Source organism: Streptococcus sp., assembly GCF_041802885.1.
In the GTDB taxonomy this organism is placed as follows: Bacteria; Bacillota; Bacilli; order Lactobacillales; family Streptococcaceae; genus Streptococcus.
This window is the reverse complement of sequence record NZ_JBHCHN010000020.1, coordinates 1-112,667: the sequence shown is the minus strand read 5'-3', so window position 1 is coordinate 112,667 and position 112,667 is coordinate 1. Positions and strand designations below refer to the sequence as shown.

General features: G+C 44.5%; 119 protein-coding genes and 4 pseudogenes (1 of these 123 running past the window's edge). 92 read left to right on the top strand and 31 right to left on the bottom strand.

Annotated features, from left to right (window positions below; all coding sequences use genetic code 11):
- A protein-coding gene (locus ACEYCN_RS03300; RefSeq protein WP_373712872.1) for an IS110 family transposase crosses the window boundary here: on the top strand, positions 1-364 show its 3' end. Its footprint begins 809 nt before the window's first position; the window shows 364 of its 1,173 coding nt (coding positions 810-1,173); the start codon falls outside the window, past its left edge; its stop codon occupies positions 362-364.
- 258 nt (positions 365-622) lie between these two features.
- Here the strand turns inward: ACEYCN_RS03300 and ACEYCN_RS03295 are convergent, their stop codons facing one another.
- Positions 623-1,501: a MurR/RpiR family transcriptional regulator gene (locus tag ACEYCN_RS03295; RefSeq protein ID WP_373712871.1), complete on the bottom strand. Its 879-nt coding sequence runs from the start codon at positions 1,499-1,501 to the stop codon at positions 623-625.
- A gap of 169 nt (positions 1,502-1,670) precedes the next feature.
- On the opposite strand from ACEYCN_RS03295, the gene ACEYCN_RS03290 reads away from it, so the two are divergent.
- The 8 genes from ACEYCN_RS03290 (at position 1,671) to ACEYCN_RS03255 (ending at position 9,728) form a co-directional block, all read left to right on the top strand.
- On the top strand, positions 1,671-2,840 hold the full coding sequence (locus ACEYCN_RS03290) for an MFS transporter (protein WP_373712879.1): 1,170 nt from the start codon (positions 1,671-1,673) through the stop codon (positions 2,838-2,840).
- An 18-nt stretch (positions 2,841-2,858) separates the two neighbouring features.
- Positions 2,859-3,209, top strand: a complete 351-nt coding sequence (locus tag ACEYCN_RS03285) for a hypothetical protein (RefSeq protein ID WP_373712870.1) — start codon at positions 2,859-2,861, stop codon at positions 3,207-3,209.
- Complete coding sequence (locus tag ACEYCN_RS03280; protein WP_373712869.1) at positions 3,206-3,544, top strand: hypothetical protein; 339 nt, start codon at positions 3,206-3,208, stop codon at positions 3,542-3,544. Before ACEYCN_RS03285 ends, ACEYCN_RS03280 begins: the two co-directional genes overlap by 4 nt.
- Positions 3,545-3,572: 28 nt before the next feature.
- A complete protein-coding gene (locus ACEYCN_RS03275; RefSeq protein WP_373712868.1) occupies positions 3,573-5,006 on the top strand; it encodes a 6-phospho-beta-glucosidase in 1,434 nt (477 codons plus the stop codon).
- Between the two features lie 73 nt (positions 5,007-5,079).
- On the top strand, positions 5,080-6,096 hold the full coding sequence (locus ACEYCN_RS03270) for a Gfo/Idh/MocA family oxidoreductase (protein ID WP_373712867.1): 1,017 nt from the start codon (positions 5,080-5,082) through the stop codon (positions 6,094-6,096).
- A 56-nt stretch (positions 6,097-6,152) separates the two neighbouring features.
- Positions 6,153-6,800 (top strand): helix-hairpin-helix domain-containing protein, encoded by a 648-nt coding sequence (locus ACEYCN_RS03265; protein ID WP_373712866.1) that lies wholly within the window; start codon positions 6,153-6,155, stop codon positions 6,798-6,800.
- Entirely contained in the window at positions 6,784-9,024 is a 2,241-nt protein-coding gene (locus ACEYCN_RS03260; RefSeq protein WP_373712865.1) for a DNA internalization-related competence protein ComEC/Rec2, read from the top strand. Before ACEYCN_RS03265 ends, ACEYCN_RS03260 begins: the two co-directional genes overlap by 17 nt.
- A gap of 65 nt (positions 9,025-9,089) precedes the next feature.
- Positions 9,090-9,728: a nucleoside triphosphate pyrophosphatase gene (locus ACEYCN_RS03255; RefSeq protein WP_373712864.1), complete on the top strand. Its 639-nt coding sequence runs from the start codon at positions 9,090-9,092 to the stop codon at positions 9,726-9,728.
- A 292-nt stretch (positions 9,729-10,020) separates the two neighbouring features.
- Here ACEYCN_RS03255 and ACEYCN_RS03250 read toward each other — a convergent pair whose 3' ends face one another.
- Together ACEYCN_RS03250 and ACEYCN_RS03245 are read right to left on the bottom strand one after the other, a co-directional pair.
- Positions 10,021-11,214, bottom strand: a complete 1,194-nt coding sequence (locus ACEYCN_RS03250; RefSeq protein WP_373712863.1) for an MFS transporter — start codon at positions 11,212-11,214, stop codon at positions 10,021-10,023.
- 76 nt (positions 11,215-11,290) lie between these two features.
- Positions 11,291-12,157 carry an Rgg/GadR/MutR family transcriptional regulator gene (locus tag ACEYCN_RS03245; RefSeq protein WP_373712862.1) on the bottom strand — a complete coding sequence of 289 codons (867 nt, stop codon included), beginning with the start codon at positions 12,155-12,157 and terminating at the stop codon, positions 11,291-11,293.
- 142 nt (positions 12,158-12,299) lie between these two features.
- Here ACEYCN_RS03245 and ACEYCN_RS03240 point away from each other — a divergent pair, with 142 nt between their 5' ends.
- From ACEYCN_RS03240 to ACEYCN_RS03155, 18 genes are all read left to right on the top strand, one after another.
- On the top strand, positions 12,300-13,661 hold the full coding sequence (locus ACEYCN_RS03240; protein ID WP_373712861.1) for a DUF1958 domain-containing protein: 1,362 nt from the start codon (positions 12,300-12,302) through the stop codon (positions 13,659-13,661).
- Positions 13,662-13,723: 62 nt separating this feature from the next.
- On the top strand, positions 13,724-14,758 hold the full coding sequence (gene holA, locus ACEYCN_RS03235) for a DNA polymerase III subunit delta (protein ID WP_373712860.1): 1,035 nt from the start codon (positions 13,724-13,726) through the stop codon (positions 14,756-14,758).
- A 70-nt stretch (positions 14,759-14,828) separates the two neighbouring features.
- Complete coding sequence (sodA, locus tag ACEYCN_RS03230) at positions 14,829-15,434, top strand: superoxide dismutase SodA (RefSeq protein ID WP_373712859.1); 606 nt, start codon at positions 14,829-14,831, stop codon at positions 15,432-15,434.
- 184 nt (positions 15,435-15,618) lie between these two features.
- On the top strand, positions 15,619-16,668 hold the full coding sequence (locus ACEYCN_RS03225) for a serine hydrolase (RefSeq protein WP_373712878.1): 1,050 nt from the start codon (positions 15,619-15,621) through the stop codon (positions 16,666-16,668).
- Positions 16,669-16,887: 219 nt separating this feature from the next.
- Positions 16,888-17,583, top strand: a complete 696-nt coding sequence (locus ACEYCN_RS03220) for a Crp/Fnr family transcriptional regulator (protein ID WP_373712858.1) — start codon at positions 16,888-16,890, stop codon at positions 17,581-17,583.
- Positions 17,584-17,821: 238 nt separating this feature from the next.
- Positions 17,822-19,054: an arginine deiminase gene (gene arcA / locus ACEYCN_RS03215; RefSeq protein ID WP_373712857.1), complete on the top strand. Its 1,233-nt coding sequence runs from the start codon at positions 17,822-17,824 to the stop codon at positions 19,052-19,054.
- A gap of 21 nt (positions 19,055-19,075) precedes the next feature.
- Positions 19,076-20,089, top strand: coding sequence for an ornithine carbamoyltransferase (gene argF / locus ACEYCN_RS03210; RefSeq protein ID WP_373712856.1), 1,014 nt, complete (start codon positions 19,076-19,078; stop codon positions 20,087-20,089).
- A 147-nt stretch (positions 20,090-20,236) separates the two neighbouring features.
- Complete coding sequence (arcC, locus tag ACEYCN_RS03205; RefSeq protein ID WP_373712855.1) at positions 20,237-21,184, top strand: carbamate kinase; 948 nt, start codon at positions 20,237-20,239, stop codon at positions 21,182-21,184.
- 145 nt (positions 21,185-21,329) lie between these two features.
- On the top strand, positions 21,330-22,826 hold the full coding sequence (locus tag ACEYCN_RS03200; protein WP_373712854.1) for a YfcC family protein: 1,497 nt from the start codon (positions 21,330-21,332) through the stop codon (positions 22,824-22,826).
- Positions 22,827-22,838: 12 nt separating this feature from the next.
- Entirely contained in the window at positions 22,839-24,176 is a 1,338-nt protein-coding gene (locus tag ACEYCN_RS03195; RefSeq protein ID WP_373712853.1) for a dipeptidase, read from the top strand.
- A gap of 88 nt (positions 24,177-24,264) precedes the next feature.
- The gene (locus ACEYCN_RS03190) at positions 24,265-25,875 is read left to right on the top strand and encodes a C69 family dipeptidase (RefSeq protein WP_373712852.1); all 1,611 of its coding nucleotides are present in this window, start codon (positions 24,265-24,267) and stop codon (positions 25,873-25,875) included.
- A 392-nt stretch (positions 25,876-26,267) separates the two neighbouring features.
- Positions 26,268-26,717, top strand: coding sequence for a GNAT family N-acetyltransferase (locus ACEYCN_RS03185; RefSeq protein WP_373712851.1), 450 nt, complete (start codon positions 26,268-26,270; stop codon positions 26,715-26,717).
- A 181-nt stretch (positions 26,718-26,898) separates the two neighbouring features.
- Complete coding sequence (locus tag ACEYCN_RS03180; protein WP_373712850.1) at positions 26,899-27,021, top strand: hypothetical protein; 123 nt, start codon at positions 26,899-26,901, stop codon at positions 27,019-27,021.
- Complete coding sequence (locus ACEYCN_RS03175) at positions 27,008-27,160, top strand: hypothetical protein (RefSeq protein ID WP_373712849.1); 153 nt, start codon at positions 27,008-27,010, stop codon at positions 27,158-27,160. Before ACEYCN_RS03180 ends, ACEYCN_RS03175 begins: the two co-directional genes overlap by 14 nt.
- A 25-nt stretch (positions 27,161-27,185) precedes the next feature.
- The gene (locus tag ACEYCN_RS03170; protein WP_373712848.1) at positions 27,186-27,938 is read left to right on the top strand and encodes an ABC transporter ATP-binding protein; all 753 of its coding nucleotides are present in this window, start codon (positions 27,186-27,188) and stop codon (positions 27,936-27,938) included.
- Position 27,939: 1 nt separating this feature from the next.
- Positions 27,940-29,940, top strand: coding sequence for an FtsX-like permease family protein (locus tag ACEYCN_RS03165; RefSeq protein WP_373712847.1), 2,001 nt, complete (start codon positions 27,940-27,942; stop codon positions 29,938-29,940).
- A gap of 44 nt (positions 29,941-29,984) precedes the next feature.
- Positions 29,985-30,650, top strand: coding sequence for a response regulator transcription factor (locus ACEYCN_RS03160; RefSeq protein ID WP_373712846.1), 666 nt, complete (start codon positions 29,985-29,987; stop codon positions 30,648-30,650).
- Entirely contained in the window at positions 30,647-31,594 is a 948-nt protein-coding gene (locus ACEYCN_RS03155; protein ID WP_373712845.1) for a sensor histidine kinase, read from the top strand. The genes ACEYCN_RS03160 and ACEYCN_RS03155 overlap by 4 nt, the downstream gene beginning before the upstream one ends.
- A 14-nt stretch (positions 31,595-31,608) precedes the next feature.
- Here the strand turns inward: ACEYCN_RS03155 and ACEYCN_RS03150 are convergent, their stop codons facing one another.
- The 3 genes from ACEYCN_RS03150 to ACEYCN_RS03140 are packed head-to-tail and all read right to left on the bottom strand — an operon-like array spanning position 31,609 to position 33,304.
- A complete protein-coding gene (locus ACEYCN_RS03150) occupies positions 31,609-32,082 on the bottom strand; it encodes an arginine repressor (RefSeq protein WP_373712844.1) in 474 nt (157 codons plus the stop codon).
- 11 nt (positions 32,083-32,093) lie between these two features.
- Entirely contained in the window at positions 32,094-33,122 is a 1,029-nt protein-coding gene (gene queA / locus ACEYCN_RS03145) for a tRNA preQ1(34) S-adenosylmethionine ribosyltransferase-isomerase QueA (RefSeq protein ID WP_373712843.1), read from the bottom strand.
- Between the two features lie 8 nt (positions 33,123-33,130).
- Positions 33,131-33,304: a hypothetical protein gene (locus ACEYCN_RS03140; protein ID WP_373712842.1), complete on the bottom strand. Its 174-nt coding sequence runs from the start codon at positions 33,302-33,304 to the stop codon at positions 33,131-33,133.
- A gap of 102 nt (positions 33,305-33,406) precedes the next feature.
- Between ACEYCN_RS03140 and nagB the strand changes: the two genes are divergently transcribed.
- The 6 genes and pseudogenes from nagB (at position 33,407) to ACEYCN_RS03110 (ending at position 40,682) form a co-directional block, all read left to right on the top strand.
- On the top strand, positions 33,407-34,108 hold the full coding sequence (gene nagB / locus ACEYCN_RS03135) for a glucosamine-6-phosphate deaminase (RefSeq protein WP_373712841.1): 702 nt from the start codon (positions 33,407-33,409) through the stop codon (positions 34,106-34,108).
- Positions 34,109-34,380: 272 nt separating this feature from the next.
- Entirely contained in the window at positions 34,381-36,360 is a 1,980-nt protein-coding gene (locus ACEYCN_RS03130) for a DNA methyltransferase (protein WP_373712840.1), read from the top strand.
- Between the two features lie 3 nt (positions 36,361-36,363).
- Positions 36,364-38,973: a DEAD/DEAH box helicase family protein gene (locus tag ACEYCN_RS03125; RefSeq protein ID WP_373712839.1), complete on the top strand. Its 2,610-nt coding sequence runs from the start codon at positions 36,364-36,366 to the stop codon at positions 38,971-38,973.
- A gap of 96 nt (positions 38,974-39,069) precedes the next feature.
- Positions 39,070-39,282, top strand: a pseudogene (locus tag ACEYCN_RS03120) (6-phosphogluconolactonase); the annotation flags it as partial.
- 51 nt (positions 39,283-39,333) lie between these two features.
- Positions 39,334-40,053: a pseudouridine synthase gene (locus ACEYCN_RS03115; protein WP_373712838.1), complete on the top strand. Its 720-nt coding sequence runs from the start codon at positions 39,334-39,336 to the stop codon at positions 40,051-40,053.
- 20 nt (positions 40,054-40,073) lie between these two features.
- Positions 40,074-40,682: a hypothetical protein gene (locus ACEYCN_RS03110; protein WP_373712837.1), complete on the top strand. Its 609-nt coding sequence runs from the start codon at positions 40,074-40,076 to the stop codon at positions 40,680-40,682.
- Between the two features lie 2 nt (positions 40,683-40,684).
- Here ACEYCN_RS03110 and ACEYCN_RS03105 read toward each other — a convergent pair whose 3' ends face one another.
- The 5 genes from ACEYCN_RS03105 to ACEYCN_RS03085 all read right to left on the bottom strand — a co-directional run bounded on the left by ACEYCN_RS03105 (position 40,685) and on the right by ACEYCN_RS03085 (position 46,003).
- Positions 40,685-41,692 (bottom strand): FecCD family ABC transporter permease, encoded by a 1,008-nt coding sequence (locus ACEYCN_RS03105; protein ID WP_373712836.1) that lies wholly within the window; start codon positions 41,690-41,692, stop codon positions 40,685-40,687.
- Positions 41,689-42,714, bottom strand: coding sequence for a FecCD family ABC transporter permease (locus ACEYCN_RS03100; protein WP_373712835.1), 1,026 nt, complete (start codon positions 42,712-42,714; stop codon positions 41,689-41,691). Before ACEYCN_RS03100 ends, ACEYCN_RS03105 begins: the two co-directional genes overlap by 4 nt.
- Positions 42,715-42,728: 14 nt before the next feature.
- Positions 42,729-43,658, bottom strand: coding sequence for an ABC transporter substrate-binding protein (locus tag ACEYCN_RS03095; RefSeq protein ID WP_373712834.1), 930 nt, complete (start codon positions 43,656-43,658; stop codon positions 42,729-42,731).
- A gap of 13 nt (positions 43,659-43,671) precedes the next feature.
- Positions 43,672-44,457 (bottom strand): ABC transporter ATP-binding protein, encoded by a 786-nt coding sequence (locus ACEYCN_RS03090; protein WP_373712833.1) that lies wholly within the window; start codon positions 44,455-44,457, stop codon positions 43,672-43,674.
- Between the two features lie 112 nt (positions 44,458-44,569).
- Positions 44,570-46,003: a UDP-N-acetylmuramoyl-L-alanyl-D-glutamate--L-lysine ligase gene (locus tag ACEYCN_RS03085; protein ID WP_373712832.1), complete on the bottom strand. Its 1,434-nt coding sequence runs from the start codon at positions 46,001-46,003 to the stop codon at positions 44,570-44,572.
- A gap of 166 nt (positions 46,004-46,169) precedes the next feature.
- Between ACEYCN_RS03085 and ACEYCN_RS03080 the strand changes: the two genes are divergently transcribed.
- The 12 genes from ACEYCN_RS03080 to ACEYCN_RS03025 all read left to right on the top strand — a co-directional run bounded on the left by ACEYCN_RS03080 (position 46,170) and on the right by ACEYCN_RS03025 (position 56,745).
- Entirely contained in the window at positions 46,170-47,261 is a 1,092-nt protein-coding gene (locus ACEYCN_RS03080; protein ID WP_373712831.1) for a cystathionine gamma-synthase, read from the top strand.
- A gap of 1 nt (position 47,262) precedes the next feature.
- Entirely contained in the window at positions 47,263-48,432 is a 1,170-nt protein-coding gene (locus ACEYCN_RS03075; protein ID WP_373712830.1) for a MalY/PatB family protein, read from the top strand.
- Positions 48,433-48,511: 79 nt separating this feature from the next.
- Entirely contained in the window at positions 48,512-49,060 is a 549-nt protein-coding gene (locus ACEYCN_RS03070) for a sugar O-acetyltransferase (protein ID WP_373712829.1), read from the top strand.
- 96 nt (positions 49,061-49,156) lie between these two features.
- The gene (gene upp / locus ACEYCN_RS03065) at positions 49,157-49,786 is read left to right on the top strand and encodes a uracil phosphoribosyltransferase (RefSeq protein WP_373712828.1); all 630 of its coding nucleotides are present in this window, start codon (positions 49,157-49,159) and stop codon (positions 49,784-49,786) included.
- Between the two features lie 255 nt (positions 49,787-50,041).
- Entirely contained in the window at positions 50,042-50,647 is a 606-nt protein-coding gene (locus ACEYCN_RS03060; protein WP_373712827.1) for an ATP-dependent Clp protease proteolytic subunit, read from the top strand.
- Between the two features lie 103 nt (positions 50,648-50,750).
- Positions 50,751-51,023 carry a YlbG family protein gene (locus tag ACEYCN_RS03055; RefSeq protein WP_373712826.1) on the top strand — a complete coding sequence of 91 codons (273 nt, stop codon included), beginning with the start codon at positions 50,751-50,753 and terminating at the stop codon, positions 51,021-51,023.
- An 87-nt stretch (positions 51,024-51,110) separates the two neighbouring features.
- On the top strand, positions 51,111-52,289 hold the full coding sequence (locus ACEYCN_RS03050) for an ABC transporter substrate-binding protein (RefSeq protein WP_373712825.1): 1,179 nt from the start codon (positions 51,111-51,113) through the stop codon (positions 52,287-52,289).
- An 81-nt stretch (positions 52,290-52,370) separates the two neighbouring features.
- Positions 52,371-53,240 (top strand): branched-chain amino acid ABC transporter permease, encoded by an 870-nt coding sequence (locus tag ACEYCN_RS03045; RefSeq protein WP_373712824.1) that lies wholly within the window; start codon positions 52,371-52,373, stop codon positions 53,238-53,240.
- 4 nt (positions 53,241-53,244) lie between these two features.
- Positions 53,245-54,198 carry a branched-chain amino acid ABC transporter permease gene (locus ACEYCN_RS03040; RefSeq protein WP_373712823.1) on the top strand — a complete coding sequence of 318 codons (954 nt, stop codon included), beginning with the start codon at positions 53,245-53,247 and terminating at the stop codon, positions 54,196-54,198.
- Entirely contained in the window at positions 54,198-54,962 is a 765-nt protein-coding gene (locus tag ACEYCN_RS03035) for an ABC transporter ATP-binding protein (RefSeq protein ID WP_373712822.1), read from the top strand. The genes ACEYCN_RS03040 and ACEYCN_RS03035 overlap by 1 nt, the downstream gene beginning before the upstream one ends.
- Positions 54,963-54,970: 8 nt before the next feature.
- Positions 54,971-55,675 carry an ABC transporter ATP-binding protein gene (locus ACEYCN_RS03030; RefSeq protein WP_373712877.1) on the top strand — a complete coding sequence of 235 codons (705 nt, stop codon included), beginning with the start codon at positions 54,971-54,973 and terminating at the stop codon, positions 55,673-55,675.
- A gap of 413 nt (positions 55,676-56,088) precedes the next feature.
- Positions 56,089-56,745, top strand: coding sequence for a CBS domain-containing protein (locus ACEYCN_RS03025; RefSeq protein WP_373712821.1), 657 nt, complete (start codon positions 56,089-56,091; stop codon positions 56,743-56,745).
- 27 nt (positions 56,746-56,772) lie between these two features.
- Here ACEYCN_RS03025 and ACEYCN_RS03020 read toward each other — a convergent pair whose 3' ends face one another.
- Positions 56,773-57,633, bottom strand: a complete 861-nt coding sequence (locus ACEYCN_RS03020; RefSeq protein WP_373712820.1) for a YitT family protein — start codon at positions 57,631-57,633, stop codon at positions 56,773-56,775.
- 118 nt (positions 57,634-57,751) lie between these two features.
- Between ACEYCN_RS03020 and tmk the strand changes: the two genes are divergently transcribed.
- The 4 genes from tmk to rsmI are packed head-to-tail and all read left to right on the top strand — an operon-like array spanning position 57,752 to position 60,481.
- Positions 57,752-58,387, top strand: a complete 636-nt coding sequence (gene tmk, locus ACEYCN_RS03015) for a dTMP kinase (protein ID WP_373712819.1) — start codon at positions 57,752-57,754, stop codon at positions 58,385-58,387.
- Between the two features lie 6 nt (positions 58,388-58,393).
- Positions 58,394-59,284 carry a DNA polymerase III subunit delta' gene (locus ACEYCN_RS03010; RefSeq protein WP_373712818.1) on the top strand — a complete coding sequence of 297 codons (891 nt, stop codon included), beginning with the start codon at positions 58,394-58,396 and terminating at the stop codon, positions 59,282-59,284.
- A gap of 11 nt (positions 59,285-59,295) precedes the next feature.
- Complete coding sequence (gene yabA / locus ACEYCN_RS03005; RefSeq protein ID WP_373712817.1) at positions 59,296-59,613, top strand: DNA replication initiation control protein YabA; 318 nt, start codon at positions 59,296-59,298, stop codon at positions 59,611-59,613.
- Position 59,614: 1 nt separating this feature from the next.
- On the top strand, positions 59,615-60,481 hold the full coding sequence (gene rsmI, locus ACEYCN_RS03000; RefSeq protein ID WP_373712816.1) for a 16S rRNA (cytidine(1402)-2'-O)-methyltransferase: 867 nt from the start codon (positions 59,615-59,617) through the stop codon (positions 60,479-60,481).
- A 49-nt stretch (positions 60,482-60,530) separates the two neighbouring features.
- Here rsmI and ACEYCN_RS02995 read toward each other — a convergent pair whose 3' ends face one another.
- Positions 60,531-61,163 carry a copper homeostasis protein CutC gene (locus ACEYCN_RS02995; RefSeq protein ID WP_373712815.1) on the bottom strand — a complete coding sequence of 211 codons (633 nt, stop codon included), beginning with the start codon at positions 61,161-61,163 and terminating at the stop codon, positions 60,531-60,533.
- A gap of 272 nt (positions 61,164-61,435) precedes the next feature.
- Here ACEYCN_RS02995 and serC point away from each other — a divergent pair, with 272 nt between their 5' ends.
- From serC to ACEYCN_RS02970, 5 genes are all read left to right on the top strand, one after another.
- Positions 61,436-62,530, top strand: a complete 1,095-nt coding sequence (gene serC / locus ACEYCN_RS02990) for a 3-phosphoserine/phosphohydroxythreonine transaminase (RefSeq protein ID WP_373712814.1) — start codon at positions 61,436-61,438, stop codon at positions 62,528-62,530.
- Between the two features lie 21 nt (positions 62,531-62,551).
- Positions 62,552-63,082 carry an N-acetyltransferase family protein gene (locus ACEYCN_RS02985; RefSeq protein WP_373712813.1) on the top strand — a complete coding sequence of 177 codons (531 nt, stop codon included), beginning with the start codon at positions 62,552-62,554 and terminating at the stop codon, positions 63,080-63,082.
- A gap of 61 nt (positions 63,083-63,143) precedes the next feature.
- Positions 63,144-64,325: a 3-phosphoglycerate dehydrogenase family protein gene (locus ACEYCN_RS02980; RefSeq protein ID WP_373712876.1), complete on the top strand. Its 1,182-nt coding sequence runs from the start codon at positions 63,144-63,146 to the stop codon at positions 64,323-64,325.
- 58 nt (positions 64,326-64,383) lie between these two features.
- The gene (locus ACEYCN_RS02975; protein WP_373712875.1) at positions 64,384-64,869 is read left to right on the top strand and encodes a methylated-DNA--[protein]-cysteine S-methyltransferase; all 486 of its coding nucleotides are present in this window, start codon (positions 64,384-64,386) and stop codon (positions 64,867-64,869) included.
- Positions 64,869-65,222, top strand: a complete 354-nt coding sequence (locus tag ACEYCN_RS02970; protein ID WP_373712812.1) for an arsenate reductase family protein — start codon at positions 64,869-64,871, stop codon at positions 65,220-65,222. The genes ACEYCN_RS02975 and ACEYCN_RS02970 overlap by 1 nt, the downstream gene beginning before the upstream one ends.
- A 46-nt stretch (positions 65,223-65,268) precedes the next feature.
- Here ACEYCN_RS02970 and ACEYCN_RS02965 read toward each other — a convergent pair whose 3' ends face one another.
- Together ACEYCN_RS02965 and ACEYCN_RS02960 are read right to left on the bottom strand one after the other, a co-directional pair.
- Complete coding sequence (locus ACEYCN_RS02965) at positions 65,269-66,171, bottom strand: cation transporter (RefSeq protein WP_373712811.1); 903 nt, start codon at positions 66,169-66,171, stop codon at positions 65,269-65,271.
- 39 nt (positions 66,172-66,210) lie between these two features.
- Positions 66,211-67,041, bottom strand: a complete 831-nt coding sequence (locus ACEYCN_RS02960; RefSeq protein WP_373712810.1) for an exodeoxyribonuclease III — start codon at positions 67,039-67,041, stop codon at positions 66,211-66,213.
- A 178-nt stretch (positions 67,042-67,219) separates the two neighbouring features.
- On the opposite strand from ACEYCN_RS02960, the gene ACEYCN_RS02955 reads away from it, so the two are divergent.
- The 4 genes from ACEYCN_RS02955 (at position 67,220) to ACEYCN_RS02940 (ending at position 70,735) form a co-directional block, all read left to right on the top strand.
- A complete protein-coding gene (locus ACEYCN_RS02955) occupies positions 67,220-68,101 on the top strand; it encodes a lysostaphin resistance A-like protein (protein WP_373712809.1) in 882 nt (293 codons plus the stop codon).
- Positions 68,098-68,382 (top strand): autorepressor SdpR family transcription factor, encoded by a 285-nt coding sequence (locus tag ACEYCN_RS02950; RefSeq protein ID WP_373712808.1) that lies wholly within the window; start codon positions 68,098-68,100, stop codon positions 68,380-68,382. Before ACEYCN_RS02955 ends, ACEYCN_RS02950 begins: the two co-directional genes overlap by 4 nt.
- Entirely contained in the window at positions 68,363-68,998 is a 636-nt protein-coding gene (locus ACEYCN_RS02945; RefSeq protein ID WP_373712807.1) for an SdpI family protein, read from the top strand. The genes ACEYCN_RS02950 and ACEYCN_RS02945 overlap by 20 nt, the downstream gene beginning before the upstream one ends.
- Positions 68,999-69,088: 90 nt before the next feature.
- A complete protein-coding gene (locus ACEYCN_RS02940) occupies positions 69,089-70,735 on the top strand; it encodes a hypothetical protein (protein WP_373712806.1) in 1,647 nt (548 codons plus the stop codon).
- 255 nt (positions 70,736-70,990) lie between these two features.
- On the opposite strand, the gene ACEYCN_RS02935 is transcribed toward ACEYCN_RS02940, so the two are convergent.
- Positions 70,991-71,383 (bottom strand): hypothetical protein, encoded by a 393-nt coding sequence (locus ACEYCN_RS02935; RefSeq protein WP_055273837.1) that lies wholly within the window; start codon positions 71,381-71,383, stop codon positions 70,991-70,993.
- A 20-nt stretch (positions 71,384-71,403) separates the two neighbouring features.
- Entirely contained in the window at positions 71,404-71,928 is a 525-nt protein-coding gene (locus ACEYCN_RS02930) for a helix-turn-helix domain-containing protein (RefSeq protein ID WP_373712805.1), read from the bottom strand.
- Between the two features lie 281 nt (positions 71,929-72,209).
- Between ACEYCN_RS02930 and ACEYCN_RS02925 the strand changes: the two genes are divergently transcribed.
- Both ACEYCN_RS02925 and ACEYCN_RS02920 read left to right on the top strand, forming a co-directional pair.
- Positions 72,210-72,398 carry a LysR family transcriptional regulator gene (locus tag ACEYCN_RS02925; protein ID WP_373712874.1) on the top strand — a complete coding sequence of 63 codons (189 nt, stop codon included), beginning with the start codon at positions 72,210-72,212 and terminating at the stop codon, positions 72,396-72,398.
- Positions 72,398-72,568 (top strand): annotated as a pseudogene (locus ACEYCN_RS02920) (Arm DNA-binding domain-containing protein); the annotation flags it as partial. The gene ACEYCN_RS02925 and the pseudogene ACEYCN_RS02920, both read left to right, overlap by 1 nt.
- Positions 72,569-72,575: 7 nt before the next feature.
- Here ACEYCN_RS02920 and ACEYCN_RS02915 read toward each other — a convergent pair.
- Positions 72,576-72,737: pseudogene (locus ACEYCN_RS02915) on the bottom strand (IS4 family transposase); the annotation flags it as partial.
- 194 nt (positions 72,738-72,931) lie between these two features.
- Between ACEYCN_RS02915 and ACEYCN_RS02910 the strand changes: the two are divergent.
- The 4 genes from ACEYCN_RS02910 (at position 72,932) to ACEYCN_RS02895 (ending at position 74,827) form a co-directional block, all read left to right on the top strand.
- The gene (locus ACEYCN_RS02910; RefSeq protein WP_373712804.1) at positions 72,932-73,498 is read left to right on the top strand and encodes a TetR/AcrR family transcriptional regulator; all 567 of its coding nucleotides are present in this window, start codon (positions 72,932-72,934) and stop codon (positions 73,496-73,498) included.
- Positions 73,499-73,540: 42 nt separating this feature from the next.
- Positions 73,541-74,068 carry a flavodoxin domain-containing protein gene (locus ACEYCN_RS02905; protein ID WP_373712803.1) on the top strand — a complete coding sequence of 176 codons (528 nt, stop codon included), beginning with the start codon at positions 73,541-73,543 and terminating at the stop codon, positions 74,066-74,068.
- A 26-nt stretch (positions 74,069-74,094) separates the two neighbouring features.
- Entirely contained in the window at positions 74,095-74,265 is a 171-nt protein-coding gene (locus ACEYCN_RS02900; protein WP_373712802.1) for a cysteine-rich KTR domain-containing protein, read from the top strand.
- Positions 74,266-74,350: 85 nt separating this feature from the next.
- A complete protein-coding gene (locus ACEYCN_RS02895; protein ID WP_373712801.1) occupies positions 74,351-74,827 on the top strand; it encodes an MGMT family protein in 477 nt (158 codons plus the stop codon).
- A 277-nt stretch (positions 74,828-75,104) separates the two neighbouring features.
- Here ACEYCN_RS02895 and ACEYCN_RS02890 read toward each other — a convergent pair whose 3' ends face one another.
- The 6 genes from ACEYCN_RS02890 to ACEYCN_RS02865 form a co-directional block, all read right to left on the bottom strand.
- Entirely contained in the window at positions 75,105-75,704 is a 600-nt protein-coding gene (locus ACEYCN_RS02890) for a response regulator (RefSeq protein WP_373712800.1), read from the bottom strand.
- Entirely contained in the window at positions 75,701-76,795 is a 1,095-nt protein-coding gene (locus tag ACEYCN_RS02885; protein ID WP_373712799.1) for a sensor histidine kinase, read from the bottom strand. Before ACEYCN_RS02885 ends, ACEYCN_RS02890 begins: the two co-directional genes overlap by 4 nt.
- The gene (locus ACEYCN_RS02880; protein WP_373712798.1) at positions 76,795-77,541 is read right to left on the bottom strand and encodes an ABC transporter permease; all 747 of its coding nucleotides are present in this window, start codon (positions 77,539-77,541) and stop codon (positions 76,795-76,797) included. The genes ACEYCN_RS02885 and ACEYCN_RS02880 overlap by 1 nt, the downstream gene beginning before the upstream one ends.
- 37 nt (positions 77,542-77,578) lie before the next feature.
- The gene (locus ACEYCN_RS02875) at positions 77,579-78,490 is read right to left on the bottom strand and encodes an ABC transporter ATP-binding protein (protein WP_373712797.1); all 912 of its coding nucleotides are present in this window, start codon (positions 78,488-78,490) and stop codon (positions 77,579-77,581) included.
- Between the two features lie 15 nt (positions 78,491-78,505).
- The gene (locus ACEYCN_RS02870) at positions 78,506-78,691 is read right to left on the bottom strand and encodes a hypothetical protein (protein WP_373712796.1); all 186 of its coding nucleotides are present in this window, start codon (positions 78,689-78,691) and stop codon (positions 78,506-78,508) included.
- Positions 78,692-78,819: 128 nt separating this feature from the next.
- The gene (locus tag ACEYCN_RS02865; protein ID WP_373712795.1) at positions 78,820-79,512 is read right to left on the bottom strand and encodes a DUF554 domain-containing protein; all 693 of its coding nucleotides are present in this window, start codon (positions 79,510-79,512) and stop codon (positions 78,820-78,822) included.
- A gap of 290 nt (positions 79,513-79,802) precedes the next feature.
- On the opposite strand from ACEYCN_RS02865, the gene ACEYCN_RS02860 reads away from it, so the two are divergent.
- Positions 79,803-79,895 carry a putative holin-like toxin gene (locus ACEYCN_RS02860; RefSeq protein ID WP_373712794.1) on the top strand — a complete coding sequence of 31 codons (93 nt, stop codon included), beginning with the start codon at positions 79,803-79,805 and terminating at the stop codon, positions 79,893-79,895.
- A 304-nt stretch (positions 79,896-80,199) separates the two neighbouring features.
- Here ACEYCN_RS02860 and ACEYCN_RS02855 read toward each other — a convergent pair whose 3' ends face one another.
- A complete protein-coding gene (locus ACEYCN_RS02855) occupies positions 80,200-80,793 on the bottom strand; it encodes a DUF1361 domain-containing protein (RefSeq protein WP_373712793.1) in 594 nt (197 codons plus the stop codon).
- Positions 80,794-80,973: 180 nt separating this feature from the next.
- On the opposite strand from ACEYCN_RS02855, the gene ACEYCN_RS02850 reads away from it, so the two are divergent.
- The 10 genes from ACEYCN_RS02850 (at position 80,974) to tnpA (ending at position 90,519) form a co-directional block, all read left to right on the top strand.
- Positions 80,974-81,543 carry a TetR/AcrR family transcriptional regulator gene (locus tag ACEYCN_RS02850; protein ID WP_373712792.1) on the top strand — a complete coding sequence of 190 codons (570 nt, stop codon included), beginning with the start codon at positions 80,974-80,976 and terminating at the stop codon, positions 81,541-81,543.
- Positions 81,544-81,650: 107 nt separating this feature from the next.
- Positions 81,651-81,974 (top strand): hypothetical protein, encoded by a 324-nt coding sequence (locus ACEYCN_RS02845; protein ID WP_373712873.1) that lies wholly within the window; start codon positions 81,651-81,653, stop codon positions 81,972-81,974.
- A 20-nt stretch (positions 81,975-81,994) separates the two neighbouring features.
- A complete protein-coding gene (locus ACEYCN_RS02840; RefSeq protein WP_373712791.1) occupies positions 81,995-82,717 on the top strand; it encodes a ferredoxin reductase in 723 nt (240 codons plus the stop codon).
- A gap of 141 nt (positions 82,718-82,858) precedes the next feature.
- Positions 82,859-83,479, top strand: coding sequence for a PadR family transcriptional regulator (locus ACEYCN_RS02835; protein ID WP_373712790.1), 621 nt, complete (start codon positions 82,859-82,861; stop codon positions 83,477-83,479).
- A 23-nt stretch (positions 83,480-83,502) separates the two neighbouring features.
- Positions 83,503-84,489, top strand: coding sequence for a serine hydrolase domain-containing protein (locus ACEYCN_RS02830; protein WP_373712789.1), 987 nt, complete (start codon positions 83,503-83,505; stop codon positions 84,487-84,489).
- Between the two features lie 50 nt (positions 84,490-84,539).
- Positions 84,540-85,409, top strand: coding sequence for a type II CAAX prenyl endopeptidase Rce1 family protein (locus tag ACEYCN_RS02825; RefSeq protein WP_373712788.1), 870 nt, complete (start codon positions 84,540-84,542; stop codon positions 85,407-85,409).
- 161 nt (positions 85,410-85,570) lie between these two features.
- The gene (metG, locus tag ACEYCN_RS02820) at positions 85,571-87,574 is read left to right on the top strand and encodes a methionine--tRNA ligase (RefSeq protein ID WP_373712787.1); all 2,004 of its coding nucleotides are present in this window, start codon (positions 85,571-85,573) and stop codon (positions 87,572-87,574) included.
- Positions 87,575-87,699: 125 nt separating this feature from the next.
- Positions 87,700-88,260: an alkyl hydroperoxide reductase subunit C gene (gene ahpC, locus ACEYCN_RS02815; protein ID WP_373712786.1), complete on the top strand. Its 561-nt coding sequence runs from the start codon at positions 87,700-87,702 to the stop codon at positions 88,258-88,260.
- A 76-nt stretch (positions 88,261-88,336) separates the two neighbouring features.
- Positions 88,337-89,869 carry an alkyl hydroperoxide reductase subunit F gene (gene ahpF, locus ACEYCN_RS02810; RefSeq protein WP_373712785.1) on the top strand — a complete coding sequence of 511 codons (1,533 nt, stop codon included), beginning with the start codon at positions 88,337-88,339 and terminating at the stop codon, positions 89,867-89,869.
- 176 nt (positions 89,870-90,045) lie between these two features.
- Positions 90,046-90,519: an IS200/IS605 family transposase gene (gene tnpA, locus ACEYCN_RS02805; protein ID WP_373712784.1), complete on the top strand. Its 474-nt coding sequence runs from the start codon at positions 90,046-90,048 to the stop codon at positions 90,517-90,519.
- A gap of 143 nt (positions 90,520-90,662) precedes the next feature.
- On the opposite strand, the gene ACEYCN_RS02800 is transcribed toward tnpA, so the two are convergent.
- Positions 90,663-90,899 carry a DUF4190 domain-containing protein gene (locus tag ACEYCN_RS02800; protein ID WP_373712783.1) on the bottom strand — a complete coding sequence of 79 codons (237 nt, stop codon included), beginning with the start codon at positions 90,897-90,899 and terminating at the stop codon, positions 90,663-90,665.
- A gap of 109 nt (positions 90,900-91,008) precedes the next feature.
- Between ACEYCN_RS02800 and ACEYCN_RS02795 the strand changes: the two genes are divergently transcribed.
- From ACEYCN_RS02795 to ACEYCN_RS02780, 4 genes are all read left to right on the top strand, one after another.
- Positions 91,009-91,983, top strand: a complete 975-nt coding sequence (locus tag ACEYCN_RS02795) for a competence protein CoiA (RefSeq protein ID WP_373712782.1) — start codon at positions 91,009-91,011, stop codon at positions 91,981-91,983.
- 27 nt (positions 91,984-92,010) lie between these two features.
- Entirely contained in the window at positions 92,011-93,813 is a 1,803-nt protein-coding gene (gene pepF, locus ACEYCN_RS02790; RefSeq protein WP_373712781.1) for an oligoendopeptidase F, read from the top strand.
- 213 nt (positions 93,814-94,026) lie between these two features.
- Entirely contained in the window at positions 94,027-95,949 is a 1,923-nt protein-coding gene (locus ACEYCN_RS02785) for an AAA family ATPase (RefSeq protein ID WP_373712780.1), read from the top strand.
- Positions 95,950-95,976: 27 nt separating this feature from the next.
- Positions 95,977-96,456 (top strand): hypothetical protein, encoded by a 480-nt coding sequence (locus ACEYCN_RS02780; RefSeq protein ID WP_373712779.1) that lies wholly within the window; start codon positions 95,977-95,979, stop codon positions 96,454-96,456.
- Positions 96,457-96,743: 287 nt separating this feature from the next.
- Here the strand turns inward: ACEYCN_RS02780 and ACEYCN_RS02775 are convergent, their stop codons facing one another.
- The 3 genes from ACEYCN_RS02775 to ACEYCN_RS02765 form a co-directional block, all read right to left on the bottom strand.
- On the bottom strand, positions 96,744-97,604 hold the full coding sequence (locus tag ACEYCN_RS02775) for an alpha/beta hydrolase (RefSeq protein ID WP_373712778.1): 861 nt from the start codon (positions 97,602-97,604) through the stop codon (positions 96,744-96,746).
- 366 nt (positions 97,605-97,970) lie between these two features.
- Positions 97,971-98,516, bottom strand: a complete 546-nt coding sequence (locus ACEYCN_RS02770) for a hypothetical protein (RefSeq protein ID WP_373712777.1) — start codon at positions 98,514-98,516, stop codon at positions 97,971-97,973.
- An 89-nt stretch (positions 98,517-98,605) separates the two neighbouring features.
- Positions 98,606-99,127: a transcription repressor NadR gene (locus ACEYCN_RS02765; RefSeq protein WP_373712776.1), complete on the bottom strand. Its 522-nt coding sequence runs from the start codon at positions 99,125-99,127 to the stop codon at positions 98,606-98,608.
- A 113-nt stretch (positions 99,128-99,240) separates the two neighbouring features.
- Here ACEYCN_RS02765 and ACEYCN_RS02760 point away from each other — a divergent pair, with 113 nt between their 5' ends.
- The 13 genes from ACEYCN_RS02760 to ACEYCN_RS02700 all read left to right on the top strand — a co-directional run bounded on the left by ACEYCN_RS02760 (position 99,241) and on the right by ACEYCN_RS02700 (position 110,328).
- Positions 99,241-99,960, top strand: coding sequence for an O-methyltransferase (locus ACEYCN_RS02760; RefSeq protein WP_373712775.1), 720 nt, complete (start codon positions 99,241-99,243; stop codon positions 99,958-99,960).
- A 61-nt stretch (positions 99,961-100,021) separates the two neighbouring features.
- On the top strand, positions 100,022-100,990 hold the full coding sequence (gene prsA, locus ACEYCN_RS02755; RefSeq protein ID WP_373712774.1) for a peptidylprolyl isomerase PrsA: 969 nt from the start codon (positions 100,022-100,024) through the stop codon (positions 100,988-100,990).
- Positions 100,991-101,226: 236 nt separating this feature from the next.
- Complete coding sequence (locus ACEYCN_RS02750; RefSeq protein ID WP_373712773.1) at positions 101,227-101,718, top strand: LURP-one-related/scramblase family protein; 492 nt, start codon at positions 101,227-101,229, stop codon at positions 101,716-101,718.
- A 296-nt stretch (positions 101,719-102,014) separates the two neighbouring features.
- On the top strand, positions 102,015-104,633 hold the full coding sequence (gene alaS, locus ACEYCN_RS02745; protein WP_373712772.1) for an alanine--tRNA ligase: 2,619 nt from the start codon (positions 102,015-102,017) through the stop codon (positions 104,631-104,633).
- A gap of 83 nt (positions 104,634-104,716) precedes the next feature.
- Complete coding sequence (locus ACEYCN_RS02740) at positions 104,717-105,544, top strand: glycosyltransferase family 8 protein (protein ID WP_373712771.1); 828 nt, start codon at positions 104,717-104,719, stop codon at positions 105,542-105,544.
- Between the two features lie 11 nt (positions 105,545-105,555).
- Complete coding sequence (locus tag ACEYCN_RS02735; RefSeq protein ID WP_373712770.1) at positions 105,556-105,921, top strand: YccF domain-containing protein; 366 nt, start codon at positions 105,556-105,558, stop codon at positions 105,919-105,921.
- Between the two features lie 245 nt (positions 105,922-106,166).
- The gene (locus ACEYCN_RS02730) at positions 106,167-106,487 is read left to right on the top strand and encodes a hypothetical protein (RefSeq protein ID WP_373712769.1); all 321 of its coding nucleotides are present in this window, start codon (positions 106,167-106,169) and stop codon (positions 106,485-106,487) included.
- A gap of 14 nt (positions 106,488-106,501) precedes the next feature.
- A complete protein-coding gene (locus ACEYCN_RS02725) occupies positions 106,502-107,338 on the top strand; it encodes an ABC transporter ATP-binding protein (protein WP_373712768.1) in 837 nt (278 codons plus the stop codon).
- Entirely contained in the window at positions 107,331-108,029 is a 699-nt protein-coding gene (locus ACEYCN_RS02720) for an ABC transporter permease (protein ID WP_373712767.1), read from the top strand. The genes ACEYCN_RS02725 and ACEYCN_RS02720 overlap by 8 nt, the downstream gene beginning before the upstream one ends.
- Before the next feature lie 12 nt (positions 108,030-108,041).
- Positions 108,042-108,257 carry a helix-turn-helix transcriptional regulator gene (locus tag ACEYCN_RS02715; RefSeq protein WP_373712766.1) on the top strand — a complete coding sequence of 72 codons (216 nt, stop codon included), beginning with the start codon at positions 108,042-108,044 and terminating at the stop codon, positions 108,255-108,257.
- Positions 108,254-109,009, top strand: coding sequence for a DUF3169 family protein (locus ACEYCN_RS02710; RefSeq protein ID WP_373712765.1), 756 nt, complete (start codon positions 108,254-108,256; stop codon positions 109,007-109,009). Before ACEYCN_RS02715 ends, ACEYCN_RS02710 begins: the two co-directional genes overlap by 4 nt.
- A 14-nt stretch (positions 109,010-109,023) precedes the next feature.
- A complete protein-coding gene (locus ACEYCN_RS02705; RefSeq protein ID WP_373712764.1) occupies positions 109,024-109,725 on the top strand; it encodes a lysostaphin resistance A-like protein in 702 nt (233 codons plus the stop codon).
- A 27-nt stretch (positions 109,726-109,752) separates the two neighbouring features.
- A complete protein-coding gene (locus ACEYCN_RS02700) occupies positions 109,753-110,328 on the top strand; it encodes a DUF3267 domain-containing protein (RefSeq protein WP_373712763.1) in 576 nt (191 codons plus the stop codon).
- 46 nt (positions 110,329-110,374) lie between these two features.
- Here the strand turns inward: ACEYCN_RS02700 and nrdF are convergent, their stop codons facing one another.
- Positions 110,375-111,337 (bottom strand): class 1b ribonucleoside-diphosphate reductase subunit beta, encoded by a 963-nt coding sequence (nrdF, locus tag ACEYCN_RS02695; protein ID WP_373712762.1) that lies wholly within the window; start codon positions 111,335-111,337, stop codon positions 110,375-110,377.
- Between the two features lie 378 nt (positions 111,338-111,715).
- Positions 111,716-112,667 (bottom strand): annotated as a pseudogene (locus tag ACEYCN_RS02690) (ribonucleotide-diphosphate reductase subunit alpha); the annotation flags it as partial.

Sequence of the window (112,667 nt, the reverse complement as noted above, 5' to 3'; positions counted from 1 at the left end):
TATCATTTCTGAGGTTGGAGTTGATATGAGTCAGTTTCCCACTGCTGGACATTTAGCTTCTTGGGTAGGACTTTGTCCAGGTAATCATGAGAGCGCTGGTAAGAAACGAAGTACCAAGATTCGACACGGGAATTCCTATTTGAAGAAATGCTTGTGTCAAGCAGCCTTCGCTGTCAAAAGACAAAAAGGCAGCCCCTTAGCAGAACGATATTATCAGATTCAAAGTCGGCGTGGTCCGCAAAAAGCAACCATTGCCCTCGCCCATCAACTATTAAAGATAGCCTATATCCTCTTGAAAGAGCAGATGACTTATCCAGCATTTTTAGCACAGAAAAAGACTACTAGGGACGAGCTAGCAGCCTAACATAAAAATTTTTCGCTTTGATTATATCATAGGGAGGGAATTTTTGCATTCTTTTTAGTTTTCGTTGTCCCACCTCCGCACAGCTCCAAAGGTTTGGGGAACCTTTGGAGGTTGGAAATGGAGCGAACACCGTTCGCATCAATCGTATAGGGCTATAAAAGCTGAATTATCAGCGTATTAGAGCCCACTCAACCACTGCGCCATTAATATCTAAAACGAAAAAATAGAGTTTGGAACTTCTTTTGTCCCAAACTCTTTTTACTCTTCTTTTAAGATTTCAGAGCTGGAGGTTCGTTCAAACTCGATAAATCTGGAGGCGTTTTTACGGAGGCTTAGATTTGCATCGTAGTCCTTGGCAAAGACGCCAGCATAGAGGCACTCCAGCAGGAAGGTGATGGAAGTGTCGGTTGAGAAGGTGCCAATCTTGGAATAGAGCTTTTCGCGAGTCGCCAACCGTAAGACATGTCTGGCCAGAGCTGTGGAACTATTGTCTCCAATGCTGGTCAGGAGGATGGTGGGAATACCTTGGCGCTTGAGCAATTGCATCATCTGAATCAGCAGGGCAGTCTCCCCTGAATAGGAAATAAAAATGGCGCAGCTCTTTTTCTTGGCCAAATAGGCATTGAACATGACCTCCCCCTGAAGCTGGTGAATCCGCACATCCTTTTGAATCCGGGACATTTGCAGGGCAAATTCTTGGGCATTGAGGAGATTGTTGCTGGCGGCGAAGATATGGATGGTTTCGGACTGAACAAGCAGGTTGACAGCAGCCTCCAAGGCTTCTCCTTTATTGAGGGAAAGGGTGTCATCAATGGCTTCTTTTTTCAGGGAAGATAGGTTGGAGGCGATGGTAGCCATATCATCTTCTGCTTGAAAGGGAAGATTGGCGTCGATGCCGGTCTTTTGGGAATCCAGGTAGGCCAATTCATCTAAGAAAGCCTCCTTGAAATCCACCCAGCCTTGAAAATCCAGCTTTTTGGCAAAACGCACCAGGGCTGACTTGGAGGTGTAAACGGCCTCCGCAATCTCAACTGTGGATTTCCTTCGGATGGCGTATTTTTCCTTCAGGATGTAATCAGCAATGACCCTCTCATTGGGCGAAAAGGGGTATAGCTCCATTTTTTCAATTAAAAACATAACAAACCTCTCTGAAACAGTGTTTACAAAAAGCCACTTTTTAAGGAAAGACTTTGTGAACAGGTGACCGTATTCAGGATAACCTCTAGCTTTATTATATCAAAATGTTACAATTAGGCTAAGAAAAAGCAAGGAGGTGAAAATGAAGCATCGACTGACAAAACTAACCATCTTTCAGAGATATCAAAATTCCTATTTTGCCTATTTCTTGATGTATAATTTTTATTTCCTATCCTGGGCTCTCTTTTCCACCTTAATTTCGGTCTACTTACTGGATCTGGGCTTCAGGGCCTCTCAAGTTTCCATGGTTGTCTCGGTCTCCTTCTTGGCTTCCATGGTCACCCAACCCCTCATCGGCTATCTGAATGACCGCTTTGATAGTCGTTTCGTCACTACCATCCTCTTTGGTGTCACCATTCTGGGCTCCCTCTTGATGATGAGCACTAGAAATATCTGGTGGATAACCCTAGCCTATTCCTTGGTTCTTCTCATTGTCAACGGCACCGTACCTATTATGGAAAAGTTGGCTGTCTCCAGTCCCTTCTCCTATGGGAAAATTCGGATTTGGGGAACGATTGGCTTTGCCTTGGGAACACAGATTTCTGGTTTCATCTATGATGCCATTTCTCCCCAAGCTATCTTTATGGCCTTTATTCTGACTATGATACTAACTATTCTGGGAACTTTGGGAACGGAAAAAAGTCAGGAGCAGGGGCCAAGCACAAAAGGAGAAGATGGAAGGAAGGTTGGTCTGAGAACTTTTTTGGGCAATAGAAAATTTTTGGGATACTTGCTACTGGTTTTCCTCTTTTCAGGAGCCAATAACACAGGACACACCTATATCCCAGCCATGCTCAATCAAGAAAGGATGGCAGTGGGTTTGGTAACGACGGTTATCTCCATTTCAGTAATCTGTGAATCACCTGTTACCCTTTTTTCTAATCGCTTTATGGACCGCTTGACCAGCAAAACCATTTTTACAGCTGTTATTATCCTGATTGGTCTTCAATATTTGGTTTATTGGTTGCCTCTTGATTTGACTTATAAGGTTTTGGTAACTTTGCTGTTTAAGCATACAACTGGAATGGTTTTTATCATGCTCAACATGAAGATTGTCAATTCCTTGGTGGACAAAGCGGTCTTGATAACAGCCCTCAGCCTTGTTCAAACCATTCGTAGCTTGGGCTCGATTACCTTTCAAAACATTTCAGGATTTATATTAGACCATTCATCATATAACGCATTGTTTTTCTTCCTCCTGATGACGATGGTCCTTAGTTTTATTTTCTTGCAATTCCTTCGATTGCCAAATGGTAATGAAGAAGCCCTGTTTCGTTAGTAGAAAGGAGAAGAAAAGGTGATTCACATCAGAGGAATTCTAGCCTATGCCTTCGCTGGGCTCATGGTGGGGCTTTTCTGGCCCCTTGTGGCTACACCCTTTGGATCGTTTGCAGGCCTTGTCGCTGGTTTCTTCATCATTGGACCAGTCTGGTATATCTGCCATTATCGGGGATGGATTCCACAGAGTAAAGATCAGGTGGCTATCGATATGGGGGCTGCTATCGGGATGAGCGTCTTGGTCAGAGGCTTTCTGGAGCATGGTTTGTCACAGACCCTGATGGCCATGCCAACCCTTCTCTGTCTTGCCCTTGGAGCAAGTCTTGCGGGCTGGCTCTATGCTATAATAGAGAGAGGAGGGAGAAAGTGACCCTCTATCAAGATCTCACCACCATTCTAGGCGGCTTTCTTCTCCCCTTTGCCATCCTTATCCTTTGGGGCAGACTGGTGGATCGTTTGGGCCCTCTTGGAGGTTGGCTGGCTGCCGCCATCATCATAGGGCCTATCTGGTACATCAATCACGGCATGCTGGAGCACCTAGTTGTTCAGCAGGGCCCTGTTTTTATTGATATGGGATTTGCCACCGCCATTGGAGTCTTTGTCTATGGATTGACCAGAGGCATTGATTTTTCATCCCATCGTCGCAACTTGCTGGCCGCCCTTCTTGGAGGAAGCCTGGCCGGCCTGATTCTTTCATTCTTGTAAAAAAATAAAAACATAAAGGAGAAAGCATATGTCATTTCCAAAGAACTTTTTGTGGGGTGGTGCCCTGGCAGCTCACCAATTTGAGGGTGGAGTCCTAGAAACTTCTAAGGGCTTGTCCGTAGCTGATGTGATGACGGCAGGTGCACACGGGGTTCCTCGGGTCATCACGGATGGAGTGGTCGAAGGAAATTATTACCCCAACCATGTAGGGATTGATTTTTACCATCGCTACAAGGAAGACATTGCCATGTTCGCAGATCTGGGCTTCAAGTGTTTCCGGACCTCCATCGCCTGGTCTCGAATTTTTCCAAAGGGCGACGAAGCAGAACCAAATGAAGAAGGCCTGCAATTTTATGATGATATCTTCGATGAGCTCCTCAAATACGGTATCGAGCCCGTCATCACCCTTTCCCACTTTGAAATGCCTTTCGAATTGGCCAAGAAAAATGGCGGCTTTATGAGTCGGGACACGGTTGATGCCTTCATCAAGTTTGCGGAAGTCGTCTTTAAACGCTACAAAGACAAGGTCAAGTACTGGATGACCTTCAATGAAATCAACAACCAGATGAACTACCACAATGACATCTTTGGCTGGACCAACTCAGGAGCCCACTTTGGTGATTATGACAATCCAGAGGAGGCTATGTATATCTGCGGACATCATACCTTGGTGGCTTCAGCCCTGGCGGTCAAAATCGGCAAGGAAATCAATCCAGACTTCCTCATCGGAAACATGATTGCCATGGTGCCCATCTACCCTTACTCTTGCCGTCCGGAAGATGTCCTTTTGGCCAATCAAGCCATGCACGATCGCTGGTTCTTCTGTGATGTGCAGGTTCGAGGTCACTACCCAGCCTATGCCCTCAAGATGTTTGAACGCAAAGGCTTCAAGATTCCAATTACAGAGGAAGACAAGGATATCTTAGCTGAGGGAAGGGTTGACTATATCGGCTTCTCCTATTACATGTCCAATGTGGTGGATTCGCAGGCCTTCCGCGATGTGTCAGAAGTGATCGAAGCATCCAGCCCTTATTCTGTAAAAAATCCTTATATCAAGGAATCGGACTGGGGATGGGCCATTGACCCAGTGGGGCTTCGTTATGCCCTCAATGCCTTTTACGAACGCTACGAACTGCCCCTCTTTATCGTGGAAAATGGTTTTGGGGCCATCGACGTCAAGGAAGAAGATGGGTCTGTCCATGACCCTTACCGCATTGACTACCTACGCAGCCATATCCAAGAAATGGAAAAGGCCATCAATGAAGATGGTGTTGAGCTGATGGGCTACACGCCTTGGGGCTGTATTGACTGTGTCTCCTTTACCACAGGGGAAATGAAAAAACGCTACGGCTTCATCTACGTAGACCGCAACAACGATGGTTCAGGTACTTTGGAGCGCAGCAAGAAGGACTCCTATGACTGGTACAAACAAGTGACCGCAAGTAATGGAGAAATTCTCTAAACTCAGGAGAAAGCCTGTCAGTCCAGCTGGCGGCTTTCTTTGCCATTGAAAATGAAAGATGAGGAGGAAAAATATGTTAACTATCGCCTATATCGGAAATGGCAAGAGTACCAACCGCTATCACCTGCCCTTTGTGCAAAAGATTAAGGATATTCGGGTCAAAACCATCTATTCTCGTTCTGCCAGCCCTTGGCAACCTGTTGAGGGTATCACCTATACTGATAAAATCGAAGATCTCCTGTCTGACCCAGAAATCCAGCTCATTGTCCTCTCTGTTCCAGCCAAGGCCCATTATCAGCTGGCCAAGGACTGTCTTACGGCTGGCAAACATGTCTTGGTGGAGAAACCCTTCACCGAGACAGCTGAGGAGGCGCGTGAATTGTTTGCCTTGGCCAAGGAAAAGGGACTCGTTATCCAAGCCTATCAAAATCGACGTTTTGATTCTGACTTCTTGACCACCCAGAAAGTTATCCAGAGCGGAGTCTTGGGGGAACTTTTGGAAGTGGAGATGCACTATGATTATTTCCGCCCAGAAGTGCCAGAGAGTGTGGAAGATTTTTCTCTGGACACCAGCTACATTTATGGCCATGCCTGTCATACCATTGACCAGGTCCTCTCCTTTTTTGGCCGACCAGACCATATCCACTATGATGTCCGCCAATTATTGGGCCCCAATCGCATGAACGATTATTTTGACCTAGACCTCTACTATGGCAGCACCAAGGTTTCGGTCAAGTCTAGCTACTTCCGCATCAAGGAACGGCCTAGTTTTGTAGTTTATGGTAAAAAAGGCATGTTCATTAAGGCTACTAAGGACAGACAGGAAGAGGATTTGAAGAAATTCTACCTGCCAAACCATCCTGATTTTGGCCTGGATTTGCCAGAGCATTATGGGGTTCTGACCTATGTAGACGAAAATGGAGTCTACCACGAAGAAAAAGTGGTATCGGAAGTGGGCGATTACAGCCGAGTTTATCAAGCTCTTCACGATAGTATCATCCATGGGGCTGAAAAACTCATCCAGGACCAAGAGACCATCCTCCAAATGGAAATCCTAGAAGAAGGCATCCGTCAGATGAAGGAAAAATAAGTAAAATGAGGCTCCTTTTCGGGAGCCTTTTTCGAATTATCAAGTAGGAGGTTTTTATGTTTGAAGATTATCTTGCATTACTAAAGAAATATAAGTTGGTAATAGCCCTTGGCGCTATCTTGGTCATGGCCATTGGGGCTTTTCTGGTCTTGCAGCAGAAACCAGAGGCCAAAACGACGGATTTTCCGACTGTTTCAACGACATCTGCCAGCCAAGAAAGCACAGAGGAGACCAGTTCTGAAAGCCCAGAAAGTGAGACCATTCTGGTCGATGTCAAGGGGGCTGTTCAGTCAGAAGGAGTTTACGAATTGCCTTCCACAGCCAGGGTCAATGATGCCATTGAGGCAGCGGGTGGTTTTTCAGACCAGGCCGATAAAAAGTCTGTCAATCTGGCCCAGAAATTAAGTGATGAAGCAGTGGTCTACGTGGCCAGCCAGGGAGAAAATGTCAGTGTTGTCCAGCCTGCCACCAGCAGTCCGACTGCTGGAAATACAGGCAGCGAAAACACCGAAAAAATCAACCTCAATACCGCAACGGTTGCGGATTTAACCACCATTTCCGGTATCGGAGAGAAGCGGGCCAATGATATATTGGCTTACCGAGACAGCCAGGGTGGCTTCACATCCGTCGACGACCTCAACAATGTCTCAGGCATTGGCGACAAGACCCTGGAAAACATCCGTCCCTATGTCACAGTGGATTAGAAAAAGCCCCCTCCCAGCTATTCAGCTGGCCCTCCTCATCCTTTCAGCCTACTTTCTGGTCTACCGGCCCTCCATCCTAACAGGAGCCCTTTTCATCCTTCTCCTCATCCGCCTTTTTCAGCAGTATGGTAAAAAAAGTGCACTAAAAGTCCTGCCTATCCTCATGGTCTTTCTAGCCCTCTTTTCTGGCCATGCCTTGAAAATGAAATGGGAGGAGGAGCGGATTCCCAGCAGCATCAGCCAGTTGAGCCTGAGACCCGATTCGATTCGCATCAACGGGGACCAACTCTCCTTTCAGGGGCGCTCAAATGGCAGAAATTATCAGGTCTTTTATAAGCTGAAGAGTCAGGAGGAGCAGACCTACTTTCAGAACTTGCAAGACTTGGTGGTCTTGACCGTTGAGGCTGAAATCAGTCTTCCAGAAGAAGCTCGCAATTTCAATGGCTTTGACTATCGGGCTTATTTGCGAACCAAGGAAATCTATGCCCTGGTCAAGGTGACGGAGATTCAGGAAATCAAAGTCAGAACTAGCTGGAACCCTATGGACTGGATTTTTCTAGGGAGGAGAAAGGCCCTCCTCCACATTGCCAGAAGTTTCCCCAGTCCCATGCGACACTATATGACGGGGCTTTTGTTTGGCGACTTGGACAAGGATTTTGAGGAGATGGAGGGTATCTATTCCAGTTTGGGGATTATCCATCTCTTTGCCCTGTCTGGTATGCAGGTTGGTTTTTTTATTGACAAACTGCGCTATCTCTTACTCCGCCTGGGCCTAAAGCGGGAAACGGTTGACAGACTGCAAATCCCTTTTTCTATCCTTTATGCCGGCATGACAGGGTTGTCTATCTCAGTTATCCGCTCTCTGGTTCAGAAAATCTTGGGCAATATGGGTCTACGGGGCCTGGATAATATGGCCCTGACACTGGGGATTTGCTACTTCATCATGCCCCAGTTTCTCCTATCCGCAGGAGGTGTCCTCAGCTTTGCCTATGCCTTTCTTCTCAGTGTCTTTGACTTTGAGGCCTTATCTTCTGTGAAAAAACTGCTGCTAGAGAGTTTGGCCATTTCCTTGGGAATTTTACCCCTACTCATCTTTTATTTTTATTCTTTCCAACCCTTGTCTATTCTCTTGACCTTTGCCTTTTCCATTATTTTTGACCTGCTTTTCTTGCCTCTATTGTCCTTGCTCTTTCTGATGTCGCCCTTTGTGGTGGTCAGTCAGATCAACTTTCTCTTTGTCTGGCTGGAAGATATCATCGTCCGGTTGGCAGAACTGGCACCCTTTCCTCTGGTATTTGGCAAACCAGAAGCACTAGTTTTACTCAGTCTCATCCTCATTTTGGCCCTAATCCATGATTTTTTCCATCGAAAGAAACTGCTCTTTGGCCTATCCTGTCTGTTTGTTCTTTTACTATTTGTCACCAAGCAACCGCTGACCAATGAAGTCACCGTGGTAGATGTGGGCCAGGGGGATAGTGTTCTGCTTCGGGATGCCAAGGGTAAAACCGTCCTGATTGATGTGGGCGGTCGGGTGGATTTTGGAGCAGATGAAGCCTGGAAAGCTCGCCAGACCGAGCCCAATGCCAGTCGCACCCTGATTCCCTATCTACACAGCCGCGGAATTAGCCAGATTGATCAGCTGGTCTTGACCCACACCGACACCGACCATGTGGGGGATTTGGAAGTGGTAGCCCAGCAGGTGAGAATTGGTGAGATACTGGTCAGTCCAGGCAGTCTGACGGATGAGGAATTCGTCCAGCGGCTTAAGGCCTTGCAAGTTCCAGTCAGGGCCATTCGGGCCGGTGAGCAGTTACCCATCATGGGCAGTCAGCTCCATGTCCTCTATCCCTTTGGTCCTGGCGATGGGGGAAACAATGATTCCATCGTCCTCTATGGCCAACTCCTGAACAAGAATTTTCTGTTTACTGGAGATTTGGAAGAAGCAGGGGAAGAGACGCTGAAGGCTACCTATCCTGACCTGCCTGTCGATATTCTCAAGGCCGGTCACCACGGCTCCAAGGGTTCCTCATCTGAAGCCTTTCTGGACCATATCCAGCCAGAATTGGCCCTCCTGTCCGCAGGTAAAAACAACCGCTACAAGCATCCCCACCAGGAAACCTTAGACCGCTTGACCGAACGCCAGATTGCCAGTCTTCGCACCGACCAAGATGGGGCCATCCGCTTCATTGGCTGGGATTCGTGGAAGCTGGAGACGGTGAGGTGAGTTCCCTATTTTCATTTATGACTATTTTTGCTATGCTAGATGAAAAGACATAAAGGAGCCTCACCATGGAAACCGTTTTTAACTATGAAAAAATTGGTCAAAAAGGAAGGATTGAGCAGTTTGTCCTTCTATCGACTTCACCTCGAAGGAGGGAGCTTCTGGCCTTTTTAAACCCTAGTCTGTCATCGGTAGAAGTGGATGAGCGGGCCTTGGAAGAGCACTTTATGGAAGTTTTTAAGGAGGATGATTTTTTGACGCGGGCTGCCAAGGTCTGCTGTGAAATCACCAAGGCTAAGTCAGACATGGAGCTGGAAGCTGATACCCTCTATATTTCGGCGGATACTATGGTCATTTCGGATGGGAAAATTTATAACAAACCGACTGATCTGCAGGAAGCAAAGCAGATGCTCTATTCCTATTTTGGCAAGAGCCATGATGTGGTGACGGCTGTTTGCTTACGGATGCAGGGCTATCTGGAAGTTTTCTACACAGTTGCCAGAATCGAGTTTGCCCCCTTCTATCCAGAACTGGAGCAGGTGGTGGAGGACTATCTGACCATCAAGCAGCCCCTGGACAAGGCCGGTGCCTATGGTTTTCAAGAACTGGATCCCCGCCTCATCAAATCTGTTACAGGCGACATCCACACCATCATCGGCCTCCCCATAGCCGAGGTCTCGGAGAGAATTTTTAAGACAGAACAATAAAAGAGAGTGTGACAGAAATCGGTAATTTCGGAGAAATTCGATTTCGTCAACAAGTCTCTATTTCCAGTTGTTGAGCTAAAACGGTCTATCCCCAGACCGTTTTACTCCCACCTCCGCACAGCTCAAACTGTCTGGGAGATAGTTTGAGGTTGGAGATAAAGCGAACTTGTTCGCATCAATCGTATAGGGCTGTAAAAGCTGATTTATCAGCGCATTAGAGCCCACTCAACCACTGCGCTATAAGTATCTAAAACGAAAAAATAGAGTTTGGAACTACTTTGTCCCAAACTCTTTATTCGTTCAAGTTCAAACGGCTATAGAGGAAGGCCAGACCGGACATTAGGAGTATGGCTAAACCAAGGACGGCAAATGTTAGAATATGGACGGAGAAAGGCAGGGCCGTCATCAGACTTGTGGCCAAGGGCATAAAGATGACTGCCACAGTGAAAATGGAACTGAAAACCCGACCCAAAAGTTCATTGGGAACCTTTTTTTGCACCATAGAAAAGAAATGGATATTAAAAATGGTCAGGAAACATTCAAAAATCAGATTGCCTGATGAGATGATGACCGCTGGTAAGCCAAATAGGGCCAGCGGTGTTATGAGGGCCAGGCCCATTCCACTCAAAGCCAGCGAGAAGAGGAGGCTGGTATGAGAATTTTGGAAGAGCTTCTTGGCAAGCAAAGCCCCTAAAATCGAGCCCGCAGCCCCCATAGACAGGAGGGTGGCATAGCTACTGCTATCGGAAAACAAGTGATTGCTGAAGGGAATCAGGTAATTGTAGGCTGCAATAAAGAAGTTGACAAGAGCAGCTACAACCAGTAAGAAAAAGACTTCTTTCTCATGAAAGATGAACAAGAGGCCTTCCCGAATATCCCTCAAAATAGCCCCGACACTGGCCGCTTCTCTGGTCTGCTCTACATGTTTTTCATCCTGACGGATGGAAAAAAGAAGGGCAAAGGAGAGAAAGAAGGTCAGGCTATCCAGGAGCAGGGTCGGTTTGAGACCAAAACGGTCCACAAATAGAAAGGCAAGAAGGGGAGAGGAAATGCTGATGATTTGGGAGATGACTTCCAGCTTGGCATTGAAATCAACCAGACGGTCTTTTTCGACCAAGGTTACCACATAGGAGCGAAAAGAGGTCCCTGAAAAGGCATGGGAAATAGCCAGGATGGCATTGACACTGATGAGACCATAAAGCATGATTTGGTCCGTCCCAATCAAGGCTAGGAGCAGGCACATGAGGCCACCCACAAAATCAGTTACCAGCAAAATCTTTCTTCGCTTGAAACGGTCAGCAACAGCTCCGCCAATGGGATTGAGAAAAAGGGAAATCAGGTTTTCGGCCAGTTGATAGTAGCCTAGGTAACGTTGAGCCATGGGGCCCAGACTGACAATCCAGCTGCTATTTCCATAGTCATAGACGACATTACCGATTTTATTGACCGCTCGGCTAGCTAGTAATTTGAGCTCGTTTTTCTTCATAAAAGCCTCCAAAAACTTTGTGCTTCTCAGTCTACACTAGTATCTTGGAGGTCGGAAAATTTTTGCAGATATGCCTTTATTTTACAAATTTTTCAAAATCAGTCCGGAAATTTTGGGCAATATGGGGAGAATCGAGCCATTCGAAGATTTGGATGGCATTCTTCATATCTTCAATGCCATCTAAAACCTGACCAGATTTGTAGGTTTGCAGGCCCCTGAGAAAGAGAAAAATAGTCTTTTCATAGAGTTTCGTCTCGTTTTTGATTAGTTTTTGGACTTCTTGCTGGTAAAAGTTGGCGATAGCAAGGGCATCACGGTGCAGGCAGGTTTCCCAGATATTGAGCATGGTCATGAGGACTAAATGACGATGGGTGGCGATTTCTTTGTAGAAGTGCCTGCGCTTCAGTATTTCTTGTCCCATCAGATGAAGGAGGGGAATATCGATGAAGAGATAGAGATTGCCAATCAGAATCAGCTCATAGATGTTCCAATTTTCCGTAGCAAAGAGGTAGTCGGTTACCAGGTCCAAATCTTCTTTTGGAAAGGGAATGGAGTCATCACATTTGCAAATAAAACCTTGCAACAAAATGCTGTTGAGTTGGTGTCGTTGGCGGTCAGGATGCTCTCTGAATTTCTCCATTTCTGCAGTTTGCATCTGACGAAAGCCCTCAACATCTCGGCGGTATTCCAAGTCAATCAGTTGGCTCATAAAACGAATCTGCTCCGAGTGCTGAAAACCAGAGAGGGCATCCATAAATTCCTTGACTTCAACATGGATATTTTCCAAGGCTGCTAAAAATTTTGAAACAGATAGTTCAGATTCGCCCCGTTCAAAGCGGGATAACTGGGATAAGGAGACGCGGTGATCGGCGACTTGCTTGAGAGGAATATGGCGATTATTTCGCAATTCTTTAAAGGTTTGACCAAGTTCTTTATGATTCATAAGAAGATTATAGCATAGGGATAGGCACTTAGAATTTTTTCCCATATACGGGAAAAGGCAAGTTGAAAAATTGTGAAATTCCCTTTTTTCAAAAGCCGTTCTTATGTTATAATGATAGGGATCATGTAAAAAGGATGGTAAAATGAAAAAGTTTTTATTAGGTATATGTAGTGTCCTGCTAGCTGTTTTTGTAGGTGCCTTGCCAGTGGCAGCAGAGGAGGATTTGTTGACCATGGCTCAAAAAGCAGGCTATCCAGCTACGGCTGACATGGTTCCCAAAGCCTCCATCGTGGTGGATGCTGATTCAGGTCAGATTCTCTGGGGGGAAAATGTAGACCTAAAATGGGATCCAGCAAGTACGACCAAGACCATGGTGGTCTACCTGACTTTTGAAGCCATTAGTCAGGGCAAAATCACACTGGACACAGAAGTCGTAGCAACGGAGACGGATCAGGCCATTGCTGGTATCTACGCCCTCAGCAATAACAAGATTGTTGCCGGTGAAACCTATACGGTACGTGAACTGCTGACTATGACCCTAGTCCCATCGTCCAATGTTACTACCCTCATGTTGGCTCACCTGATTCATGAAGGAGATGATGCTTCCTTCTTGCAGCTCATGAACGATACGGCTCAGTCACTGGGTATGACCAATACTCACTTTTATAATGGAACAGGTGCAGTATCAGGGGCTTTTGAAGGGTATTACGCTCCAGCTGGTTCAGATCCAGCTGCCAGCAATGAAGTGACCGCCAAGGATATGGCCATCTTAGCCTATCATCTGATTAAGAAACATCCAGAAGTATTGGAATTTACCAACAGCACTCAGGTAACGGTTAAAGCTGGAACCCCTCTGGAGGAAACCTTTGACGCTTATAATTACTCTCTTCCTGGAGGTAAGTATGGGATTGAAGGAGTAGATGGTCTCAAGACCGGTTCCAGTCCGCAAGCGGGTTTCAATGCGATTATCACCGCCAAACGTGGAGAAACTCGCTTGATAACAGTCGTCCTTGGGGTAGGAAATTGGGCAGACCAAAATGGGGAATACTATCGTCATTTCTTTGTTAATACCCTCCTGGAACATGCCTTTTCAACCTATCAGCGACAAGTTGTTGCTCCTGCTGGTGAGCAAGAAATTGATGGTCAAAAGTGGACGACGGATCAAGACCTTTACGCCATGGTCAAGGACGGAGTGGCTCCTCAGCTGACAGTTGTCAACGACCACTTGCAAGTGGCAGGCAGTATTGACCCGATGAGTGGTGTTGCTGTCAAAACAGCTAAGAAACCGACAGAGCATTCCAGTGGCCTCCTTCTTCCAGGCGGAACTGACAAGAAAAAAACATCCTTCTTCTCAAGTGTCCCCCTGCTGGTTTATCTCCTTGTGCCAGTCCTTCTTGTTTTGGTTCTTGTTGGAATCTTTCTAGGACGGGGCAAACGCCGTAAGGCCAAGCATTCTGAAATTGGAAATGGAACATACAGCCGTCGCCATCGCAGACGCAAATAAGCATCTCAACTGCTAGAAAATTTCTGGCAGTTTTTCTGATGTAAAAATGGTATAATAGGCCTATGCTAGCTATCGAAGAAATTCAACAATTAGAAAGAAAGAATCTGGGACCACTGACCATTTTATCTGGAGAGGATACAGGCCAGTACCAGACAGCCAAGGAAGCCCTCTTGCAGCAGATTGGTTTTGATACTGCTGACCTGGGATTTGCCTATTTTGACATGTCTGAGGCAGACTATGCCCAGGTAGATTTGGACTTGGTCTCCCTGCCCTTTTTCGCGGATGAAAAAATCGTCATTCTGGACTATTTTTCAGACCTATCGACCGATAAAAAGCGCTACTTGACAGATGATGAACTCAAGCAGTTTGAGGACTACCTGACTCAGCCCAATGAGACTACCCGTCTCATCGTCCTGGTGCCGGGTAAACTGGACAGTAAGCGCCGCCTGGTTAAACTGCTCAAACGGGATGGTTTGAATCTAGAAGCCAACCAACTCAAAGAAGCAGACATTCGCCACTATTTTAAAAAGGTCTTGGCAGAGACAGGCCTAAAGATGGCAGAAGAGGTCTATGAGCAACTCTTGGTTAAATCGAGTTTTGATTTTTCAGAAATGACCAAAAATCTGACCTTTCTAAAGGCCTACAAGGCAAGTGGTCAGATTGAGGCCCAGGATATTGACGTGGCGATTCCCAAGACCCTGCAAGACAATGTCTTTGACCTGTCCAAGCTGGTCCTGTCTGGGAAGACCGATGCTGCCCAGCAGCTGGTCCATGATTTGCGGCTTCAGGGTGAGGATGAGATCAAGCTGATTGCAATCTTGCTGACCCAGTTTCGCATGTTTTTGCAGGTGAATATCCTCAAAGCAGAGGGGCGGTCTGAGAGTCAGATTGTGGCCGATTTGTCCGATTATTTGGGCCGCAAGGTCAATCCCTATCAGGTCAAGTTTGCCCTGAGGGATTCAAGAGGTCTGACCCTTTCCTACCTCAAAAAAGTAGTGTCATTGCTGATTGAATGCGATTACCAAATCAAGACCGGTCGCATGGACAAGGATTATCTTTTTGACATCACTCTTCTCAGGATGAATAGTCTCAGATAAGGCAAAAAACTTGAAATCGGTTTTATTTTCAGATAGAATAAAGGAAAATAAAGGAAAAGAGGGAACTTACATGGCAATTATTTTACCAGAACTTCCGTACGCTTACGATGCACTTGAACCACATATTGATGCGGAAACCATGACACTACACCATGACAAGCACCATGCAACCTATGTGGCCAATGCCAATGCAGCACTTGAAAAACACCCTGAAATCGGTGAAGATTTGGAAAGCCTTTTGACGGATGTGGAAAAGATTCCAGCAGATATTCGTCAGGCCTTGATTAACAATGGTGGTGGCCACCTCAACCACGCCCTTTTCTGGGAGTTGCTTTCTGCTGAAAAATCAGAAATCTCTCCAGAATTGGCAGCAGACATCGATGCGACCTTTGGTTCATTTGATGCCTTCAAAGATGCCTTCACCGCAGCAGCAACCACTCGTTTTGGTTCAGGCTGGGCTTGGTTGGTTGTCAATAAGGAAGGCAAGTTGGAAGTTATCTCTACTGCTAATCAGGACAGCCCAATCATGCAAGGTCTGAAACCTGTCTTGGCCCTGGATGTCTGGGAGCATGCTTACTATCTCAACTACCGCAATGTTCGTCCAAACTACATCAAAGCTTTCTTTGAAATTATCAACTGGAACAAGGTCAACGAACTCTACGCAGCAGCAAAATAAGTCTTCGAAAAGTCTGATTCGTCAGGCTTTTTTGTCTGCAAAGACGGTCTTTATTCTAAATGCCGAACGATAAGTAAAATTTTGGTTATTTCCTTGAGTTTTTTTGTAAAAAATGTACAATAGTTGTATGAGGAGATTGAACAAGAAGAAAAATCAAAACAAACATTACCTATATAATCTGGGGATGGTTGCCCTGCTGGCAGTTCCTTTTTTAGTCTATTTTGCAGCAAGGTCTCTCTATGGTGGCCAGAATATAGAGACCAGACCTGTCAGCTCTTCGTCAACTATTGCCAAGAAAGTGACCAAGACCAGTCCAGAAACGACGGAGGCACCACCTCCAGCTCCCAAGGAATTGGTCAAGTCAGAAGAGGCCAAACAGGCTGTGATGGAGGCAGACAAGGCTTCAATGGAAGCTATGGGCTTGACCTATGATTATGCCCATATGAGTTTGGTCCAGGTAGTTCAAGCTTATCTGGCAGATGCTGGCATAGACCCTTCACAGGTTGCTTTTTCCTATAAAAATCCAGCTACGGGTCATACTTTTTCCATGAATGAAACCCAACCTATGACAGCAGGTTCGACTTACAAATTGCCTCTCAATATGTTAGTGGTGGATGCAGTGGCTGAAGGGAAGTACACTCTGACAGAGCGCTTTGATATTACCAATACAGGCTATGAGTACAAGTTTGAACATGATGCTTATGTCAATCAGTTTGGCGGTGCGATGAGCATTCCCGACATGCAGGAATACTCCTTGGTTTACTCGGAAAATACACCAGCCTATGCTTTGGCGGAGCGCCTGGGAGGCTTGGACGCAGCCTTTGCCATGATGAACAAATATGGTATCTCCAAAGGCGAAATTCCAACCATTCGGCGGGAGGATAATAAGACCACGACCGACTATTATATCCAGGTCTTGGAACATCTCTATCGCAACCAGGAAAAGTATGCGGATATCATCTACTTTATGGATATGTCCTTTCCCGGACAATACTATGAGACCTATTTAACCCATCTGCGCGTGGTCCAAAAGCCTGGCTATGTTGGGGAAGCCCTCAATGTTGATGCCATGGTCTTCGAAGAGAGTCCTTATTTGATTGCCCTTTATACCCGTTATCTAGGTGGCTCAACCGAGATGAGCGATGAGGTCAATGGCTATGGCTACATGCAACTGACAGGCCTGACCTATGTTATCAACCAGTGGCATCGGGTCAATGAAAATGGCCTGGCCTGACAAAGATTATCCTATTTTAAATTTTGAGCTGGGATTGAAAACTTTTGTTTCTGATCTAGTTTTCAAAAGAGAATTGAGAAAAGGAATGAGGAAGTAGGATGGCTTCCTCATTTTTCTTTACTCATAAGAAATAATCATGGATGAGAAAATTGGTAACCGTTTTCCTTTCTGCAATAATATGATATAATAATATAAAAAGAACTAAGTTGAGGAGGAGTGATGATTAGCAAGGAACAGTATTACTTTTTAAGAAATCAGCCAGCCTTCTGCCAGTTTACCATTGAGCAATTTGACCAACTGGCGCAAGCGGCCCGCTTTCGGAAAATCCCCAAGGATCAGCTCTTTTTCTTTGCTGGAGACCCTAGAGAATATCTCTTTGTCCTGCAGAAGGGCTATGCCCGGATTGAGCAGTTTGATCAGACGGATACCTATTCTTACCTCGATTATATCCGAGAAGGGACTGCCTTCCCCTTTGGGGGCATGTTTATCGATCCGCTCTACCACTATTCGGCCATAGCGGTGACAGATCTTTCCTACATCATGGTTCCCATGGATCTCTACGAATCCCTCTCCAAAAAGAATATCCACCAGATGCTCTTTCTCAATCAAAAACTGGCCCGGATTTTGAAGTTCCAGGAGCTGAGGCTCCGCAATGCCATGATCTCCTCAGCCAGCGAGCGGGTGGTCCAGGTCCTGGCCTTGCTTTACTGGGACCTATGCCAACAGGATCAACTGACTGCCATCCCCTTTGGTATCCATATTCAGGAAATTTCCCGCTTGGCAGCGACGACCAGGGAAACGGCCAGCCATGTCCTTAAAAAATTAAAAGCGGACAAGCGGATTACCTATTCTCATAAAAAATTAAGCTATTTAGACATAGATTTCTTTCTGGAAAGTTTGTCGGAGACCCATTGAGGTCTCTTTTTTTAACTATTTGATAAAAAAATAAATATTCACAAAATGGCTAAAAGATACAAAATATCCATAGAAAACGCTTCAAATCTGATAAAAATCAATATTTTGCTTGAGAAATGTGAAATTTTTGGCAAATCAGATGCAGAATTTTTCATGAAAAGGCTTACAGAAGATGATATACTAAGTGCAAGATAAGAGGTAAGGAAACTTACTCCAAAGAAAAAAACAAGGAGGTATTGTGATGTCTCAACATCCAATTCATGTCTTTTCAGAAATTGGCAAACTGAAAAAAGTTATGCTACACCGTCCAGGCAAAGAAATTGAGAACTTGATGCCTGACTATCTCGAACGTCTTCTTTTTGACGACATTCCATTTTTGGAAGAAGCTCAGAGAGAACATGATGCCTTTGCTCAAGCCCTGAGAGATGAAGGGGTAGAAGTGCTCTATTTAGAAAAATTGGCAGCTGAATCCCTGACCAGCCCAGAAATTCGGGAAGCCTTTATTGATGAATACTTGGCTGAGGCTAACATCCGTGGTCGGGCGACCAAGAAAGCCATCCGCAAACTCTTGATGGCCATTGAGGACAACCAGGAAATGATTGAAAAAACCATGGCCGGTGTTCAAAAGTGTGAGATTCCTGAAATTTCAGCCCAGGAAAAGGGCTTGACCGACCTGGTAGAATCCAGCTATCCATTTGCCATCGATCCGATGCCAAACCTCTATTTCACACGGGATCCATTCGCAACCATCGGAAATGCTGTTTCCCTCAACCGCATGTACGCAGAAACACGGAATCGTGAAACCATCTATGGTAAGTATATCTTCAAATACCACCCTGACTATGCTGGAAAAGTTCCGCTGGTTTATGATCGGGATGAAAGCACCCGCATCGAAGGGGGAGATGAGTTGGTTCTGTCCAAGGATGTCTTGGCAGTGGGGATTTCACAGCGGACAGATGCGGCTTCCATTGAAAAACTTCTGGTCAATATCTTTGAAAAAAATATCGGTTTCAAGAAGGTTTTGGCCTTTGAATTTGCCAACAGCCGTAAATTCATGCACCTAGATACAGTCTTTACCATGGTGGATTATGACAAGTTCACCATTCATCCAGAAATCGAAAGTGGCTTGCGGGTCTTCTCTGTTACCTATGAAAACCAAGAGTTGCATATCGAAGAAGAGTTTGGCGATTTGGCTGAATTACTGGCTTCCAATCTTGGTCTGGAAAAGGTGGAGTTGATTCGCTGTGGTGGTGACAATATCGTGGCATCTGGTCGGGAGCAATGGAATGATGGTTCCAATACCTTGACCATCTCACCAGGGGTGGTAGTCGTCTACAAACGCAACACCATCACCAATGCCATCCTCGAAGCCAAGGGCCTTCGCCTCATCAAGATTGATGGCAGTGAGTTGGTTCGGGGCCGTGGCGGACCACGTTGTATGTCCATGCCATTTGAACGTGAAGACATCTAAGGAAGAGAAAGGGGTAAACACATGACACAGGTATTTCAAGGACGGAGCTTCCTTGCAGAAAAAGATTTTACACGCGCTGAATTAGAATATTTGATTGATTTCTCAGCTCATTTGAAAGATTTGAAAAAACGCGGAGTTCCTCACCGCTACCTAGAAGGCAAGAATATCGCCCTTCTCTTTGAAAAAACATCTACCAGAACGCGGGCAGCCTTCACAGTTGCGGCTATTGATCTGGGGGCTCACCCAGAATATCTGGGAGCCAATGATATCCAGCTTGGCAAGAAAGAATCCACTGAAGATACTGCCAAGGTTCTGGGTCGCATGTTTGATGGCATTGAATTCCGTGGCTTTAGCCAACGGATGGTCGAAGAATTGGCCCAGCATTCAGGAGTGCCTGTATGGAACGGCTTGACTGACGAATGGCATCCGACTCAAATGTTGGCTGATTACTTGACTGTCAAGGAAAACTTTGGCAAATTAGAAGGCTTGACCCTGGTTTACTGTGGCGATGGCCGCAACAACGTAGCCAATTCCCTCCTCGTGACAGGAGCCATCCTAGGCGTCAATGTCCATATCTTCTCTCCAAAAGAACTCTTCCCAGCTGAAGAGATTGTGGCCCTAGCTGAAGGTTACGCCAAAGAATCTGGAGCCCATGTCCTCATTACTGACAATGCAGACGAAGCAGTCAAAGGGGCTGATGTCCTCTATACAGATGTTTGGGTATCCATGGGAGAAGAAGCCAAATTTGAAGAACGCGTGAAAATGCTGACTCCATTCCAAGTCAATATGGATCTGGTGAAGAAAGCTGGAAATGACAATTTGATCTTCCTGCATTGCTTGCCAGCCTTCCATGACACCAACACCGTATATGGTAAAGATGTTGCCGATAAGTATGGGGTCAAAGAAATGGAAGTGACAGACGAAGTCTTCCGTAGCAAATATGCCCGTCACTTTGATCAGGCTGAGAACCGCATGCACACCATCAAGGCGGTCATGGCTGCGACCTTGGGCAATCTCTTCATTCCAAAAGTATAACTCGCTGAAAATCAGGGATTTTCTTTGAGACCAATAGTCGCTCCTTTTATAAGTTTGTGAGGGCTGAGCCAGAAAACTTGGCCAGTCCTCCTTTTTTTGAAATAGAAAGAATAAAAACCAATAAGATAGAAAAAGAAGGTAGGAATTATGGCCAATCGTAAAATTGTAGTGGCTTTGGGAGGCAATGCCATCCTCTCATCAGATCCCTCTGCAAAAGCACAAAAAGCAGCCTTGGTGGATACAGCCAAGCATCTGGTAAAACTCATTAAAAATGGGGATGACCTGATTATCACCCATGGAAATGGTCCCCAGGTTGGGAATCTTCTCCTCCAAAACCTGGCTGCTGACTCTGAAAAGAATCCAGCTTTCCCCTTGGACAGCTTGGTAGCCATGACAGAAGGGTCCATCGGCTTTTGGCTGCAAAATGCCCTTGAAAATGAACTGGCAAAAGAAGGCATTGACAAGGAAGTGGCTTCCTTGGTGACTCAGGTTATCGTGGATAAGGATGATCCAGCCTTTGAAAACCTGACCAAGCCAATCGGTCCCTTCTATACAGAAGAGGAAGCCAAGTTAGAAAGTGAAAAAACAGGGGCTACCTTCAAAGAAGATGCTGGCCGAGGTTGGCGTAAGGTGGTGGCCTCTCCAAAACCTGTCGGTATCAAGGAAATCGGCACCATCCGAACCCTCCTCCAATCTGGCGCCGTTGTAGTGGCTGCTGGTGGTGGTGGGATTCCGGTTGTTCGAGAAGAAGATGGTACCCTGACTGGTGTTGAGGCTGTGATTGATAAGGACTTTGCTTCTCAAACTTTGGCAGAATTGGTGGATGCAGACCTCTTTATCGTCTTGACAGGTGTGGACTATGTCTACATCAACTACAATAAACCAGATCAGAAAAAATTGGAAAAGGTCACAGTGGCTGAATTGGAAGAATATATCCAGCAAAACCAGTTCGCACCGGGTTCGATGTTGCCAAAAGTGCAGGCAGCCATGGCCTTTGTCAATCATAAACCTGGCTCAAAAGCAGTCATCACATCCCTTGAAAATCTGGCTGCCCTGATTGAGTCCAATAGCGGAACCATTATTGAAAAGGGCTAGATATGCCCTCCTAATGTTCCTGAAAAGGATGGAGAGCCATTAGGTTCAAACGGGTCCTGCCCAGGACCCAGACATGATTTACGGAGAAACATTTGTTTTCTGTGGTAGGAAACGGAGAACAAAAATAGATTTAGGAGGTTTTATCATGGACCAAAAAACAAAAAAAGGCTTTCAGATGCCTTCATCCTACACAATATTGATGATCATTATTGCCCTGATGGCGGTAATGACCTGGTTTGTACCTGCTGGTGCCTATCAGAAAACAGATGATGGAGCAGTTATTTCAGGTACCTATGAAGTTGTCGCATCCAACCCTCAGGGGATATATGATATCCTCATGGCTCCCGTGCGGGGGATGCTGGGAACAGATCTGACCGGCGGGGCAATCGAAGTTTCCTTCTTCATTTTGATGGTTGGGGCCTTCTTGGGGGTTATCAACCATACAGGAGCTCTGGACACTGGAATTGCTTCGGTCGTTCGCAAGAACAAGGGTCGTGAAAAGGCCTTGATTTGGGTACTGTTGCCTCTCTTTGCCCTGGGTGGTTCAACCTATGGTATGGGGGAAGAAACCATGGCCTTCTATCCGCTTCTGATTCCAGTCATGATAGCGGTTGGCTTTGACAGTGTTGTGGCAGTAGCGATCATCTTAATTGGTTCCCAAATCGGCTGTCTGGCCTCTACCATCAACCCATTTGCAACAGGTGTTGCCTCTGATGCGGCTGGTATCAGTATCGCAGACGGTATCGTTTGGCGGATTATCCAGCTGGTGCTCTTGGTTGCCTTGGCTATCTGGTTTGTTTACGGTTATGCCAGCAAGATTGAAAAAGACCCAAGCAAGTCCATCATTGCAGATAAGATGGCAGAACACCGTGAAATCTTTAAATTGCAAGAAAATACAGCAGACTTGACCATTCGCCAACGCAAGGTCCTCTATGTCTTTGCCCTGACCTTTATCATCATGGTGCTGAGCCTGATTCCTTGGGGAGATTTTGGTATTACCCTCTTTGATGACATCAACAATGCCATCATTGGCATCCCTGTTCTTGGACAAGTCATTGGTCTTACCATGGCACCGTTTGGGACCTGGTACTTCCAAGAAATCACTATGCTCTTTATCGTGATGGCCATTTTGGCGGCTATCGTTTACGGCATGTCTGAGTCTGACTTCCTCAAGGCCTTCCTGACTGGGGCAGGCGAATTCCTCAGTGTTGCCGTTATTTGTGCGGTTGCTCGCGGTATCCAAGTGATTATGAACGACGGCAGCATCACTGCTACCATCCTACACTGGGGTGAAGTTGGCTTGTCTGGTCTATCCTCTCAAGTCTTCATCGTCCTGGCCTACATTTTCTATCTGCCAATGTCCTTCCTGATTCCATCAACTTCTGGTTTGGCTGGGGCAACCATGGGTATCATGGCTCCTCTGGGCGAGTTCTCCAATGTGCCTGCCCACTTGGTTATTACCGCCTTCCAATCTGCATCAGGGGTTCTCAATATGATTTCTCCTACCTCTGCAATCGTGATGGGCGCTCTGGCTATCGGTCGTATTGACCTGCCAACCTGGTGGAAATTCATTGCCAAATTTATCGTGATGGTCATTGCTGTTAGTATTCTTCTCTTGGTAGTTGCGACCTTCTTCGGCTAGAAGGAGATGCTTATGAAAGAATTTGTTACACAAGAACACCAGCTCGACTGTATCCAAGCCATCCAAGAGCTGGTGGCCTTTCCATCGGTTTGTCAGGAGGGGGAAAATGGAACCCCCTTCGGTCAGGCCATCCAAGATGTCTTGGATCATACTCTTGCTTTGACGGAAAAAATGGGGTTTTCGACCTATTTGGACCCTGAGGGCTACTATGGCTATGCTGAAATTGGCCAGGGGGATGAGCTGTTGGCGGTTCTCTGTCACTTGGATGTTGTCCCTGCTGGGGATTTGGACAAGTGGGAAAGTCCGCCCTTTGAAGCCATCATCAAGGATCAGCACTTGATTGGCCGCGGGGTTCAGGATGATAAGGGTCCTTCTATGATGGCCCTCTTTGCCCTCAAGGCCTTGCTGGATGCTGGCTTGAGCCTCAAAAAGCGCGTTCGCTTTATTTTTGGAACGGATGAGGAGACCCTCTGGCGCTGCATGAACCGCTACAATCAGCTGGAAGAAGTGGCGGATATGGGCTTTGCACCTGACTCTTCCTTCCCTTTGACCTATGCTGAAAAAGGCCTCTTACAGGCCAAATTGATCGGTATCGGTGATGCTGATTTGCAGCTGGAAGCTGGACAGGCCTACAATGTCGTCCCAGCCAAGGCCAGCTACCAAGGTTCTCTCTTGGCTGATTTGCAGACTGAGTTGGATCGGCTTGGCTTTGACTATGAATTGGCAGATGGCAGCCTGACCGTGCTTGGACTATCCCGTCATGCCAAAGATGCCGTCAAGGGTGTCAATGCCATTGTTCGTTTGGCCAAGGCTCTCAGGAAATGGTCTGACCATCCGACCCTTCGCTTTATTGCGGATGCAGTGGGAGAGGATGCGACCGGCTCCAGCCTCTTTGGTCTTATCACAGATGAGCCTTCGGGGGACCTGAGCTTCAACATCGCTGGCCTGACCCTCAACCAGGACTTTTCTGAAATCCGTCTGGATATTCGGATTCCTGTTTTGGCAGACAAGGAAGACTTGGTGGAGACCCTGTCCCAAAAAGCTGCGGCCTATCACCTTCACTATGAAGAATTTGACTACCTGGCTTCCCTCTATGTCCCTCTGGACAGTGAATTGGTGTCGACCTTGATGAGTGTCTACCAGGACAAGACAGGAGATGCGACTCCTGCCAAATCCTCAGGCGGTGCCACCTTTGCCAGAACCATGCCAAACTGTGTGGCCTTCGGCGCCTGCTTCCCAGGCAGCTTGCAGACAGAGCACCAGGAAAATGAACGAATCAAACTGGAGGATCTCTACAAGGCCATGGACATTTATGCAGAAGCCCTTTATCGTTTAGCTGTAAAAGAATAAACCAATCAGAGCCTGTTATCGGACTGAAGGAATCTCAGGCTGGTACAGGCCATTTTTTCGCAATCATATTAAATAAGGAGGATGTTACATGCTTAAAAAATGTATCGCCCTTTTCCTATTGATGTGTGCTAGTCTCTTTGTTCTCCAGCCAACTGTCTTGGCCTGTACTGGATTCATCATTGGAAAAGACTTGACGGAAGATGGTTCCTGGCTCTATGGCCGAACAGAAGATTTGGAGCCCAACCACAATAAGACCTTTGTCGTCTATCCTCGTACGGACAATCCTGAGGGAGCGACCTGGAAGGATGAGGCCAATGGCTTTGAATATCCCCTGCCAGCCACCTCTCACAAATACACAGCTGTACCAGATGTGACACCAGAACAAGGTGTTTATGACGAGGCCGGCTTCAATGAACATGGCCTCTCCATTTCTGCCACCGTATCCGCCACTGCCAATGATAAGATTTTGGCGCTGGACCCCTATGTTGAAAATGGCCTAGCAGAGTCCTCCATGGCCAGTGTGGTTTTGCAAAATGCCAAGACAGCCCGTGAGGGTGTGGAGCTTCTGGCTAAAATCGTGACGGAAAAAGGCTCAGCAGAAGGCAATATCGTCCTCCTGGCCGACAAGGAAGGCATCTGGTATATGGAAATCCTGTCCGGTCACCAGTATGTAGCCATCAAATTCCCAAGCGATAAATTCGCTGTCTTTCCAAACACCTTCTACCTGGGCCATGTAGATTTTTCTGATACGGAAAATGTCATCGCATCCGCCGGTGTCATGGATTTGGCTAAAGAGGCGGGAACCTATCAGGAAGTGGACGGAGCCTTTCATATCGCCCAATCCTACAATCCACCGCTCTCTGATGGCAATCGGTCCAGATCTTACTCAGGTATCAAGGCCCTGGATCCAGATGCGGACATTACTTATGAAGACGAGTATTATGAATTGCTGCATTCCAGTGATAAAAAGTACAGCCTGGCAGATGCCATGGCCCTGCAGCGCAATCACTTTGAAGGCTTGGACTTGAAGCCTCTGGACCAGATGGAATTGGATGGTAAGGGCAAACCAGATGGCAAGAAAGCTGTTGATGGTTATGCCTATCCCATTTCCAACCAAAATGTCATGGAAGCCCACATCTTCCACTTGAAAGACAGTCTGCCAAAAGAAGTAGGTGGTGGTGTCATGTGGTTGGCTATGGGCAGCCCACGCAATGCCCCTTATCTGCCTTACTATGGCAATATCACGGATACCTACAAGGCCTATCAAGATAAGAGTACAGAGTACAGCCCTGATTCCTGGTACTGGGTCATTTCCCATATCAATGACATGGCAGCGCAATATCCAGATGAATTCGGAACAGAAGTCATTGATGAAGTCAAAGCCCTGGAAGCCGAGTGGATGACCCAACAAGAGGCTCTTGACAAAGAAATGATTAGCCTGGTAGCCTCTGATCCAGAAAAGGCCAGTGAATTAGCAACCCAAGAAAGTATGAAACGGGCAGAAGAAACCTTTGCCCGCCTCAAGGAAATAGAAGGCTCCATGGAAGAACGGGTGGCGGCCTTGCCAACAGATAGTGCGGATACAGAGACAACAACAAGCTCCACCAATAACCTCCTAATGCTTGGTATTGGAGCTTTGATTGGACTCGGTATCGTAGGCCTTGCTATTTTCTATAAAAAATCAAAGGCTGAATCCTAAGGCCAGTCCCCCCAACATTCGCAATCTAGATGGAATGAGACCCCTGCCTAGAGTGTCCTACCCACTCTAGGCTTTGTGGGAGTGGGAAAGAACTCGACAAATCGAAAAAGAGTTCGTCAACAAGCCTTTATTTCCAGTTGTTGAGCTGAAACAGTCTATCCCCAGACTGTTTCACTCCCACCCCGCACAGCTCCAAAGGTTTGGGGAACCTTTGGAGGTTGCAAATAGAGCGAACTCTGTTCGCATCAGTCGTAGAGGTCAGATTTGGAGTGTGGAACACGAACAAATCTGCCAATCAACCACTGCGCTAAGGTGTTATCACGAACTAAATAAAAAGGATGGACTTATTGCTCAGCCAGTCTTAGGATAATAACAATCAAAGGAGAAGCCCCATGGAATGGACCATCAAACAATTTCAAGATCTGACCTTGGATGAACTCTATGCCATCCTCTATCTGAGAACCGCTGTATTTGTGGTGGAGCAAGCCTGCCCCTACCAGGAGGTGGACAATAAGGACCAGGAATCCTACCATCTCCTTGGCCAAGACAATGGCGACATCGTCGCCTATGCCCGTCTTCTGCCACCTGGCCTCAGTTTTCCCCAAGCCTCTATCGGTCGCGTCTTAGTCGCACCATCCCACCGCGGGCAAGGCCTGGGCCAGCAACTCATGGCCCGCTCCCTAGCCTTTCTGGTCGAAGAACTGGGCCAAAAACGCATCCAGCTCTCCGGCCAAACCTACCTGGAAGCCTTCTACAAATCCTTCGGCTTCCAACCCATATCCGACATGTACCTAGAAGATGACATCCCGCACAAGGACATGCTCCTGGTCATGGAAGATTAGCAAGTGCCCACCCCGAAAGGGGTGTTTTTTTGCGCATTCAATTTTTACTCCCCCTATTCCCTTCAACCTTACAAAACTGTAAGTTGACAGGTTGGCTTTGTAAGTTTGAGGGCCTGGGATTTCGGTATACTGAGAGTGTAAAGAAAAGCCCAGCATCTGGCTGGGGAGAAGGAGGTCTATGATGCGAATGCTCAGAAGTTTGGTGGCTGTCCTTGTCTTGGGGTCTATGGCCATCATCAGTGTCCTTGTTTATCTGCTTTCAACTATCTTGACAAAAGGAGGTCTGGACCATGTCAAATCTTGATTTGTACAGTTTTATCACGATTGCCCTCATCTTAGTTGGCGGATTTGCTAGTCTGGCCATCTGGTATTGGCTGGGCAGAAGACCGCTCAAGCAGGTCAGGACCTCTGTTCACCCCATCTATGGAAAATCAGCCATTTAGGTTATAATAAAAAAAGGAGTATGATATGTTATTAGAAATCAATCATTTGGAGAAAGTTTATCGGACCCGCTTTTCAAAGGAAGTGACCAATGCCTTGCAGGATGTCGATTTTAAGGTGGACAAGGGAGAGTTTATCGCCATCATGGGTGAGTCGGGATCTGGCAAAACCACCCTGCTCAATATCCTAGCGACCTTGGACAAGCCAAGCGGCGGGTCTGTTATCTTGGATGGCAAGGATATTACCAAAATCAAGGAAAAGGACCTGGCCAGCTTTCGCTTGAAAAATCTAGGCTTTGTCTTCCAAGACTTTAACCTGCTGGACACCCTCAATGTCCGTGATAATATCTTTTTGCCCCTGGTCCTGGACCGGAAAAGTTATCAGGAAATGGAGAACCGCTTGGTGAATGTTGCCCCAAAATTACGGATTGTAGAGTTGTTGAACAAGCGACCTTTCGAGCTATCAGGCGGCCAGCAACAGCGAGTATCCATTGCCCGAGCCCTCATTACTCAACCGCAGATTATTTTAGCTGATGAGCCGACTGCAGCCCTTGACTACCGCAACTCAGAAGACCTGCTCAACCTCTTTGAGGAAATCAATTTGGATGGGCAAACCATCCTCATGGTGACCCACTCAGCCAATGCGGCCAGCCATGCCAATCGGGTCCTCTTTATCAAGGACGGGCGGATTTTCCACCAACTATATCGGGGGAATAAGTCCAACAATGAATTTAGCAAGGAAATTTCTCTCAGCATGAGCGCCTTGTTAGGAGGTGAGTAGGATGTTTTATTTCAAACTCGCCTGGAATAATCTCAAACAATCTTTGAAACAGTTCCTCCCCTTTATCCTGTCTTGTATAGTGACCTATGTCTTATCCAATACAACCTTGTTAATTCAAACTAGTCCAGTTGCTGAAAAGATTAGTACGGGGAACTATGCACTTGGCTTGGCGAGCATTGTCCTTAGTATCTTTGCTTTGATAATGAGCATTTATAGTTTTAATTTCCTGCTCAAACAGCGTAGTCGCCAGTTCGGTCTCTATAATATGTTAGGGATGACCAAGGGAAAAATTGCTTTAGTTTCCACCATCGAGCTAGCCATGGTTTATCTGATTACTGTTGTCGTCGGAAGTCTCCTTGGGGCTGTATTTTCCAACTTTCTCTACCTGATCTTTGCGAATATCATCCAGTACGATGCCCTGAATTTCAGTGTCAATCCTGTTGCTTTTCTCATTAGCTCAGCGTTATTTGCAGTCATATTTGCAGTGTTGGAACTGATTAACATCCTTAAAGTCGGTCGGACTGCTCCGCTTGCCCTCTTTAAAAATCAGCACCAAGGTGAGCGTGAGCCCCGTGGTAATGTCTTTTTGGCCTTGATTGGTGTGGCCTTGATTGGCTGTGGTTACTACCTGTCCCTATCATCAGGGCAAATGTCTGCAGTGACCAGTGTGACCCGTTTCTTCACAGCCATTATGTTTGTAATTCCAGGAACCTACCTCTTCTTTATCAGTTTTACCACCTGGTATCTAAAACTTCGCCGTAAAAACAAGAACTATTTTTACAAACCAGAACATTTTATCAATACTTCTCAGATGATTTTTCGGATGAAGCAAAATGCAACAGGTTTGGCGAATATCGCCTTATTGGCAACCATGGCTTTTGTAACGGTCGGCACCACCGTTGCCCTTTATACAGGATCTGCAAATTTGGTGGAGATGAATTTTCCGCAGGAGAATAATGTCAAAATTGAATTAATGGATATTCAAACGAGTCCCGATGAGGCACGCCAAACAATCAGGGAGCAGTTTGTACCGTCTGTTCAGGCCCTAAATCCCAACTTTACCAATGAGCAACTACGCACCTATTTCCAAGCTACCTTTACTGTACCCTTTGAAACCAAATCGACAATGACAGTAGATGAAGTTTTCATGAAAAAAAATCCTGTCATGTCAGGTTTTGATGCGGTAGGGATGTTGAATGTTCTAACACAGGATGATTTCCGAGAAATGGGCAATTCTTTAAGGGAATTGCAAGCAGGAGAAGTAGCTTTTTACGACTATGATCGCATCAATCCGTTAGTGTTTAAGAAACTTCATTGGTTTGGAAATACTTTTACCAACGTTGAAAATATCAAACAGATTCAAGGTATGGAGGTGCTGAATACAATTGTCCGTGCAGGTGTCTTAATTGTACCAAATCAGGCGACATTAGATAGCATGATGGCAGCCTACAATCAATATGCAAACTTTCCAGCGTCTCTGTCAGGACGCAGCTTTGCAACACTGACAGAAAAGGAACAAGAAGCCTCTATTATTCAGACAGGTAGCCTACAAACAGATAAAGTCTATGGAGTAGTCACGACAGAAGCTGCTTTCAAAAAAGAAGGAATTCAGTTAACCGGCGGTTTCCTTTTCATCGGCTTCCTTCTAGGAGCTGCCTTTCTCTTAGGCGCAGCTTTGATTATTTACTACAAACAATTATCAGAAGGAACAGAGGATAAGCGTTCATACAAGATTTTGCAAGAGGTGGGGATGAGTTTTGAGGCCGTTAAGAAATCCATTAACTCACAAATTCTCTATGTCTTCTTTATGCCGCTTGGAGTAGCAGTGTTGCACTATCTAATTGCTTTGCCCCTTCTCAAGAAATTACTCCTCTTCTTTGGAGTGCAAGGTGACATCTTGATTTACAGTATCAGTGCCGCGACAGTAGTAGCAATCGTAGTGATTTACTTTATCATCTACAAAATTACCAGCCGAACCTACTACAAACTGATTGAGCGCTAAGGAAAAGTGACGATTTTTCGTCACTTTTTTGATAAAATAACAATATGATGAAACAAGAAAAAATATTTATTATCGAAGATGATCAGACTATTGTGGATTTGTTGACCAATCATCTGCGTCAATCCTATACAGTGTATCGTGTCAACAATTTTCGAGACATTCGAAATGAAGTGGAAACCATCAAACCAGATTTGATTCTGATGGATATTACACTCCCTTATTTCAACGGTTTTTATTGGACAACAGAAATTCGTAAGACATCAACAGTTCCGATTCTATTTATCTCTTCTAGCGATGATGAGATGGATACGGTGATGGCGTTGGATATGGGCGGGGATGATTTTATTTCAAAACCTTTTTCCCTGACCATCTTAGATGCAAAGATTGCTGCATTCCTGCGCAGAAGCCAGAAATTTACAACAGATGATTTTCAGCTGGATGAATTTACGCTCAATCGCGATGGCGTCCTATCAAATGGATACGATCAAGTTTCCCTGTCTCCGACTGAAAATAAGATTTTGACTATTTTATTCACCCATCAGGACCAGGTAGTATCAAAAGAGGAATTACTTGAGAAACTTTGGGAAGATGAGAATTTTATCGACCAAAATACCCTCAGTGTTAACATAACCCGTTTGCGAAAAAAAATTATTCCCCTTGGTTTTGATCGTGTGCATACTGTGAGAGGAGTTGGCTATTTACTCAAATGATTTGGAAATTCTTTCAGGAATATAAGATCTGGTATAGCATGTATGCCTTGATGTCCGCACTCTATTTTCTAAGCTTTTATCTTTATCATCTGCCGCTGGGCTACTTTGTAGTCAGTCTTCTATTTAATCTGACCCTTCTTTTGATAGTGACCATTTGGCTTTTCATTCAGTTTCGGAAGAAACTGCTCTTGATACAGAACTTTTTCTTTGTTCAGGATTTGGATGACTTATCATTACCATCTGAACTAGCTTATCAACAGTTGATTGAACAGTTATTAGCTGCTGAGTCAGAGAAAGGATTGGTTGAAAAGTCACGAATGGAATCCCTGCAGACCATGGTCAAAATGTGGAGCCACCAGATGAAAGTCCCCCTATCGGCCCTGTCCCTCATGGCCCAGACCGATCAGCTGGACCGGCAGGAAGTTCGCCAGCAATTACTGCGGCTTGAAAATTACCTGGATACCCTCCTGACCTACCTCAAGTTTTCTGGCAACAAGGATGATTTCCGATTCGAAGTTTGCTCCGTCCGAGAATTGGTGGTTGATCTGGTCAAGAAATACCGAGTATCCTGCCTGGCAAAGGAGCTTTCCGTGGAAGTCAGCGGTGACTGGCAGCTCAAGTCGGACAAAAAATGGCTGTCCTTTGCCATTTCCCAGATTTTGGACAATGCCATCAAGTATTCGAAAAGGGGCGGTCACATCCAGGTCCAACTGGATGAAGACGGCATCCAGATTGCGGACACTGGCATGGGCATCCTGCCAGAAGACCTGCCCCGCCTCTTTGAGGAAGGTTTTACAGGCTACAATGGACATGAGCACAAGAAGGCCACAGGTCTAGGCCTCTACATGACCAAGCAGGTGCTGGACAAGCTGGATTTGGCCATCCGCGTCCACAGCCAGGTGGAAGAAGGCACCCAGGTTTTCATATACAAAGAAAAGAGCTAGGCAAACCTAGCTCTTTAGCGTTTACTAAAGAAAAATGGGGGTGTGTACTGCTTGAGATATTCAAAACATTCCTGGGCCGCATCGGCATCTTCGCAGATAATGAGGCAGACATCGTCTCCGCAGACGGTTGCCACGACCTTGGGGATTTCCAAAGCATCCAGGATGGAGCCAAAGGATTGGGCCAAGCCCGGCAAGGATTTTAACACGACCTGGTGCTGAACAGGTTTGAGCATGACTAGGGCATCTTCCATATAGAAGCGCAGGCGCTTTTCCCAGCGGGAGGGGGCGATACTGTTAATCACATAGTAGCTGGAACCTGATTCGGTGATTTTGACCAGGTTGAGCAACTTAATATCCCTCGAAAGGGTGGATTGGGTCACCTCGACTCCGTTGAGCTCCAGTAGCTCCTGCAGTTCCTGCTGGGTATGGATTTTATTTTCCATAACCAGAGAACGGATGAGCTGGTGACGGCTTTCAATTTTATTCATCCTTCCTCCTTTTAAGAAAGAAACATGGCATCGCCAAAACTGAAGAAGCGGTAGCGCTCTTCGACCGCATGACGATAGGCTTCCAAAACAAAATCACGGCCTGCAAAGGCAGCCACCAACATGACCAAGGTAGACTTGGGCAGGTGGAAATTGGTGGAGAAGGCATCGACCACCTTAAATTCATAACCTGGCTTGATGAAAATATTGGTCCAGCCTGCATCGGCTTTCAGCTGGCCGTCGAATTTATTGCCGATGGTTTCTAGGGTGCGGATAGAGGTTGTCCCAACCGCCACGACTCGGCCTCCCTTGGCCTTGACCTGGTTGAGGGTGTCTGCAGCCTCTTGGCTGAATTGGTAATATTCAGAGTGCATCTCATGTTCATCCAGATTGTCTACCGAAACAGGGCGGAAGGTTCCAAGGCCGACATGCAGGGTCAGATAGACCAGATGAACTCCCTTATCCTCGATTTTTTGGAGCAGGTCTTCTGTGAAATGGAGGCCGGCAGTCGGGGCGGCAGCGGAGCCATTTTCTTTGGCATAGACGGTCTGGTAGCGTTCGCGATCCTCCAATTTTTCATGGATGTAGGGCGGCAAGGGCATTTCCCCTAGGCTTTCTAAGACCTCTAGGAAAATCCCCTCATAGCTAAATTCTACAATGCGCCCACCATGTTCCAATTCCTCCACAACGGTGGCTAGAAGGCGGCCATCGCCAAATTCAACCTTGGCACCGACTCGAAGGCGCTTAGCTGGCTTGGCCAGAACCTCCCACTGATCACCTTGGGTATTTTTCAGCAAAAGTAGCTCCACATGTCCATGGGTATCAGGCTTTTGGCCGTAAAGACGGGCAGGCAGAACCCGGGTATTGTTCATGACCAGGGCATCACCTGGCTGGAGTTGGTCCAGGATACTATCAAAGTGGCTGTCAGTCAGTGTCTTTTTTTTCCGGTCCAAAATGAGTAAACGAGAGGCATCCCGTACCTCCAGTGGTGTCTGAGCAATCAGCTCCTCAGGTAAATCAAAATCAAAATCTTTGGTATTCATAGTCGTCCTTAGTGAGAGAAAATAATCAATAAAAAGTAAATCAAGAGAGCAAATGGAATGGCCATAAGGAGGCCTCCGATGATATTTAGTGTGTATTTGAGGCCCTTTTGACTACGGAGAAAGTGGGCAATCAGACAAAGACCAAAGCCAATAAAAAAGAGAATTAATAATTGTTGTAACATGTCTTCATTATACCATAGATGGGGACATTTTATGGGACTTGGTGGTTGACAAAAATTGGTATATACCATATAATGGTTATAACCACTCAAGGAGGAAGAATAATGAAAATTATCACCGTAAAAGATGACCTGGCTGGCGGGAAAGTTGCTTTTGAAATTTTGTCTGAAAAGCTAGCGGCGGGCGCCAAGACACTGGGACTTGCGACAGGAAGCACCCCTTTGACCCTCTATCAAGAAATTGTCAATAGTGACTTGGATTTTTCTGATGTGACCAGTATCAACTTGGACGAATATGTAGGTCTCCCTGCTGAAAATGAGCAGAGCTATGTTGCCTTTATGCGCCAGCACCTCTTTGATGCCAAGCCTTTCCAACAGAACTTTTTGCCAGATGGACTTGCCCAAGACTTGCAGGCAGAGGTTGAGCGCTATGATGCCATTATTGACAGCCATCCTATTGACCTGCAGATTTTAGGCATTGGCCGCAATGGCCATATTGGCTTCAACGAACCAGGAACTCCATTTGACATGACCACCCATGTGGTGGACTTGGCTGAGGATACCATTCAAGCCAACAGCCGCTTCTTTGACAGTATCGACCAGGTACCAAAACAGGCGGTTTCCATGGGGATTGCCTCCATCATGAAATCAAAAACCATCCTCTTGCTGGCCTTTGGGGAGCAAAAGGCAGATGCGGTGGCCAAGATGGTCAATGGTCCTGTGACCGAAGACCTGCCAGCCAGCATCCTCCAAAAACATGCGGATGTCATTGTCATCGCAGACGAAGCCGCAGCTTCAAAATTGTAACCTCCATCAAGAACTCTGCCTTTTCAGGGTTCTTTTTTGGTATTGAATTTACAATGTATTTGCACAATAAAATCACTTTAGTTTTTTAATCAGATAGATTTGAACGAACAGTGAAAACCGTCAAGAAAAATGCGAGAACGAGCTCAATATATGCTATAATAGAAACATAAAAATTTAAGAAATCCGAAGGGTATACCCTTCCTTTATTATATTCATAATAAAGGAATCCTATCAGCCCTTCACAAAATTTTAGCTGAAAGGTAGACCTAATAATGAAGCAAGAATTGGAGCAACTTCTGGCACAAAATGACACTTTTATGGTGGAAGGTGTGCTCAATAAAAATAAACTGGCAGAGCTGGCGAGGCAATACAATCCTGAACTCCTTAATCTATTGATGAGTAATGATAATATTTCCAAGCATTTCTTTTCTACTCTAGATACTGGCGCTCTTGTCTTCAAGAAAGACGTCTTTTTGCAGTTTTTGAACAATAAGGAGTTTCTCCCTGACAGCTTTACCGCCTACAAGACTAAAATCGGTTTGGCGACCGGCGACAAGTACCTATCAGAAAATCAGGAAGTTGTCCTGAATTTTCCATACAAAGATTGTGTGCTAGAGGGGGGACAGACTAAGGAGGATGCCAAACGTCAGGAGATTTTCTTTAACGAAACTCTGGCACCTACTGAAATCAATCGTCTACTAGATGATAAGGTTTTGACCAACTTCAAACGGTATGATGAAACTGGCGAGCATGAAGTAGAAGAACTTAATGACACTGATAATCTCATTATCAAAGGTAATAACCTCATTGCCCTTCATAGCCTCAAGAAACGCTTTGCAGGGAAGGTTAAGTTGATTTACATTGATCCGCCATATTATTTTGAGAAAATTAAACCGGAAGATACATTCCAATATAATTCTAATTTCAAATTATCCACTTGGCTAGTATTTATGAAAAATAGATTAGAAGTCGCTAGGGAATTATTATCTGATGATGGTGCATTATTTGTTCAAATTAGTGATGATGGTGTAGGTGAACTGCATGTTTTGCTCAAAGATGTTTTCAATAAGGGAGAGAAGAATAATTTCATAAATAAAATCACTTTAAAGACTAAGTCTCCTTCGGGATTTGCTAGTGTCAATCCAGGAGTGTTTGAGACAGCAGAGTATATTTTATCGTTTGCCAAGGATAAATCTAAGTGGAAATATAATCCGCAATTTGTGCGCTCGGATTATGACCCTAACTATAATCAATACGTTGTAAATAAAACAGATAATTTTACAGATTGGAAAATCGAGAATATCGGAGAATATGTTGCGAAACAGCAAGGTTATGAGACGAAGCGTCTTGCTGTAAAGGAATTAGGCCAAACCTTTTTTGAAAACCTTGTCGCTGATTTTGCTTTGGAAAATGCGGATTCAGTATTTCGCTATACAACTATAAACAATAACGCCAGTTCTATTCTAGTAGAGTTACGCGATAAGTCCCGAAAAACCCCACAGACAATATTTTTTCAGTCGAGAGATGAAAACTATGATGTTTACGTTAAAAATGGGCAAGAAATATCATTCTATTCTAAAAAAATTAGAGAAATTGATGGAAATCGTGTTCCCAGTATTCAGCTTTCAAATATCTGGACGGATACACCTTATGAAGGTATTGCCAAAGAAGGTGGTGTCACCTTAAAAGGTGGGAAAAAACCAGAAAAATTGATTCGAAGAATTATTGAACTAGCTACAAATAACGGTGATTTGGTTCTTGATTATCATTTGGGTTCAGGGACAACTGCAGCTGTAGCCCACAAGCTAAAACGACAATATATTGGACTGGAACAGCTAAATTATGGGGAAAACGATAGTGTGGCAAGGTTAAGTAGAGTTATAGGGGGCGATCAAACTGGCATCTCCAAAGCTGTCAACTGGTCTGGTGGTGGTAGCTTTGTCTATGCTGAACTGAAAAACGACGCTCAAGATTTCAAAAATGCGATTTTTGAGGCAACAACAACGGAAGAATTATTAGAACTGTTTGAGCTTGCGAAAAAATCTTCTTTCTTGTCCTATCGCATCGACCCTAAAAAGTTGAAAAAGAATGAGTTTTGTCAATTGTCCTTGGCGGAGCAAAAGCAAATCTTGTCTGAAATCATTGATAACAATAACCTCTATGTGAATTATTCTGATATTGATGATAGTGATTATCAGATTTCAGCAGAGGACAAAAAGCTCAATTACGCTTTCTACGGAAAGGAAAAGTAAGCCATGCCATTTATTTACGAAACCTATGATACAGTCAGTCGGTCTGGCTTTAAGGATTTTCGGGCAGATTTGCCAGATTACCTCACGAAAAATTTGAAGTACCCCTTACGACCTTATCAGCAGGAGGCTATTGGACGTTATCTTCACTACAAAACAGACAAAAATCGTCTCATTCCAGAGCAAGTTCTCTACAATATGGCGACGGGTTCTGGTAAAACGCTATTGATGGCTGCGGTTATCTTGGAGAAGTACCAGCAAGGTGAGCGAAATTTTATTTTCTTTGTGAACAACGATAATATCCTGACGAAAACAAAGGATAACTTCTTAGAAAGTGCTTCTGGTAAGTATCTTTTTGCGGAAAAGATTGTCATGGATGGACAAATAGTGACAGTGCGTGAAGTGACGGATTTTTCAGATAGCCGTGATGATAGTATTAACATCGTCTTTACTACTATCCAAAAGCTTCACCAAGACCTTAATACTCCGAGAGAAAATCGTCTCTCTTATGAGCAGTTTAAAGATATTTCGGTTGTCATGTTGGCGGATGAAGCTCACCACTTGAATGCTGGATTGGACACGAACGAGAAAAAGGATAATACCAGCTGGACGAGTACCATTGAGGTGATTCAAAAGACAGCGAAAAAGTCCAGTATCTTTGAGTTTACCGCAACAATTGATTTAACAAACCAAGCGATCGCTCAAAAATATCAAAATTCCCTGTTGTTTAAGTATGATTTGAAAGAATTTCGTTTAGATAAATATTCCAAAGATGTACTCTTTCACCTGGTGGATGGTGATGTCAATCATCGTATGCTACAAGCAATTATCATTAGCCAATACCGTAAGAAAATCGCGCTGAAAAACGAAATTAATCTAAAACCCTTGGTCATGTTTAAGTCACAGAAAATTGCAGAAAGTCAAGAAAATTTGGACGCATTTTTAGGTTTGCTGGATAGTCTTATTCCGGCCGATATTCAGATACATCGTGACCTTGTTTCAGAAACGGATGAGAAGTCTAATATTTTGAAAAAAGCATTTTCCTATTTCAAAAAAGTTGACATCTCAGATGCTGATTTGATAGCAGAGCTTCGAGAGGATTTTCGAAAAGAACGCTTACTCTTAGTTGATGGCAAAAATAAGAATAAAGACAGTCTCAACCTCCTCAACACCCTGGAACGACCAACAAATGAAATCCGTGCGATTTTCGCTGTGGATATGCTTAATGAAGGCTGGGATGTTCTTAACCTTTTCGATATTGTACGCCTCTACGATACTCGAGATGGTAAGACTACGAAAAATGGCTTTGTCGCAGGAAAAACAACAAACACAGAGAAACAGCTGATAGGTCGCGGAGCACGCTACTATCCCTTTGTGATTGGTGATAATCTGGAGGAAAAATACACTCGTAAGTTTGATGATAATGAAAATAATGAACTCCGTGTCATTGAACAACTTCATTATCACTCTGCTAATAATCCAAAATATATTTCAGAGTTCAAACAGGTTCTGCGTGAGAATGGTTTACTTGATGATGGTTATTTGAAAGCGCGTGAACTCAATCTAAAGGAGTCTTTTAAGAGGACACGGACGTATACTGATGGTGTCGTATGGATGAATAGTAGGATTCCGTATGAGCAAATGCTCGGAGAGCGACAAGAAAGTCTATTCGATACATCCTTTATTCCTAAGTCTTTTGAAATCAAATTGCCAACCCAAGGCGTTCGAGACATTGAAGCTTTTGATGAAGCAATGTACGTTTCTGAATCTTTAGAGGTAATTACTTTCAAATTTAGCAAAGTTATCGGCAACAATATTGTTCGAGCAGCTATTAATCGCAACAAAAAATTTACCTTTGATAATCTCCAAAAAGCCTTTGTAGCTCTTGGAAGTGTATCTGCCTTTATTGGTATGCTCGCAGATATTGATATTCGAGTTGAATCTCAATATCAAATGATGTCTGATTTTACTCCAGATGATAAACTTTATATCACGGAAAAACTGCTTCATGTTATCGAGAAAGATTTGATTGCGACTGAGGAACGTTATTTTGGTTCAGAAAAGTTTGAACAGTACAAGATTAAAGACATTTTTGAAGATAATATTTTAAGGAAATACACCATCAAATCAAACGGAAATAAAGAAATGGGACTTTCACAAAAGGATCCAAATAATGAAATCCATGTTAATATAGATGTTTTGGATTGGTATGCATATGATGATAACTTTGGAACAGACGAAGAAAAGTATCTTGTGAAAACCATCCAAGATGTGATTGGAGATCTTGAAGAAAAATGGACCGATATTTACTTGCTTCGAAATGAAAAAGCCGTAAGAATTTATAACTTTGACAACGGAAAACCATTCGAACCAGATTTTCTTATGTTTGCGAACGATAAAAGGACTGGAAATATTTCGTGGCAGATTTTCATTGAACCGAAAGGAAAACAGCTCATAGAGTATGATCGCTGGAAGGAAGAATTCTTGCTTCAAATTTCTGAGCGAGACGAGGCGAGAACACTGGTTGATGATGACCGCTATCGTATTGTTGGTTTGCCGTTCTTTAATGAGGTGGTGAGCAAGGATTTAGTAAAAGAAGAATTGCGAAGGTTGTGACACTTCAAGGCACCAAAGTCAACTTACGGAGGAATAAATAGAGTAAATCGTTAATGTGTCTTGGACTTACAAAATTCAAATTATTTATTCGGATACTTCGACCAGGTACCTAAACAGGCGGTTTCCATGGGAATTGCCTCCATCATGAAATCAAAAACCATCCTCTTGCTGGCCTTTGGGGAGCAAAAGGCAGATGCGGTGGTTAAGATGGTCAATGGTCCTGTGACCGAAGACCTGCCAGCCAGCATCCTCCAAAAACATGCGGATGTCATTGTCATCGCAGACGAAGCCGCAGCATCAAAATTGTAACCTCCATCAAGAACTCTGCCTTTCAGGGTTCTTTTTTGGTATAATCAAATCATGAGATTAGACAAGGCCATCATAGGGGCTGGCTTGGCCAGCCGCAGGCAAATAAAAAAATTGATTCGCAGCCAGCAAATCACGGTCGATGGGCAAGTGGTCCAGAGGCCAGGTCAGATTGTGGACAGCCATCTGCAGGATATCCGAGTGGCAGGACAAAAACTGGTAACCGCAAAAGAAAGTTATTTTCTCCTCAACAAACTAGCTGGTGTGGTTTCAGCCTGTTCTGATTCTAAATTCCAGACGGTCTTGGATTTACTGAGGGAGGAGGACCGAGTGCCTGGAATTTTTCCCATTGGACGCCTAGACCGAGATACTGAAGGGCTGGTTCTCCTCACCAACAATGGCCCCTTGGGTTTTCGCATGCTCCATCCCAAACACCATGTGGACAAAACCTACTATGTAGAGGTCAATGATGCCCTGCATCCTGATGCACCAGCTTTTTTTGAAAATGGGGTGACCTTTTTGGATGGAACCAGCTGCAAGCCAGCTCAGTTGACCGTCTTATCCAGCCAAAAGGGCCATGGCAGGGCTAGAGTCACCATTTCAGAAGGGAAATTTCATCAGGTCAAGAAGATGTTTTTAGCATACGGTGTCAAGGTCACCTATCTCAAGCGTATCTCCTTTGGTGGCTTTGAGCTGGAAGATACCTTACCAGCCGGAGCCTACCGGCAACTAAGTCAGGAAGAAATCAAGGTTTTAAAGAAGTATTTTGATTAGAAAAATAGGAGGTTAGAAAGATGATTTTATCTCTGCAAGGTTGTATGGCAGTGGGAAAGACAAGTGCTGCCGACTATCTAAAGGAGCATGCTCCCTATCTTCATGTCCAATATGAAGATACCAGTGAGGTGATTAAAGAAATTACGAGACGGCAGTTGGACAAAAATACATTTGAAGGTTTTGTAGAAATTCAGCGTTTATGGATTCAGCATGAAATCAAAAGATGGGAGAAGGCAAAGAATTTCCTATGTACAATCATGGATTTTGGGGCAGAGGAAATTGAGTTTTATACCCTACATTATCCCAAAGCAATTGGGAAAGATTGGCCAGTCGAAGAGGCATTGAGAGATGAATTGAACAGTTTAAAGCAGTGCGTGCCAACTCGCATCTTATTTTTGGATGCATCAGAAGCGTATTTACGAAGAAATAAGGAAAGTGATAAGAGTCGGAGTAGAAACTTCTTTGATTTTTACTTGCAACACTTGTTGCCTTTAAAACGACAATGGTTTTTAGGACAGGAGCATGTAGATGTTTTAAATGTAGATGGACTGACCAGAGAAGAAGTCGGTCAACAAGTGAAAATATGGTGTGATCGTTGTCTTTCACATAACAAAATCCAACCCAGTTGAGCTCAACTGGGTTGGGTTTGTTTTAAGAGATAGAGGAAGTAGGGGGCTCCAATCAAGGAGACGATGATGCCTGTTGGGATACCTGTTCCGACCAGCAAAACTCGTCCCACCGTGTCGGCCAAAAGGAGAAGGAGACTACCCAGCAGCATACTGGCTGGAATGGTGATGCGGTGGTCATTGCCCAACCAACGGCGCGTGATATGGCCAGCAATCAGTCCCACAAAGGTGATGTTGCCAACGAGTACGACACTAAGGGCGCCCAAAGCAGTTGCCAAGACCAGAGTGGCCAGCCTTTCCTTTTGCAAATGCAGTCCCAGAGCCATGGCGGTTTGGTCATTGAGATTCATAATGTTGAGAGATCGACAGCGGCTAAAGGTTACTAACCAGACCGAGATAAGAAGGGGACTGTATATCATCAAGGTTGACCAATCTCCGCCGTTTACTCGACCGCTCAGCCACTGGACGATGTACTCCATCTTGAAATCATCCAGGCTGCTGATAATGCTGACCATGATGCCAGACAGCATGCTGGATATTCCCACTCCTGTGATAATCAAGCGCGTGGGATGGATACCATAGAGTTTTTTACGGGCCAGCCAGTAGACTAGAAAGATGGTCAAACCTCCCCCCAGCATGGCAAAGAAGGGAGTGAAGGCTAGCAAAACGGGATGGATACTGGATGAAAGTCCCACCAGAATGGCAACTACCAAGCCAGCACCCGTGTTGATACCCAAGATACCCGAATCCGCCAGAGGATTGCGGGTCAAGGTTTGCAGGAGCAAGCCAGCCAAGGCCAGGGAAGCTCCGCCAATCATAGAGGCCAAGATGCGGGGCAACCGAATCCGCCCGATGATGAGCAAGGTGGATGAATCAGCCCGTCCAGTTACTACATCCAGGAGATCAGAAAAAGAGGAGTTGGCATAGCCAACAGACAAGGAAATCAGAAAAGCTAGCAGCAGCAAGAGGAGCAGGATGGTAAAGGTCGGAAGGAGGTGTTTCTTTTTCATCATAAGTGTTCCCCCTTTCGGATGAGCCAGAGGAAGCAAGGCAGGCCAATGATGCTGATGACAGCACTCATCGGAGTTTCAACTGGAGGGTTGATAGACCGACAAATCAGGTCCACCCAGATGAGGAAACTAGCTCCCGCAAAGGCCGTCAGAGGCAAGAGGATTCGGTAATTTTTCCCTGTAAACATGCGGATAAAATGCGGGATGATGAGGCCGACAAAGGAGAGGGAGCCGACCAGGGCCACAGCCGCAGCGGATTGTAAGAGGACGATGCCCAGTAATATCAAGGTCATCAGGAAGGTCCGTTGCCCCAGATTTTTAGCTACTGTTTCATTGAGGCTGAGAATGGTCAGCTGATGGGCAAAAAGCTGAGCCAGGATAAGACCCAGCACAATGAAGGGGGCAATCATGGCCAACATCTTCCAGTTGACCTGGACCAAGCCCCCTGCCTGCCAGCCGATGACCGCAGTTGAAAGGTCAAAGTAGATGGTGATAGCTTGACCAAGGGCAGAAAAGAGGCTGGCAACCATGGCCCCGGATAGGATAAGCCGCAGCTGATTGTAGCCCTTTTGAGCCTGATAGGAAAGGGAAAAAACCAGGATGGCTGCCAAACAAGAACCCAATAAGCAAATGACCAAGATTTGACTGTAATGCAGGCTTTTAAAGATAGCATAGGCTAGGATAAGGGCCAGGCCTGCCCCAGCATTGATGCCTAGAAGGCCTGGATCGGCAATGGCATTGCGGGTGATTCCCTGCATCATGGCTCCAGCCTGGGCCATGGCAGCCCCCACCAAGATGGCTGCCAGGACTCGTGGCATCCGCAAATCGACAACGACATCCTGGACAGCTGATTGGACCGTGGGTTGCTGCAAGACTTCTATCAGCTGACGGTGGCTATAGGAGATGGTTCCAAAGCGCAAACTCAGATAGATTCCCGCCAAAAATAGCAGGCAGATGATGAAAAAAACAAGCCAAAGTTGCTTTGGCTTTCTTGGATGATGAAGAAGAGTTTCTTCTTGTTTCATGTATGTTTTCCTTTTTATTGGGCGTCTTTGACAGCTTGGACAAAGGCCTCAATCTGCAAATCAAGAGACATAGGGTCAGAGAAGTAGAAGAGGTTGTAATCCACTTCCAACACATGGCCAGCTTGGACAGCAGGCAGGTTCTTCCAAATGTCACTTTCCTTGAGGGAAGCTGCAGCTTCTTGGGTGCTGGCATTGACATTGACCAAGGCATAGTCACCGATATAGTCTGGCAGAGCTTCTTGGGAAACGCTGAACCAGCCATCCTTGCTGATGATGTCCTCTTGGACCTTGGCAGGGGCTGCAAAACCGAGAGCCTTGTAGACCAACTCACCGCCACGACCAAAGTTGTCACCGTAGAGGTAGATGTTTTTGTCAAAGAAATCCATGACAGTGAAGGTGGTGCTTTCATCAATGATGTCCTTCAATTCACTCTTCTTAGCAGCTACTTTTTCCTCCCACTGGTCAAGCCAGGCTTGGGCTTCTTTTTCCTTGCCAAAAATTTGTCCCACATCCGTCAGCATTTCCAGATAGTCACTCTTGCCATAGGTGATTTCGATGACTGGGGCAATTTCTTTCAAGGTCTCCAGGTTATCATCTCCAGCAAAAACCAAGATGACATCTGGTTCCTGGGCAGCAATGGCCTCGGTATCCGCAGTAGTCAGCTGAACAGCGTCCTTGAGTTGGTCACCAAAGGCAGGACTATCCTTTTCCAAATCTAGGCTGTAACTAGAGACATCGATTCCCAGCTGCAGGAGGTAACCTGTGTAGGAATAGGCAAAGTTGACCACTTTTTGAGGATTTTTGGGAATATCCCCGTGGTAGGTGATGCCTTCAATCTCAGGCATGCTGGACAATTCAACCTCGGTAGAAGGTTGTGAGCTGGAGCAGGCTGCCAGCCAAACAAAGGCAAGCACCAAACTACATGCTGCTAAAAACTTTTTCATAAAAAATCTCCTTTTATTTGATTAAATCATAGGTTAGTAATGTGGGGTAATCTTGGCCAGGAACCTGCAAGAGCTGGGCATTAATCTGAAAAATATCACGGAGAATATCTGCCGTCATGATGTCTGAGACAGGACCGCGATGGCGAATCTCCCCCTCCTTCATGGCAATCATATAATCTGAAAAACGGGCCGACAGGTTGACATCATGGAGGACCATAACAATGGTTTTCTGTCTGGTCTGATTGAGGTCCCTCAAGAGTTCAAGGACTTCCAGCTGATGGTTGAGGTCCAGATAAGTGGTGGGTTCGTCCAGGAAGATGGTGTCTGTATCCTGAGCCAAGGCCATGGCAATCCAGACCCGCTGCCTCTGACCACCAGACAAATCATCCACTGGCAGCCTGGCATAGGCAGTGGTTTGCGTGACCTCTAAGGCCCAGTTGATTTTTTCCCGGTCCAGGTCAGACAAATAGCCCAGGCCATTTTGATGGGGAAAGCGACCATAGGAGACCAGTTCATAGACTGAAATTCCCTCCGTAGCCTCCAAGACCTGGGGCAGGAGGGCCAGCTTTCGAGCCACCTCCTTGGTTGGCAGTTGAGCAATGGCCTGCCCATCCAGATAGACTGCTCCAGCTTGGACAGGAAGGATCCTGGTCAAGGCCTTGAGCAGGGTCGATTTGCCACAACCGTTGGAACCGATGATGGTGGTGATTTTTTCCTTGGGAATGGTGGTCGACAAGGAGTCAATGATAACCCGATCGTCGTAAACCACTCGGATGGCATCAGCCTGAATGGATGTCACAGCTTTCCTCCCTTTATCTATTTCTAAACATATTATACCAAAGTTTTCTCATAAAACAATAGTTTTCTGACAATTAAAGAAAAATTAAAAACCAGATATAATCTGGCTTTCCTTATAGATAGAGAGAAGCAACCTGGCGATCACCAGGATAGGCTACTTTTTCATCATTGACGATCTGATAGGCATCAGCCCCCTTACCCGCAATAATCACCGCATCAGCAGCGGAGGAAGTCAGGGACAGGGCCTTTTGAATGGCCTCTTCTCGGTCTACCATAATGGTCAGGGGCCGGTCGACATAAGAAGCGATCTCCTCCGCAATCTTCTGGGGATCTTCCCGGTTGGGGTCATCGGCTGTCAAAATGACTTGGAGGTCCGGCCTATTCTGGATAACACGGCCAAAATCAGCCCGGCGGCTTTCCGCCTTATTTCCAGTCGAACCCAGAATTAGGATATTCTGGCCTTTCTGGTGCTCGGCAACGACCGACAGGAGTTTTTCCAGACTATCGCCATTGTGGGCATAATCAACAAAGACCTTGGCCCCATTTTGCTGGGTCAAAACCTCCATCCGACCAGGCACAGAGGTCTGGGCAATGCCAGTGCGAATATCTGCTAGACTGGCCCCCAATCGCAGACAGGCCAGACCAGCAGCGATGGCATTCTCCTGGTTGAAATGACCAATTAACTGGATATCATAGGGGCCAGCCAATTTTCCGGAAGCTGTAAAAGCAAAGGCCTGACTGTCTACAATCTGGTTTTCAGAATCCTTGCCATAGAAATCATGGTCTTTCTGGGCAATCTGCTGGGCTACGACATCAAAATGATCCATACCACTATTGACAATGACCGCTCGGCTATTGTCCATCAGGAGCCGCTTGTGGTAGAAGTAGTCCTCAAAATTGGGATGCTCGATTGGCCCGATATGGTCCGGACTGATGTTGAGAAAGACACCGACATCGAAGGTCAAGCCGTAGACCCGTTTGACCAGATAGGCCTGACTGGAAACCTCCATTATTAGGTGGCTCATGCCATTTGCGACCGCCTCAGCCATCATCTGGAATAAGTCCAGACTTTCAGGTGTGGTCAGGGTGGACTTGAAAAAAGTCTTGCCATCCAGGGTCGTATTCATAGTAGACAGCATGGCAGGCTTGTGGCTTTGTTTCAGGATATGATAGGCAAAATAGGCAGCAGTGGTCTTGCCCTTGGTCCCAGTAAAGGCCAGCAGTTTGAGATTTCGCTCTGGATGGTCGTAAAATTCCATGGCCAGCAAACTCATGGCCTGCTTGATATCTTTGACCAAAATAACAGGAATACCCACTTGATAGTCCACTTGGCTGATATAGACCTGCAAACCAGCAGCGATGGCTTTTTCCAAAAATTCCTTCTTAAAGGCAGCCCCCTTGGCAAAAAAGAGGGTATTGGCATCAGCCTTTCGGCTATCATAGCTAACTTGGGTGAAGATAAGCTGACTAGCGCCTGTTTCCTCAGCTGCCGAAAGAAGGTTGTCATCAGCTTTTAAAATTTCTAATACAGTCTCAATCTTTATCATGACTCTATTGTAAACCGATTAGACCAGATTGACAAGCAAAAATCGCCATTTGCCACCTGACCGATAGATAATAACTAAGACCTGCTTTTGAAATTTATATAGGGACAGGAGCAGAAAAGGCCATAGGAAAATGGTAAAATGGTAGAAATACTGTGGAGGATGAGACATGTCAGATTATAAATTAGATACTATTTTAGCCCATGCCGGTATCAACTCAGATGAAAAAACAGGGGCCCTGATTGCCCCCATTTACCTTTCAACCACCTACCAGCATCCTGAGTTTGGCCAATCGACTGGCTTTGATTACACCCGAACCAAAAATCCGACCCGCTTGACCCTGGAAAAAACTTTGGCCAAGATTGAGAAGGCAGACTATGCCTTGGTAACCTCGTCTGGCATGGCAGCCCTGGTTTTGCTCTTTAACAGTTTCCCGGAGCAATCCAAGATTGTCGCAGCCCGAGACCTCTATGGCGGTTCCTTCCGCTGGTTCAATGAACAGGAGAAGAAGGGACGCTATTTCTTCACTTATACCAACACAGAAGAAGAGATGCTGGCAGCTATCAGCGAGGACACAGACTATGTCTTCATTGAGACACCAACCAATCCTCTCATGGTGGAATTTGATATTGCTAAGGTGGCAGAAAAAGCCCATGCCCATGGCGCCAAAGTCATTGTAGACAACACCTTTTACAGCCCCATTTATCAAAATCCCATTGCCCTGGGGGCTGATATTGTCCTGCATTCGGCGACCAAGTATCTGTCAGGCCACAATGATGTGCTGGCAGGGGTCCTGATTACCAGCGACCAGGCCATTTACGATAAGTTGTTCTACGACCAAAATACAACAGGGCCAACCCTTTCTCCACTGGACAGTTATCTCCTGATGCGGGGGCTCAAAACCCTGTCTCTACGGATGGAGCGCTCAACCCAAAATGCCAAGTATGTCGTAGACTTTCTCAAGGGCCATCCAGCTGTTAAGGAAGTTCTCTACACAGGCAAGGGCGGCATGATTTCCTTTAAGGTTGTAGACGAGAGCAAGATTCCAACCATTATCAATCACTTGTCTGTCTTCACCTTCGCTGAAAGCCTGGGCGGTGTTGAATCCCTGATCACCTACCCATCTACTCAGACCCATTTGGACATTCCAGCCGACATCCGCCAATCCTATGGCCTGACCGATGATTTGCTGCGTATTTCCATTGGTATCGAAGATGCGGAAGACTTGATTGCCGACCTAAAAGAAGCCCTGGAGGCCTAAGATGACCAAATACGATTTTACCACCCGCCCAAATCGCCTTGGGCAAAACACCATGAAGTGGCATAGCAGTGAGACAGATCCAGATCTCTTGCAGATGTGGGTGGCGGATATGGATTTTCTGCCCTTGCCTCAGGTTAAAGAAGCGCTGATTGCTTATGCACAAGACCATGTATATGGCTATTCTCTATTTGCAGACAGTCTCTATCAGTCCGTTATCGATTGGGAGAAAAATCAGCATGGCTATGACATTCAGAAAGAAGATGTCGTCTTTATCGAAGGAGTTGTGCCAGCCATTACGGTGGCCATTCAAGCCCTGACCAAAGAAGGGGATGCGGTCCTGATTAATAGCCCTGTCTACTCACCCTTTGCCCGCACCGTTCGACTCAATAAGCGGCAACTCATCAGCAATTCCTTGGTTGAAAAGGATGGTCAATATACCCTTGATTTTGACCAGTTGGAAGCTGATATCATAGAGAATCAGGTCAAGCTCTATATCTTTTGTAGCCCCCACAATCCAGGGGGCCGTGTCTGGACCAAGGAAGAGTTAGAAAAAGTTGGTCAGCTCTGTCAGAAACACGGTGTCATCCTGATTTCAGATGAAATTCACCAGGATTTGGCCCTCTTTGGCCACAAGCACCTCAGTTTTAACACTGTCTCGCCAGATTTCAAAGATTTCAGCCTTATCTTAAGCTCAGCTACCAAGACCTTCAATATTGCAGGGACCAAAAATAGCTTTGCCATCATCGAAAATCCGAGCCTACGAAAAGCCTTCACCAAGCAGCAGTTGGCCAACAACCAGCATGAAATTCCAACGGTAGGCCTGATTGCCACTGAAGTCGCTTTTCGTCATGGCAGGGACTGGCTGGACCAACTGAAGGAAGTTTTGGAAGAAAACATCAACTATACAGTGGATTTCCTGACAGAACATAGCCAAATCAAGGTCATGAAACCCCAGGGAACCTATCTGATTTGGCTGGATTTCTCAGCCTATGGCCTGTCCAATGAGCAGATTCAAGAAAAACTAATGAAGGAAGCCAAGGTGGTCTTGAACGACGGTCTCAGTTTCGGCAAGGAAGGTAAATTCCACGCCCGACTCAATACAGCCACGCCCCTCGAAACTGTCAAGGAAGCCTGCCAACGCATCGTTCAGGTTTTTGGTAAAGAAACCTAGTTAGAAGTCGCAGCTGCGATTTCTTTTTGTTATAATGAAACTAGCAATCACCTTATCAAATTTTAGTTAGGAGAATCTCATGACAGAAAAAGAAAAGATGTTAGCTGGTCAGATGTATAATGCTGCGGACCCTGAACTTTCTGCCCTTCGCCATGAGGCTAGACGATACCGGGAACGTGTCAACCAAGAAATGGATGGGGCAAAACGTAGCCAACTGATGAAAGAATGGCTTGGAAAGACAGGGAAACACCTCTATGTGGAAAACCCAGTTACCCTAGACTACGGCTGCCATATTTTTGTTGGTGAGAACTTCTATGCCAATTTTAACTGGACAGTCCTGGATACCTGTCCGGTCACCATCGGGGATAATGCCATGCTGGGCCCCAATGTTCAATTCTATACAGCTCTACACCCCCTGGATGCCCAGGAACGGATTGCTGGCCCTGAATACGGAGCCCCCATCACCATTGGAGACAATGTCTGGATTGGTGGCGGTGCCATGATTTTAGCCGGGGTCACCCTCGGAGACAATGTCGTAGTTGGTGCAGGTTCTGTTGTTACCAAATCCTTTGGCGACAATGTGGTCATCGCCGGAAATCCAGCACGGGTCATTAAAAAATTGGACTAAAGCATCCCCATTCTCATTTGGAAAATTTGCATTTTCACAAGCATTTTTTCCTTTTTTTTGGTAAAATATAGAAAATAAACAAAGAGAGGTTTCACCATGGGAAAATTCCAAGTCATTTCACATCCGCTCATCCAGCATAAGCTGTCCATTTTGCGCCGCAAGGACACCTCAACCAAAGATTTCCGTGAGTTGGTCAATGAGATTGCCCTCCTTATGGGCTACGAAGTCCTGCGCGACCTGCCTCTTGAAGACGTAGAAATCGAAACACCTATCACCAAAACAGTACAAAAACAGATTGCGGGTAAAAAGTTGGCCATTGTTCCCATCCTGCGGGCGGGCATTGGCTTGGTAGATGGCCTTTTGAGTTTAGTGCCTTCTGCCAAAGTCGGCCATATCGGCATGTACCGCGATGAAGAAACCCTGACGCCTGTTGAGTACTTGGTCAAACTGCCAGATGACATTGACCGTCGCCACATTTTCGTGGTGGATCCCATGCTTGCAACCGGTGGTTCAGCTATCCTGGCCATTGATTCCCTGAAAAAACGTGGCGCTTCAAATATCAAGTTTGTTGCCCTCGTATCTGCGCCTGAAGGTGTTAAAGCTCTGCAGGAAGCCCATCCAGACATCGACATCTACACCGCTGCCCTGGACGATTACCTCAATGAGCAAGGTTATATTGTACCAGGTTTGGGGGATGCGGGAGATCGCCTCTTTGGAACCAAATAAAAATTACGAGAGTTGGACAGAAATCGGTAATTTCGGAGAAATTCGATTTCGTCGTCCCACCTCCGCACAGTTGAGTAGGGCTGTAAAAGCTGATTTATCAGCGCATTAGAGCCCACTCAACCACTGCGCTATAAGTATCTAAAACGAAAAAAAGAGTTTGGAACTACTTGTGTCCCAAACTCTTTTTTGCAAGATAAACTTTTTATTTGACCTTTTTTGACCAAACAATTATAATAGGTTTTATAGAAAAAACAAATGGAAACGGAGACTCTTATGATTCCAGTAGTTATTGAACAAACCAGCCGTGGCGAACGTTCCTATGATATTTATTCTCGCCTCTTAAAAGACCGCATCGTCATGCTGACTGGCCCAGTTGAAGACAACATGGCCAACTCCATTATCGCTCAGTTGCTTTTCTTGGATGCCCAAGATCCTACTAAGGACATCTACCTCTATGTCAACACACCAGGTGGCTCTGTCTCTGCAGGTTTGGCCATTGTGGATACCATGAACTTTATCAAGGCAGATGTACAGACTATTGTCATGGGAACAGCCGCTTCGATGGGAACTATTATCGCCTCCTCTGGAGCAAAGGGCAAACGTTTCATGTTGCCAAATGCGGAATACATGATCCATCAACCTATGGGTGGCACTGGTGGCGGCACCCAGCAGACAGATATGGCTATTGCTGCTGAGCACCTGCTCAAAACCCGGAACAAGTTGGAGCAGATCCTGGCTGATAATTCTGGTAAGACCGTCAAACAAGTTCACAAAGATGCTGAACGTGATTACTGGATGTCTGCCGAAGAAACTTTAGCCTACGGTTTCATCGATAAAATTATGGATCCTGCCAAGAAGTAAGGATGACAGAGAGCATTGCTCTCTCTTTTTTTTGCCAAAAAACTATCAACCTTTTCTAATTTTTGCTATAATAGTTCCAGAATGATTTGAAAGAGAAGTTTTTATGTTTGAGAAAAAAGAACGGACTTGCCTCACCATCTACCTTCATTACAATCGGGATGCCAGAAAGTTAAATAAGTTTGGTGACATCCTTTACCATTCCCGCCGTATGCGCTATATCCTCCTCTATGTGGACCAGGAAAAGTGTGGTGACATCATGGCAAACCTGAAAAAAGAGCGCTTTGTCAAGAAAATCACCCCCTCCTATATTAAGGACATTGACCAGGATTTTGTAGGTAGCTTGTTGCGCGAATCCGAAAGAAATATTCAAATGTAAAAAAAAATATTTCTTTTTTATTGACAATTTTCAGATAATTCAGTATATTACTAACATATCATTTTAAGTTTGTTTTAAGGAGACATTATGAAACGTAATAAAATTGCACTCGCTATCGTGAGTATGGCATCAGCTGCTCTTTTGGCAGCCTGTGGTTCAGCCCCAGCAAGCAACAGTTCTGCAGCAACTGGTAATGAAATTGGGAAAACCATCAAAATTGGTTACAACTTAGAATTGTCAGGCGCCGTAGCAGCTTATGGACAGGCAGAGAAAAACGGTGCAGACCTAGCAGTTGAGGAGATCAATGCAGCAGGTGGTATTGATGGAAAGAAAATTGAAGTTATTTCAAAAGACAACAAATCTGACAATGCCGAAGCAGCCACTGTCAACACGAACTTGGCAACAGAAGAAAAAGTTGTAGCTATCATTGGTCCTGCAACTTCAGGAGCTGTAGCAGCTGGTACTCCAGGTGCCACACAGTCTGCTGTGCCATTGATTACCCCTTCAGGTACACAAGACGATTTGACTGTTAAAGATGGTAAAGTAGAAGAGTTTATCTTCCGTTCAACCTTCCAAGATAGCTTCCAAGGTAAAGTTCTTGCAAGCTATGCAACCAACAACCTATCTGCTAAGAAAGTTGTTCTTTACTCAGATAACTCTAGCGATTACGCAAAAGGGATTGCTAAAGCCTTCAAGGATGCCTACAAGGGAGAGATTGTTGTAGAAGAAACTTACCAATCTGGTGACAAGGACTTCCAAGCAGCATTGACCAAGGTCAAAGGCAAAGAATTTGACGCTATTATCATCCCAGGTTACTACACCGAAGCTGGATTGATTACTAAGCAAGCGCGTGAAATGGGGATTGACAAACCAATCCTTGGTCCTGACGGATTTGCGGATGCGAAGTTCATCGAGGGTGCTGGTGAGAAAAACGCTTCAAATGTCTATTACGTATCTGGTTACTCTACAAAAGTAGCTTTGTCTGAAAAAGCAACAGCCTTTGTAGCAGCTTACAAGGAGAAGTATGGTGAAGAGCCAAACATGTTCGCTGCCCTTGCTTATGATGCGGTTTACATGGCAGCAGAAGCAGCTAAAGATGCTAAGACTTCAAAAGACATTGCAGCAAATCTTGCTGACTTGAAAGACTTTGAAGGTGTGACTGGTCCAATCTCTATCGATAAAGACCACAACCCTGTAAAATCTGCTATCATGGTGAAACTTGACAATGGTCAAGAAGCTTCAGCAGAAGCTGTCACTGCAGAATAAGTTTTACACCTAAATGAAATGAATCTGGGGAGGCAGATACCTTCCCAGATATTATTATGTTATAGAAAGTTTGGTGACTCTATGCTCCAACAATTGGTAAATGGTCTAATTTTAGGGAGTGTCTATGCTCTGATTGCCCTAGGTTATACCATGGTTTACGGCATTATCAAGTTGATTAACTTTGCCCACGGAGACCTCTACATGATGGGGGCTTTTATTGGTTATTACCTCATCAACAGCTTCCAGCTTAATTTCTTTGTTGCTCTTATCTTGACGATGATCTTGACAGCCTGCCTGGGTGTTTTGATTGAGTTTTTGGCCTATCGTCCCCTGCGAAATTCCACAAAAATTGCAGCCTTAATTACAGCCATCGGGGTATCCTTCTTTCTCGAATATGGAATGGTTTATCTTTTTGGTGCCAATACTCGTGCCTTTCCACAGGCCCTGGAGACAGTTAAGTACAATCTTGGTCCTATTTCGGTAACCAATGTTCAGCTGACCATTCTGGGAGTTTCTATATTCCTCATGGTTGCTCTTCAGTTTATTGTTCAAAAAACTAAGATGGGGAAAGCCATGAGAGCAGTATCTGTTGATAGTGATGCAGCTCAGCTCATGGGAATCAATGTTAATTCAACCATCAGCTTTACCTTTGCTTTAGGCTCTGCTCTAGCAGGTGCAGCGGGTGTTCTGATTGGTCTTTACTATAATTCTGTAGAGCCCCTCATGGGGATGGCACCAGGTATTAAGGCCTTTGTTGCTGCGGTATTGGGTGGTATCGGGATTATTCCTGGTGCAGCCCTTGGTGGCTTTATCATTGGTTTGTTAGAAACATTGGCTATTACCATTGGACTTTCTAGCTACCGTGATGCAGTGGTATACGGGATTCTGATTGTCATTCTACTGGTTCGACCAGCTGGTATACTTGGTAAAAATGTGAAGGAGAAGGTGTAAGCATATGAAAAACAATATCAAATCTATTCTTGCTTGGCTTGCGCTAGTCTCTGTTATTTTTGGTGTTTTGTCAGTTCTTATTAGCTCAGGCGTGATTGGGTTCTACTATGTCCAAATCCTGATGGGGATTGGTATCTCCATCATCATGGCCCTAGGAACAAACTTGGTTCTTGGTTTTTCTGGTCAGTTTTCATTAGGGCAAGCCGGCTTTATGGCCATCGGTGCCTATGCAACAGCTATCATGACCAAGGCCAATCCAACCTATGGTGGTTTCTATATTTCCATTATTATTGGTTGCGTGGTGGCGGCCTTGGTTGCCTTGGTTGTTGGTGTTCCAACCCTTCGCCTAAAGGGAGATTACCTGGCTATCGCAACTTTAGGGGTTTCTGAAATTATCCGTATTGCCATTATCAATGGCGGAGATTTTACCAATGGTGCGGCTGGTTTGACAGGGATTTTACCTTTTACAAACTGGAGTCTGGTCTTCTTCTTTGTTGTAGGCATTGCCATCCTGCTTCTCAATTTCCTACGTAGTTCCTTTGGTCGCCAGGTCATTGCTGTGCGTGAGAATGAAATTGCAGCGGAGTCCATGGGTGTCAATACCACTCAGGTCAAGGTGACGGTTTTTGTCATCGCAGCTATTGTGTCTAGTATTGCAGGCTCTCTTTATGTGGGTTATATTGGAACGGTTGTGCCAAAAGATTTTACCATCATGCGTTCAATTGATTATCTGATTATTGCAGTATTGGGTGGTCTGGGATCCATGACAGGAACTATTTTAGCCGCTATTATTCTTGGTTTCCTCAATATGTTCCTGCAGAACTTCTCGGACCTACGAATGATTATCTACTCTCTGGCCCTGATTTTGGTCATGGTTTTCCGTCCAGGTGGACTCCTGGGGACATGGGAATTGACTTTCTCATCATTCTTTAAGAAAAAAGCAAAGGAGAGCAAGTAATGGCACTTCTTGATGTAAAAAATTTAACCAAACACTTTGGTGGTTTGACCGCCGTTGGAGATGTCACCATGGAGCTCCATGAGGGGGAATTGGTCGGCTTGATTGGTCCAAACGGTGCAGGTAAAACAACTCTTTTCAATCTTCTGACAGGGGTTTATGAGCCTAGCGAAGGGACCGTTACGCTGGATAACAACCTACTCAATGGTAAGACACCCTATAAGATTGCTTCGCTCGGTCTATCACGTACCTTCCAAAACATCCGCCTTTTCAAGGATATGACTGTCTTGGAAAATGTACTTGTTGGATTTGCCAATCACCACAAGCCTCATCTCTTAGCCTCCTTCTTCCGACTGCCAAAATTCTATCAGAGCGAAGCAGAATTGAAGGCCAAGGCCTTGGAATTGTTGGCTATCTTCAATCTGGATAAGGATGCAGATACCTTGGCCAAAAACCTTCCTTACGGACAGCAGCGCCGTCTAGAAATCGTTCGTGCCCTTGCAACTGAACCTAAAATTCTCTTCTTGGATGAACCTGCTGCGGGGATGAACCCCCAGGAAACAGCTGAATTGACCCAGTTGATTCGCCAAATCAAGGACCAGTTCAATATCACCATTATGCTGATTGAACATGATATGAGTTTGGTTATGGAAGTGACAGAACGCATTTATGTCCTGGAGTATGGACGTTTGATTGCCCATGGTACTCCAGAAGAGATTAAAAATAACAAGCGCGTTATCGAAGCCTATTTGGGAGGTGAAGCCTAATGACCAGTATGTTGAAAGTAGATGATTTGTCAGTTCATTACGGCGTCATCCAGGCAGTTAAAAATGTTTCCTTTGAAGTTAATGAGGGGGAGGTTGTTTCCCTTATTGGCGCCAATGGTGCCGGTAAAACCTCCATTCTTCGTACTATCTCTGGTCTGGTCCGTCCAAGTGGCGGTAAGATTGAGTTTTTAGGTCAAGAAATTCAAAAAGCGCCAGCCCGTAAAATTGTAGCCAGCGGACTGTCTCAAGTGCCTGAAGGGCGCCATGTCTTCTCTGGTTTGACTGTTATGGAAAATCTGGAAATGGGAGCTTTTCTCCACAAAGACCGGGATGAAAATCAGAAGAATCTTAAGAAGGTCTTTGACCGCTTCCCACGTTTGGAAGAACGCAAGAACCAAGATGCGGCAACCCTCTCTGGTGGTGAGCAGCAGATGTTGGCCATGGGCCGTGCCCTCATGAGCAAGCCCAAACTCTTGCTCTTGGACGAGCCATCGATGGGCTTGGCTCCAATCTTCATCCAGGAAATCTTCGATATCATTCAAGATATCCAGAAGCAAGGGACCACCGTCCTCTTGATTGAACAAAATGCCAAGAAGGCCCTCTCCATCGCAGACCGTGGCTATGTCCTCGAAACAGGGAAAATTGTCCTCTCAGGAACAGGACAAGAACTCCTCGAATCCGACGAAGTCCGAAAAGCCTATCTGGGTGGCTAAAAAGGTCCTGGGGACCTTTTTAGGTTGGAAATAGGAAAAGAAAAAGCCATGCATGGCTTTTTCTTTAACATCAGGTCCGGGGGAGTGAAACAGTTCAGCGAACTGTTTCAGCCTGAGCCTAGAAATAAAAGAGCGAGGATTAGGTTGGAAATAGGAAAAGGAAAAGTCTCTCGAGGCTTTTTCTTTGTCCCCTAAGAGGGGCTGTTTTAATCGGGAGATAGGAAAACCAGCAATTTAGGTTGCTGGTTTGTCCCCAACTCTGACGCCTCATTTTAGGTTGGGAATAGGAACTGCCAGAGGGCAGTTTTCTTTATAGATAGAACTTAAAAAACTTTTACAGATTTTCACAGATTTTTGGAAGCATTTTCAATAATATATGATATAATAATATTAATAAAACAGGAGGCAGTTCGATGGCAGTTAAAGATTTTATGACGCGCAAGGTGATTTATATTTCACCAGATACGACGATTGCACATGCGGCGGATATGATGAGGGAGCAGGGCTTGCATCGTTTGCCGGTCATTGAAAATGATAAGCTTGTTGGCTTGGTCACAGAAGGGACGATTGCAGAAGCTAGTCCATCAAAGGCAACCAGTTTGTCCATTTATGAAATGAATTATTTGCTCAATAAGACCAAGGTCAAGGATGTCATGATTCGAGATGTTATCACAGTTTCGCAGTTTGCAAGTCTTGAGGATGCAGTTTATCTCATGTTCAAACATAAGGTGGGCATTCTACCTGTGATGGACTTTGGTCAATTATTTGGTGTTATTACGGACCGTGATGTCTTTAAGGCATTCCTCCGTGTTTCAGGATATGGGGAAGATGGCGTACGCATCCGTTGTTTGGTCAAGGATGAAGCGGGGATTCTCAGTAAGGTCCTGCAACTTATCTCTGAAAAGGGCTACAATGTAGCACATACAGTGCAGATCGAGGCAGAACCTGGCTTTGTGACCATTGAAGTGCAGATAGATGGTCAAGTGGATACGGATAGTCTGCAAGTAGCATTGGAAGAGGCGGAGATTGAAGTAGAAAGCATCTTACCGACAGTTGCGAAGAAAATTTGAAAGGCCTGGATTTATATCCAAGCCTTTTTACTGTTCAAGGGGTTGTTTGTTTTTGTCTAGGGTAAAGCCTTCGCCCAGGACCTCGTGGGCATCGGTAATGGTGATGAAGGCATGGGGGTCAATGCGATGAATCAAGTCCTTGGTTTCCTGCAACTGGCTCTTATAGATGACGGAATAAATCATATTGGTGTCGGTCCGGCTATAAAAACCCTGGGCCTTGATGAGGGTGACACCGCGCTCGATTTGACTGTCAATAGCTGCGGCAATCTCCTCGGACTTTTGGCTGATAATCATGAGGCCCTTGCTGCCGTATCCGCCATCGCTGATGAGATCAATGACCCGTGAAGCGACGGTTACCTGCAACATGGTATAGAGGACAACCCGCAGGTCTTGGGAGACTATGACGGTTAAGATCAAGACCAGAATGTCGATGGCCAGGATGATTTGACCGATGGTATAGTGGCTGTATTTGTGGCCAATACGAGCGATAATATCGCTCCCTCCTGTTGTCCCCCCCGCCTTGAAGATGATTCCGAGACCAATACCAGACAAGATACCTGCAAACATGGAGACAATCATCAAATCGTGATCCAAATCCACCACAATGGGAATTCGCTCAAAAATGGCTAGCCAAGCCGTTACGGCCAGGGTTCCCAGAAGGCTGAGATGAAAAACCCTTCTGCCGAGAATTTTCCAGCCTAGGATAAAGAGAGGGATGTTGATGACGATATTCATGATCCAGGGCTGGAGACCAAATAAATAGTAGAGAATCAAGGTCAGACCCGTAGCGCCACCTTCATAGAGGCCATTGGGCATGACCAGATAATTGAGACCAAAAGAAAAGAGGCCTGCACCTATTACAATCAAAAGGATATTCTTAAACCGCATTTTCTCACTCCTTTATAAGCTCTGTCTCCATTCTATCACAGTCAGGTTGGAAAATAAAGGGTGCTTTTTTGCACTATTTTTGGTAAAATGAAAAGAAGTACGAGAAATGAGGAATGACATGGACAAGGGGATTTTTATTAGCTTTGAAGGCCCAGATGGGGCGGGGAAGACATCGGTCTTGCAGGGCCTGCTTCCAAAACTGGCTGAATGCGGGATGGATGTAGTGACGACTCGGGAGCCAGGCGGTGTGGCCATTGCTGAAGAGATTCGCTCGGTCATCTTAAACCCTGAAAACACGGCCATGGATGATAAAACGGAATTGCTCCTCTATATTGCGGCCCGTCGCCAGCATTTGAAGGAGCGGATTCTGCCAGCCTTGGATGCTGGAAAGTTCCTTCTTGTCGATCGTTTTATTGACTCCTCTGTTGCCTATCAGGGTTTCGGTCGAGGTCTGAATGTCCAGGATATACACTGGCTGAATGCCTATGCGACCGATGGTTTGGTACCTGATTTGACCCTTTATTTTGATATTGATGTGGAGGAGGGGCTGGCCCGTATCGCGAAAAATCGCCACCATGATGTAGACCGTCTGGATATGGAGACAGTAGACATGCATGAGCGCGTGCGCCAAGGCTATCTGTCCCAGCTGGAACAGCATCCAGAGCGGATGGTCAAAGTGGATGCCAGCCAGGAGCTAGAGGCTGTGATTGCGGATGCTTTTGCAATTATCACAGAGCGCTTTTTTAAGAAATAAGAGAAGATGAACTATCAAGAATTAAAGAAATTGCAGCCACGGATTCTGGAACGCTTTGAAAGGATTTTAGGGCAGAAGAAACTGGGCCATGCCTATCTCTTTTCAGGAGAATCTGCTAGCTTTGACATGGCTATCTTTCTCAGTCAGGCTCGTTTTTGTCAGGAAGGTCAAGAGGGCCTGCCCTGCGGTGTATGCCGTAATTGCCGCCTCATTGCCCAGGAAGAATTTTCAGATGTGACGATCATTCGACCCCGGGGCAACCTGATTAAGACAGAAACTGTGCGCGAATTGGTTAAGGATTTTTCCCAGTCGGGATTTGAGTCCAGTAAGCAAGTTTTTATTATCTGCGATGCGGATAAGATGCATGTCAATGCTGCCAATTCATTGCTCAAGGTCATCGAAGAACCCCAGTCCGATGTGACGGTCTTTCTTTTGACCAGCCATGAAGAGGCAATCCTGTCCACCATCAAGAGTCGGACTCAGCTAGTGCATTTTCCAAAGAATCGAGAACTCCTGATTCGTCAGTTGGAAGAAGATGGCCTGCTCAAAAGTCAGGCCCGAATCTTGGCGGATTTGGTAGCCAGCAGAGAAGAGGCCAGAGACTTGATGAAAAGCAAGGCCTTCCAGGACCAGTTGCTCTTGGTACCAAAGTTCCTAACTGCCCTTCTGGATGCTCCTGAGCGGGCCTACTTGCTGGTGACCCAGTTGGCCAGCTTAACGGCTGAAAAGTCAGACCAGGAGCGACTCTTGGATTTGCTGCCCCTTTTTCTGGCAGAAAAAAAAGACAATCCTCAGGCCCTAGTCCGCTTGGCTGACTTGCTAGAAGTGAGGCGGATGTGGAAGAGCAATGTCAGTTTACAAAATGCACTTGAATACATGATTTTAAAAGAGAAGTGAGAGAAGAAGAGATGGACAAGAGAGAAATTTTTGATGCCTTGGATGGTTTCTCGCAAAATCTCCTGATGACCCTGGCAGAAGTCGATGCCATCAAGAAGCATTTACAGGGGGTTATTGATGAGAATACGGCCCTGAGACTGGAAAATTCTAAATTAAGGGACCGCCTGTCGCGGGAAGAAAAAGAGGATGTAAAAACATCCAACTACGGTAAGGAAAACCTGGAAAATATCTATGAAGATGGCTTTCATATCTGTACCTTTTCCTATGGACAGCGCCGTGACAATGATGAACCCTGTATGTTCTGCCTAGAATTACTGAATCGAGATTAGGATGCAAATACAAAAATCTTTTAAGGGAAAGTCTGATGCGGGAACCCTCTATCTAGTAGGGACTCCCGTCGGCAATCTGCAGGACATGACCTTCCGGGCAGTGGAAGTCCTCAAATCTGTGGATTTCATCTGTGCCGAAGATACACGAAATACAGGCCTTTTACTCAAGCATTTTGCCATTGAAACCAGGCAGATTTCCTTTCATGAGCACAATGCCTTTGAAAAAACCCCTGGTTTGATTGACCTGCTTCTTTCAGGCCAGTCCCTGGCCCAGGTGTCGGATGCAGGTCTGCCCTCCATTTCAGACCCCGGTCATGACTTGGTCAAAGCTGCCATCGCAGCAGGGATTCCAGTCGTTGCCCTTCCTGGGGCTTCAGCTGGAATTACGGCCCTGATTGCCTCAGGTTTGGCACCTCAGCCCCACATTTTCTACGGCTTTTTACCCCGCAAGGCTGGGCAGCAAAAGGATTTCTTTGAAAGCAAAAAGGCCTATCCAGAGACCCAGATTTTCTATGAATCTCCCTATCGAGTGGCCGATACGCTGGAAAATATGCAGGCTGTCTATGGTAATCGCCAAGTGGTGGTGGTACGGGAATTGACCAAACTTTATGAAGAATACCAACGGGGCCTGATTTCAGAAGTGATGGAATATATTTCTGAGAATCCGCTTAAAGGAGAGTGCCTCATTATCGTGTCTGGTTATGATGGGCAGGTTGCAGATGAAAAACTGGAAAACCAGAATCCACTGGATTTGGTACAAGAGCTCATTGATGCCGGCCACAAGCCCAACCAGGCCATCAAAAAAGTGGCCAAGGACCTAGGTCTCAACCGCCAAGAAGTCTACAATGCCTATCATGGGGTGGACTGAAAAACAGAGAGCAAAAAATGATGCCCGTCGTTGTCGAGCATCATTTTTTCTATAAAATTCTGGTCCCATGGACGATGTTGGTTCCTGTCAGGTTGGCCAACTGGTGGCAGTTGTCTGCTGTGACTCCACCGCCAATCATAATCTCGATACGTCCAGCCGCATGGTCAATCAATTCCTTGATGTGGTCCACATTGTCAAAGATATCACGACGCTCAGCTGAACCGTGGAGGAGAATACGAACAAAGCCATAATCAATGAGCTGGTCCATGGCTGCCTTTTGTTGGTCTTCGGGAATGAGGTCAAAGGCCATGTGGAAGACCAGGGGCAGGCCTTGGGTTGCTGGAAGGAGTTGCTCAATGGCTTCTGTATCCAGCTGATTGTCAGTAGTCAAAAGACCAAGAACCAAGCTATCCGACTCCAGTTCCACAGCCTGTAAAATATCCTCTTCCATGGCCCGCAGTTCAAGATCATTGTAGACAAAGTTTCCGCCTCTTGGCCGAATCATGGTGGCCAGGCTGATGCCCTTTTCATGGAGATAGCGGGCCGCTTCCTTGATGACCCCATAGGAGGGTGTCGTGCCGCCAGCTGCAAGGTTATCACAGAGCTCAACACGAGTAATGTCAGGGGTTGTAAGGCTGGCTAGGTCTGTCAGATTTTCAGCACAAAATTCTTTAATGAGCATGTTTTACCTCAGTTTTTTCTTTTATTATACCATGAATCAAGTTTTATAATAAGGGATATTGTTATTCAGAAAAGTATGGAAAGAGAAATGGACCAACATTTGACCCTATACTGCCTGTGGGGCTTGATTTTGCAAAAACGTTCGCTATAAGCAGGTAATTTATTTTAGAAAACGTTTAACGTTCGTAAATAGGTCTGGATTTTGGCCTCAATCTTTACAAAATTCAGAAAATTATGCTATAATTCTCTTAAACTATTTTGGAGGTGTCATTGATGACCATTTATAATTTTTCAGCAGGACCTGCTACCTTACCGAAAGCTGTCTTGGAAACAGCCCGTGATGAAATGCTGGATTACCAAGGCTCTGGTATGTCCGTGTTGGAAATGTCTCATCGTTCTCCAGAATTTGACAAGATTATCAAGGATGCAGAGAAGACCTTGCGGGAGCTGATGGCCATTCCGGATAACTATAAGGTTCTCTTCTTGCAGGGAGGTGCATCTTTGCAGTTTACCATGGTGCCTCTCAATCTGGCTCAAGGGAAGAAAGCCTATTATCTGGTTGCTGGGTCTTGGGGCAAAAAGGCCTATACAGAGGCTGTGAAGTTGTCCAAAACTATCCCCTTTGAACCCATTCTTCTGGCTTCTTCAGAAGATACGGTCTATGATCATATTCCAAGCTTTGATCCAGCTAGCATCGATCCAGAAGCAGCCTATGTTCACTTGACCACCAACAATACTATTGAGGGAACAGCTATTTATGACCTGCCAGATACCAACGGTGTCCCAATCGTGGCAGACATGTCTTCCAACATCTTGGCGGCTCGCTACAATGTTGAAGATTTTGCCCTCATCTATGCTGGTGCTCAAAAGAATATCGGACCAGCTGGGGTGACGGTGGTGATTATCCGCGAGGACTTCCTCAATGCCCAACCGCAACTTTCTGCTATGCTGGATTACCGCATTCAGGCGGACAATGAGTCCCTCTACAATACACCACCAGCTTACAATATCTATATCTCTAAACTGGTCTTTGACTGGGTGAAAAATGAGATTGGCGGTGTGGATAAGATGGCTGAAATCGAACGTGAGAAATCAGGCCTGCTCTATGATTTCATCGAACAGTCTGATTTCTACACCAGTCCAGTGAAATTTGCCAAGGACCGCTCAGTTTGTAACATTCCATTCGTGACACCAAGTAAGGACTTGGATGCCAAATTTGCCAAGGAAGCAGATGCTCAAGGCTTCAAAAATATCAAGGGCCACCGTTCTGTTGGCGGTATGCGGGCTAGTCTCTACAACGCCTTCCCGCGTCAGGGTGTCCTTGACCTCCTTGACTTCATGAAAAAATTTGAAGAAGAAAACAAATAATTTTTGATTTGAAAGGCTAATATGGAAATTCGTTTGGCGCATCCCAATGAAGTTGGGGCAATCACCAAGATTCTAGAGGAAGCCAAGGCCTTCTTGGCCGCTTCAGGCAGCAGTCAGTGGCAGGGTGAAAATGGCTATCCCAATCAGGAGGATGTCATTGAAGATATCCTGGAAAATCGTGGTTATGTGGGCTTGATAGAAGGGGAGATTGTGGCCTATGCTGCTGTTTACCTGGGCAATCAGGCAGAGTATGCGGCTATCTATGATGGAAAATGGAAACATGATAACTACCTCTATGTGACCTTCCATCGGATTGCCGTTTCGGAGATCTATCGGGGCCAAAGGGTGGCTCAGACCTTCTTGCAGGGCTTGATTGAGGGCCACAAGGGACCTGATTTCCGTTGTGATACCCATGAGAAAAACAAGCCTATGCAGCATATTCTCGAAAAGCTGGGCTTTGTCTACTGTGGGAAAGTGCCCATTGATGGCGAACGGTTGGCCTATCAGAAAATCAAGCATAAGTCTGAAACCAGCCTTTATCAAGAAATTTAGCGACGACCAGCATTATTTTTAAGGAATAGAAAGGGGCAGCCAGCCTGCCTTTGTGAGTAACATGGTATATAGTGTCAAAACCTTTAACAATATCAACCAAATCGGCTTGAAAGAGCTAGGAAATAAGTTCCAGATTGATGGGGACAAGTCTGACAATCCAGATGCCTACATTATCCGCAGTCAAAACCTGCATGGGGCGGAGTTTCCAGACAACCTCAAGGCCATCGCCCGTGCTGGAGCTGGGACCAATAATATTCCTATCGATGCTGCATCAGCTGCGGGGATTGTGGTCTTCAATACTCCTGGTGCCAATGCCAATGCTGTAAAAGAAGCAGTCATTACCTCCATCTTGCTGTCTGCCCGTGATTATTTTGCGGCGACCAACTGGGCTAGCACCCTTTCAGGTGACGATGTTCCTAAGCAAATCGAGGCAGGCAAGTCCCAGTTTGCTGGAACAGAGATTTCAGGTAAGACCCTGGGAGTTATCGGTCTAGGTGCTATCGGGGCCCGCATCGCCAATGATGCCCGCCGTTTAGGCATGAATGTCCTAGGTTATGACCCTTACGTTTCCATTGAAGCGGCTTGGAGCATTTCCAGTCATGTCAAGCGGGTCAACGATCTTAAGGAAATCTTTTCTAGCTGTGATTACATCACAGTCCATGTGCCTTTGACAGCAGATACCAAGGAAACCTTTAATGCAGAGGCCTTTGCTCTGATGCAAAAGGGAACAACTCTGATTAACTTTGCTCGGGCAGAGTTGGTGGACAATGCGGCTCTCTTTGAGGCTATCGAAGCTGGTGTTATCAAGCGCTATGTGACGGACTTTGGTACGGAAGAATTGCTCAATAAAAAAGGCATCACCGTCTTCCCTCACGTCGGTGGTTCAACAGAAGAGGCAGAATTGAACTGTGCCATCATGGCCAGCCAGACCATTCGTCGCTTTTTGGAAACTGGGGAAATCACCAACTCCGTCAACTTCCCGAATATGCACCAGGTCTTGGATGCTCCATATCGGATCACCCTCATCAACAAAAATGTTCCAAACATCGTAGCAGCCATCTCAACTGCGGTGTCTGATCTGGATATCAATATCGCCAACATCTTGAACCGTTCCAAAGGGGATTATGCCTATACCCTCTTGGACTTGGATGAAACAGATAAATCCAAGATTGATCAGCTGGTTCAGCTCTTTGATAGCAGCGAACCCATTGTCAAGGTTCGTCTGATTACAGGCAAAAAATAAGAAAGTCGGGCCGGTCATGGAGACTGGCCTTTTTGGAAAGGAGCCCCAGATGTCAGAAATCTTCTACCAGCAAACTGTTCATAGTCCTCTAGGGCCTCTTACTCTTGTGGCAACAGAGAAGGCTTTGCTGGGTGCCTGGTTTGAGGGGCAAAAATATGAACTGCGGGGTTTTGAAAACTGCGCCATGCGTAGGGAGCAAACGGCGGTGCTGGAAGCAGCCAAGCGTTGGCTGGAGGCCTATTTCTCGGGTGAGGAACTGCCAAGTCTGCCGCCTTTGGCTGCGAAGGGAACGACTTTTCAGGAGCGGGTCTGGCAGGAACTTTTGACGATTCCGCTCGGTCAGACCAGGACCTATGGTCAACTGGCCCAGGCTTTGGGCAGCAAGTCAGCCCAGGCCGTTGGCGGGGCTGTTGGGAAAAATCCGCTATCCATCTTTGTCCCTTGTCATCGGGTTTTGGGAAGCGATAGCAGTTTGACAGGCTATGCGGGTGGCTTAGAGAAAAAATCTTGGTTATTGGACCATGAAAGACGAGGAGGAAAGTGATGTACACCTTTTATGAATATCCAAAATGCAGCACCTGTAAGGAGGCCAAGGCGGAGTTGAAGCGCTTGGGCCTGGACTTTGAGGCCATTGACATCAAGACCAATCCGCCCCAGGTGGGGGTATTGAAGGGCTTGTTGGACAAATCCAACTTGGAGCTGAAAAAGTTCTTTAATACTTCGGGCAACTCTTATCGGGCTTTGGGGCTCAAGGATAGATTTGACCAGTTGACGGTCGATGAGGCCTTGAAACTCTTGGAAGCAGACGGTATGCTCATCAAGCGCCCCATCCTCATCAAGGACGGTCGTGTCTTGCAGATTGGCTACCGGATACCTTATGAGGATTTGGGGTTGTAGGAATTCAAAAAATACAGGCTGATAATCAGTCCTGTATTTTGTTTGATTAAAATGAAAATTCGAGGCTGCAGTGGTCAAATTCTTGCTCCAGCAAGTCGATAAATTGGCTTTTCTTGGAGGCCAAGTTTTCGATGAGCTGGGCATCGTCTGGTGTCAGGATATAAATCTTGACTTTGATATACATGCCTTGTTTGAAAACTAGGATATCCAACTTATCCGCCTGGGAATTGAGGACCTGGTGGAAGATTTCCAATACCTTATCATGGATATGATTGCCTTGGATGGTGGAGCGGGCAAACTCCTTAAAGGAATTGGCGAGGACACTGATGGGCTCTTTCAGGGAAATAATGACCAGAATCAGGGTGATAAAGAAGTCGCCTGTGTAATGGAGAAATCCGAGCGGTCCTTGGATGTCTACTAGACTCAGGGCGATAATGGCAACACCGACACCCGCAGAAATCAAGCCATCGATATAATTGCCGCGGCTTTCAGCAGCCAGCATGGTGCTCATATGGTTGATTTTCCGATTCTGGTTACTATTGTAGGCTCCCAAACCAAAGCAGAGAAGCACCATGGCGATGGTATAGGGGAGGACCGGTCCAGTAACCATGGCTTGTCCTTCTTGATGGACAAAATAGGCATAAGCTGAGGCACTGGTTTCCAGCAGGGTAATAACCAGAAGCAGCAGGGTGGCAATGGATTTCAATATACCATAGAGGGGCTCTAAGAAATACATGCCATTTGGGAAACTCTCTGTCGTTCGATGGCTATTTTTTGAAATATAGAGAGCGGCCAGAGAGGAGACAAAGGCGATGAGGGAGAAGACACCATCGAGCAGGAGGGCATTGAGGTTGGTCACAATATAGACCAATAGACCAGCCATGCCAATGATGAAATTGACAAAAACGGAAACCAATAGCGACTGACGTTCGATATATTTTCTGTTCATTTCTCCTCCTTTTCAAAATGGTATCTGCTTATATTTCCATTAGAGATTGATTTCCAGAACAATTGGTGTGTGGTCTTGGCGGCTGCCAGAATCAATCATCTCAGACTTGCTGACCTTATCAGCTAGTCGTTCAGAAGTCAGCCAGTAGTCAATTCTCCAGCCTGTATTGTTGATCTTGCTAGTCTTGCTGCGTTGAGCCCACCAGGTATAAGCATGGGGAACATCTCCATGAAGGTAGCGGAAGGTGTCGGTAAAGCCCTTGGCCAAAAGATTGGTAAAGCCTTGGCGTTCCTCGTCTGTAAAGCCGGGAGACTGGCGGTTTGAGGCCGGGTTGGCCAGGTCAATTTCCTTGTGTGCCACATTGTAGTCACCTGTGGCAAGGACAGGTTTTTGAGAGTCCAATTCTGCCAGATAGAGAGCGTATTTTTCATCCCAGCCTTGGCGGTCTTCCAAACGGCGCAAGCCATCGCCAGCATTTGGCGTATAGACTTGGGTTACAAAGTAGTCATCAAATTCCAGGGTGATGATGCGGCCTTCAAAGTCCATGGTCGATGGGGCCCCGATTTCAGGGTAGGAAATGATGGGGCTTGGCAGGCTTTTTTTGTAGAGGAACATGGTTCCGGCATAGCCCTTGCGAGCTGGCTCGACGGAGGAGCGCCAGGTGGTTTCATAGTCTGGGAAGTAGCTCAAGAGGATGTCCAAGTGCTTTTTGGTCGGACCTGCAGCAGATAATTTGGTCTCCTGAATGGCGATGATGTCCGCATCTTCGGAAACAAGAGTGTCAATGACAGCGCGGGATAAGAGGGCGCGTGGGGATTCGCCTGTTAGGGCAGCGTTGAGGGAATCAATATTCCAAGAAATCAGTTTCATGTAAAAAATGGTAACCTTTCCAATTCGTTCTTCTATTTCTATTTTAACAAAAATCAGGCCCCTTCGCGAGTTTGGGGTTTGAAACTATTTAGAAAAAAATCGAAATAGCTCTTGACATTTACTGCAGAAGTGGTAGAATCTATTTAGAAAGATTTCTAAATAGAAAGAGGGTGAGGCTATGAACAAAATAAGAAACTTTATTTTTCTCAGTTTTGGTTTGAGCTGGACGATTTGGCTACTTATCTGGTTGTTGGGTATGAAGCTAGGTGAACCCATCAGCCAAGTTGGAACGGTTTTGGCCATGTGGATGCCTGCCCTAGCTTACTTCATCTTGAGGAAGATAGAGCCAGGCCACTATCCGTTAAAAGCAGATTTTAGACTAGCCTTTAAGAACAATTGGAAATATTACCTCCTTGCAATCTGGTTGCCTGCCTTCCTCACGATATTAGGATTGGGCCTCTATTTCTTGATTTTTCGGAGTCAATTTAGTTTGGAATTCGCCTCTGTTGAAGACATGTTAAAGGCAGTAGGAGCAGAGCCACAAGGTGTTCCATTAGGTCTTATTGCCATATTTCAGGTCATTGCTGCTGTAACATACGGTCCCATCATCAATACTTTCTTTGCCCTAGGGGAAGAAATCGGCTGGCGGGGGTACCTTTACCCAGCATTTAGAGAGAAGTTTTCTAGTTTATATAGCCATCTCCTCACAGGTCTCATTTGGAGTCTCTGGCACCTACCCCTCAATCTTCAAGGCTATAATTTTGAAAGCACATATTGGGGAGTACCTTGGCTGGGCCTTGTGGCCATGTTTATTTTCTGCTTCAGCATCGGTGTCTTGCTTAGTTTTATGATGGAAAAAACAGGCTCCCTTTGGGCACCTGCCCTTTTACACGGTGCTGTAAACGCGAGTGCAGGCCTAGGTATTTTATTTCAAATACCCTCTGAACAGGCCCTCAGTTTGAGGATTCTGGGGCCTACTCCTCTTGGTTTACTTTCTGGGCTGCCTTTTGTGATAGTGGCGCTCATCATTCTTTTTAAGAGAAAGGACAGTCAATTATGACCTTTGCCGATACCTTTAAGGCCTTGTCCAATCCTGTGCGGCGGGAGATTCTAAATTTGCTGAAAGCTGGTCGCCTGTCTGCGGGCGAAATTGCTGGTCAGTTTGAGATGACTGGGGCCACCATTTCCCACCATCTCAGTATCTTGAAAAAAGCTGATTTGATTACGGAGACAAGGGAAAAAAATTACATTTACTATGATTTGAACGCCTCTGTATTAGAGGAGATTATGGTCTGGTTTGCAGACCTGAGAGGTAGCAATGATGAAAAAAATCAATCTTAAATTACTGTTCCTGACATCCATTTTGACACTCTTGCCCATCCTGGTAGGGGTCATCCTATGGAAAGACTTACCCGCAAGCCTGCCCAGCCACTTTGGTTTGGACGGTCAGGCTGATGGTTTTTCTAGCAAACTGGAGGTTGTCTTTCTGATTCCTTTGGTGATGTTGGGATTACATCTCTTTGCAGTCATCGTCACTTCCTTGGACCCCAAGGCTAGTAACGTGAGCCCGAAGATGAAGACCTTGGTCTACTGGCTGGTACCCTTTATCAGTGGGCTGGTTCAGCTCTCCATTTACGGGGCTGCCCTTGGTTTAATTAGCAATTCGACCCGAATTGGTCTGGTGATGGTGGGGATTGTTTTTCTGGTCGTGGGCAATTACCTGCCTAAGACCAAGCAGAACTACACAGTCGGTATTCGGCTTCCCTGGACCTTGGACAATGAGGAAAATTGGAATAAAACCCACCGGCTGGCGGGCAGACTCTGGGTTCTGGGTGGCCTCATCATCCTCGTCAATGGTTTTCTTTCTTGGGCCGTGATGTATGTGCTCTTTGGGGCCTTGCTGGTCATGGTTCTGGTGCCCATTTTCTATTCTTATTGGATTAGTCGGAGTCAGTAGGCCAAAAAGTGGGGAACCCCACTTTTTTTCAGTGTTCTTATTGTTTTTTTGCTATAATGATGTTAGTATATCCATTCGAGGAGGTCCCTTATGAAAAAGATGATAACGCGATTGTTTCTGGTTTTGTGGTTCCTTTTGATGGCTGCCAGTTACTGGGTCTTTTTACCAGCCCTTAATCCGCTAGATACAGGCTTTTGGTTCTTTGTGGTGGAGGGGCTGATTCTGGCTTTTGTGGGCATCTTCGTTGTGGCCCTTGCTGATTCGGTGGGCCAGCAAACTAAGAAGCCGAATGTTGGACGGAGAGATGTGAGCCAGACCAAAGGTCCTTATGATCAGGTTTTGATTCGCTTGGGTGGTACCATCTTGCTGATTGTTGCTCTCTTGTTTGGCCTTGGTTTTTTCAATTCCCGTATTTTCCGGGCCAAGAGCTATGCCAATGTCATCACGGTCAAGGAAGCTGATTTTAACAAGGATTTCCCAGAAACCAATATTTCAACCCTGGCCCTCTTGGATCGGGCTTCTGCGGAGAAAATCGGGGACACCTATCTGGGGACCATCGACAAGGTTTCCCAGTTTGGGATTTCCGATGATTACCGTCAGATTACCATCGGAGAACAACCCTATCGGGTTTCTCCCCTAGAGTATAAAAACTTCTGGAAATGGCTGTCCAACCGTCAGGAAGGTATCAGCTACTATGTCAAGGTCAACCAGACCACGGGCAAGGCGGAGTTGGTGCGGCTGGCAGAGTCTATGAAATACTCTGACTCGGAATACCTTTTCCGTGATACCCTGCGCTATCTGCGCTTCAAGTATCCTTTCACCATCTTTGGGGACCCTTCCTTTGAAGTCGATGATGAGGGCAATCCCTACTATGTGGCTACGGTTTACAAGCCAAAATTTATGCTGACTTCCAAGGATCCATCCGGTGTCATCCTGCTCAATGCGGCAACTGGTGAAACCAAGGAATACGATTTGGAGGACATCCCAGAATGGGTGGACCGGGTCTTCTCGGCCAATAACGTCATTACCCGTGTGGATGATTACTATACTTATCAAGATGGTTTCTGGAATACGGTATTTAGCCAGACGGGTGTCAAGAAAACTACTGATAGTTACAATTACATCTCCATCGGTTCAGATATTTATCTTTACACAGGGATAACCTCAGCAACAGCTGATTCTTCCAATTTGGGCTTTATCCTGGTCAATATGCGGACCCGGGAAGTGACCAACTACAAGCTGGCTTCCGCCACCGAATCGGCTGCCATGGCCTCCGCAGAAGGAGAGGTGCAAGAGAAGAAATACAAGGCAACCGCGCCAACCCTGGCCAAACTCAATGACAAGGCCTACTACATCGTCTCCCTCAAGGATGATGCGGGCTTGGTCAAATCTTATGCAGTGGTGGATGCGGAAGACTACCAGCAGGTAACGGTCAACAATGACATCGAGACTCTGATTTCCCAATTCACAGACTCGGACACTTCTGTTTTGTCGGGTTCAGGTCAGGCAGCTGGAACGGACCAAGACGTGGAAGTCATCAAGGGAGTGGTCGACCAGCTGGCCAGCCAGATGATTTCAGGCTCCACCGTCTACTACATTTCTTCCTCAGGCAAGATTTACAAGGTCAAGGCGACAGAAGAGACCATTGATCAGCTGCCTTTCCTGAAGGTGGGGGACCAGTTCTCTGGGGAGCTGACCAAGAACAATTACCTCAAGAATTTTAAGATCATTGAGTAGGAATAAGTTGATAGGTCGAAAAAATCCAGTATTTATGCGGGTTTTCGGTACTTTAAGAAGTCTTTTGATAACAAATTGATAACAGTTGCATAAGAGCCATTATTCTTGTAATCCAGTGGTTTTATGGTTAGAGAATAATTGACAGGCGGTTGTGCAACAAATAAATCCATATTAGAAAGCCCTTAGCTGTGGGTGTGAAACTCATGGCTAAGGGCTTTTTGTCGTTCTTTCAACTTGCTTTAAAGAGAAAGGAAATTATTCAATGATTTTTCGGTTGCCAAAATACTGTGTCAAAATTAAAACTAAAGCGATGCAGGCAAGCAGTCCATCTTGTATGCCAAATGGAAGCATAAACATCATCAATATCATAGTAACAACACAGTTTATTACGGAAAGGGCGAGTCCCCACATTCTATTTTTTAGAAGTCCTATAGCACCGATGATTCGCATAACACCGAAAATCGCACCCATAAATAAAATCATATATAGGTTATCTTGGAAATATTGGAGCTTAAAAGAAAAATATTGTCCGATGTCAAATTTGCCAGAACCCAAAATTAGCGCAGGAAGGGCACATAAAACACCACCGATTTCCATAAATCCACCGTGAATTATCATTAACCAAGCAGCTATTTTATATCGTTTCATGCTGTAACCTCCTGCTGACTCTATTTTAACTTATCTTTGAATACTTCGACTAATGCGTCGCTTAATTCCTGCGAGGGAACTTTCGCCCAGATTTGTGTGGTATCGTATTTCGGATAGTAGTAACGCCAGCGGTCATAATCGTCCTTGCTGATTTCACCGGCAGAGAGCTTGTCTGCCTGCTCTTTCCAAGCATAGAGCATTTTTGATAGCTCGACAGCATCCTTGCCTTTGTCCTTATTGACTTTCAGGCAGACTTCTCCGTTTTCTTCGCCGATGGTCAGCCCATAAACATCTTCAAGGGTAAATAAGGTGTGCATGAGACCGATCTGACTGTCAATGTCAGGAACATCAAGAGCCTGCGGGGAAACATCAAGCACCTGCGCCAGTGCAGCCGTTAAATCCGCCTTCGGTTTGCGTGAACCGGTTTCGTATTGCGCTAAGCGCACATCGGCGCTTCTTTCGGGAAACCCGACAGCCGTACCAAGATATTTTTGCGTCATACCACGCAAAAGCCTGAAAAAATGGATTCTCTCACCAATCGCCATAGTGTTTACACTCCTCGCTTATGTATCTACACATAGTATAGCAGATATGCTTAGTGAAAGTCAAGAGAAAACAAAACAAAAAAGTTTAATATTTTCTCCGAAACCGCTTGACAAAAGCAAATATGCTTAGTATAATGAAATAGCATTAAGCAAATAAGTTTAATTCAACATCCGTCGTGCGTCACGGTAATGGCGTACCCGCCCGGGCAAATCGGAAGGCGGCAAGAAAGTATTCCGACACGAAATAAATGAAATTGAAAAAAGAAGGGAAGGTGATTTTTATGGAAAACAGATTTATCCGTGCCGATGATGTGGCGCAGGAACTGAATGTATCCAAGCCCTACGCCTATAAGCTCATCAGAAAGCTGAACGAGGAACTGAAAGCGAAGGGATTTATTACGATTGCAGGGCGTGTCAACCGTCAGTATTTTTATGAAAGGATCTACGGAGCCGGAAAGGAGAAGGAATGATGCCGGTATTCAAAAATGAGGACAACGGTACTTGGTATGTGATGGCAAGGTATGTGAATTGGAAAGGCGAACGCAAGCAGAAATGTAAGCGGGGTTTCGCTACAAAGAAAGAAGCACAGGAATGGGAGCGAATGTTCCAGCTGCAAAACTCGTCTGACCTTGATATGAGTTTAAGTTAAGCATTTTACCAATTAAAGAAACTATAGCTTGAATCATGGTTTTCATCGTTAGCTGACTTTTCCGACTAAAATCTTTTTCAGGATGAAGCACAAACCGGTCAGCAGTGGAAATAATGTCAATGATACTGTCAAATAAATGAGATTTAATCTGGTCGAGCATGATTTTCTCCTTTTATTTTTAGTGTAGCATAGAAAAAACTAACCTACCACAAAATGTGATAGGTTAGTTAACTTAATGACATTGGGAGAAATCTCTGCCCTTTTTTCTTGTTTCGTAATTGACAAATAACAAATCCGATGTATAATATAGTTATATAAATGATTTATATAACTATATTATACAGGAGGTTGGAAGTGCCAAAACAGAGAATTACAAAAGAAATGGTTGTTAATGCTGCTTTTGAGATTGCAAGGAAAAGCGGTATGGAGCAGGTTATGGTAAAAAATATTGCTGATAAAATAGGGTGTTCTGTTCAGCCCATTTACAGTTATTGCAAAAATATGGATGGACTGCGGCAAGATGTAGTTGAACAGATAAATTGCTTTATACGGGAATATGTAGCAACGCACATTAACAAAGACGATTTGTTTCGTAGTACAGGCAATTCATACATTCGTTTAGCACAAGAGGAACCTCACTTATTCAGAATATTCATTTTACATCAAAGAGAGGGGATTTCTTCATTGAATGACTTGTATCAATCAGAAACGAATCCTCATATGGCTGAATTTATTGCGGAAAAATTGAATATCAGTATAAAACAGGCAAAACGGCTACACTTGAATATGCTGATTTATACCATCGGCATCGGCACTATATTTTCAGTAACTACACCAGGGATTTCTACAGATGAAATATATACACAGCAAGAAGTTGCCTACGAAGCATTTTTAAGACAGGCATTATGTTCTGAAGAATAACCATAAAAGCAGATAAACTATTTTGGAAGAAAGGTATCGACTATGAAAAAAGGGATTATTATTTATCAATCTAAATATGGAGCTACAAAAAAATATGTTGAATGGCTACGCAAGATGACAGGTTTTGAATGTGTTGAAACTCCGAAAGCGTTGATTAGCGAAGTAATGAATTATGAAATAGTCTTATTATGTGGTGGTATATATGCCTCTGGAATAGCAGGTTTGTCTTTCTTGAAGAAGAATATAAATAAATTGAGAAATAAAAAAATAGCGATACTTTGCGTTGGTGCTTCCCCTTATGATGAGAGTGCGTTTGCGGAAATCAAGGCACATAATTTGACAGGAGATTTAAAAGATATTCCGCTTTTTTATGGGAGAGGTGCTTGGGATGAAAGTAAGATGAGATTTATGGATAGGAATTTGTGTAAAATGCTACAAAAGTCGGTGGCAAAAAAGAATCCAGACACATATGAACCGTGGATGAAAGCACTTATGTGTGCGGTAGGACAAAGCTGCGATTGGACAGATGAAAAATATTTGTTACCCTTAATAGACTATCTTGAGAAATAGCGGTACTTGAAAGAAAGGAGTCAACTTTGAACAAAGTAGAATGGATATGCTGCCCTGTCTGCGGAAACAAAACAAGATTGCAGATGCGAGAAGATACAGAACTGAAAAACTTTCCCCTTTACTGTCCGAAATGTAAGCAGGAAACACTTGTCAATGTCAAAAATATGAAGATTTCACTTTTAGATAGCAAATTATAAAGTTGAAATTACATAGAAGTTTTGAAACCGTCTCATTGCATAGGATTTTTCTTTGACTTATACTTGAGTACAGGAGGTGCTGATAATGGCAAATGAAGATAAAAAAGATTTTAATGCAATGTTACACGATAGCAAGGATATGCCAAAATTTCAGACGATTACGGATGAAAAAAGCATAGAAAAGTATGGCGGAGACAAAATGTATTTTGCACCGCCGATTGAATATGACAAAATAATGCGGCTTGTGCCTTATGGGAAGTTGCTTACAGTAGGTACAATCAGAGATTATTTTGCAAAACAAAGTGGAGCCGATTTTACGGAGCCGATTACAGCAGGAATATTTGTTTCGATTGTTGCGTGGGCGAGTTATCAGCGTTCTGAAGATGAAACACCTTATTGGCGTACATTAAAGGCTAATGGAGAATTAAACGAAAAATATCCCGGCGGCGTTGAGGCGCAGAAAGAGAAGCTGGAAACGGAAGGACATACGATTGTCCAAAAAGGAAGAAAGAATCTCAGATACTATGTTAAAGACTATGAAAATGCCCTGTTTGCGTTATAGGTGTTTTCGGAAAGCGATTTTAATATCTTGATTTTCTAAGCAAAATCGCTTATAATTTGAGTCGGAACATATTGCTATTATCCACAGTTGCAGAGCAAGTGTTATCAATGCCGATAACAAAATGATAACATTAGCTCATATAGGCAGGATAATATGGATATATCAAATAATCAAAAGAACTACGAACACGGCAGAGAATAGTCGCTAAACAAAATTGATTAGCATTCGTCGAAGGAGAATAAGCAAAAAACAACTGGAAGAGATTTTCCAGTTGTTTTCATATCCACCCATTTTCCTGAGCAATGTTAATGGCTTCGACGCGGTTGTTGGCGTTGAGTTTGTTGAAGATGGAAGTGGTGTAATTGCGGACGGTTCCGTCTGATAGAAAGAGCTGGGAGGCGATTTCCTTGCTGGTTTTGCCTGCGGCAATCAACTCCATCACTCGTTGTTCCTGGGTACTCAAGGGATTGTCTTGGTTCATGACGGTTTCCATCAGCTCGGGAGAATATTCCTTGCGACCTGCCAGAACCGTGTGGACGGTGGCCATGAGGTCTGAGATGGAGCGGTCCTTTAGGACATAGGCATCGACTCCAGCCTTGATGGCTCGTTGGAAATAGCCCACACGCTTGAAGGTGGTCACGATGATGATTTTGACGGTGGGATGGTTGGCGCGTGCCCACTCCAGAACATCCAAACCAGTCTTGAGGGGCATTTCAATGTCTAGGATAGCCACGTCGATGGGCTGTTTTCCCAGAAGTTCAATGGCTTCCTGGCCATTATTGGCCTGAAAAATCTCCTCCACATCCTCTTCCATGAGAAGGAGCTGGCACATGGCATCTCGGAGCATGGATTGGTCTTCAGCAACTAATAATTTCATGGCAGTTCTCCTTCCTCTAGGATGACACGGATGCTGGTTGGATTGGCCGGGGATAGGATGTCGACCTGTCCTTTTACCAGCTGCAAGCGTTCCTTGATGGAATGCAATTCTTGGCCTGTTAGTGGCGGAAAGCCTCGGCCATTATCGGTGACTTGGATGATAATCTTGCCAGTTCGTTGTAGGCTAATCTGGCAATGGCTGGCCTTGGCATGCTTGATGATATTGGTGGTCAACTCCCGCAAAATCATGGTCATGCTGGACTGGATGACAGGGGAGAGTTGATTGGTATTGACGGTGTTTTCAACCTCTAATGCAATCCCTGACAGGGCAAACATCTCGCGGATATTGTCTAGTTCTTCTGTGACGGTTCGGTACTTGAGGTTGTTGACCAGCTGACGGACATCTTTCATGGATTTCTTGCTGATTTGGTTGAGCTCTTCCAGTTCCTTCCTAACCGCTGTCAGATTTTTCTTGTCCAGCTGCTTGAGGGCCAACTCGGTCTTCAGGGTCATCATGGCAAAGGTGTGGCCCAGACTATCATGCAAATCACGGCCGATTCGATTGCGCTCATTTTCCGCAGCCAGCAGATTGATGGTCTTGTTTTGCTGGTAGATTTTCTTCTGGATGCGTTCCTCTTCAACGGATTTCCTCTGAAAATAGAGGATGGTTAAGGTAAAAAGACTGACAGCAAGGCTGAAAACTTTTCCAACGGGGCTGTCTACGAGAAAGAAACCAGCCATTGAGGTCCCGATTAATCCGACCAAAAAACTAATGAAGCGATAGCTTTTCAAAGAATCTTCAAACCGATAGGCTAGTAAATTTCCCAAATAGAAGAAGAACCACATCATGCTGCCCTCTATCTGAGTGGTCATAAAAATGATGTAGAACAACAGATAGAACCAGAGAAAAGCGATGGTTTTTCGATAGGAATCCTTGATATGGATGATGATAATGTAGGCCAGGGCAAAGAGGGTCGACAGAATGATGGTCCAGCTAGGATAGCCAAACCAGGCTACTCCGCCCAGAGGAAAGACCATAAAGACAAGACCAACATAGTAGAGAGGATCCGTTTTTTGAAAAGCACGAAACATTATTTTACCTCAAGTTTTTTTCCGACTGCTAAGGCTATTACTAATACTATCATAGCATAAGCAAGGAGAATTAGCAGGGATTGGCTGGAAAAATCCTTCTCAAAATAGGAAATAATCAGATTATTGAAATGGTAGGTCGGTGTCAGCTTGGCTATTTTTTGCATGATGTCAGGAAAAGTCTGAACTGGCATCCAAAGGCCCCCTAAAACGGCCATTCCCATGTAAAAAATATTGGCGATGACAGAGAGGGTCTGGCTTGATTTTATATGAGCAAAGAGAGCGCCAAAGGGCATGAAGCAGATGGCACCAGCAAAGAGAATGCCAGCACTGGTCAGCCAGTCAGTCAGCGACATGTCAACGCCTTTGAGGAAATGTCCGACAGCAAAGACGACGAGGATGGCCAGGATAAAGTGGACCAATATTCCAATGATTTTGCTGGCATAGTATTGCCAGATAGGAATGGGGCTGTGCTGGATGGTCCGCAGGCGATTGCCGTTTCGATCTTCTTGGAAGGCAAAGGGCAGGGAGAAGAAGGCAAAGCTGAGGCTGGAAAAGGCGGTCATCTGCATCATATACTGACGAATCCAGACCTTGGCCACCTCGGCAGGCATGCTTTCATCATTGGCCCAGATGGTGGTAAAGAGTAGGAAAAAGGCAACAGGCATACCGATGGCCATGATGAGGTTGGAAATGGACCGCTTGTTGATCAAGTATTCTTGTTTTAGTATGGCTTGAAAGGTGTTCATGATAGGTCTCCTTTAACTTGAAGTGGATGTGGAAAAACTAGGCGAACTTATTTTTTGCAGAAGTGCCATTTTCCATCTCCTTCTCATTTTCAAAAATAGTATCCAAGAGCGTCCGATTGGTCATCTCGATATCTTCAATCGGACAGCGGACTTCTGTTAAGAGGTCCCAGATGATTTGTGGTTCTTTGCTGCTGAAGGAAATAGTGTCTGTCTTAATGACCAGGTCTTCAATTGCTTGCTGCTCCAAGAGTGGCAAATAATCCGCTGGCAATGTAAAGACCTTGACTTTTTCTTCGGCCCGCATGAGGTAAGGAGTGGTGTCCCGCAGGAGCTGTCCTTGATGGAGAACCAAAATTCGGTCAGCTGTATGTTCGACTTCTTCGATGTAGTGGCTGGAGTAGATGATGGTTTTGCCAGCCCTCTTTAGATCCCCGACAATTTCCCAGAAACGAATCCGAGTAGAGGTGTCCATACCAGCGGTCGGCTCATCCAGGAAAATAATGTCTGGCTGGCCAATCAAAACCTGCACAAAGGCCAAGAGACGGCGCTGACCGCCTGATAATTTTTCTGCAAATTGGTCTTTCTGCTGGTCACTAAATCGCAAGAGGTCATCAATTTGCTGGTCAGTCAAAGGGTTAGGATAGATGGCCTTCTGGAAATCCAAGAGTTCCTTGACCTTCATTTTTTGCTCGGTCAAGTTTTCCTGAAAGAGTATGCCCACCTTTTCCCTGAGCTCTGGAGAGCGGGCCCCCATACCCAGCAGGGCAATATCGCCAGTGCTAGGATGGTAGTCGCCCAACAAGCAGTTAAAGAGGGTGGTTTTTCCGGAACCATTCGGCCCAATCAAGGCCAGACAGTCCCCTTGATAGACTTCAAAGGATATGCCGGACAAGGCTTTCTTATCCTTGAAGTTCTTACTGAGGTTCTTCACGTCAATGACTTTGGACATGGTGTTGCTCCTTTCTTAATGAGTGGAATCTTTGCAAATCCCTGTATAGTTCAGGATACCAATGATAATACTAGCAGGCAATGACCAAGAGAGGTATTGGAAGATGATTTTTGCCAAGTCCTGATTAGCAGGACTAAAGAGGATACAAGTGGCGTAAATGAGGACGAAACTCATGATTGCAGATATGAGGGCTTTTTTCATCAGATTTCTCCATTTCTGTATTTCTACATTTATTATAGAAAAACTACCCAAAAAGCATTAGCCCATAATGTCATGACACAGTATGACATTTGTCACCAAAAAAACCGAGCGGAGCTCGGTTTGAAATCTTATAGGCCCAACCAGGCCAAAATTGGCACTAGGATGATGGGGAGAAAGACGGCGGGGATGTAATTCATGACCTTGAAGCTGGTAATCTCCAGCATATTCCAGGCCAGTGCGATGAGAAGGACGGAGCCTGTCGAGGACATGGCCGCAATGACAGGGTCACTCAAATAGGTACCAACTTGACCAGCTAATAGGGTCATCCCTCCTTCATAAATGAGAATAGCAAAAGCGGAAAACATGACGCCAATGCCATTAGTTGCAGCGAGAAGGATGGAGATAATGCCATCGATAATTCCCTTGCTGTAGAGCATGCTGTGGTCCCCCAAAAGTCCACTTTGAAGACTGCCAATAATGGCCATGGCCCCCACACAAAAAATCATAATGGCAGATAAAAAACCTTGGGCAAATCTGGATTCCTGAGGATTTTTGACCAGGATTTTTTCCAAACGATAAGACAATCTCTCCATGGCTAGTTCAATATTGAGGGCTTCGCCAATAATGGCCCCCAAAGTCAGGGCAAGAATCAATAAAATGGGATCCGCAGCCTTCATAGCCCCTTGGAAACCCAACACCAGAACACAGAGACTAGCCCCCTTCATCATAATATCGCTAAAGCGCTGGGATAATCCCTTGTGAATAATCAGGCCAATACCAGCTCCCACAATAATACAAATAGCATTTACAATCGCACCCATCATTCTCTCCTAAACAATATTCGATTTATTATAGCACGGATTGGGGAGAAAGTGGGAGGCAAAAGTAAATTCCAGTTAGTAAGCTACTTTTACTGGGAAAACCTCCCTCCTAGGCTGTTCAGAATACTTTGAAATATGGTATAATGTGTGGGTGAATGAATTTAAAAATCCACAGTAAAACCTGTGGAAAATATGGTATAATAGAACAGTAGAAAAGTTCCAAAAGCGGGGCGGAAATCTATTTCGGAAGGTGGTGCCTATGCAGTACCGAACTAGAAAGGTTTGCCGCAATGTCTGTCGCAGAAGCACTAGGTCTTCTGTTTCAGTTCGGCACGTTACTTATAGTGCTACTGACATTTATTTTCAAAAACACTAGAAAATAAAAAGACAGCCAACCGCTATGAAACTTTGACAGAGTGAACTAGCAGGTTGACTGTATTCTTCATTCGTCCCGTCTTTAAAACGGTTCTACTGGGATTGAGTTGGCGCTCAATCCCTTTTTCACACTTATTATATCACAATCCATTATCCTTTGACAATTTTTTATATTTTAACCTACAAAAGGCTTGATTGCTGATGATCAGGTATATGGGGTGGTCAATTCTTACGAGGAATTACTGAAACTTGTCAGATAAAAGTGATGCAAAGTATGAAAAAAGGAAACAGCCGCAAACTGTTTCCTTATTTTCATTCATCCTCCGCAAAGACCAAAACCATCATCTGGATAAAGGTAAAGCCGAGGATAAAGGGCAGGGCTGCCCAGGAGATGACGGCCAGCATTTCTTGGATGACAAGCATGGGTCTGGTGAAAATATCCCAAGAATTGAGCCTGGCATAGCGGCCGATGTGGATGGCAAAACTGGAAAGGAAGGACAGAGCAGCAATCAAGAATAGCCTGATCCAGTAGGATTTGACCTCAAAACTGGCGAAAATCTGACGCAGACTCTCCACACCCGCCATGACACCAAAGAAGATGCTAGGCACATACAGCATAAAGAGAATCATACTTTCGCGTTCCCAGAGAACAGTGCTGGTGAAGTGCATATGGACAATGTCCGTCACCATGTAAAAGGTGTTTGGGTAGAAGAAGAGCCAGAGGAGGGCGGACAAAATCTTGATGGGCCAGCCCTTGTTTGCCTTTGATAAAATGGCGAAATCGAGGGCTACTAAAGCCAAAAACATATTCCAAACCAAATCAGGTTCTCTCAAATTGTAGAAGTACAGACCAGCAGAAATCATCAGAAAAAACAGATGAATCAAAATATTTTTCTTTGTAAACATAGGGCACCTCTTTCTTTCAAATCATTACAAGCTAGTATACCACAAACTCGTGAACTAAGGAAAAAGGAAGGGGGAGGAATTCAATTTTGAGAAACTACTTGACATCGGATTTCAAAAGAGTTACAATATGAATGAATAAAATATCAAATTCATTCACCACCAAAAAGAAAGGAGAATCCAATGACAGAAGATAAGAAAACAGCACTCAAATCTGCAGCCTTGGATATTTTTGGTCAAAAGGGCTACAAGGCAACTGGGATTTCTGAGATTGCTCGGCAGGCTAAGGTGGCCGTGGGGTCTTTTTATAACTACTATGATTCCAAGGAAGCCATTTTTCTGGATGTCTATGTTGAGGAGAATAAGCGGATTCGCCAGAAGATGATGGAGGAAATCGATTGGCAGGGGGAAGCGGTTGACTTGGTAGGCCAACTCTTTGCCTGGTCCAGAAAGCTGATTTCTCCCAATAAAATCCTGTCAGAATGGTACAACCCAGCCATCTCGGACTACCTGCGCAACTACTATGATTCCGAAAACGGCAAGGAGGAAAACACCTTTCATCAGTTTTTGATCCAACATTTTACAGAGCGCATGCTAGGCCAAGGCTTTTCCCAAGAAAAAATTCAGGAAATCCTGCAGGTTTATCAACTGTTCTATTACATGGATATGCACATCACGGAAACGGATTTTCCGGCCATTGGCCAGACTATTGAGACGCTGGCGACCAACTTTGTCAAAGGGATATTTAAATAAAGAAGCTTCATTCTTTATTTTTTGAGAAAAAAATGAATGAACATTCAATATCATTCATTCAATAACATAAAAGGAGGACGATCATGAATACAGAGAAAGGAAATCAAATGAGTGGATTTACGATTGCCGGAATGGCGCTTGCAGTTACAGGAATATTGGTGGTAATTTGGGGCATGAATTTACATCCTGTCCATTTGATGAGCCCTGATTTTATGACATTTGCGACTGGAGGCTTGCTCTTAGTGGCCATAGGATGCTGTATGATGACTGGATTGCCAGCTATCGTACAGATTGTAGGAATTTGGCTGGCAGCTACGGCGACCATGCTCTATATTTACAGTCTGCCCGATACAGACCTGATTATCAAGCTGATTGGCTTTGTGCCAGTCCTTGGGCTTGCGCTCTGGCTGAGCCTAAAGTTTTGGCGCTAGAATGACGAAAGGAGACAGTTATGCTCATCCTTATCCTATCCATTCTTGCAGTGGGGCTTCTTGCCTGCTGGGGAATCTATGCCTATCTTGACCGAAGCAAAACAGTATCGGTTAAATCCATTGAAAATTTGAACGGAGAACTTTTTCTCATTCACCTGACAAAACCTGAACATCTAGTCTGGGAGTCAGGTTCCTATGCCAAGTTTACTTTGACTGATAGCAAAGAGAGTCGCTGGCTGACCATCGCCTCAACGCCTGTTGAGAATGAAATTCTGCTTCTCACTTACAATAGCGGCAGTACATACAAGAAAGTCCTGACTTCTCTGCATAAGGGAGCGAAAATCCAGATGAGCTGGCTGACCTCAACGTTGAAAGTGAATGAGGATGCTAGTCCGCTGGTTTGCTTTGCATCTGATGTTGGCATCGCTGCTATACACCCCATTATCACAGAATGGGCTGGTAAGCGAGAGATTGTTCTCAGTCACCTAGATAAAGGGGTGATGGCTTTTGATAGTGAATTTGTAGAGTTGGCCGCTAATCAAGAACTGCTGACTTACCAAACCAGCGCTGGCTTTTCCCAAAGTAAAGAACAGTTAGCGCAAGCTATTGATTACTATGGCCCAAAAGCCACTTATCTCCTGGCGGGCCAGCCCGATGATGTGGAAGCGATGAAAGCCTTTCTTTCAAGCAAGGGAATTGACAGCAGTCGGATTCAAGTTGAGATGTTTAGGGGCCTACCATGATACTTGAAACTTCCATTGAGAGCTGAATACCAAAAAACATGCGCTCAGCATGTTTTTTTTTGCTTGTTGGTGGCTTCTTATATTGCTTGATTATATCTAAAAGTTATGTTACTATAAGGTATACAAAGAGGAGGAAGAAGAATGAATAACATTATTTTAGGCATTCTTATGATGAGAAGAATGACGGCCTATGAGCTGAGGAGTGTCATTGGAGAACATTTTCAATCTATGTGCAGCGACAGTCTGGGAAGCATTCAAGCTGCTCTCAAAAAATTGCTGCAATCTGGCTATGTGACTTATGATGAGGTTACTGAAAATGGTAGGTTCAAAAAACGCTATGCCATTACTAAGGAAGGTCGTCAAAGCCTGATTCAATGGATAAAAGTCCCCATCGACATGGGCAAAACCAAAAATATGGATCTTGGAAAATTTTTGTTTATGGGGCTGGTATCACAAGAGGAGCGGACCTACCTGATTGACAAGTTGATTGCGTCTTTGCAGGAAGACTATGTGACTTTGCAAGAAATGAAAGAAAGACTAATGCCTGAACTTCAAAAATCAGAGGCGGTAGATTATTTCAGGGAGGATACTGTCTATCTGGATGGTATTTGTGACATAAAGAACACTTCAGATATTGTACAGGTTGTGGATGACTATAGTCAATTCAGTCTTGCAACCCTAGAGTACGGGATCGATCTTGCTGCTTTTAATCTTGCTTGGTTTAAGAATTTCAAGGAAAAACACTTGAACATGAATAAATGAAAAGATAGATTGGAGGTTTTTTGATGACAGCTTTTTTAAAGGATAAAAGTATCCATCATGCAACACTGCTGGCCTATCAAGGTAATCGTCAGTATCTGGTGGAAAACAAAGGCGATCTGACCATTGATATGCCTATTGCTGTTGCTAGTATTTCAAAACTCTACACCGATACCATTGTTTTTCAATTGCTCGATCAAGGAAAGCTGACCTACAGCACGAGATTGACCGAAGTGCTTCCCAAGGACTTGACAGATCGTCTGCCTCATGCCGAATTGGTCACAGTTAGACATCTGATTGATCAAACTTCGGGCTTTCCAAATTACGAAACAGATCGCCAGACTAACGGTAAAATCCTGATGGATAGTATTTTGGAGGAAGATCGGCGAGTGGAATGGGATGAGGCGCTTGGTATCTTATCAACTTTATCTGCAAAATCCAGCCTCGGTGGAAAGAGGGCCTACTATGCTGATGTCAATGCTATGCTTTTGGGGAAAATAGCAGAAGCGGTGACTGGCAAGTCCCCAGAGTCATTATTAGATGATGCTGTCTGCCAGCCCTTAAACCTCCAGCAAACTCATTGGGCGACTGGCTACGAATCCCTTGCTCCAATCTATAAGGGGCAAGATATTGTAACGTGTCAGCAGTATTTAGCTAGCCAGTTTTATCAAGGCGGTATTGTGACCAGCAACAGAGAACTGATGCGCTTTATCAGGGCCTTTTTCGGTGGAGAACTCTTTTCACCGACACATATCAGCAATCCAACCTTTCGCCCCATTCAGTTTCATCCGCTCAGATACGGCAGCGGCATGATGCAGCTAACCGTGAGCCCTATCCTGTCGGTCTTTTTCGCAGGGGTCCGAGAGATTCGTGGACACAGTGGCATAACAGGGAGTTTTGCTTTTTATTGTCCAGAGAAGGATATCTTTGTAACAGGAACAATCAATCAGTTCAGCAAACATCCCTACCCCATGATTTTCCGCGTGATTGCTGCCGGTTCCAAATCATACTAGTATATGACAGGTTAAGAAATATGGCATTTTAAGTGAAAGGAGATTCTAATATGAACCAAACATCTAAGATCAAACGAAACATTATCATCTTTGCTGTCATTAGCATCATTTGTGGATGGATAGGTTATCTTGTTGATCAATTTACTGGTCAGGCTAACTATGAGAATATGGGAACAGCAACAGGTAATGGTTCCCTAGGAATGCTGATATGGTTAGTTTCTCCCTTAATATGCACCATCTTTCTTCGAACTTTTGGAGGCGATGGTTGGCAGCATGCAGGATTTTCTCTTAACTTTAAACACAATAAAAAATTATACTTGCTGAGTTTTTTGATATACTCATCAGTTACTCTCCTTGTTATAGTATTAGGGGTATTCACACAGAGCATCCGCTTCGCCAATGTAAACATCGGCATGACAGCATATCTTGGCATCTTGTTTACACAGGTTATCTATCAATTTGTAAAAAATATATTTGAGGAATCAGTCTGGAGAGCCTACCTTACAAATCAACTTTTAAAATTAAAATTGTCTGATTTGACATTATATTTACTTGTAAGTTTTATATGGTGGTTTTGGCACTTGCCTTATATTATGATATTTCTATCTGAAAGTGAAATCCATAATACTTTGCCTGTTGGAAGACTGACATTTTTCTTAGTTGGACTAGTAACCGTTACATGTTGGACTGTCATGTATACGGAAATTTTTAGAATGACGAAATCCGTATGGCCATTAGTCATTATGCATACTATGGAAGATGCTGTCATAAATCCCTTGCTTTTATTAGGAATAGTGGTTGTAGAAAAAGAGCAGGCTGCCCTCTTTTCGCTTTCCGTAGGGCTTGTTCCAAATATTCTTTATTTGATAGTAGGACTATTTATCCGAAAATGGAGGAAAAAACAAGAACAATCTGACTAGAAAACTCACTACAACATGTTCAAATATGCTCTTTATACCAAGGAATGGCAGATAACATCCTGGCACAAATAAATAACCCCAAAAACATGCGCCCAGCATGTTTTTTTGGTATAATAAACTGTTATCAAAAACGCGTTCCATTAGCGCGGAAAGGAAAAAGAATGACAAACAAACAACCCTTTTACATTACAACTCCGATTTACTACCCATCTGGGAAGCTTCATATTGGGTCGGCCTATACGACCATTGCCTGCGATGTCTTGGCTCGCTACAAACGCCTCATGGGCCACGATGTCTACTATCTGACAGGTCTTGACGAGCATGGTCAAAAGATTGAGGAGAAGGCAAAAGAGGCTGGTCTGACCCCACAAGCTTATGTTGACGGCATGGCAGTTGGTGTTAAGGAACTCTGGCAGCTGCTGGACATTTCCTACGATAAATTCATCCGCACGACAGATGATTACCACGAAAAAGTAGTGGCGGATGTTTTTGAAAAATTGCTGGCGCAGGATGATATTTATCTGGGTGAGTATGCAGGCTGGTACTCTGTTTCGGATGAGGAATTTTTCACAGAAAGCCAGCTTGAAGAAGTCTTCCGAGATGAAAGTGGGAAAGTAGTAGGCGGTATCGCTCCATCTGGCCATGAAGTAGCTTGGGTTTCAGAAGAATCTTATTTCCTTCGCCTCAGCAAGTATCAGGATAAATTGGTGGACTTTTTCAAGGCCCATCCTGACTTTATCCAGCCTGACGGTCGTATGAATGAAATCATGAGAAACTTCATCGAGCCTGGCTTGGAGGATTTGGCTGTTTCACGGACTTCCTTTACTTGGGGAGTGCCAGTGCCATCTGATCCAAAACACGTTGTCTATGTTTGGATTGACGCCCTGCTCAACTATGCGACAGCCCTTGGTTACGGTCAAGAAGACCATGCCAACTATGACAAATTCTGGAATGGGACAGTCTTCCACATGGTGGGCAAGGACATTCTGCGTTTCCACTCCATCTACTGGCCAATCATGCTCATGATGCTAGATATGAAGCTGCCAGACCGCTTGGTTGCTCACGGTTGGTTCGTCATGAAAGATGGCAAGATGTCCAAGTCCAAGGGCAATGTGGTCTATCCAGAAATGCTGGTGGAGCGCTTTGGTCTCGACCCACTGCGTTATTACCTCATGCGTAGTCTGCCAGTAGGCTCTGACGGAACCTTTACACCTGAGGATTATGTAGGCCGTATCAACTATGAGCTGGCTAATGACCTTGGAAATCTCCTCAACCGTACCGTTGCCATGATTAACAAGTATTTTGGTGGTCAAGTACCAAACTTTGCTCAGGCAACCGACTTTGATGCAGATTTGGCAGCAGTAGCAGCTGAAAATATCGCTGAGTACAAGAAGCAGATGGATGCGGTGGATTATCCACGAGCCCTAGAAGCAGTCTGGAACATCATTTCCCGCACCAACAAGTACATTGACGAAACAGCACCGTGGATTTTGGCCAAGGAAGAAGCTGACCGTGACAAGTTGGCAGCTGTTATGGCCCATTTGGCAGCAGGTCTGCGTGTGGTGGCTCACCTCATCCAGCCATTTATGATGACCACCTCAGATGCCATTATGGAGCAGCTGGGCATGGACAAGGTGTCCACTCTGGAAGGCTTGGACTTTGCTGGATTGCCAGCTGGCTTGACCGTTGTTGCCAAAGGAACCCCAATCTTCCCTCGTCTGGATATGGAAGAGGAAATCGCCTATATCCAAGCCCAAATGGGTGGCGGCTCTGCCCTTTCCCAAGAGGAAGAAAAAGAGTGGAACCCTGCTGATGTCGAGCTCAAAAATGAAAAGGCAGCCATCAAGTTTGAGGCCTTTGATGCCGTGGAAATCCGCGTGGCGGAAGTCAAGGAAGTCAAAAAGGTGGAGGGCTCTGACAAGTTGCTCCAGTTTCGTCTGGATGCTGGTGATGGAGAAGACCGCCAAATCCTCTCTGGTATCGCCCAATTCTATCCAAATGAGCAGGAGCTAGTCGGTAAAAAAGTCCAAATCGTCGCCAACCTCAAACCGCGCAAGATGATGGGCTTGCTCAGCCAAGGCATGATCCTCTCCGCAGAACATGAAGGCAACTTAAACCTCTTAACCGTTGATCCATCTGTGCCAAATGGCAGTCAGATTGGGTGATGATGTTCCAAAAGTTTGTAGATTTTTCTGCAAACTTTTTCTTTTCTCCAAGATTTTGTAAGCCTTTTAGTGGACATTCCTGATTATCTTATTTATAATGAAACTAAACAAAAAGGAGGCAACTTATGTCATTAATTGGAAAACCTATTGTTGAATTTTCAGCAGATGCTTATCAAAACGGTAAATTTATCACTGTTTCAAATGAGGATTTGAAAGGGAAATGGTCTATTTTCTGCTTCTATCCAGCTGACTTTTCATTTGTCTGCCCGACTGAATTGGGTGATTTGCAGGAACAGTATGCTGAATTGCAATCTCTGGGCGTTGAAGTCTTTGGTGTTTCAACAGACACCCACTATGTTCACAAGGCTTGGCACGATGATTCTGATGTAGTTGGAACCTTGCAATATGCCCTGATTGGCGACCCATCTCATCACCTTTCTCTTGGCTTTGATGTTCTTGGTGAAGATGGCTTGGCCCAACGTGGCACCTTTATCGTCGACCCAGATGGCATTATCCAAATGATGGAAATCAATGCAGGTGGTATCGGCCGTGATGCCAGCACCCTTCCTGATAAGGTTCGTGCAGCCCAATATGTTCGCGCGCATCCAGGCGAAGTTTGCCCAGCTAAATGGAAAGAAGGAGAAGAAACCCTTACTCCAAGCCTCGATCTGGTTGGTAAAATTTAATCGTTATTTAGTAAGCAAACCATAATAGTGGGGTGGGGGTTCCCACCCCCTTTCTGTACTTAGGAAAGGACATTCAATGGCATTAGATACTCAAATCAAGGGCCAGCTGGCCCAATATTTACAACTCTTAGAATCGGATGTAGTCCTCCAGGCCCAGCTAGGAGATGACGAAAACTCCCAGAAAGTTCGTGATTTCTTGGAAGAAATTGCGGCCATGAGCGAGCGCATCAGCATTGCTCCAGCCAATCTTTCCAGAACCCCTAGCTTTAAAATTGCCAAGCAGGGTCAGGAAAGCGGCGTGGAATTTGCTGGTCTGCCCCTTGGTCACGAATTTACCTCCTTTGTCATGGCTCTTCTGCAGGTTTCCGGCCGTCCTCCAAAAATTGAAGATGACCTGGCTGCCCGTATCAAGGCCATTCAAAAGCCCCTCCATCTGGAAACCTATGTCAGTCTAACCTGTCACAACTGTCCAGATGTGGTTCAAGCCTTCAATATCATGGCGGTTCTCAATCCAAATATCAGCCATACCATGGTAGAGGGCGGTATGTTCCAAGAAGAAGTAGAATCCAAGAAAATCATGTCCGTACCTGCTGTCTTCTATGATGGACAACTCTTCCATTCTGGTCGCGCCACCATTGATGAGTTGGTCGAAATGGTAGCTGGTCCGATTGGTCAGGATGCTTTTGAAGACAAGGGAGTCTTTGACGTTCTGGTAGTGGGCGGAGGCCCTTCTGGAAATAGTGCAGCCATCTATGCGGCCCGAAAAGGCATCAAGACAGGCTTGGTGGCAGAAACCTTTGGCGGGCAAGTTATGGAGACAGTCGGCATTGAAAACATGATTGGAACCCCTTATACCGAGGGTCCCAAACTCATGGCGCAAGTTGAAGCCCACACCAGAGAGTACCCAGTGGACATCATGAAGGCCCAAAAAGCCAAGTCTATCAAGAAGACGGACTTGATTGAGGTCGAGCTTGAAAACGGTGCGGTCCTAAAGGCCAAAACAGCCATCCTCTCCGTCGGTGCCAAATGGCGCAATATCAATGTTCCTGGAGAAAATGAGTTCCGCAATAAGGGTGTGACATACTGTCCTCACTGTGATGGCCCGCTCTTCACAGGAAAGGATGTGGCTGTTATCGGCGGAGGAAACTCAGGGATTGAGGCAGCCATTGACCTGGCAGGATTGGCTAAACAGGTTTATGTTTTGGAATTCTTGCCAGAACTCAAGGCGGACCAAGTGCTGCAAGACCGTATCGCAGCCCTGCCAAACGTAACAGTATTTACAAATGTTGCTACCAAGGAAATCATCGGTGATGAGGAAGTGACTGGGCTGGTCTATACTGACCGTGCTAGTCAGGAAGAGAAGACCCTCTCTCTCCAAGGCGTCTTTGTCCAAATTGGCCTGGTACCAAATACTGAGTGGTTGTTGGACAGTGAGGTTGCCCTCAATGATCGCCGTGAGATTATCGTCGATAACCATGGGGCCACCAATGTCCCTGGAATCTTTGCTGCCGGGGATTGCACCAACTCTGCCTACAAGCAAATTATCATCTCCATGGGTTCAGGAGCCACTGCAGCTTTGGGAGCCTTTGATTACCTGATTCGGCAATAAAAAGGAATCGCTACAGAAAGTAGCGATTCCTTTTTATTATGGCTTCGAGCCAGTTTTTCTCGTAGAGAAAAACAAGAAAACCACCAGCTATGCTGGTGGCTGACAAGGCTTTGAGCTTCCATTTCTTTTTCCTGATATAATCTAATTGTTCAGGTTAGATAAAGGAGGAAAAAGAAATGGCTAAAACCAGTTACAGTTTATCACATACCAAATGGATGTGCAAATATCATATAGTTTTCACGCCTAAGTACCGGAGAAAATCTATTTACTACAAAATTAGGCAGGACTTAATTGATATTTTCCGTCATCTATGTCAATACAAAGGCGCGGAAATCATTGAGGGACACATGATGCCAGACCATGTTCATATGCTTGTCTTGATACCCCCAAAACTTTCGATTTCCGATTTTATGGGATATTTGAAAAGCAAAAGTGCTCTAATGATATTTGACAAACACGCTAATTTGAAATATAAGTATGGAAATCGAAAGTTTTGGGCTAGAGGCTACTATGTTAGTACCGTTGGGCTGAACGAAAAGACAGTTGCGAAATACATTCGCGAGCAGGAGAAAAATGACATTGCACTTGATAAATTGAGTGTCAAAGAGTATGAAGATCCATTTTCAGATGGCAGTTTTAGAACAAGATAAAAGCCCGTTGTTACGGGCATTAGTCAAGTAATTATAGCACTAACCTGAACGAAGTTCAGCGAACGTCTTTAGACGTCGCTGGAGAGAAACGGCTTATAGCCGGTGTACAAGCCACCCGTTTTCACGGGTGGTTATGACTATAGTTACGCGCTCAGGATCAGAATAATTCCTAGAATCCAGTTAATGGCAGCAACGGTAAGGCCGATGCTACTTAAAACAATTTCTAACTTGTAGTCTAAGCCATCCTTTTTGCCAGAATTAATGGCTGTCACCAAACCAAGAATCCCTGTAACGACTCCTACTAGAGCAATCACGAGGCAAAAGATAATGGATACAATACCAAGTACAAGCGGAGCAACATTTTTCTTTTGTGGGTACATCTGAACCTTCCTTTCTTTTATTTCATCAGTATACATAAAACTTGGAAGAATGTCAAACTGATTTGATGTTCTAATTATTTTTGCGAATAGATAGGTAGAAGGAGGGTCTATGTTAACAGCTATCAATCAGGATGGATGCCTGGTCAACTTAGTGATGGATGAGCCTCAAAGGAATGACCGTTTTTACTGTCCAGGCTGTCAGGGACAGGTTCGGCTCAAACAGGGGACGATTCTGCGGCCACACTTTGCCCATGTCAGCCTCAAATCTTGTCAGTATATTTATGAAAACGAATCTGCCCAGCACCTGGAACTCAAGTCTACCCTCTATCGTTGGCTGAAACATGAGGTGGCAGTTGAGATTGAGGCTGTCTTACCAGAGTTGGGTCAGATTGCTGATTTGCTGGTTGAGGAGAGATTGGCCCTTGAAGTCCAATGTTCCAGCCTATCCATCCAGCGCTTGCAGGAGCGAACCAAAGCCTACCAAGATCAGGGTATTGAAGTTCTCTGGCTGCTGGGCAAGGACCTCTGGATTAAGGACAAATTAACAGCCCTGCAAAAGCAGTTTTTGCGTTTTAGTCAAAATATGGGCTTTCATCTCTGGGAGTTGGACCTAGATAAGCAGGTCTTACGGCTTCGCTATCTGATTCATGAAGACTGGCATGGTCAGGTTCAGTGCCTGACCAAGGCCTTTCCCTTTGAAAAAGGACGGATCATGGCCATTTTGCGGCAACCTTATCTTTCTCAGCCCTTGCTTTCCTTTCAGGGAAGAATGGACCAGCAGTTAGGCCGCTACATCGCCCAGCAACTCTACTATCAAGCTCCCAAATGGATGGAACTCCAAAGGCAGGCCTATGAAAAAGGGGAGAATCTACTGGCCCAGCCCCTTGAGTATTTCTATCCGCAAGTCCGCCTTCCCCAGTCTCCCATCGGTTTTGCTCAAATCCGAGAACATCTCGACAGCTACTATCAGGATTTTTCCGATTATTATCAGAAGCAGCAAAGCAAGCGGGTCCAGCAAGTCTACTCGCCCGCCTTTTACAAGCAAGAATCCCAGTCCAATCTTGGAAGAAAAGCGCTTTTATGATAAAATAGAAGGCACGGAGGAAAGAATATGACCAAACAACGAAATGAAATTGATGAAAAATACCAATGGGATTTGACCACCATCTTCCCAACGGATGAGGCCTGGGAAGCAGAACTGGCTGACCTGACGGCTGATATTGAAAAAGCCAAGGATTTTGCTGGCCATCTCCTAGATTCAGCCAAGACCTTCTTGGATATCAGTGAAACCCAGTTGGCCCTGAGCCAGCGGGTGGAGAAGCTCTATGTCTACGCTTCTATGAAGAACGACCAGGATACCCGTGTTGGGAAATACCAGGAATTTCAAGCTAAGGCTATTGGCCTTTATTCCCAATTTTCTCAGGTTTTCTCCTTTTATGAGCCTGAATTTTTGGCCATCACAGATGAGCAACTAGCGGCCTTCTATGAAGAAGAGCCAGCCTTGAAACAGTATGCCTTCCAGCTGGAAAAACTTTTGGCCACCCGCGACCATATCCTTTCTCAGGAATTGGAAGAGGTTCTGGCAGCAGCCAGCGAAGTCTTTGAGGCACCATCTGAAACCTTCTCCATTTTGGACAATGCCAGCCTGCGCTTTCCAGAGATTAGGGATGAAGAGGGCAACCAAGTTCCTCTTTCACACGGTAGCTACATTTCCTTTATGGAATCAAAGAACCGTGAGGTCCGTCAGGAAGCCTATGAGGCCATGTATAGCACCTATGAGCAGTTCCAGCATACCTATGCCAAAACCCTCCAATCCAATGTCAAGGTCAATAACTTACAAGCCCGCCTGCGCCACTACAAGAGCGCGCGCCATGCGGCCCTGTCTAAGAACTTTGTCCCTGAATCTGTCTATGAAAGCCTAGTCTCAGCAGTCAATAAACACTTGCCACTCTTGCACCGCTATATCCAGCTCCGCAAACAACTCTTGGGCATTGAGGACCTCAAGATGTACGATATGTACACACCATTGTCCTCAACGGATTATAAGTTTACCTATGAAGAAGCCCTCAAAAAGGCAGCGGATACCCTGACCATTTTTGGAGAAGATTACAGCCAGAAAGTGGACAAAGCCTTCACAGAGCGCTGGATTGATGTCCATGAAAATGAGGGCAAACGCTCAGGCGCTTATTCAGGCGGTGCCTATGATACCAACGCCTTCATGCTCCTCAACTGGCAGGATACCCTGGATAATCTCTATACCCTGATTCATGAAACCGGCCATTCCATGCACTCCATGTATACCCGTGAAAACCAACCCTATGTCTATGGCCACTATCCGATTTTCCTAGCAGAGATTGCCTCTACCACCAATGAAAATCTCTTGACAGAAAAACTCCTGTCTGAAGTAACAGACGACAAGGTGCGTTTTGCCATTCTCAACCATTACCTGGATGGTTTCCGTGGTACGGTCTTCCGTCAAACCCAGTTTGCAGAGTTTGAGCATGCCATTTACCAGGCTGATCAGGAAGGTCAAGTCCTGACCGCTGACTTCCTCAATAAGCTTTACGCTGACATCAACCAGAAATACTATGGTCTGTCAGCTGAAGACAACTATTTCATCCAGTTTGAGTGGGCACGGATTCCGCATTTCTACTATAACTACTATGTCTTCCAATACTCCACTGGCTTTGCGGCAGCGTCTGCCTTGGCAGACAAGATTGTCAATGGCCGTCCAGAAGACAAGGAAAAATACCTTGACTATCTCAAGGCAGGAAGCTCTGACTATCCATTGGAAGTCATGAAAAAAGCAGGTGTTGACATGACCCGGGAAGACTATCTCAACGATGCTTTCAAGGTCTTTGAAGCCCGCTTGACCGAATTAGAAGCCCTGGTGAAAAAAGGCGTTCATCTGTAGATTAAACTGTGCTCAGTAGTTGAATTATTCTAATTTATACATTGATATAGATGCAAAAATAGAAAATCGAAATACTTAGAAAAGAAAGAATATTATAGATACCAATAAGGTTTGCTTTGACAAAATTTTGGGATAGAGCTATAATAAAAATTATTTGTCAAAATTTTCATTTAAACTAATTGCTATTACTATGTTAAGCGAGGATGTGGGACTGTGGTTTATTATAAAGTTGGTAAGGATGATTCTTCTTTTTTCAAGAAACGGACTACTTGGGAGTTGCTTGATGCCATTGAAGCAGCTCAAAGTGGAGACACTATTGAGTTAGAGAAGGATTTCTATTTTGAAATCAATGAGTATATTGTCGTTTCTAAAGATATTACCATTGTAGGTACTACTTATGAAAAAGATGGATTGACATTTTTCCCCACAATTTGTACAGGTTTTATTATTAATAATGCTGCTCAAGTAACTTTGAAGAATATTTATTTGAGACAAAAGTTTGAAGGAAGTAATGTACTTGTCGTAAGGGATAATTCAGTAGTAAAAGCATCTAATCTTCAATTGGAAAATACTGCAGAAAATGGTGAAAATTACCCGATTATCTATGTTGATAATCACTCAAATTTATCTATTTCAGATTCTGAAATCAGACCGAGTAAAATTTTAGATGGGGAACACAAATGTACCATAGAAGATTCTAAAGTAGAGTTTTTAAATTCATCAATTGATGCGAAAATACAATTAAACAATAGTCGATATTTATTTGAAAGTTGTATAGTAAAATATTCTGAAAACAATGCAATAAATATTTCGGATAACTCAGAAGGGATATTACGAAATTGTTTGATTGCTGGAGGAAACAACGAACAGGATAATCCATGTCTTAGAATAGATAGTTCAAAGATTACGGTTGATTCATCAACTATTCAGCAAGCAAATTATTATTGTTCCGTATATGGCGAAAATAGTACTCTTTTCCTTGAAAATGCTAAAATTGACTCCCTATTTCTCACTAATAACTCCGAAATTTCGATTGGAAAATACTCTGAGTTTGTCGAAAGTGTTTCTTTATTGGATAGAACCAAACTAATAGCTGATACATTTTCAATAATTGGAAAAGATAATGATTACATCAATTTATATTCAGCTGGTTTAAGTACTGTTGAAGCAAGCACAATATTTTTCGGAAATCTTTCTCAGCCAAATGTTAAAATTGAACGAAATGTTGAATTCAAAGTTGAATCGTTGAAACAAATAAAATTAAATGAGTCTGCTGAAGAGTTTGAACTAGACGATGAGGGGTACTTTATCGAAGTTACAGACTTATCTGATATTGAACTATTTGGGGACAAATCCGCATTTGAGCTCTTAGATGAGATGGTCGGTCTTGATAAAGTCAAGTCAGAAGTAAAAGAGTTTATTGCACTGGCTCAGATGAATAAACTTAGGGAACAAAAGGGATTATCAAATTCAGCTCTGACACTCCATTCATTGTTCTTAGGAAATCCAGGTACTGGTAAAACGACAGTTGCCCGTATAATTGGGAAATTACTGTATGAAAAAAAATTAATTACTTCAGATAAGTATGTTGAAACATCTCGCTCAGATATTGTTGGACAATATATAGGTGAAACTGCCCAAAAAACTAGGGCTGTCCTAGAATCAGCTCTTGGCGGTGTCCTCTTTATTGATGAAGCCTATACTTTGTCCACTGGCGGAAAGAACGATTTTGGAATTGAAGCCATTAATGAAATTTTAAAATTCATGGAAGATCATCGTGGAGAGATTGTTATTATTTTTGCAGGCTACACTGATGAAATGATGGAATTTTTAAAAATGAACGAGGGTCTTAGAAGCCGAATTCCTAACCACTTTAATTTTGAGGACTATACAGTTGAACAACTCATTGGAATTGGTTTATCTATTCTCAAGGAACAAAATTATAAAGTTGATAAAGAAAAATATGCGGAATTAGTAAAACATAATTATCATTTAAGCAATGATAACAGCAATGGTAGATGGATTCGAAATTTGAATGAGAAGATTATTCGCAAGCTCGCTCTACGTCTTATAGATAATAACGTGGAAGATATTAATCTAATCACAAACGAGGATTTAGAAAATTCCAAAATCTAATGCCAACTAAAATGGAGGGATGATATCATGTCGGATCGTAAAGAATATGTTGCACCACCATCAAGTCGTGTGACCACTGGCCAAGGTTTTTTTGCTAAAACCAAGGGTGTATATGGTCATTTAAAACCAGACTTTTGGAAAAGAAAGTTAATCCACTTAATCATTGTTATTCCAGCATGTTACTATATTTATTCAGTCTTATTTACTAGTTTGTTTCATACAGTAGAACCTGGAATACTCGAAAAGTCATTAAGTGCTTTACTTACAGGAATTGCAGCTTTTTTCTATCCATTCTCGCTGTGGTGGTACAGAGAAAGTTTTCTTGGGAGATTGTTAAATGGTATTTATCATTTTGGTGGTTTCTTTGCGGTCATCCTAAAAGTTCTACTGACTCTGGTTGTTGGTGTAGTGTTTGCTGGATTCTTTTCACCGATAACTGGTGTTCTTATGTGGAGAAAATGCGTCAAGAGGGACCTAATTATAGGTGATGCACAAGATTTTTATTAATTTATTCCTCAAAAAAAGAAAGTCAATCTGTCAAGCACTACATAGAGAGGACTTTCTGCTTTACAGTTTCGGGCAAGCATGTTGTAGTGAACGTGCCTTGCCTTTTCTTTGTCCAAGTCAGTACCTGATTATCTGATTTTAACCGACAATAGAAGGCATACTCTCGCTGTTCTCTGAAGTAGTTCTCAACTACCTATAATTAAACTCGTGCGTATACTTTGCGCTTTTTTAGTCACAAGAAAAAGAACCTCCGTATAAAAAGTTTTATAAGGAGGTTCTTTTCAGTTCTAGCCTTTATTTAAAAATGCTTCAATTATTTTTAAATAGTTATCGTCAAATAACGGATCACCATGAGCACCGCTGTCTATCCAGATAACTTCAGGATTTTTCATTAAATTCAGTAAAGCTATTTGGGTTTCCTTGGGGAAAAAGTCATTTTCAGGGAAAATCAACAGAGTCTTATTATCCAAAAAATCAAAATCAGTTGATTGACAATTTTCACTATCGAAAAGATTTAATAAAAGATACCCCATATTCATCACAGTTTCTTTGGAGCAATCTTTATATAGTTTATTGATAGAGGATTCAATTAAGCTCTTCTTTTGCTCGGTATCATTTCTATTTGTAAGATTTTTAATAGATTTTTTTATAATCATTTTTCGTACTAGTTTAAAAGGTAAGATTTTAGCAGACAGAATGGAGAGTTTAAATAGGAACTTGTATTTTTTTAAAGAAAGCTTTGTCTCAGAAGTTAATCCAGCTCCTGAAATTAAAACGAGATCATCTACATACTCCGGAAAATTTTTCGTGAATAACTGCGCGAGTAAGCTTCCATATGAAATACCAATAAAGGTAGCTTTATGAATACAAAGTTTATCCATCAGCTCTTTTATTGCATTTACTTGCTCACTATTCGTAGGTAAGTTATCAGGAAAAGGAAAAGTTAGAATTTGAAATTCTTCTTCAAAGAAATTGATATATTCAAACCAAGCCTCAGAAGTCCCCATTCCGCCATCTAGGAAAATTAATGTCCGTTTCCCCTCGCCGCACAGCAGATAGCGAAACAAAGTATTAGATACCTTTAACTCTTTATATTCATGTGTATTGATAAAATGACTTATCTTTTGTGAAACATTTAGATTATTCAATCAAAAACTCTCCTTTTGTTAAATTGTTTTTGGGTTTTCTGTTCTAAGGCAAGCTAGAGGTAGGTGACCAATATCCCATAAAAGTTATTAAACATATACCCTTTGGCTAACTTCAAGAAAACGTATTCTCGTTACTTAAAATATAAAGAAAGAGAGAACGAATGTCAAGCACCACCCGAGGTAGTTCTCAACTACCTATAATTAAACTCGTGCGAATACTTTGCGCTTTTTTAGTCACAAGAAAAAGAACCTCCTTATAAAGAACAGTAAGCAACTTATTTATACTGTCTATAATGAGAGGTTCTTTTCAGGCTTCCGTTTTTTTATGATAAACTCGTATAATAGGAAATAGACCGAATATATTTACTAATTCTCTATAATAAAGTTAATTCCGACCTTTTCAGATAAAAAGCGCCAGAGGTAGAAGGCTAGGTAGAAATCAATCATACCATGAATTAGAGTTCCCAGTCCAACCAAGCCTAGCAAGGACCAGACATAGCTAGATTCTGTTGCAGGACCGACTGTCAGGATATAGACAATGACAAACTCAGCCAGTCCGTGGATGAGATTGATTCCAAGGGCAAAGAGGCCTCTTGAAATGGACTTTTCCAAGATCCGAGGATTTTTCTTCAGAAGCAGGCCAGCCAGCAACACAAAGACCAAGTGTGATAGGGCCCTCAGGACAATCACGATGGGAAAACCAGCCAAGAGAAATCCGATGGTTGTTCCCAAGGCCACCAAAATTGCGATAGGCAGGGAGAGGAAAAGTGCCAAAAAGATGGGCACGTGACTTCCCAAGGTATAAGAAGCAGGGCCAATAACCAGCTTGACGGGCATGATGAGGGGAATCAAGATACCAAAGGCGATAAGGATGGCCGTATAGGCCAGGGATTTGGTTTGGGTCTTTCTCATGATGTCCTCCTTTTTGTGACTCCCATTATAAAAGAAAACCTTACAGGTGTCAAGACACCTGTAAGGTTTGTTCATTTTTCCTGAAATTCTCAGTCTTGCCTGTAAAGATAACCTCGACTGGTCAAGGCCTGCCGAATCTCTTCAAAGACATGGCTTGATGGGCAAGAAATGGTGTGCAGATGAATGCCTTGGGTCAGACTGGAGAGGAGTTGTGCCTGGGAAGAGTGCATTTTTTTCATAAAATCAACTACATCTTCCTTGGTTTTGAGGTTGAGCGCAGCCGTCAGCATGCCATAAACTGGATGCTCAATCTCTACATCCAATACCATCCCTCCCTTGTCAAGGATGAGCAGGAGCTCGTCCTCCGTATCCTCTGGCCTGTGGCTGCAAACCAATCTTCCCTTAAAGGAATGGTTCGTCTGTTCTTTAGCCAGGCAGTAGCCCTTGGGTGTAGAGAGGATGTCATGATTGCTGGCCCGTAAGAGAGCCACATCCCCAACAATGACTTGCCGGCTAACCTCAAACTGAGCAGCCAGTTGGCTGGCCGAAATTGGTTGACTAGCTTGCTTCAACCTATCTAAAATCTCTTGTCTTCGCTGGTTTGCTTTCATGATGTCCTCCTATTTCTATCATCATACCATATTTTGAAAAAATCCGCCTGTCAAATAGAAGGAGGGCAGGAAAAATAGTTTGAAAAAGTAGCTAAAGAGGGTATAATAGAAGAATGGTTGAAACATATAGTCAGAACGCAAACCGCAATATGCGCCGTCCTATTGTCAATGAAGAAATTGTGGATTTTATGCGGACAAGCCTGGCGCAAAATACAGGATTTTTGAAGGACTTGGAAGACTTTGCCCGTCAGGAAAATATTCCCATCATCCCTCATGAAACCGTGGCTTATTTCCGCCTGCTCATGCAGACCCTGCAACCCAAGCATATTTTGGAGATTGGAACAGCCATCGGCTACTCGGCCCTTCTGATGGCTGAGAACAGTCCCCAATCCCGGATTTCCACTATTGAGCGAAATCCTGAGATGCTGGGTCTTGCCAGAGAAAACTTAGCCAAATTTGACAGCCGCAAGCAAATTTCTCTCTTGGAAGGGGAGGCTATGGAGCTCTTGCCGGACTTGCCAGATGACCATTTTGACTTTGTCTTTATGGATTCTGCCAAATCCAAGTATATCGTCTTTCTGCCAGAGGTTTTAAAAAAGGTCAAGGTTGGTGGTTTGATTGTCATCGATGATATTTTCCAAGGTGGTGATGTGGCAAAGGATATCAGCGAGATCCATCGGGGTCAAAGGGCCATCTATCGCGGACTGCAGAAGCTCTTTGATGCGACTTTGGATAATCCAGACCTGACGGCCAGTCTTATTTCCATGAGTGATGGCTTGTTACTGTTACGCAAAAATGTTGACCAAGTGGACCTAGAAATGACAGAATTTTAAGCATCTTTTAAGCTTTTGTGATATAATGAGAAAGTTAATGAAAAAAGGAGACATTTTTTAAATGAAAACTAAAAAAATCATTGCAGGGGCAGTAACCCTTTTTGCAGCAGCAACTCTAGCAGCATGTTCCAATGGAGCTGACAAAGATATCATCTCTATGAAGGGTGGTACCATCACTGTTTCTGAGTTTTACAAGGAAGTAAAGAGCAACTCTGCTGCACAGCAAGTTTTGCTTCAAATGGTTATCAAGGATGTTTTTGAAGCCAAATACGGCTCAAAAGTTACTGACAAGGAAGTAGACGAAGCCTACAATAAAATGGCAAAACAATATGGTGATAACTTCGCCCAAGCCCTATCTTCAGCTGGTTTGACAAAAGAAACTTATAAGGCTCAGATTCGTACCAATAAATTGGTTGAGTATGCTGTAGCAGAAGCCGCTAAAAAAGAGCTAACAGATGAAGCCTATAAGGCAGCTTATGAAAATTATACTCCTGAAGTGACTGCCCAAATTATCAAAATGACTGATGAAACAAAGGCAAAAGAAGTTCTAGCAAGCGCTCAGGCAGAGGGTGCTGATTTTGCAAAATTAGCCAAAGAAAACTCAACTGACGATACTGCAAAAGATGGTGGTAAAGTAACTTTTGACTCAACCTCAACAACCATTCCGGCAGAAGTTCAGACAGCTATTTTTGCCTTAGACGAAGGTCAGGTTGGAGCTGCCCTTGTACCTGTAGTAGATATGTCAACATACACATCGAACTACTATATCGTGAAATTAAACACGAAGACCAAAAAATCTGATAACTGGAAAGATTACAAGAAAGTCTTGAAAGAAGCAATTTTAACTGCTAAGCAAAATGACTCTACTTTTATCACCAATGTTATCTCTAAAGCCCTCCAAGATGCTAATGTAAAAGTGAAAGATGAAGCCTTCCAAAATATCCTTTCTCAGTATATTACAACAGGCTCTTCTAGCTCAACAGATCAAGGAACAACAGAAACGGCAACAACGGAAAAATCTGACAAGTAAGACTTGACCTTGGTTTTAAAAATCAGTATAATGAAGTATTGAGATTTGTTTTTCAGTGATTTGATTCAGAAAAATGGCGGTAGCTGCGAGCCATGGATAATCAGAGAAACATGCTGCTCAATCCGCAAAATTGAATAAGTGAAATGAGAATGACAAGTTCATGAAATGAAGGTGGTACCGCGGTTTATATCGCCCTTCGTTGATTGGGCTTGTCTTTGTTTTTTTGGAGGTGGGTGTTGAAGACTTTTCAATTAAAGCAGGAATTGTGGTCGCTTGGTGGCCGTTTCAATATTAGTGATGAGGCCGGTATGCCCCACTATCAGTGCGAGGGAAGCTTGTTCCGTGTTCCAAAACGGTTCACGATTACAGATATGCAGGGGAACCTGGTTAGTCAGATTGAGAAAATTTTTTTATCCTTTTTACCAACCTTCAAGGTCAATTTGGCTAGTGGGGAATCTTTCACCTTGCGCAAGGAATGGACTCTTTTTAAGCCCCGTTATCAGATTGAAAATCTCAATATGATTATCCAAGGTGACTTTTGGGACATGGACTTTGACCTGGAAAAAGATGGACAGGTCCTAGCCCGAATCTCCCAAGAATGGCTCAGATTGACATCAACTTACAATATCGAAGTTTATGATGAAAGCTATGCTGACTTAGTCATTTCTTTGGTGGTGGCCATTGATTATGTCAAAGCAATGGAAGCCAATTCTTCAAATGGTAGTTAACAACCATCTCCATAAAAGAATACAGCCAGGAACAGAATTATTCCGTGATAGGATGATTCGTTCTTAATGGATGTACCTAACAAAAAAGAAAGGAAAGGGTTCTAATTTTTCATAATTGAACCCGAGCTAAAGGCTGTTTTCCTTTCAATCTTAGTGAACAAAAAAACAAAACATCAGAAAGGAACTGAATTCGTCCTGTGATTGTCGGAAAATAGATAGTCTTCCTAAAATGCAAGCATCTGTCGTTAGACTCCTAATTTTCTGTCCAATCACGGGCGGACTCTATATCTTATTTTATGAAACACATGTCTTCTGCTCAAATCCGCCAAATGTGGTTGGATTTCTGGAAATCAAAAGGCCACTCTGTTGAGCCTTCAGCAAATCTTGTCCCAGTCAACGACCCAACTCTTCTCTGGATTAACTCTGGGGTTGCGACCCTCAAGAAATACTTTGATGGCTCTGTCATTCCTGAAAATCCACGAATTACCAATGCCCAAAAGTCTATCCGAACCAATGACATTGAAAATGTCGGCAAGACAGCCCGTCACCATACCATGTTTGAAATGTTGGGGAATTTCTCCATTGGGGATTACTTCCGTGATGAAGCGATTGAATGGGGCTTTGAACTCTTGACCAGCCCAGAATGGTTTGCTTTTCCAAAAGACAAGCTCTACATGACTTATTATCCTGATGATAAGGATTCTTACAACCGTTGGATTGCCTGTGGAGTGGATCCGAGTCACCTGATTCCTTTGGAAGGGAACTTCTGGGAAATCGGTGCGGGCCCTTCCGGTCCAGATACTGAAATCTTCTTTGACCGTGGTCCAGAATTTGACCCAGAAAATATCGGCATTCGCCTCCTAGAAGAGGATTTGGAAAATGATCGCTATATCGAAATCTGGAACATTGTTTTATCTCAGTTCAATGCTGATCCGGCTGTTCCACGGTCTGAGTACAAGGAATTACCAAATAAGAATATTGATACGGGCGCTGGTTTGGAACGCTTTGCGGCGGTCCTTCAAGGGGCAAAAACCAACTTTGAAACAGACCTCTTTATGCCTATCATTCGTGAAGTCGAAAAGATTTCTGGCAAAACCTATGACCCAGATGGCGATAATATGAGCTTCAAGGTCATCGCTGACCATATCCGCGCCCTTTCCTTTGCCATCGGTGATGGGGCCCTTCCAGGTAACGAAGGTCGTGGTTATGTTCTGCGTCGCCTCCTTCGTCGTGCGGTCATGCATGGTCGTAGACTGGGAATCAATGAAACTTTCCTTTATAAATTGGTTCCGACTGTTGGCCAAATCATGGAATCATATTATCCTGAAATCCTTGAAAAAAGCGAATTTATTGAAAAAATCATCAAACGCGAAGAGGAAACTTTTGCTCGGACTATTGATGCCGGATCTGGCCACCTGGATCATCTGTTAGCTCAGTTGAAGGAAGCTGGACAGGATACCCTGGAAGGCAAGGATATTTTCAAACTCTATGATACCTACGGTTTCCCAGTTGAATTGACAGAAGAAATGGCCGAGGACCAAGGCTTCAAGATTGACCACGAAGGGTTCCAGGCTGCCATGAAGGAGCAGCAGGAGCGGGCTCGGGCCAGCGTGGTCAAAGGTGGCTCCATGGGTATGCAAAATGAGACTCTAGCTGGAATCATCGAGCCATCTGTCTTTGACTATGAAAATGAAGTTCTGGATAGTCAACTGTCCGTCATCATCACCAACAATGAGCGCTCGGAAGTGGTTTCAGAAGGTCAAGCCCTCCTGGTCTTTAACCAAACCCCATTCTATGCGGAAATGGGTGGACAGGTTGCGGACCACGGTGTCATCAAAAATGCCAAGGGCGATATTGTGGCCCGTGTGACAGATGTTCAGAAGGCTCCGAATGGTCAAGCCCTCCATACGGTGGATGTCTTGGCAAGTTTGGCAGTAGGTACCACCTACACCCTTGAAATTGACAGCAAGCGTCGCCGTGCGGTTGAGAAGAACCATACAGCCACTCACCTGCTTCATGCGGCTCTTCATAACGTGATTGGTGAACACGCAACCCAGGCTGGCTCCCTCAATGATGAAGAAGTTCTCCGCTTTGACTTTACTCATTTCGAGGCTGTAACGGCTGATGAACTCCGCCAAATCGAGGAAGAAGTTAACCAACAAATCTGGAATGCCATCCCTGTTGAAACAGTGGAAACGGACATCGATACTGCCAAAGCTATGGGAGCTATGGCTCTCTTTGGTGAGAAATATGGCAAGAATGTCCGCGTTGTCAAGATTGGTGACTATTCTATCGAGCTTTGTGGGGGAACTCACTTGGGCAATACTGCTGAAATCGGTCTCTTCAAGATTGTAAAAGAGGAAGGAATCGGATCAGGAACCCGCCGTATTTTTGCAGTCACTGGTCAAGGGGCCTTTGAAGCCTATCGGGCTCAAGAAGACGCCCTCAAAGAAGTGGCTAAGGCTGTTAAAGCTCCGCAGTTGAAGGATGCTCCTGCCAAAGTTCAGGCCTTGACGGAGCAAGTTCGGGAATTGCAAAAAGAAGTAGCAGAACTCAAGGAAAAAGCAGCTGCAGCCGCAGCCGGGGATGTCTTCAAGGATGTCAAGGAAAGCTCTGGCCTTCGCTACATTGCCAGCCAAGTATCAGTATCTGATGCTGGTGCCCTTCGTACTTTTGCTGACAACTGGAAACAAAAAGATTACTCTGATGTACTTGTCCTTGTCGCAAGTATTGGGGATAAGGTCAATCTTTTGGTAGCCAGCAAGTCCAAGGAAATTCATGCCGGAAATCTCATCAAGGCCCTGGCCCCAATCGTTTCAGGTCGGGGTGGCGGAAAACCTGATATGGCCATGGCCGGTGGTTCGGATGCCAGCAAGATCCAAGACTTGCTAGCCGCGGTTGCAGACAACCTGTAAAATCTAATGCCAAACTCCTACTGGAGTTTGGTTTTTCTCTTGATTTATGATAGGATAGAGGCAAGAGAGGGGGAGTATGTGAATTGAATCTACTATTTGTGATTGACGATGCCTATGTGGAGCAATTTAAGGTGGTTCTTTTTTCCATTGCCCAGCAGATGCCCCAGCAGGATTTTCAGGTTTTTGTCATGCAAAAAAATCTACTGGAGCAAGATACTGCCATCAAGAAATATGTGGAGAAATTGGGGATGGTCTATCATCCGATAGTAGTAGGAGAAGAAGCCTTTGCACATGCTCCAACGACCGACCGTTATCCTGATACCATCTATTACCGCCTCCTGGCTCATGAGTTTCTGCCAGCAGAAGTTGACAAAATCCTCTATCTGGATGCAGATCTGATTTGTTTAAATGATTTCAGGGACCTCTATGAGATGGAGATGGGAAATCAATTGTACGCAGCAGCCAGTCACAATGAAGATGGCCGGCTTCTGGATTACGTCAACAAGCTCCGCCTCAAGAATTTTGAAATGGATTCTTCTTATTTCAATACTGGCATTCTGCTTATGAATATGGAAGCCATCCGGCATCATGTCAAACGCCAGGCCATTTTAGACTTTATCGACAAGAATCGCAACTGGCTGATTTTGCCGGACCAGGATGTCCTAAACGGCCTCTATGCGGACAAGGTCATTGCCATCCCAGATGAAATCTATAACTATGATGCTCGGTATAGCCTGATTTATCAAACCAAGAGTCAGGGAAAATGGGATTTGAATTGGGTCATTGACCATACGGTCTTTCTGCACTTTGCAGGTCGAGACAAGCCTTGGAAAAGCAACTATCGTGGACGCTACTCCGGGCTTTACAAGTTTATTGCAAGTTTGACTCGGAAGTCTGAAGAAAAATTCTAGGAGGAATCACTATGAAAACACTTGGAAATATCATCTGGTTTTTGTTCGGCGGGCTCTGGTCCTGGTTTAGTTGGACCTTTGTTGGGCTTTTGCTTTGTATCACAGTGGTCGGCATTCCCTTTGGCCTGCAGTGCTTTAAAATTGGGAATTTTGGTCTCTTTCCCTTTGGTAAACGAATAGAAGCGAGCACCAATATCGGAAGTCTCTTCCTCAATCTCATCTGGATTCTCATCTTTGGCTGGGAATTAGCCCTCCTGCATCTTTTCTCAGCATTCTTGCTGGCCATCACCATCATCGGCATCCCCTTTGCCATCCAATCAGTAAAGCTGGCAGGGATTAGTCTCTTTCCCTTTGGGGCAAAAATCTATGTCGACTGAAGTTCAAACCTAGACTAGCAGCCCAGCTGCTGGTCTTTTTTGCCTATTATCCTTGTAATTTTGACAATAATTATAAAAATTTTGACAACGATACTTGTCAAAAAGAAAAAGAAGTGTTACAATGAGAGTGAAAAAGGGAGAAAAATATGAAATACGTTCAATTTTTAAGTTGCTTTGAGATGGAGAGCGACGTTGCTATCAACCATTCCAAAGTCAAAATCCTTAAGAGAAAGTAGGAATGGAGAATGGAATACTTCGGAATCATGGCCTTTATTTTAGCAATGGTCAATATCACCTTGTCAGATAAGGTGAAAAAAATGCAATTTCGGATTAAGAAATTGGAAAAAAGAAATAAGATGCAAGGAGAGAATAATATGTCACAGATGATTCAGGAACTAATCGGAAGCAAGTGCAGTTTGTATTTTGAAGATGGAACTTCAGGGGATTATGATACCCTAGAAATTGACGATGAATGGCTAAAGATTAGCCGAACAGATAAGAAGGGAAGAGTTGAACTGCGAATTGTTCGTATTGATAATATTAAGGAATTAAGACCTTTGGGATAGAAAGGGTGAGTAAGATGACAAAAATGGTTGAGGTTCAAAACCTTGTGAAACGTTTTGGTGACCAGACAGCTCTTGACGGTATTTCATTTGACATAGAGCAAGGTGAAATATTCGGATTTTTAGGACCATCCGGTTCTGGTAAAACGACCACTATCAATATTTTGACTGGTCAACTGTTGGCAACAGAAGGTTCTAGCAAGATTTTTGGTAAGAAAGCCAGTCACTTGACCAGTGAAGACTTGGCTCAAATTGGAATTGTCAGTGATACTAGTGGCTTTTATGAAAAAATGACTCTTTATAAGAATATTCAAGTGTACAGCAAGTGGCATGGTGTTTCCAATGACCGGGTAGATGAGTTGTTGCACCGTGTCGGGCTCTATGAGAGTCGGCAGAAGCCAGCTGAAAAACTCTCAACTGGGATGAAGCAACGGATGCTTTTGGCCCGTTCCCTGATTCATAAACCCAAATTCCTTTTTCTTGACGAACCAACAAGTGGTCTAGATCCAGCTACTTCACGTATGATTCATGACTGGCTGTTGGAACTGAAAGAGCAAGGAACTACCATATTCTTAACCACACACGATATGCAGGAAGCAACCCTACTTTGTGACCGTGTGTCTCTGCTCTACCAAGGAAAACTAGTGGAGACTGACAGGCCAGCTAATTTAATTAGGAAGTACTATACAGATAAGCGAGTTCGAGTTTGTTACCAAGATGGACAAGAAAAGGTTATGGCCTATGATGAATTGGTTCAGCTGGATCGGGTAGAGGAAATAGAAACCATTCATTCTTGCGAGCCGACCTTGGAAGATATCTTTATTTCGTTGACAGGAGGAAACTTAAATGGTTAGACGAATGAATGCTCTTATTTGGAGTCGATTTCAAATGATTTTGGCTAATAAAATGGTCTCGGTCAATCTCTTCATGCCCATTTTGATGGTGATTCTTTATCAGTATATGTTTAAAGGACAAGACGGAATGGAGGATATGATTCTGTTCATGGTTCTTCCCATGATTCCAGCTATGACTGGATACCTTTTGCCGATTGTTGTTGGGGAAGAAGCGGAAAAAAATAATCAACGCAGTCTTCAACTGGCAGGAGTAAAAAACTGGGAATACGTGGTAGCCAGTCTTATTATTCCTTTCTTAGTCAATCTGTTCTACCTCTTTTCTCTCCCTCTTTACTTGGGGATGGATTTGGTGGAACTCGGTTGGCAATACATTCCGGTCATGTTGGTCACTTCCTTGACAGTTTTTCTCGTCTTTATGGGGATTGCCCTCGTGGTAGATACTCAGTCCAAGGCTACCATCGGAGCTATGCCCATCATGATGGTGACCATGCTCCTGCCTATGTTTTCGCTGATGGACAAGACTATTGAAAAAATCATCGGTTTTACTTACCTTGGTTCCTACTCTGAATATTCAGTTGAGTTAGCTGATTACCAAGTTTTTGGCACTTCCTTTCTTTGCCTTATCCTCTGGCTAGTGGGGGCCATGTTTGTAGTTGTCTGGTTAACACGGCAAAAACAAGTGAATCGGTAAGGAGGTGGACCTATGACTCTAGTGTTAAAAAATCGGCTTAAGGAATTGAGGGCCAGGGATGGGGTCAATCAGACGGAGATGGCCAAGCTGGCAGGGGTGTCCCGCCAGACTATCAGTCTTATCGAGCGAGGTGAATATACGCCATCCGTGATTATTGCCATGAAGATTGCTCAGGTCTTTCATGAGCCCTTGGAAAATGTCTTTCGATTAGTGGAGGTTGAGGAATGAAACAAGGAAAACAATTAACAACAGGAAAGCGGATTTTGCGCAATCTTGGCTGGATGATTTTAGCAGGATTAGCTGGCGGTATAGTCGGCTATACCACGGCTTCTTTTGATTTCAGAGGCTTGCCAAATGGCATTCCTGCTGACAGTATTCTCTGGTTTACGAGGCCTGTTTTGATTTTACTCAGTATCCTAACAGCCTATTTTCTATGGCAGGCTAGGAAATTGCATACCCAGTATTTGGCAGCGGAAGCGATGGATGATGACTTGGTGGATGAACTCTATCCTAAAACCTTTCGATACTTGGAGTATGCGACCATTCTCTATAATGTCGCCATTAGTCTGGCCCTGTTCAATATCCTACTTGGCGCAAAGTTTATCATAGAGGAGAACGGAGCCACTATGTCATTTCCTTTTGACTATGCTTTTATCATCCTGATGATTATTGGACAGATTCTGGTTTTCAAGACGACCCAAAAGATTCGCAACTACAAACTATCGGCTTTCCCAACAGTGAAAGAAGTCAAGGATTACATGTACTCGCTGGACGAGGGGGAGCAACAGGCCAACTTTGAACAGGCCTTCGTTATCCAGTTTAACCTCAATCAGCGCATCTTGCCCATTCTGTATCTGGTGGTATTTTTCATCGAAATGGTCACCCAAACCAATCAACTGGTTGCATACGCAGTGATTTTGTTCATCCATGCTTTTATCAATTGCATGCAGTACCAGATGGTTCGCCGTTACTTTAAATAAAAGGAGGAGAAAATATGGATAAAGGTAAAGGAGTATTTACCAAGGCTTTGATTTTTATTGGTTTGATTGTCTTGATAGTAGTCGCAAATGCAACGCCCATGTTTCTTATCAGATTTCAAGGTGATTTAGAGGGTGGTGTCAAATGGTTCTTAGCCTTGGCCTATACCGTCATCGTTGCTTTCCTTATCACCTGGCTCTGGAAATGGTACCAGAAAGGTGTAGATACTGACCAAGCGAAGCAAAAGATCAGCTGGAAAGATGTTGGTATCATTCTACTCTTCTATCTGGCTGGTCGTGTCATAGCAGTAGCGGGAACAGTAATCAATCAGCTGGTTAGTGGCAATCAAATGAGTATGAATGACCGAGCAATCTTTGGCCTTACGGCAGGACTAAAGGAAGGTTTTTGGCCTTTCACCATTTGCTTCTTGCTGGTGATTGGTATTGTCGCACCTATTATTGAAGAATTGGTATTTCGTGGTTTGGCCAGTCAGCTCCTCTTTTCTGGAGGGAACAAGTGGTTGGCGGCTATTGTGACCTCGCTCATCTTTGGGCTTTTACATGCCACCAATCTGATTGAATGGATCATGTATACTGGACTTGGAATCGTCTTTTATCTGGCCTATGCCCGACGTAGGAATATCAAGGACTCTATCTTGCTGCATATGATAAATAACATCCCTCCAGCTATTCTATTAGCTTATACAATTTTTTCTTAAACTTGATGAATGAAGGGGGTGGTGATTATGTCACTGCACAAAATCAAGGAATTTAATATTTCCAAAAGCAAACTGACCTTGATTCTTCTCAATCTTTTGGGATTTGGTCTCTTTGTTCTGAGTGTTCCAATCTTTTCAAAATTAGCAGGCCTACTCATGGGGCTGCGCCTTGGTCGGATTCCTGATGAGGTTCAATTTACAATCACAGGACTGGATATATTGGTCTTTCTGCTGACAATGGTCGCTACATTGATCATTCATGAACTCATACACGGTCTCTTCTTCAAGGCCTTTGCACCTGACAGACCCGTCAAGTATGGTTTTCACTGGTACGCTCTTTCTGCTACCAGTCCAGGGACTAAGTACAGTAAGGGCAAATTCCTCTGGATTGGCATTGCACCCTTTATATTTATTACCATTGGTTTAAGTGTATTATTTGCCCTAGGATTCCTGACAATCCCGTCTTATATATTCTTGACTAGTATGCATACCGCAGGTTGTATTGGTGATTTCTATTTCTGCATCCTTTTGCTGTTTGCTCCAAAGGGCATCTTGATTGAAGATACGGGTGTAGGCATGGTTTTCTATCAAGAGACTGCATAAGATGACATGCGAAAAGGCAGGCCCAGTTGGGCTCTGCCTTGTTTTTTTATAAACCGTAATTGTAGTCGTCTTCCTGCATGGCTTCAACTGTACCGAGGAGGTAACCATTGCCGACCTGACTGAAGAAGTCATGGTTGGAGGTACCGGTTGAGATACCGTTCATGACGATGGGGTTAACATCATCAGCTGAATCTGGGAAGAGGGGATCTTGGCCCAGGTTCATGAGGGCCTTGTTGGCATTGTAGCGCAAGAAGGTCAATACTTCATCTGTCCAGCCAACTGAATCGTAGAGGGATTTGGTGTAGCCTTCCTCATTCTCATAGAGTTGGTAGAGCAGGTCATACATCCAGTCGCGGAATTCATTTTGCTCTTCTTCAGGCAATTCATTGAAACCGAGTTGGAACTTATAGCCGATATAGGTCCCGTGAACAGACTCATCACGAATAATCAATTTGATGATTTCAGCCACATTGGCCAACTTGTTGTTGCCAAGGTAGTAGAGCGGTGTGAAGAAGCCAGAGTAGAAGAGGAAGGTTTCTAGGTAAGTAGAAGCTACCTTCTTTTGCAGGGCATTGCCGTTCAGGTAGATTTCATTGATGATTTCAGCCTTCTTCTGCAAATACTCATTGCTGTTGGTCCATTCAAAGATATCTTCGATTTCCTTCTTGGTATTGAGGGTCGAGAAGATGGAAGAGTAGGACTTGGCGTGAACTGATTCCATAAATTGGATATTGTTGAGGACAGCTTCCTCATGTGGTGTCCGCACATCGGCCCGAATGGCTTCAATACCAGATTCGGATTGCATGGTATCCAAAAGGGTCAAGCCACCGAAGACCTTACCAACCAGGTCCTTTTCAGCAGCAGATAGTTTGCGCCAGTCATCTAGGTCATTGGACAAGGGAATACGGGTATCGAGCCAGAATTGCTCGGTCAACTTTTCCCAGGTCGACTTATCGATGACATCTTCAATGGCATTCCAGTTTATGGCTTTGTAGTAGGTTTGTGACATGTTGTTTTTTCTCCTAAGAGTCAATTTGGGGATAACAGACAAGAAAGCTAGCCGAGCAGATAAGACTAGCTTTACGAGTTTTAGATAGCGCTAAATGATAATCTTTCTATACCATTAACGGTTAGCCTAGTCTAGCTAGTTGATTTATCAACAGCTTTTAGTAGTTACGACCTGAGAAAAGTCGTTCAATCTTAACGACTTTTCGAGGTAGTAAGCCACTTAGGTACTTTAGCACCAATGGATGATAGAGTTTTACGACACGCAGAAACTGAAGACGATACTTCTTCAGTTTCGTAGTTAGTGAGGTAGCTAGCTAATCCGCCGATAGCGGTTAGCGTAGTTTAGCTAGTTGATTTATCAACAGCTAAACTTGCTACGTCAAATCACACAGCTCTCACATTGATTAGCGCCGACTTCTTCGCCATCATCCGTGAAGGTACGGATGTAGTAGATGGACTTGATGCCTTTGTTGTATGCATAGTTACGGAGGATAGAGAGGTCGCGGGTGGTTTGCTTGTTCTCTGTTTTCCATTCGTAGAGGGCTTTTGGCAATTCACTGCGAAGGAAGAGAGTCAGAGACAAACCTTGATCCACGTGTTCGGTAGCAGCAGCGTAGACATCGATGACCTTGCGCATATCCATGTCATAGGCTGACTTGTAGAAAGGAATGGTTTCAGTCGCCAAACCAGCGGCTGGATAGTAGATCTTACCGATTTTCTTCTCTTGGCGCTCTTCAATCCGTTGGGTAATCGGATGGATTGAAGCAGATACGTCATTGATATAGGAGATGGAACCGTTTGGCGCAACTGCCAGGCGGTTTTGATGGTAGAGTCCATCTGCCATGACCTTGTCACGTAAGTCTGCCCAGTCCTGACCGCTTGGGATAAAGATGCCTTCGAAAAGACCCTTTACCTTGTCTGAACTTGGTTGGTAGTCACCAGTGACATACTTGTCAAAGTAGGTGCCATCTGCGTATTTGGATTTGTCAAAGTTATGGAAGGTAGCCTTGCGCTCACGAGCGATATTGTTTGATTCCACCAAGGTCCAGTAGTTGAGGAGCATGAAGTAGATATTGGTAAATTCTACCGCTGTTTTTGAGCCGTAATCAATCAAGTTTTGAGCCAAGTAGGAGTGAAGTCCCATGGCACCAAGACCGATGGAGTGGGCACGCTCGTTTCCAGCTTCGATAGATGGTACTGCAGAAATGTGCGAATGGTCTGTCACATAGGTCAGGGCGCGTGTCATGGTTCTTACAGAACGGCCGAAATCTGGTGATTTCATCAGGTTGACAATGTTGGTTGAACCTAGGTTACAAGACACGTCTGTTCCC

What these genes read in the sequence shown, in the direction of transcription:
- pepF (WP_373712781.1), top strand. Translation starts at nt 92,011, where the DNA reads ATGACCAAACAACGAAATGAAATTGATGAAAAATACCAATGGGATTTG.
- ACEYCN_RS02850 (WP_373712792.1), top strand. Translation starts at nt 80,974, where the DNA reads ATGACAGAAGATAAGAAAACAGCACTCAAATCTGCAGCCTTGGATATT.
- ACEYCN_RS02780 (WP_373712779.1), top strand. Translation starts at nt 95,977, where the DNA reads ATGTCGGATCGTAAAGAATATGTTGCACCACCATCAAGTCGTGTGACC.
- ACEYCN_RS03050 (WP_373712825.1), top strand. Translation starts at nt 51,111, where the DNA reads ATGAAACGTAATAAAATTGCACTCGCTATCGTGAGTATGGCATCAGCT.
- ACEYCN_RS03130 (WP_373712840.1), top strand. Translation starts at nt 34,381, where the DNA reads ATGAAGCAAGAATTGGAGCAACTTCTGGCACAAAATGACACTTTTATG.
- ACEYCN_RS02760 (WP_373712775.1), top strand. Translation starts at nt 99,241, where the DNA reads ATGGTTGAAACATATAGTCAGAACGCAAACCGCAATATGCGCCGTCCT.
- ACEYCN_RS02725 (WP_373712768.1), top strand. Translation starts at nt 106,502, where the DNA reads ATGACAAAAATGGTTGAGGTTCAAAACCTTGTGAAACGTTTTGGTGAC.
- ACEYCN_RS02735 (WP_373712770.1), top strand. Translation starts at nt 105,556, where the DNA reads ATGAAAACACTTGGAAATATCATCTGGTTTTTGTTCGGCGGGCTCTGG.
- ACEYCN_RS03010 (WP_373712818.1), top strand. Translation starts at nt 58,394, where the DNA reads ATGAACTATCAAGAATTAAAGAAATTGCAGCCACGGATTCTGGAACGC.
- ACEYCN_RS03110 (WP_373712837.1), top strand. Translation starts at nt 40,074, where the DNA reads ATGATTTTATCTCTGCAAGGTTGTATGGCAGTGGGAAAGACAAGTGCT.
- ACEYCN_RS03185 (WP_373712851.1), top strand. Translation starts at nt 26,268, where the DNA reads ATGGAATGGACCATCAAACAATTTCAAGATCTGACCTTGGATGAACTC.
- prsA (WP_373712774.1), top strand. Translation starts at nt 100,022, where the DNA reads ATGAAAACTAAAAAAATCATTGCAGGGGCAGTAACCCTTTTTGCAGCA.
- ACEYCN_RS03255 (WP_373712864.1), top strand. Translation starts at nt 9,090, where the DNA reads ATGGAAACCGTTTTTAACTATGAAAAAATTGGTCAAAAAGGAAGGATT.
- ACEYCN_RS02965 (WP_373712811.1), bottom strand. Translation starts at nt 66,171, where the DNA reads ATGAACAGAAAATATATCGAACGTCAGTCGCTATTGGTTTCCGTTTTT.
- ACEYCN_RS03275 (WP_373712868.1), top strand. Translation starts at nt 3,573, where the DNA reads ATGTCATTTCCAAAGAACTTTTTGTGGGGTGGTGCCCTGGCAGCTCAC.
- ACEYCN_RS03095 (WP_373712834.1), bottom strand. Translation starts at nt 43,658, where the DNA reads ATGAAAAAGTTTTTAGCAGCATGTAGTTTGGTGCTTGCCTTTGTTTGG.
- ACEYCN_RS02875 (WP_373712797.1), bottom strand. Translation starts at nt 78,490, where the DNA reads ATGTCCAAAGTCATTGACGTGAAGAACCTCAGTAAGAACTTCAAGGAT.
- ACEYCN_RS02930 (WP_373712805.1), bottom strand. Translation starts at nt 71,928, where the DNA reads ATGGCGATTGGTGAGAGAATCCATTTTTTCAGGCTTTTGCGTGGTATG.
- ACEYCN_RS03250 (WP_373712863.1), bottom strand. Translation starts at nt 11,214, where the DNA reads ATGAAGAAAAACGAGCTCAAATTACTAGCTAGCCGAGCGGTCAATAAA.
- ACEYCN_RS02885 (WP_373712799.1), bottom strand. Translation starts at nt 76,795, where the DNA reads ATGTTTCGTGCTTTTCAAAAAACGGATCCTCTCTACTATGTTGGTCTT.
- ACEYCN_RS02830 (WP_373712789.1), top strand. Translation starts at nt 83,503, where the DNA reads ATGACAGCTTTTTTAAAGGATAAAAGTATCCATCATGCAACACTGCTG.
- ACEYCN_RS02890 (WP_373712800.1), bottom strand. Translation starts at nt 75,704, where the DNA reads ATGAAATTATTAGTTGCTGAAGACCAATCCATGCTCCGAGATGCCATG.
- ACEYCN_RS02895 (WP_373712801.1), top strand. Translation starts at nt 74,351, where the DNA reads ATGGCAAATGAAGATAAAAAAGATTTTAATGCAATGTTACACGATAGC.
- ACEYCN_RS03055 (WP_373712826.1), top strand. Translation starts at nt 50,751, where the DNA reads ATGTTTGAGAAAAAAGAACGGACTTGCCTCACCATCTACCTTCATTAC.
- ACEYCN_RS03085 (WP_373712832.1), bottom strand. Translation starts at nt 46,003, where the DNA reads ATGATAAAGATTGAGACTGTATTAGAAATTTTAAAAGCTGATGACAAC.
- ACEYCN_RS02935 (WP_055273837.1), bottom strand. Translation starts at nt 71,383, where the DNA reads ATGAAACGATATAAAATAGCTGCTTGGTTAATGATAATTCACGGTGGA.
- ACEYCN_RS02925 (WP_373712874.1), top strand. Translation starts at nt 72,210, where the DNA reads ATGGAAAACAGATTTATCCGTGCCGATGATGTGGCGCAGGAACTGAAT.
- ACEYCN_RS03265 (WP_373712866.1), top strand. Translation starts at nt 6,153, where the DNA reads ATGTTTGAAGATTATCTTGCATTACTAAAGAAATATAAGTTGGTAATA.
- ACEYCN_RS02720 (WP_373712767.1), top strand. Translation starts at nt 107,331, where the DNA reads ATGGTTAGACGAATGAATGCTCTTATTTGGAGTCGATTTCAAATGATT.
- ACEYCN_RS02940 (WP_373712806.1), top strand. Translation starts at nt 69,089, where the DNA reads ATGAAAAAGATGATAACGCGATTGTTTCTGGTTTTGTGGTTCCTTTTG.
- ACEYCN_RS03225 (WP_373712878.1), top strand. Translation starts at nt 15,619, where the DNA reads ATGGTTGCCCTGCTGGCAGTTCCTTTTTTAGTCTATTTTGCAGCAAGG.
- ACEYCN_RS02770 (WP_373712777.1), bottom strand. Translation starts at nt 98,516, where the DNA reads ATGAGAAAGACCCAAACCAAATCCCTGGCCTATACGGCCATCCTTATC.
- ACEYCN_RS03155 (WP_373712845.1), top strand. Translation starts at nt 30,647, where the DNA reads ATGATTTGGAAATTCTTTCAGGAATATAAGATCTGGTATAGCATGTAT.
- ACEYCN_RS03070 (WP_373712829.1), top strand. Translation starts at nt 48,512, where the DNA reads ATGACAGAAAAAGAAAAGATGTTAGCTGGTCAGATGTATAATGCTGCG.
- ACEYCN_RS02945 (WP_373712807.1), top strand. Translation starts at nt 68,363, where the DNA reads ATGAAAAAAATCAATCTTAAATTACTGTTCCTGACATCCATTTTGACA.
- ACEYCN_RS03105 (WP_373712836.1), bottom strand. Translation starts at nt 41,692, where the DNA reads ATGATGAAAAAGAAACACCTCCTTCCGACCTTTACCATCCTGCTCCTC.
- rsmI (WP_373712816.1), top strand. Translation starts at nt 59,615, where the DNA reads ATGCAAATACAAAAATCTTTTAAGGGAAAGTCTGATGCGGGAACCCTC.
- ACEYCN_RS02765 (WP_373712776.1), bottom strand. Translation starts at nt 99,127, where the DNA reads ATGAAAGCAAACCAGCGAAGACAAGAGATTTTAGATAGGTTGAAGCAA.
- ACEYCN_RS02825 (WP_373712788.1), top strand. Translation starts at nt 84,540, where the DNA reads ATGAACCAAACATCTAAGATCAAACGAAACATTATCATCTTTGCTGTC.
- ACEYCN_RS03115 (WP_373712838.1), top strand. Translation starts at nt 39,334, where the DNA reads ATGAGATTAGACAAGGCCATCATAGGGGCTGGCTTGGCCAGCCGCAGG.
- ACEYCN_RS03080 (WP_373712831.1), top strand. Translation starts at nt 46,170, where the DNA reads ATGTCAGATTATAAATTAGATACTATTTTAGCCCATGCCGGTATCAAC.
- ACEYCN_RS02700 (WP_373712763.1), top strand. Translation starts at nt 109,753, where the DNA reads ATGTCACTGCACAAAATCAAGGAATTTAATATTTCCAAAAGCAAACTG.
- nrdF (WP_373712762.1), bottom strand. Translation starts at nt 111,337, where the DNA reads ATGTCACAAACCTACTACAAAGCCATAAACTGGAATGCCATTGAAGAT.
- ACEYCN_RS02980 (WP_373712876.1), top strand. Translation starts at nt 63,144, where the DNA reads ATGGTATATAGTGTCAAAACCTTTAACAATATCAACCAAATCGGCTTG.
- ahpF (WP_373712785.1), top strand. Translation starts at nt 88,337, where the DNA reads ATGGCATTAGATACTCAAATCAAGGGCCAGCTGGCCCAATATTTACAA.
- serC (WP_373712814.1), top strand. Translation starts at nt 61,436, where the DNA reads ATGACCATTTATAATTTTTCAGCAGGACCTGCTACCTTACCGAAAGCT.
- ACEYCN_RS03195 (WP_373712853.1), top strand. Translation starts at nt 22,839, where the DNA reads ATGAAAGAATTTGTTACACAAGAACACCAGCTCGACTGTATCCAAGCC.
- ACEYCN_RS03170 (WP_373712848.1), top strand. Translation starts at nt 27,186, where the DNA reads ATGTTATTAGAAATCAATCATTTGGAGAAAGTTTATCGGACCCGCTTT.
- ACEYCN_RS03150 (WP_373712844.1), bottom strand. Translation starts at nt 32,082, where the DNA reads ATGAATAAAATTGAAAGCCGTCACCAGCTCATCCGTTCTCTGGTTATG.
- ahpC (WP_373712786.1), top strand. Translation starts at nt 87,700, where the DNA reads ATGTCATTAATTGGAAAACCTATTGTTGAATTTTCAGCAGATGCTTAT.
- ACEYCN_RS03240 (WP_373712861.1), top strand. Translation starts at nt 12,300, where the DNA reads ATGAAAAAGTTTTTATTAGGTATATGTAGTGTCCTGCTAGCTGTTTTT.
- ACEYCN_RS03295 (WP_373712871.1), bottom strand. Translation starts at nt 1,501, where the DNA reads ATGTTTTTAATTGAAAAAATGGAGCTATACCCCTTTTCGCCCAATGAG.
- tmk (WP_373712819.1), top strand. Translation starts at nt 57,752, where the DNA reads ATGGACAAGGGGATTTTTATTAGCTTTGAAGGCCCAGATGGGGCGGGG.
- ACEYCN_RS02730 (WP_373712769.1), top strand. Translation starts at nt 106,167, where the DNA reads ATGGAATACTTCGGAATCATGGCCTTTATTTTAGCAATGGTCAATATC.
- ACEYCN_RS03025 (WP_373712821.1), top strand. Translation starts at nt 56,089, where the DNA reads ATGGCAGTTAAAGATTTTATGACGCGCAAGGTGATTTATATTTCACCA.
- ACEYCN_RS03180 (WP_373712850.1), top strand. Translation starts at nt 26,899, where the DNA reads ATGCGAATGCTCAGAAGTTTGGTGGCTGTCCTTGTCTTGGGGTCTATG.
- ACEYCN_RS02800 (WP_373712783.1), bottom strand. Translation starts at nt 90,899, where the DNA reads ATGTACCCACAAAAGAAAAATGTTGCTCCGCTTGTACTTGGTATTGTA.
- metG (WP_373712787.1), top strand. Translation starts at nt 85,571, where the DNA reads ATGACAAACAAACAACCCTTTTACATTACAACTCCGATTTACTACCCA.
- upp (WP_373712828.1), top strand. Translation starts at nt 49,157, where the DNA reads ATGGGAAAATTCCAAGTCATTTCACATCCGCTCATCCAGCATAAGCTG.
- ACEYCN_RS02840 (WP_373712791.1), top strand. Translation starts at nt 81,995, where the DNA reads ATGCTCATCCTTATCCTATCCATTCTTGCAGTGGGGCTTCTTGCCTGC.
- ACEYCN_RS03040 (WP_373712823.1), top strand. Translation starts at nt 53,245, where the DNA reads ATGAAAAACAATATCAAATCTATTCTTGCTTGGCTTGCGCTAGTCTCT.
- ACEYCN_RS02710 (WP_373712765.1), top strand. Translation starts at nt 108,254, where the DNA reads ATGAAACAAGGAAAACAATTAACAACAGGAAAGCGGATTTTGCGCAAT.
- ACEYCN_RS02950 (WP_373712808.1), top strand. Translation starts at nt 68,098, where the DNA reads ATGACCTTTGCCGATACCTTTAAGGCCTTGTCCAATCCTGTGCGGCGG.
- queA (WP_373712843.1), bottom strand. Translation starts at nt 33,122, where the DNA reads ATGAATACCAAAGATTTTGATTTTGATTTACCTGAGGAGCTGATTGCT.
- ACEYCN_RS03020 (WP_373712820.1), bottom strand. Translation starts at nt 57,633, where the DNA reads ATGCGGTTTAAGAATATCCTTTTGATTGTAATAGGTGCAGGCCTCTTT.
- ACEYCN_RS02715 (WP_373712766.1), top strand. Translation starts at nt 108,042, where the DNA reads ATGACTCTAGTGTTAAAAAATCGGCTTAAGGAATTGAGGGCCAGGGAT.
- ACEYCN_RS02855 (WP_373712793.1), bottom strand. Translation starts at nt 80,793, where the DNA reads ATGTTTACAAAGAAAAATATTTTGATTCATCTGTTTTTTCTGATGATT.
- ACEYCN_RS03160 (WP_373712846.1), top strand. Translation starts at nt 29,985, where the DNA reads ATGATGAAACAAGAAAAAATATTTATTATCGAAGATGATCAGACTATT.
- ACEYCN_RS03175 (WP_373712849.1), top strand. Translation starts at nt 27,008, where the DNA reads ATGTCAAATCTTGATTTGTACAGTTTTATCACGATTGCCCTCATCTTA.
- ACEYCN_RS03125 (WP_373712839.1), top strand. Translation starts at nt 36,364, where the DNA reads ATGCCATTTATTTACGAAACCTATGATACAGTCAGTCGGTCTGGCTTT.
- ACEYCN_RS03060 (WP_373712827.1), top strand. Translation starts at nt 50,042, where the DNA reads ATGGAAACGGAGACTCTTATGATTCCAGTAGTTATTGAACAAACCAGC.
- sodA (WP_373712859.1), top strand. Translation starts at nt 14,829, where the DNA reads ATGGCAATTATTTTACCAGAACTTCCGTACGCTTACGATGCACTTGAA.
- ACEYCN_RS03045 (WP_373712824.1), top strand. Translation starts at nt 52,371, where the DNA reads ATGCTCCAACAATTGGTAAATGGTCTAATTTTAGGGAGTGTCTATGCT.
- ACEYCN_RS03220 (WP_373712858.1), top strand. Translation starts at nt 16,888, where the DNA reads ATGATTAGCAAGGAACAGTATTACTTTTTAAGAAATCAGCCAGCCTTC.
- ACEYCN_RS02970 (WP_373712812.1), top strand. Translation starts at nt 64,869, where the DNA reads ATGTACACCTTTTATGAATATCCAAAATGCAGCACCTGTAAGGAGGCC.
- ACEYCN_RS03270 (WP_373712867.1), top strand. Translation starts at nt 5,080, where the DNA reads ATGTTAACTATCGCCTATATCGGAAATGGCAAGAGTACCAACCGCTAT.
- ACEYCN_RS02985 (WP_373712813.1), top strand. Translation starts at nt 62,552, where the DNA reads ATGGAAATTCGTTTGGCGCATCCCAATGAAGTTGGGGCAATCACCAAG.
- ACEYCN_RS03245 (WP_373712862.1), bottom strand. Translation starts at nt 12,157, where the DNA reads ATGAATCATAAAGAACTTGGTCAAACCTTTAAAGAATTGCGAAATAAT.
- ACEYCN_RS02845 (WP_373712873.1), top strand. Translation starts at nt 81,651, where the DNA reads ATGAGTGGATTTACGATTGCCGGAATGGCGCTTGCAGTTACAGGAATA.
- tnpA (WP_373712784.1), top strand. Translation starts at nt 90,046, where the DNA reads ATGGCTAAAACCAGTTACAGTTTATCACATACCAAATGGATGTGCAAA.
- ACEYCN_RS02705 (WP_373712764.1), top strand. Translation starts at nt 109,024, where the DNA reads ATGGATAAAGGTAAAGGAGTATTTACCAAGGCTTTGATTTTTATTGGT.
- ACEYCN_RS02865 (WP_373712795.1), bottom strand. Translation starts at nt 79,512, where the DNA reads ATGGGTGCGATTGTAAATGCTATTTGTATTATTGTGGGAGCTGGTATT.
- ACEYCN_RS03140 (WP_373712842.1), bottom strand. Translation starts at nt 33,304, where the DNA reads ATGTTACAACAATTATTAATTCTCTTTTTTATTGGCTTTGGTCTTTGT.
- ACEYCN_RS02960 (WP_373712810.1), bottom strand. Translation starts at nt 67,041, where the DNA reads ATGAAACTGATTTCTTGGAATATTGATTCCCTCAACGCTGCCCTAACA.
- ACEYCN_RS03035 (WP_373712822.1), top strand. Translation starts at nt 54,198, where the DNA reads ATGGCACTTCTTGATGTAAAAAATTTAACCAAACACTTTGGTGGTTTG.
- yabA (WP_373712817.1), top strand. Translation starts at nt 59,296, where the DNA reads ATGGACAAGAGAGAAATTTTTGATGCCTTGGATGGTTTCTCGCAAAAT.
- ACEYCN_RS02795 (WP_373712782.1), top strand. Translation starts at nt 91,009, where the DNA reads ATGTTAACAGCTATCAATCAGGATGGATGCCTGGTCAACTTAGTGATG.
- ACEYCN_RS02880 (WP_373712798.1), bottom strand. Translation starts at nt 77,541, where the DNA reads ATGAACACCTTTCAAGCCATACTAAAACAAGAATACTTGATCAACAAG.
- ACEYCN_RS02870 (WP_373712796.1), bottom strand. Translation starts at nt 78,691, where the DNA reads ATGAAAAAAGCCCTCATATCTGCAATCATGAGTTTCGTCCTCATTTAC.
- ACEYCN_RS03200 (WP_373712854.1), top strand. Translation starts at nt 21,330, where the DNA reads ATGGACCAAAAAACAAAAAAAGGCTTTCAGATGCCTTCATCCTACACA.
- arcC (WP_373712855.1), top strand. Translation starts at nt 20,237, where the DNA reads ATGGCCAATCGTAAAATTGTAGTGGCTTTGGGAGGCAATGCCATCCTC.
- ACEYCN_RS03100 (WP_373712835.1), bottom strand. Translation starts at nt 42,714, where the DNA reads ATGAAACAAGAAGAAACTCTTCTTCATCATCCAAGAAAGCCAAAGCAA.
- alaS (WP_373712772.1), top strand. Translation starts at nt 102,015, where the DNA reads ATGAAACACATGTCTTCTGCTCAAATCCGCCAAATGTGGTTGGATTTC.
- ACEYCN_RS03030 (WP_373712877.1), top strand. Translation starts at nt 54,971, where the DNA reads ATGTTGAAAGTAGATGATTTGTCAGTTCATTACGGCGTCATCCAGGCA.
- ACEYCN_RS02955 (WP_373712809.1), top strand. Translation starts at nt 67,220, where the DNA reads ATGAACAAAATAAGAAACTTTATTTTTCTCAGTTTTGGTTTGAGCTGG.
- argF (WP_373712856.1), top strand. Translation starts at nt 19,076, where the DNA reads ATGACACAGGTATTTCAAGGACGGAGCTTCCTTGCAGAAAAAGATTTT.
- nagB (WP_373712841.1), top strand. Translation starts at nt 33,407, where the DNA reads ATGAAAATTATCACCGTAAAAGATGACCTGGCTGGCGGGAAAGTTGCT.
- ACEYCN_RS02905 (WP_373712803.1), top strand. Translation starts at nt 73,541, where the DNA reads ATGAAAAAAGGGATTATTATTTATCAATCTAAATATGGAGCTACAAAA.
- ACEYCN_RS03075 (WP_373712830.1), top strand. Translation starts at nt 47,263, where the DNA reads ATGACCAAATACGATTTTACCACCCGCCCAAATCGCCTTGGGCAAAAC.
- ACEYCN_RS02860 (WP_373712794.1), top strand. Translation starts at nt 79,803, where the DNA reads ATGTCTGTCGCAGAAGCACTAGGTCTTCTGTTTCAGTTCGGCACGTTA.
- ACEYCN_RS02995 (WP_373712815.1), bottom strand. Translation starts at nt 61,163, where the DNA reads ATGCTCATTAAAGAATTTTGTGCTGAAAATCTGACAGACCTAGCCAGC.
- ACEYCN_RS02835 (WP_373712790.1), top strand. Translation starts at nt 82,859, where the DNA reads ATGAATAACATTATTTTAGGCATTCTTATGATGAGAAGAATGACGGCC.
- ACEYCN_RS03260 (WP_373712865.1), top strand. Translation starts at nt 6,784, where the DNA reads ATGTCACAGTGGATTAGAAAAAGCCCCCTCCCAGCTATTCAGCTGGCC.
- ACEYCN_RS03165 (WP_373712847.1), top strand. Translation starts at nt 27,940, where the DNA reads ATGTTTTATTTCAAACTCGCCTGGAATAATCTCAAACAATCTTTGAAA.
- ACEYCN_RS03190 (WP_373712852.1), top strand. Translation starts at nt 24,265, where the DNA reads ATGCTTAAAAAATGTATCGCCCTTTTCCTATTGATGTGTGCTAGTCTC.
- holA (WP_373712860.1), top strand. Translation starts at nt 13,724, where the DNA reads ATGCTAGCTATCGAAGAAATTCAACAATTAGAAAGAAAGAATCTGGGA.